This window comes from Kitasatospora sp. NPDC036993 (assembly GCF_055607525.1).
Genome location: NZ_JBVJRP010000001.1, coordinates 227,839 through 322,827, shown reverse-complemented (window position 1 = coordinate 322,827; position 94,989 = coordinate 227,839). Strand labels below are relative to the sequence as shown.

The 94,989-nt window shown below is 72.3% G+C and carries 81 protein-coding genes, 1 tRNA gene and 1 pseudogene (1 of these 83 only partly in view); 46 read left to right on the top strand and 37 right to left on the bottom strand.

Features of this window, described 5'->3' with window-relative positions; genetic code table 11:
• The first annotated feature begins 171 nt into the window (after window positions 1-171).
• From ACZ7C5_RS01465 to ACZ7C5_RS01430, 8 genes are all read left to right on the top strand, one after another.
• On the top strand, window positions 172-315 hold the full coding sequence (locus ACZ7C5_RS01465) for a hypothetical protein (protein ID WP_401081142.1): 144 nt from the start codon (window positions 172-174) through the stop codon (window positions 313-315).
• Window positions 316-349: 34 nt separating this feature from the next.
• Entirely contained in the window at window positions 350-2,263 is a 1,914-nt protein-coding gene (locus tag ACZ7C5_RS01460; RefSeq protein WP_401081139.1) for a phage tail tape measure protein, read from the top strand.
• A 13-nt stretch (window positions 2,264-2,276) separates the two neighbouring features.
• Window positions 2,277-5,015, top strand: a complete 2,739-nt coding sequence (locus ACZ7C5_RS01455) for a hypothetical protein (RefSeq protein ID WP_401081136.1) — start codon at window positions 2,277-2,279, stop codon at window positions 5,013-5,015.
• 4 nt (window positions 5,016-5,019) lie between these two features.
• Complete coding sequence (locus tag ACZ7C5_RS01450; protein ID WP_401081133.1) at window positions 5,020-6,246, top strand: poly-gamma-glutamate hydrolase family protein; 1,227 nt, start codon at window positions 5,020-5,022, stop codon at window positions 6,244-6,246.
• Between the two features lie 11 nt (window positions 6,247-6,257).
• Complete coding sequence (locus ACZ7C5_RS01445; RefSeq protein WP_401081130.1) at window positions 6,258-6,764, top strand: hypothetical protein; 507 nt, start codon at window positions 6,258-6,260, stop codon at window positions 6,762-6,764.
• Window positions 6,765-6,913: 149 nt separating this feature from the next.
• A complete protein-coding gene (locus ACZ7C5_RS01440; RefSeq protein WP_401081127.1) occupies window positions 6,914-8,029 on the top strand; it encodes a peptidoglycan-binding protein in 1,116 nt (371 codons plus the stop codon).
• Between the two features lie 9 nt (window positions 8,030-8,038).
• Window positions 8,039-8,269 carry a hypothetical protein gene (locus ACZ7C5_RS01435; protein WP_401081124.1) on the top strand — a complete coding sequence of 77 codons (231 nt, stop codon included), beginning with the start codon at window positions 8,039-8,041 and terminating at the stop codon, window positions 8,267-8,269.
• Window positions 8,266-8,613, top strand: coding sequence for a hypothetical protein (locus ACZ7C5_RS01430; protein ID WP_401081121.1), 348 nt, complete (start codon window positions 8,266-8,268; stop codon window positions 8,611-8,613). The genes ACZ7C5_RS01435 and ACZ7C5_RS01430 overlap by 4 nt, the downstream gene beginning before the upstream one ends.
• A 54-nt stretch (window positions 8,614-8,667) precedes the next feature.
• Here ACZ7C5_RS01430 and ACZ7C5_RS01425 read toward each other — a convergent pair whose 3' ends face one another.
• Genes ACZ7C5_RS01425 through ACZ7C5_RS01415 form a run of 3 tightly spaced genes read right to left on the bottom strand, consistent with a single transcriptional unit; the run spans window position 8,668 to window position 10,925 of the window.
• Entirely contained in the window at window positions 8,668-9,165 is a 498-nt protein-coding gene (locus ACZ7C5_RS01425) for a hypothetical protein (RefSeq protein ID WP_401081118.1), read from the bottom strand.
• A 58-nt stretch (window positions 9,166-9,223) separates the two neighbouring features.
• The gene (locus tag ACZ7C5_RS01420) at window positions 9,224-9,694 is read right to left on the bottom strand and encodes a hypothetical protein (protein ID WP_401081115.1); all 471 of its coding nucleotides are present in this window, start codon (window positions 9,692-9,694) and stop codon (window positions 9,224-9,226) included.
• A gap of 10 nt (window positions 9,695-9,704) precedes the next feature.
• Window positions 9,705-10,925 carry a helix-turn-helix domain-containing protein gene (locus tag ACZ7C5_RS01415; RefSeq protein ID WP_401081112.1) on the bottom strand — a complete coding sequence of 407 codons (1,221 nt, stop codon included), beginning with the start codon at window positions 10,923-10,925 and terminating at the stop codon, window positions 9,705-9,707.
• A gap of 233 nt (window positions 10,926-11,158) precedes the next feature.
• Here ACZ7C5_RS01415 and ACZ7C5_RS01410 point away from each other — a divergent pair, with 233 nt between their 5' ends.
• The 4 genes from ACZ7C5_RS01410 to ACZ7C5_RS01395 all read left to right on the top strand — a co-directional run bounded on the left by ACZ7C5_RS01410 (window position 11,159) and on the right by ACZ7C5_RS01395 (window position 13,037).
• Window positions 11,159-11,470 carry a hypothetical protein gene (locus ACZ7C5_RS01410; RefSeq protein ID WP_401081109.1) on the top strand — a complete coding sequence of 104 codons (312 nt, stop codon included), beginning with the start codon at window positions 11,159-11,161 and terminating at the stop codon, window positions 11,468-11,470.
• Window positions 11,467-11,943 (top strand): hypothetical protein, encoded by a 477-nt coding sequence (locus ACZ7C5_RS01405; RefSeq protein ID WP_470321673.1) that lies wholly within the window; start codon window positions 11,467-11,469, stop codon window positions 11,941-11,943. Before ACZ7C5_RS01410 ends, ACZ7C5_RS01405 begins: the two co-directional genes overlap by 4 nt.
• Entirely contained in the window at window positions 11,940-12,212 is a 273-nt protein-coding gene (locus ACZ7C5_RS01400; protein ID WP_401081104.1) for a hypothetical protein, read from the top strand. The genes ACZ7C5_RS01405 and ACZ7C5_RS01400 overlap by 4 nt, the downstream gene beginning before the upstream one ends.
• A gap of 558 nt (window positions 12,213-12,770) precedes the next feature.
• Entirely contained in the window at window positions 12,771-13,037 is a 267-nt protein-coding gene (locus ACZ7C5_RS01395) for a hypothetical protein (RefSeq protein WP_401081102.1), read from the top strand.
• Here ACZ7C5_RS01395 and ACZ7C5_RS01390 read toward each other — a convergent pair.
• Complete coding sequence (locus ACZ7C5_RS01390) at window positions 13,021-14,013, bottom strand: hypothetical protein (RefSeq protein ID WP_401081099.1); 993 nt, start codon at window positions 14,011-14,013, stop codon at window positions 13,021-13,023. The two genes, ACZ7C5_RS01395 and ACZ7C5_RS01390, sit on opposite strands and share 17 nt — an antisense overlap.
• A gap of 146 nt (window positions 14,014-14,159) precedes the next feature.
• On the opposite strand from ACZ7C5_RS01390, the gene ACZ7C5_RS01385 reads away from it, so the two are divergent.
• The gene (locus tag ACZ7C5_RS01385) at window positions 14,160-14,378 is read left to right on the top strand and encodes a hypothetical protein (protein WP_401081096.1); all 219 of its coding nucleotides are present in this window, start codon (window positions 14,160-14,162) and stop codon (window positions 14,376-14,378) included.
• A 337-nt stretch (window positions 14,379-14,715) separates the two neighbouring features.
• Here ACZ7C5_RS01385 and ACZ7C5_RS01380 read toward each other — a convergent pair.
• From ACZ7C5_RS01380 to dnaA, 10 genes are all read right to left on the bottom strand, one after another.
• Window positions 14,716-14,789: transfer RNA gene (locus ACZ7C5_RS01380), tRNA-Ile, on the bottom strand.
• Window positions 14,790-14,805: 16 nt separating this feature from the next.
• Window positions 14,806-16,200 carry a class I SAM-dependent methyltransferase gene (locus ACZ7C5_RS01375; protein WP_401081094.1) on the bottom strand — a complete coding sequence of 465 codons (1,395 nt, stop codon included), beginning with the start codon at window positions 16,198-16,200 and terminating at the stop codon, window positions 14,806-14,808.
• Window positions 16,201-16,460: 260 nt separating this feature from the next.
• A complete protein-coding gene (locus ACZ7C5_RS01370; RefSeq protein WP_317620161.1) occupies window positions 16,461-17,222 on the bottom strand; it encodes a DUF3566 domain-containing protein in 762 nt (253 codons plus the stop codon).
• A 151-nt stretch (window positions 17,223-17,373) separates the two neighbouring features.
• On the bottom strand, window positions 17,374-19,911 hold the full coding sequence (gene gyrA / locus ACZ7C5_RS01365) for a DNA gyrase subunit A (protein ID WP_401081371.1): 2,538 nt from the start codon (window positions 19,909-19,911) through the stop codon (window positions 17,374-17,376).
• Window positions 19,912-20,042: 131 nt separating this feature from the next.
• A complete protein-coding gene (gene gyrB, locus ACZ7C5_RS01360) occupies window positions 20,043-22,058 on the bottom strand; it encodes a DNA topoisomerase (ATP-hydrolyzing) subunit B (RefSeq protein WP_188297685.1) in 2,016 nt (671 codons plus the stop codon).
• A 268-nt stretch (window positions 22,059-22,326) separates the two neighbouring features.
• Window positions 22,327-22,866 carry a DciA family protein gene (locus ACZ7C5_RS01355; RefSeq protein WP_049654619.1) on the bottom strand — a complete coding sequence of 180 codons (540 nt, stop codon included), beginning with the start codon at window positions 22,864-22,866 and terminating at the stop codon, window positions 22,327-22,329.
• Between the two features lie 165 nt (window positions 22,867-23,031).
• Window positions 23,032-24,165: a DNA replication/repair protein RecF gene (gene recF / locus ACZ7C5_RS01350; RefSeq protein ID WP_188297686.1), complete on the bottom strand. Its 1,134-nt coding sequence runs from the start codon at window positions 24,163-24,165 to the stop codon at window positions 23,032-23,034.
• 57 nt (window positions 24,166-24,222) lie between these two features.
• Window positions 24,223-25,098: a phosphogluconate dehydrogenase (NAD(+)-dependent, decarboxylating) gene (gnd, locus tag ACZ7C5_RS01345; protein WP_401081087.1), complete on the bottom strand. Its 876-nt coding sequence runs from the start codon at window positions 25,096-25,098 to the stop codon at window positions 24,223-24,225.
• Between the two features lie 252 nt (window positions 25,099-25,350).
• A complete protein-coding gene (gene dnaN / locus ACZ7C5_RS01340; protein WP_470321672.1) occupies window positions 25,351-26,481 on the bottom strand; it encodes a DNA polymerase III subunit beta in 1,131 nt (376 codons plus the stop codon).
• Window positions 26,482-27,412: 931 nt separating this feature from the next.
• Window positions 27,413-29,275, bottom strand: a complete 1,863-nt coding sequence (gene dnaA, locus ACZ7C5_RS01335) for a chromosomal replication initiator protein DnaA (RefSeq protein WP_401081081.1) — start codon at window positions 29,273-29,275, stop codon at window positions 27,413-27,415.
• A gap of 354 nt (window positions 29,276-29,629) precedes the next feature.
• On the opposite strand from dnaA, the gene rpmH reads away from it, so the two are divergent.
• The 9 genes from rpmH (at window position 29,630) to ACZ7C5_RS01290 (ending at window position 36,438) form a co-directional block, all read left to right on the top strand.
• On the top strand, window positions 29,630-29,767 hold the full coding sequence (gene rpmH, locus ACZ7C5_RS01330) for a 50S ribosomal protein L34 (RefSeq protein WP_030305394.1): 138 nt from the start codon (window positions 29,630-29,632) through the stop codon (window positions 29,765-29,767).
• A gap of 18 nt (window positions 29,768-29,785) precedes the next feature.
• Window positions 29,786-30,214, top strand: a complete 429-nt coding sequence (rnpA, locus tag ACZ7C5_RS01325; RefSeq protein ID WP_049655849.1) for a ribonuclease P protein component — start codon at window positions 29,786-29,788, stop codon at window positions 30,212-30,214.
• A complete protein-coding gene (gene yidD / locus ACZ7C5_RS01320) occupies window positions 30,211-30,582 on the top strand; it encodes a membrane protein insertion efficiency factor YidD (RefSeq protein ID WP_223244501.1) in 372 nt (123 codons plus the stop codon). Before rnpA ends, yidD begins: the two co-directional genes overlap by 4 nt.
• Window positions 30,579-31,751 (top strand): membrane protein insertase YidC, encoded by a 1,173-nt coding sequence (gene yidC / locus ACZ7C5_RS01315; RefSeq protein ID WP_401081076.1) that lies wholly within the window; start codon window positions 30,579-30,581, stop codon window positions 31,749-31,751. The genes yidD and yidC overlap by 4 nt, the downstream gene beginning before the upstream one ends.
• An 82-nt stretch (window positions 31,752-31,833) precedes the next feature.
• Window positions 31,834-32,364: a Jag family protein gene (locus tag ACZ7C5_RS01310; RefSeq protein WP_401081073.1), complete on the top strand. Its 531-nt coding sequence runs from the start codon at window positions 31,834-31,836 to the stop codon at window positions 32,362-32,364.
• 159 nt (window positions 32,365-32,523) lie between these two features.
• Window positions 32,524-33,342, top strand: coding sequence for a 16S rRNA (guanine(527)-N(7))-methyltransferase RsmG (gene rsmG / locus ACZ7C5_RS01305; protein ID WP_401081070.1), 819 nt, complete (start codon window positions 32,524-32,526; stop codon window positions 33,340-33,342).
• Between the two features lie 181 nt (window positions 33,343-33,523).
• Complete coding sequence (locus ACZ7C5_RS01300; protein WP_401081063.1) at window positions 33,524-34,597, top strand: ParA family protein; 1,074 nt, start codon at window positions 33,524-33,526, stop codon at window positions 34,595-34,597.
• Window positions 34,594-35,688: a ParB/RepB/Spo0J family partition protein gene (locus ACZ7C5_RS01295; RefSeq protein WP_401081060.1), complete on the top strand. Its 1,095-nt coding sequence runs from the start codon at window positions 34,594-34,596 to the stop codon at window positions 35,686-35,688. The genes ACZ7C5_RS01300 and ACZ7C5_RS01295 overlap by 4 nt, the downstream gene beginning before the upstream one ends.
• Before the next feature lie 132 nt (window positions 35,689-35,820).
• Complete coding sequence (locus ACZ7C5_RS01290; RefSeq protein ID WP_470321671.1) at window positions 35,821-36,438, top strand: GNAT family N-acetyltransferase; 618 nt, start codon at window positions 35,821-35,823, stop codon at window positions 36,436-36,438.
• A 54-nt stretch (window positions 36,439-36,492) separates the two neighbouring features.
• On the opposite strand, the gene trxA is transcribed toward ACZ7C5_RS01290, so the two are convergent.
• From trxA to ACZ7C5_RS01255, 7 genes are all read right to left on the bottom strand, one after another.
• The gene (gene trxA / locus ACZ7C5_RS01285) at window positions 36,493-36,819 is read right to left on the bottom strand and encodes a thioredoxin (RefSeq protein ID WP_188297695.1); all 327 of its coding nucleotides are present in this window, start codon (window positions 36,817-36,819) and stop codon (window positions 36,493-36,495) included.
• A 129-nt stretch (window positions 36,820-36,948) separates the two neighbouring features.
• Window positions 36,949-37,914 carry a thioredoxin-disulfide reductase gene (trxB, locus tag ACZ7C5_RS01280; protein WP_401081053.1) on the bottom strand — a complete coding sequence of 322 codons (966 nt, stop codon included), beginning with the start codon at window positions 37,912-37,914 and terminating at the stop codon, window positions 36,949-36,951.
• Window positions 37,915-38,087: 173 nt separating this feature from the next.
• A complete protein-coding gene (locus tag ACZ7C5_RS01275) occupies window positions 38,088-39,041 on the bottom strand; it encodes a hypothetical protein (RefSeq protein WP_470321670.1) in 954 nt (317 codons plus the stop codon).
• On the bottom strand, window positions 39,038-39,745 hold the full coding sequence (gene sigM / locus ACZ7C5_RS01270; protein WP_401081047.1) for an RNA polymerase sigma factor SigM: 708 nt from the start codon (window positions 39,743-39,745) through the stop codon (window positions 39,038-39,040). The genes ACZ7C5_RS01275 and sigM overlap by 4 nt, the downstream gene beginning before the upstream one ends.
• 46 nt (window positions 39,746-39,791) lie before the next feature.
• Window positions 39,792-41,750, bottom strand: coding sequence for a protein kinase family protein (locus ACZ7C5_RS01265; RefSeq protein ID WP_401081044.1), 1,959 nt, complete (start codon window positions 41,748-41,750; stop codon window positions 39,792-39,794).
• Between the two features lie 299 nt (window positions 41,751-42,049).
• On the bottom strand, window positions 42,050-44,503 hold the full coding sequence (murJ, locus tag ACZ7C5_RS01260) for a murein biosynthesis integral membrane protein MurJ (protein ID WP_401081041.1): 2,454 nt from the start codon (window positions 44,501-44,503) through the stop codon (window positions 42,050-42,052).
• 58 nt (window positions 44,504-44,561) lie between these two features.
• The gene (locus ACZ7C5_RS01255) at window positions 44,562-47,120 is read right to left on the bottom strand and encodes a DUF6049 family protein (protein ID WP_470321669.1); all 2,559 of its coding nucleotides are present in this window, start codon (window positions 47,118-47,120) and stop codon (window positions 44,562-44,564) included.
• 375 nt (window positions 47,121-47,495) lie between these two features.
• On the opposite strand from ACZ7C5_RS01255, the gene ACZ7C5_RS01250 reads away from it, so the two are divergent.
• On the top strand, window positions 47,496-48,920 hold the full coding sequence (locus tag ACZ7C5_RS01250; protein WP_470321873.1) for a CCA tRNA nucleotidyltransferase: 1,425 nt from the start codon (window positions 47,496-47,498) through the stop codon (window positions 48,918-48,920).
• A 90-nt stretch (window positions 48,921-49,010) separates the two neighbouring features.
• Here the strand turns inward: ACZ7C5_RS01250 and ACZ7C5_RS01245 are convergent, their stop codons facing one another.
• The 5 genes from ACZ7C5_RS01245 to ACZ7C5_RS01225 form a co-directional block, all read right to left on the bottom strand.
• A complete protein-coding gene (locus ACZ7C5_RS01245; RefSeq protein ID WP_401081036.1) occupies window positions 49,011-50,051 on the bottom strand; it encodes an LppU/SCO3897 family protein in 1,041 nt (346 codons plus the stop codon).
• Window positions 50,052-50,083: 32 nt separating this feature from the next.
• A complete protein-coding gene (locus ACZ7C5_RS01240) occupies window positions 50,084-50,749 on the bottom strand; it encodes an LppU/SCO3897 family protein (RefSeq protein WP_470321668.1) in 666 nt (221 codons plus the stop codon).
• Between the two features lie 107 nt (window positions 50,750-50,856).
• A complete protein-coding gene (locus ACZ7C5_RS01235; protein ID WP_470321872.1) occupies window positions 50,857-52,116 on the bottom strand; it encodes an MFS transporter in 1,260 nt (419 codons plus the stop codon).
• A 335-nt stretch (window positions 52,117-52,451) separates the two neighbouring features.
• Window positions 52,452-53,534, bottom strand: coding sequence for an inositol-3-phosphate synthase (locus ACZ7C5_RS01230; protein ID WP_401081031.1), 1,083 nt, complete (start codon window positions 53,532-53,534; stop codon window positions 52,452-52,454).
• 126 nt (window positions 53,535-53,660) lie between these two features.
• Window positions 53,661-54,362 carry a PadR family transcriptional regulator gene (locus ACZ7C5_RS01225; RefSeq protein WP_401081028.1) on the bottom strand — a complete coding sequence of 234 codons (702 nt, stop codon included), beginning with the start codon at window positions 54,360-54,362 and terminating at the stop codon, window positions 53,661-53,663.
• A gap of 518 nt (window positions 54,363-54,880) precedes the next feature.
• Between ACZ7C5_RS01225 and ACZ7C5_RS01220 the strand changes: the two genes are divergently transcribed.
• Together ACZ7C5_RS01220 and ACZ7C5_RS01215 are read left to right on the top strand one after the other, a co-directional pair.
• Window positions 54,881-57,379, top strand: a complete 2,499-nt coding sequence (locus ACZ7C5_RS01220) for a transglycosylase domain-containing protein (protein ID WP_470321667.1) — start codon at window positions 54,881-54,883, stop codon at window positions 57,377-57,379.
• Between the two features lie 256 nt (window positions 57,380-57,635).
• Window positions 57,636-59,213: a glycosyltransferase family 87 protein gene (locus ACZ7C5_RS01215; protein ID WP_401081022.1), complete on the top strand. Its 1,578-nt coding sequence runs from the start codon at window positions 57,636-57,638 to the stop codon at window positions 59,211-59,213.
• Between the two features lie 31 nt (window positions 59,214-59,244).
• On the opposite strand, the gene ACZ7C5_RS01210 is transcribed toward ACZ7C5_RS01215, so the two are convergent.
• The 3 genes from ACZ7C5_RS01210 to ACZ7C5_RS01200 form a co-directional block, all read right to left on the bottom strand.
• A complete protein-coding gene (locus ACZ7C5_RS01210) occupies window positions 59,245-60,279 on the bottom strand; it encodes an alanine racemase (protein WP_401081020.1) in 1,035 nt (344 codons plus the stop codon).
• A 13-nt stretch (window positions 60,280-60,292) separates the two neighbouring features.
• Window positions 60,293-61,411 (bottom strand): lipid II:glycine glycyltransferase FemX, encoded by a 1,119-nt coding sequence (locus ACZ7C5_RS01205; protein WP_401081017.1) that lies wholly within the window; start codon window positions 61,409-61,411, stop codon window positions 60,293-60,295.
• Window positions 61,412-61,613: 202 nt separating this feature from the next.
• A complete protein-coding gene (locus ACZ7C5_RS01200) occupies window positions 61,614-61,913 on the bottom strand; it encodes a hypothetical protein (RefSeq protein ID WP_188298655.1) in 300 nt (99 codons plus the stop codon).
• A gap of 323 nt (window positions 61,914-62,236) precedes the next feature.
• Between ACZ7C5_RS01200 and rpsF the strand changes: the two genes are divergently transcribed.
• The 4 genes from rpsF to rplI all read left to right on the top strand — a co-directional run bounded on the left by rpsF (window position 62,237) and on the right by rplI (window position 64,023).
• Window positions 62,237-62,527, top strand: a complete 291-nt coding sequence (gene rpsF / locus ACZ7C5_RS01195) for a 30S ribosomal protein S6 (protein ID WP_188298654.1) — start codon at window positions 62,237-62,239, stop codon at window positions 62,525-62,527.
• Between the two features lie 96 nt (window positions 62,528-62,623).
• Entirely contained in the window at window positions 62,624-63,244 is a 621-nt protein-coding gene (locus ACZ7C5_RS01190) for a single-stranded DNA-binding protein (RefSeq protein ID WP_470321666.1), read from the top strand.
• A 78-nt stretch (window positions 63,245-63,322) separates the two neighbouring features.
• Window positions 63,323-63,559, top strand: a complete 237-nt coding sequence (rpsR, locus tag ACZ7C5_RS01185) for a 30S ribosomal protein S18 (RefSeq protein WP_030059640.1) — start codon at window positions 63,323-63,325, stop codon at window positions 63,557-63,559.
• Window positions 63,560-63,576: 17 nt separating this feature from the next.
• Complete coding sequence (gene rplI, locus ACZ7C5_RS01180) at window positions 63,577-64,023, top strand: 50S ribosomal protein L9 (protein WP_401081009.1); 447 nt, start codon at window positions 63,577-63,579, stop codon at window positions 64,021-64,023.
• A 103-nt stretch (window positions 64,024-64,126) separates the two neighbouring features.
• On the opposite strand, the gene ACZ7C5_RS01175 is transcribed toward rplI, so the two are convergent.
• Window positions 64,127-65,464, bottom strand: a complete 1,338-nt coding sequence (locus ACZ7C5_RS01175) for an MATE family efflux transporter (protein WP_401081006.1) — start codon at window positions 65,462-65,464, stop codon at window positions 64,127-64,129.
• A 579-nt stretch (window positions 65,465-66,043) separates the two neighbouring features.
• Between ACZ7C5_RS01175 and dnaB the strand changes: the two genes are divergently transcribed.
• Window positions 66,044-68,758, top strand: coding sequence for a replicative DNA helicase (gene dnaB, locus ACZ7C5_RS01170; RefSeq protein WP_470321871.1), 2,715 nt, complete (start codon window positions 66,044-66,046; stop codon window positions 68,756-68,758).
• Window positions 68,759-68,790: 32 nt separating this feature from the next.
• On the opposite strand, the gene manA is transcribed toward dnaB, so the two are convergent.
• On the bottom strand, window positions 68,791-69,969 hold the full coding sequence (gene manA, locus ACZ7C5_RS01165; protein WP_401081003.1) for a mannose-6-phosphate isomerase, class I: 1,179 nt from the start codon (window positions 69,967-69,969) through the stop codon (window positions 68,791-68,793).
• Between the two features lie 339 nt (window positions 69,970-70,308).
• Here manA and ACZ7C5_RS01160 point away from each other — a divergent pair, with 339 nt between their 5' ends.
• Entirely contained in the window at window positions 70,309-71,076 is a 768-nt protein-coding gene (locus tag ACZ7C5_RS01160; protein ID WP_470321665.1) for a polyprenol monophosphomannose synthase, read from the top strand.
• 86 nt (window positions 71,077-71,162) lie between these two features.
• Here the strand turns inward: ACZ7C5_RS01160 and ACZ7C5_RS01155 are convergent, their stop codons facing one another.
• Window positions 71,163-71,570 (bottom strand): winged helix-turn-helix transcriptional regulator, encoded by a 408-nt coding sequence (locus tag ACZ7C5_RS01155; RefSeq protein WP_188298648.1) that lies wholly within the window; start codon window positions 71,568-71,570, stop codon window positions 71,163-71,165.
• Between the two features lie 107 nt (window positions 71,571-71,677).
• Between ACZ7C5_RS01155 and ACZ7C5_RS01150 the strand changes: the two genes are divergently transcribed.
• The 10 genes and pseudogenes from ACZ7C5_RS01150 to ACZ7C5_RS01105 all read left to right on the top strand — a co-directional run bounded on the left by ACZ7C5_RS01150 (window position 71,678) and on the right by ACZ7C5_RS01105 (window position 83,316).
• Window positions 71,678-72,313, top strand: a complete 636-nt coding sequence (locus tag ACZ7C5_RS01150) for an FMN-dependent NADH-azoreductase (protein ID WP_470321664.1) — start codon at window positions 71,678-71,680, stop codon at window positions 72,311-72,313.
• Between the two features lie 144 nt (window positions 72,314-72,457).
• Window positions 72,458-73,498, top strand: a complete 1,041-nt coding sequence (locus tag ACZ7C5_RS01145) for an MBL fold metallo-hydrolase (RefSeq protein WP_470321663.1) — start codon at window positions 72,458-72,460, stop codon at window positions 73,496-73,498.
• 16 nt (window positions 73,499-73,514) lie between these two features.
• A pseudogene (locus ACZ7C5_RS01140) lies at window positions 73,515-74,458 on the top strand (NTP transferase domain-containing protein).
• Complete coding sequence (locus tag ACZ7C5_RS01135) at window positions 74,455-75,663, top strand: molybdopterin molybdotransferase MoeA (RefSeq protein ID WP_401080992.1); 1,209 nt, start codon at window positions 74,455-74,457, stop codon at window positions 75,661-75,663. Before ACZ7C5_RS01140 ends, ACZ7C5_RS01135 begins: the two are co-directional and overlap by 4 nt.
• Window positions 75,664-75,763: 100 nt before the next feature.
• Complete coding sequence (locus ACZ7C5_RS01130) at window positions 75,764-76,825, top strand: potassium channel family protein (RefSeq protein WP_401080989.1); 1,062 nt, start codon at window positions 75,764-75,766, stop codon at window positions 76,823-76,825.
• A gap of 41 nt (window positions 76,826-76,866) precedes the next feature.
• Window positions 76,867-77,844, top strand: coding sequence for an NAD(P)H-quinone oxidoreductase (locus ACZ7C5_RS01125; RefSeq protein WP_401080986.1), 978 nt, complete (start codon window positions 76,867-76,869; stop codon window positions 77,842-77,844).
• Window positions 77,845-78,010: 166 nt separating this feature from the next.
• Window positions 78,011-78,778 (top strand): hypothetical protein, encoded by a 768-nt coding sequence (locus ACZ7C5_RS01120; RefSeq protein WP_470321662.1) that lies wholly within the window; start codon window positions 78,011-78,013, stop codon window positions 78,776-78,778.
• Between the two features lie 299 nt (window positions 78,779-79,077).
• A complete protein-coding gene (locus ACZ7C5_RS01115) occupies window positions 79,078-79,692 on the top strand; it encodes a bacterial proteasome activator family protein (RefSeq protein ID WP_401080981.1) in 615 nt (204 codons plus the stop codon).
• A gap of 308 nt (window positions 79,693-80,000) precedes the next feature.
• Entirely contained in the window at window positions 80,001-81,449 is a 1,449-nt protein-coding gene (locus tag ACZ7C5_RS01110) for a protein kinase domain-containing protein (RefSeq protein WP_470321661.1), read from the top strand.
• 112 nt (window positions 81,450-81,561) lie between these two features.
• Window positions 81,562-83,316 (top strand): protein kinase domain-containing protein, encoded by a 1,755-nt coding sequence (locus tag ACZ7C5_RS01105; RefSeq protein ID WP_401080974.1) that lies wholly within the window; start codon window positions 81,562-81,564, stop codon window positions 83,314-83,316.
• A gap of 110 nt (window positions 83,317-83,426) precedes the next feature.
• Here the strand turns inward: ACZ7C5_RS01105 and ACZ7C5_RS01100 are convergent, their stop codons facing one another.
• Both ACZ7C5_RS01100 and ACZ7C5_RS01095 read right to left on the bottom strand, forming a co-directional pair.
• Window positions 83,427-84,527, bottom strand: a complete 1,101-nt coding sequence (locus tag ACZ7C5_RS01100) for a phosphotransferase (RefSeq protein WP_401080971.1) — start codon at window positions 84,525-84,527, stop codon at window positions 83,427-83,429.
• A 65-nt stretch (window positions 84,528-84,592) separates the two neighbouring features.
• A complete protein-coding gene (locus ACZ7C5_RS01095; RefSeq protein WP_401080969.1) occupies window positions 84,593-85,252 on the bottom strand; it encodes a response regulator in 660 nt (219 codons plus the stop codon).
• 426 nt (window positions 85,253-85,678) lie between these two features.
• Between ACZ7C5_RS01095 and pdhA the strand changes: the two genes are divergently transcribed.
• Genes pdhA through ACZ7C5_RS01080 form a run of 3 tightly spaced genes read left to right on the top strand, consistent with a single transcriptional unit; the run spans window position 85,679 to window position 89,253 of the window.
• Entirely contained in the window at window positions 85,679-86,833 is a 1,155-nt protein-coding gene (gene pdhA / locus ACZ7C5_RS01090; protein WP_470321660.1) for a pyruvate dehydrogenase (acetyl-transferring) E1 component subunit alpha, read from the top strand.
• The gene (locus tag ACZ7C5_RS01085; protein ID WP_401080963.1) at window positions 86,833-87,807 is read left to right on the top strand and encodes an alpha-ketoacid dehydrogenase subunit beta; all 975 of its coding nucleotides are present in this window, start codon (window positions 86,833-86,835) and stop codon (window positions 87,805-87,807) included. Before pdhA ends, ACZ7C5_RS01085 begins: the two co-directional genes overlap by 1 nt.
• A gap of 15 nt (window positions 87,808-87,822) precedes the next feature.
• The gene (locus tag ACZ7C5_RS01080) at window positions 87,823-89,253 is read left to right on the top strand and encodes a dihydrolipoamide acetyltransferase family protein (RefSeq protein WP_470321659.1); all 1,431 of its coding nucleotides are present in this window, start codon (window positions 87,823-87,825) and stop codon (window positions 89,251-89,253) included.
• Between the two features lie 86 nt (window positions 89,254-89,339).
• On the opposite strand, the gene ACZ7C5_RS01075 is transcribed toward ACZ7C5_RS01080, so the two are convergent.
• A complete protein-coding gene (locus ACZ7C5_RS01075; protein WP_470321658.1) occupies window positions 89,340-90,326 on the bottom strand; it encodes an LPXTG cell wall anchor domain-containing protein in 987 nt (328 codons plus the stop codon).
• Between the two features lie 454 nt (window positions 90,327-90,780).
• On the opposite strand from ACZ7C5_RS01075, the gene ACZ7C5_RS01070 reads away from it, so the two are divergent.
• Both ACZ7C5_RS01070 and ACZ7C5_RS01065 read left to right on the top strand, forming a co-directional pair.
• A complete protein-coding gene (locus tag ACZ7C5_RS01070; protein WP_401080955.1) occupies window positions 90,781-92,013 on the top strand; it encodes a M64 family metallopeptidase in 1,233 nt (410 codons plus the stop codon).
• A 194-nt stretch (window positions 92,014-92,207) separates the two neighbouring features.
• On the top strand, window positions 92,208-93,470 hold the full coding sequence (locus tag ACZ7C5_RS01065; protein WP_401080952.1) for an MFS transporter: 1,263 nt from the start codon (window positions 92,208-92,210) through the stop codon (window positions 93,468-93,470).
• Between the two features lie 41 nt (window positions 93,471-93,511).
• Here the strand turns inward: ACZ7C5_RS01065 and ACZ7C5_RS01060 are convergent, their stop codons facing one another.
• Together ACZ7C5_RS01060 and ACZ7C5_RS01055 are read right to left on the bottom strand one after the other, a co-directional pair.
• Window positions 93,512-94,363: a BRO-N domain-containing protein gene (locus ACZ7C5_RS01060; protein ID WP_470321657.1), complete on the bottom strand. Its 852-nt coding sequence runs from the start codon at window positions 94,361-94,363 to the stop codon at window positions 93,512-93,514.
• Window positions 94,364-94,536: 173 nt separating this feature from the next.
• Window positions 94,537-94,989: the 3' portion of a maleylpyruvate isomerase family mycothiol-dependent enzyme gene (locus ACZ7C5_RS01055; protein ID WP_470321656.1), read on the bottom strand. Its footprint extends 369 nt past the window's final position; the window shows 453 of its 822 coding nt (coding positions 370-822); its start codon lies off the right edge, out of view — the gene reads right to left on this strand; the stop codon is at window positions 94,537-94,539.

The following is a 94,989-nucleotide window of genomic DNA, read 5'->3' as shown; positions in this document are numbered from 1 at the left end:
CTCCGACACGTCGCTCGTGTTCAACCTGATCGCCAAGGACAAGGCATCGGCCGTCCTGGGCCAGATGAAGGAGAAGCTCGCGACCGCGGCGGCCGTCCTCGCCCAGCTCGACCGGGAGATCGCCGAGGCCTACGAGGAGCCCGAGGGAAAAGTCCTGCCGCCGATCGCCGGATGAGGCGGATCGGCGACGCCGCGCACCTCCTGGGGATCCGCCCGTGGGAGTGGCAGCTGATGACCGTCGAGGACACCGACCGGGTCCACGCCTGGCTGGACTCCTACGAGCAGCAGATCAACGAGGCCCGCGCACAGCGGTAGCCACGCAGCGATGAACACGAGGGGGTGATCCACCTTGGCCTCCGACACGTCGCTCGTGTTCAACCTGATCGCCAAGGACAAGGCATCGGCCGTCCTGGGCCAGATGAAGGAGAAGCTCGCGACCGCGGCGGCCGGGATCTCCGCCGGCGTCGCCGGGGCACTCGGCAAGGGCGTCGTCGACTCCCTCGACATGGGCGCCGCCTCCGACAAACTGGCCGCCCAGCTCGGCGTCGGCGCAGAACGCGCCGCCGAACTCTCGAAGACGTCCGCCGCCGTCTACAAGAAGGCCTGGGGCGAGAGCACCAGCGACGTCAACGACGCGATCAAGGGCGTCACCCAGAACATCGGCGGCGACGCGGCCAGCGCCGGCCTGGAGCGCATCACCACCAAAGCGATGGCGCTGGCCAAAGTCTTCGACGTGGACGTCGCCGGATCCACTGCCGCCGCCGGGCAGTTCATGCGCACCGGCCTCGTCAAGGACGCCGACGAGGCGTTCGACATCATCGTCAAGGCGATGCAGTCCGGGGTCGACAAGAGCGGCGACCTGATCGACACCGTCGGCGAGTACGCCACGCAGTTCCGACAGCTCGGCCTGGACGGAGCAGCCGCGACCGGCCTGCTCGCCCAAGGGCTTCGGGCGGGCGCCCGCGACGCCGACGGCGTGGCCGACGCCCTCAAGGAATTCGTGTTGATCGCCCAGGCCGGCGAGACCAAGACCCTGGACGCATTCAAGAAGATCGGTCTCAACGGAACGGAGATGCAGAGGGTCTTCGTCGAGGGCGGCCCCAAGGCGGCGGCTTCGATCGACCAGGTCTTCGACCGGCTGCGGGCGATGAAGGACCCCGTCGAACGGAACGCGACCGCCGTCGCCCTGTTCGGGACGAAGAGCGAGGACACGCAGAAAGCCCTGATGGCTCTCGATCCGTCCAGTGCGACGGCGGCGCTGGGCGACGTCGCCGGGGCCGCCGACCAGATGGCCCGGACCGTCTCCGACAACCCGGCCGCGGCTCTGGAGCGCTTCAAGCGCGAGACGATGCTCAAACTTGCCGACGTCGGCGGCCAGTTGGTGCAGTTCGGCACGGAGCACGCGTCCTGGGTGCAGCCCCTCGCGATCTCCCTGGGCGTGGTCGCCGGGGCCATCCTGCTCGTCCAGGGCGCCACGATGGTCTGGGCCGCCGCACAGGGCATCTGGACCGGCATCCAGACCGTGGCCACCGCCGCACAGTGGGCCTGGAACGCCGCGCTCGCGGCCAACCCGATCACGCTGGTGATCATTGCCGTCGTGGCCCTGGTCGCCGCCGTCGTCCTGCTCTGGCAGCGCTCCGAGCAGTTCCGCGACATCGTCACCGGCTGCTGGGACGCCGTCTGGGGCAAGATCAGCGGCGTCTGGAACTGGATCGGCAACAACTGGCCCCTGATCCTGGGGATCCTGGTGTCGCCGTTCACCTCGGCGGTGTCCTGGATCGGCCGCCACTGGGACACTCTGCGCGCCGGTGCCAGCTCGGCGTTCGACTTCATCGCCGGCCTTCCGGGCCGCATCGTCTCTGGCTTCTCCAGCCTCGCCGAGACCATCATGAGCCCCTTCCGCAGCGCCTTCAACGCGGTCGCCCGGTTCTGGAACAACACCGTCGGCCGGCTCAGTTTCACCGCACCCGACTGGATCCCGTACTTCGGCGGCAAAGGTTTCTCCATGCCGACGATCCCCATGCTCGCCCAGGGCGGCCACATCACCGGCTCGGGCACCGTCCTCGTCGGCGAGGCCGGACCCGAGCTGCTGTCCCTGCCCGGCGGCGCCACCGTCACCCCGCTCTCCCGCGCCAGCGGCGGGGGAGTCGTCGAGGTTCGCATCATCCTCGACACCGCCGGCGCCGACTCCGACATGCAGCGCCTCATGCGCCGGATCACCCGCGTGGCCGGGCAGGGCAACGTCCAGACCGCTTTCACGTAGAAAGGGGGGCCGCGTGGCCTTCCCGACCACCCCGCTCGCCGTCCGCGTCGAACTCCAACTCGCCGGCGCGTGGAGCGACATCACCCCGGACGTGCGCCTGGGCGAACGCATCCACATCGAACGCGGCCGCCACGACGAAGGCTCCCGCGCGGACCCCGCCACCTGCACCATGACCCTCGACAACAGGGGCGGCCGCTACTCCCCCCGCAACGCCGCGGGGGCCCTGTACGGGCTGATCGGGCGCAACACCCCGATCCGGGTCCGCGTGCCCAGGCTGAGCAGCTACCTCGACGTCCCCGCCGCGGCCGGCGCCCGCGCCACAACCCCCGACGACCCGGCCCTGCGCATCACCGGCGACCTCGACATCCGTGTCGAGCTGGAGCAGCGCACCGTCCTCACGGACGACGCCCACCACCAGATCATCAGCCGCTACCTGACCGCCGGCGACCAGCGATCCTGGGTCCTGTACATCATCAACGGCTACCCGGGCCTGAACTGGAGCCCGGACGGCACCGTGGGCGCCGTCCGGGCCGCGGTCGCCACCGCTCCCGTCCAGCCGACGCCGGACGGCCGCATCGCCGTCCGGGTCACCCTCGATGTCGACGACGGCACGGGCGGCCACACCGCCACGTTCTGGAGCGCCCCCTCTCTGTCCGGCCCGTGGACCCAGCTCGGCGGCCCCGTCACCAACACCGGCACCACCTCCGTCCACCCCGGCACCGCAACCCTCGACATCGGTGACCAGCCCCAGCTCAGCCTCCGCGCCGCGCCGATGCGCGTCCTGCGCGCCGAAATCCGGGGCGGCATCGGCGGGCCGCCGGTCGCGGCGCCCGACTTCACCGTCCAGCCCCCCGGAACCGTCGCGTTCACCGACCCCGCCGGCAGGACCTGGACCACCACTGGCGGCGCCACCATCACCGACCTCACCGACCGGTTCACCGGCGAAGTCTCCTCCTGGACACCGCGACGCGACGTCTCCGGCAAAGACCTCGTCGTCCACCTCCAGGCCGCGGGCCCCGCGCGACGACTCGGCCAGGGAGCGGCGCCGCTCCAGTCCACACTTCGCCGCTCCATCCCCACCGGCCTGCCGCTGGCGTACTGGCCCATGGAGGACGAGCGCGGCGCCACCCAGTCCGCCAGCCCGATCCCCGGCGTCGGACCACTGGACACCACCGGCCTCGACTACGGGGCGAACACCGACCTCACCGGATCGGCGCCCCTGCCCACGGTGCGCGCCGGAGCCCGCCTGCACGGCACCGTCCCGCCGCCGGCCATACCGCCGACCACATGGCGGGTGCACCTCCTCTACCAGCTCGACACCTTCCCCACCACCACGTCACGGCTGCTCGCATGGTCCAGCACCGGCACCGTGCGCACGTGGGTGCTCGACGCCGGCGCGCTCGACGGCACCGTCGTGCACTTCTACGGGCTGGACGCCGACGGCGGCACGGTGTTCGACTCCCTCACCGTGCCCGTGCAGTTCACGGGCCCCGGATGGCACCAGCTGTTCGTGACCGCGTTCCAGACCGGTTCCTCCGTCACCTGGAACCTCGTCTGGTACCCGGTCGGAGGCACCGACTCCACCAGCTCCGGCTCGTACCCCGGCACGCTCGGCACACCGACGCAGATCGACGCCCAGATCGGCGACGCACTGGCCGGCATGTCCCTCGGGCACCTGGCAGTTTTCGACACCACGGCCGACGTCTACAACCACGCGGACAACGGGTACGAGGGCGACCGGCCCAGCCAACGGATCGAGCGGCTGTGCGCTGAGGAGGGCGTGCCGGTGCAGCTCCGGGGCGACATCGACTCCGAAGTCGCCATGGGACCCCAGCGCCCCGGCGCGCTGCTCGCCCTCCTCCAGGAAGCGGCCGACAGCGACGGCGGCGTACTGGCCGAGCGCCTGGACGCGCTCTCACTCTGGTACCGGGCCGGCCACACCGCCTACAACCAGCCGCCGAAGCTCCTCCTGGACTACGCGGGCGGCGACGTCGCACCGCCGCTGGAGCCCGCCGACGACGACCAGGCCGTGCGCAACGACATCACCGTCACCCGCGCCGGCGGGTCCAGCGCACGGGCACTCGACACGACCAGCAGCATGGGCACCCAGCCCCCGCCCGCCGGCGTCGGCCGCTACGACGAGGGCGTCACCCGCTCCCTGTGGCGCGACGCCCAGCTGCCCGACATCGCCGGATGGCTCCTGCACCTCGGCACCTGGGACGGCACGCGGTTCCCCCAGGTCCATCTCGACCTCGCGGCCTCCCCCCGACTGATCCCCGCCGTCCTCGCCCTCGACCTGCGCGACCGGATCGACATCACCGGCATGCCGCCCGAGGACGGCCCCACCACCGTCGCCCTGCTCTTCGAGGGCTACAGCGAGAACATCGGCGTGTACGACTGGGACATCACCGCCAACTGCGCGCCCGCCGGGCCCTGGCAGGTCGCCGTCCTGGCCGACCCCGACCAGGGCCGCGCCGACACCGCTGGCACCCGGCTCGCCGCGGCCGCCACCCCGACCGCGACACTGCTGCTCCTGACCACCACGACGGGCCCGGCCTGGACCACCGACCTCGTCGACCTGCCGCTCGACCTGGCCGTCGCTGGCGAACACGTCCGCGTCCTGGACCTGATCGGCGCCCGCGGCGACCGCTTCGAACGCGCCGTCACCGGCGGCTGGGGCACCGCCACCTCGGGCCAGGCCTGGACCACCACCGGCGGCACCGCCGCCGACTACGCCGTCCAAGGAGGCTGACGACGTGGCCGACACCTACCCGAGCTTCGCCGCGCTGGCGGCCGCCGAGCCCGAAGGGACGGCATGGACCCGTACCGCCGCCGTTCCGGCCGGCGCCCGGTGGGCTGCCATCGCCATCCACGGCGGGTCGATCGAGGGCGGCTCCGGAGAAGTCGCCCGCGCCGTGTCCGCCGGTGGCACGACGATGGCGTACTACGAGTTCGCCGGCATCAAGCCGACCGGGAACAGCACCCTGCACCTCACGAGCACCGTGTTCGACGAGCCGCAGGGCCTGGCCGTCGTCGCCGCTGCCCGCCGCTGCCTGTCCGTTCACGGCTACAGCGGCACCCCGGGCCTGGCCGAGACCGCGATCGGCGGCCTGGACACCGTCCTCGTCGACCGCCTCACCCGCACCCTGGGCGCCGCCGGATTCCGCGTCACCACCGCCCCCTCCGAGATCTCCGGCACCGACCCGGCCAACCTCTGCAACCGCACGAGCACGGCAGCCGGCGTGCAGCTGGAGATGAGCGCAGCCCTCCGGGCGAACTTCTTCCCCGGCGGCGTCAACACCCGGACCGTACGCGACTCCGGGGCGCGCACCGATGCCTTCCGCCGGTACGTCTCCGCGATCCGGGCCGCGCTGCTCGGCCGCGGCCTCGTCTCCATGGGCTCCATCAACGTCTCCCGCTACACCCTGCTGCCCGCCCCGGGCCCGGACGTCGACCTCCGCGCCACCGTCGCCACCGACAAACTCGCCACCGGCGGGCCGCAGTTCGTCGCCCTCACCGCCCGCTACCAGGACGGCAGCAACATGTACCTGGCCCGGCTGGAGTTCGGGACCGCCCAGGAAGTCATCCTGACCCTCCGCAAACGGCTGGCCGGGACGGAGACGCTGCTCCAGCAGTACACCACCACCCTCACCCACGCGCCCGCCCGCCGGTTCGGCCTGCGCCTCCAGGCCGTGGGCAGCACGCTGCGCGCCCGGACCTGGCTCGACGGCACCACGGAACCCTCGGCCTGGCAGGCCGAGGCCACCGACACCTCGCTCACGACCGCCGGACAGATCGGCACCCGCAGCATCCTCTCCACCACGTCCACGACACCGCTGCCCGTCACCGCCGCGTGGGGCGACTTCACCACCCTCGGGCCCGCCCAGACCGCCGTCGTCACCCGCTCCGTCAACGGCGTCATCAAGGCGCTGCCCGCCGGCGCCGACGTCCGGCTCCGGCAACCCGCCGTCACCGCACTCTGAGGAGACCACTCGTGCCCTACCCCCCGTGGGCCGCCGGCCAGCGCATCCTCGGTGCCCAGCTCGCCGCGATCTCACCGCTCGACGTCGCCAAGACCCTGGACACCACCCGGGCCACCAGCACGACCCTGCTGCCCGACCCGCACCTGTCCATCCCGCTCGAAGCCGGCGCCACGTACCTTCTGGACGGCGCGTTGTACTACGCGGGCGAGTACAACCAGGGCGGGCTGAAACTCGACTGGACGACGCCGTCCGGCACGGCGATGCGCTGGTCCCTCGCCGCGCCGGCCACCGGCGGCCAGGCCGCCTACGCCTCCCACAGCTCCATCCCCGGCCAGCCCCTCAGCTGCGGCACCTACGGCGTCGGCGGACCCAACACCCTGACGTCCTGCCAGCTGACCGCGCGCATCGTCACCGTCGCCGCCGGACCGCTCACCCTCCTCTGGGCACAAGCCGCCTCCTACGCCACCCCCACCACGCTCACCGCCCTCTCCTGGCTCCGCCTGCAACGCACCTCCTGAACGGACACAGGCCCCGCACCGCAGGATTTCCCGTCACCGGGCCCGAGCTCCGCCCCCGAGACGGGAAATCCTGCGGTGCGGGGCCTGACCTGACATCGATCCGCCCCGGCGCCATCGGCCCGGGGCTTTCCCATTCCCTGGAGGCACCCATGCAGTTCGTCCCCCGCGCCGACTGGGGCGCGCAACCGTCGAAGTACAAGCTCGTCGCGATCGCGGGCACCGACGGCGTGAAAATCCACTACGAGGGCACCGAAGTCCCGCCCGCGCTCGCGGACGACCACGAGCGGTGCGCACCCCGGATGCGCGCCCTCCAGGCCAGCCACCTGGCCGACACCACCGAGGACTACTCCGACATCGCCTACAACGCCGTCGTCTGCCCACACGGCTTCCTCTACGAGGGCCGTGGCGCGCACCGGCGCACCGGCGCCAACGGCAACCCCATCCTGAACGGCCGCCACTACGCGGTGTGCGCCATGCTCGGCAGCAAGGGACTGACCGAGCCCAGCGCGGCGCAGCTCGGCGGCCTGCGGGACGCGATCGAGTGGCTGCGGGCCGAGGGCGGCGCGGGGGCGGAGATCCTCGGGCATCGGGACGGCTACGCCACATCGTGCCCGGGCGGGCCGCTGTACGCGTGGGTGCGGGCCGGCGCCCCGCGGCCGGACGGCAGCGGCCCGGCGCCGCAGCCCACCCCCGCGCCGACGCCGGCCGAGGACGTCCCGGCCCGCTACCAGGTGGTCGTCGGCGGCCTGGCATACGGGTACGGGGCGGTCGGTGACCAGGTCACCGCGGTCGGCCGGGCGCTGGTCGACCGCGGCTTCGGCGGGCACTACCAGCAGGGTCCCGGTCCGACGTGGACCGACGCCGACACCCTCAACTACGCCGAGTTCCAGCGCAGCCTCGGCTACCAGGGCACCGACGCCGACGGCGTGCCCGGCCCGCACAGCCTGCGGGAGCTGCTCGGCACCCTGCCCGGCGGCCGCGCGGTCTCGCTCGCGCACGTCGTCGCCGCGGCGCGCACCGACCCCGGCGCCGACCAGGGCCACCGCACCTACGGCGACGAGGTCCAGGCCGTCGAGCAGGCGCTGGCGAACGAGGGCCTGCTCGAACGGCAGTGGGTGGACGGCTCGTTCGGCACCCGCACCGTGACCGCGTACGCCGCCTGGCAGCGCCGCTGCGGCTACACCGGAGCCGACGCCGACGGCACCCCCGGCCACACCACCCTCTCCCGCCTCGGCGAGACCCACCACTTCAGCGTCACCGACTAGGAGATCCGCATGACCACGTCCCGCGCGTACTGGCTCGACGTCGCCGAGCGCACCGGCGCCACCGCCGCCGAGGCCGGCCTGGCCTACGCCATCACCGAGGCGAGCAGCCTCTCCGCATGGTGGGTGCCGGTCCTCATACCGCTGCTCGCCGCCGCCAAGAGCGCGGCCGCGCGCTTCGTCGGCCGGAAGGGCTCGGCGAGCCTGCTCCCGGCCGGCGCCGACCCGGCGAGCCGCCCGTGACCGAGACCGGCGTCTCCGCCGTCGACACCGCCGTCCTGTGGTCGGCGGTCGCCGTCGCCCTCGCCGCGGCGGTCGGCCTCGCCTGGCGGGTCCTCCGCAGCGCCGCCCGCTTCGCCGCCCGGGTGGACGAGATCGCCGACGACTGGGCCGGAACGCCCGAACGTCCCGGCGTCCCGGCCCGTCTCGGGGTCATGGCACGCCTCGACCAGTTCGACCACCGCCTCGACGGCATCGACGGCCGCCTCGACACCGTGGAACACGAGTTGCACCCCAACTCGGGGTCCTCGCTGCGCGATGCCGTCGATCGCGTCGACCGCCGTACCGCCCACCTCGACACCACGTAACAGCGCCCCCGCCCCGGCTCCGGCCCGGGCGGGGGCGCCTTCCTGCGTCCCGGCTCAGTACGTCGGGCAGATGTGCTTGCGGACGACCTCAAGGATCCGCTTCGACTTCTCGGGCCCGAAGCCCTCCGGGTGATTCGGCCCCGTGAACCGCTTGCCCGTGAGGTCGATCAGCTTTGCCTGATCGTTGGGCGACTGGGCAACGGACGAGCACTGGTTGCGACCACGGTCCACGGTCCGGTCGATCTTGTTGTTCACGATCTCCGGGTCGATGGCCGTCAACGCCGCGATGTAGGCCGCGACCACCGCGGCGTCCGGGGACGGCGGCGGCCCGGACGGCGTCGCACCTGTGGGTGCAGGCGCTGCCGGTTTCGCGGCGTCAGCCGGCGCCTGGGGCACAGTAGGCGCTGATTCTGCCGGGGTCTGCGGAGCGGCGGCCGCGCTGCTCGGTGCCGCGGCCGCCCCCTTCGAGCTGGTGGTCGAGCTTGAGCAGGCGGCCGAGCCGACAGCGAGCAGCACGGCAACGGCGGCCGCGGCAGTGGTACGGGTGCGCATGGTCCCCCCTGGGACGGGTCTGGTGTGGGGCGACGCTATCGGGCTACTGATCAGTCGGCTACCTAGTCGCACCGTCGGGCCAGACCACCTGGACAGGAACGCCGCAGCGGCGTGCGTAGGCGACGACGTCGGCAGTACCGCCGTACCCGCGGGCGGGGAGCCCGTCCCAGACTGCGACGACGATATCGGCCAGGCCGACCACGATTTCGCTGCCAGCCATGTGCGCGGCGGTGTCCGACGCGAACATTCCGGTGTGGTGAACGTCCGATGCTCGGCTGAGCAGTCGGTCGTAGGTCGGGTGGTGCTCCGATGGCAGGCCGTCTCGGTAAGCCTCGGCTGGGACAACGACCTCCAAGAGACCACCCTGGGCGAGGACCAGGTCCGCGACCCACGAATCGGGCCCATCAGCAAGCATCGAAACGGCAGTGAGGTCGCCCTGGTGGGTGTCCACGACGACGGCTAGGAGCTGGCGGACCCGCCGTTCGACGTCCGCGTTCAGCCCCCTGTGGCCGGTGATCCCGAGCCTCATGCTGCCCCTCCTACAGGTACACGTCATGTAGACGCTCGTCGAACTCCTGCACCACGCGGGGCGGTGCCGTGGTGGTGAGGGTACGCCGCAGTGCTCGGGCTCGCTCCACGATCCGGCCGGACCGATAGGTGATTCCGATGTCCAGGGCTCGGCTGGCGATGGCGAACGCGCCGTCGATGCGACCGGCCGCGAGGTGGCCGGCGGCGAGGTCCATCATGAGTAACGCGCGCCCCTTCGCGTGTCCGGTGGCCAGGGCCTCGGTGCCGACGGACAGCACCCATTCCGGCACACCGAGCCTGGCTCCACAGGCGACCCGCGCCGACTGGACCTTGCGCTCATCGAACGTGAACACCCAAGGCCACGGCGGAGTTTCCTCACCTAGCCGAAGTGTGAGCGCCCGGCTGCGAGTGAGCGCCTGGTCCGTGCGGTCGCGATCCCCGCACGCAGCGTATGCCAGCGCCTCGGTGGCAGCGAGCCACGCGTCGGCGATGGCAGGGGCGTTGATCCCAAGCGCAGCTCGGGCCTTTCGAGTGTGGGTGAGGGCCTGGTTCCCGTTCCCGGTATGCCCCTCGAACTGGGCGAGGCTGCCCAGTTGGTAGGCCAGGAGAAGCCCATCCCGAGCCGTACGTGCGGCCTTGACCGCCTGGCCGTACCACGATCGGGCGGACCCGTGGTCACCCATGTCCCACGCCAACCAGCCCGCGAAAGACGCAGCCTCGGACCCGGTCGCAGCGAGTCGGGCCCGATCGCCACCGGCGGTGCTCAGCTGCTGGATGAGCCGGATGTGCCCACGGACGACGTCGGCGAGGTCGCGGGAGGACGCTGAGCCGTCGAGGCGCCGATACGACGCGGTGCCCAGTCGTAGGGCCGCGGCCTGTCCGGCATCTGGCTGCGCAGAGGGTGCCGCAACGGCTGGGGTCACTGCCGCAGCCGCTGCAACCGCGGCAACCCCGAGGAAGTCGCGTCGCTCCACTGATGCCCCTGCTGGTAGGTCGGCCAGACCGACGAGGCTGGCCGGAATGCCCAGATGGACCGCCACACGTCCGAGGAGGCTCATGTCGTACGTGCCCCCAGGTCCGCGCCGCTCCATCCGGGAGACCGCCGACTGAGAGAGGCCTACGAGGTCGCCAAGCTGAAGTTGCGTCATCTGCTGGGCGAGGCGGCTCAGCTCCACCACCCGGCCAAAGTCCCCTGCCCGTGCGGCCGCTCCAGCCGCGGTACGCCAGTCCATCAGCACTCTCCCCCGATCGGTCGTATCCGTATGCGCCCGACGCATACCTGCATGCAGATGCCGCTTACGGGCCAGACTGTAGCGGCTGGTTGGAAGTTGACTGTCTGTCACGTCAACCGCAGAAATGCAGCCCGGGTAGACCGGGCCCTGGGGCCCTGCGGTGCGACGAACACGGCGCCTCACTCGGAAAGGGGGGCGTCGCTTCCATCGTCTCTCCGAGAGGCTGGACCCTCGTGACCGATCGACAGCTCCGCGCCGGCGCCATCGAGCTGGCCCCGGCCGACCCCGGCGTCGTACACCGACACCACCTCCAAGACGCCGCGTCCGACCGCTCCGACCGCCTGGGCGACAGCGTGCGGGTGGTCGCCCCACGCACCGGCACCCGCCTGACCCCCGCCCAGCGCTCCGGCACCGCCTGCGTCGCATGCGACCGCAGCGGCCAGCTGGCCGCCGCCGGCCACGTCGCGGACGACGGGCTCGTCTACGCCGTGGTCGTCTGCGCGGCGTGCCCCCCGTATGCGGCCAGCCTGGAGGCCCACCGGTGATCACCGAGCCCCTCACGGTGTCGATCGACGGGTACCTCGACCCCGTGACCGCGCCGCCCGAGGCCGCCCTGGAGACGCTGCGGCAGGCGGTGTGCGCGCTGCCGATCAGCGCCTACGAGCGACAGGCGATGCGCAGACTGCTGGACAGCAGCGGCGCCGACCTGGAGTACCGCATGAACGGCGACGAGACCACCGACTGGCCCGTGTCCCTGGACGACGGCACCCTCGCGATCGTGCGCGTCTCGTACGGCGACGGCCTGACGTGTCGACAGCGCGTCGCAGCCCGGTACGAGCCGCGCCGTGTGGAGCGTCCGTCCGGCCGCCCGACGGAGTGGATCGTGTGGGACCTGGGCCTCGACCTCGCGGCCACCGCGTGGCTGGGGTCCGAGCCGGCCGCCCGCGAGTGGATCCGTCGACAGGTGCAGGCTGCCAACTACCAGACCGGTCCGGCGTCCCGGCAGGCCGCCCAGTGACCGGCCTCAGCGACAGCGACCCCGAGTCGCGCCAGCCGGTCGAGGTTTGCGTCGAGGTGATCTCCACAGAGGGCTACGAGCTGGTGTTCGAGGGCCTCCCCTCGGGCGTCTACCCGTTCCTGACAGAGGACATGGTCAACGAGGACGGCGACGAGGCCGTCGCCGACTGCGTGCGCCAGACGCGGCATCTGTCGTCCGACGTTCCACTGGTCCTCATGATCACGGCCGATGGCGAGACTCGCCGGGTCGAACATCCTGGCTCCACGTAGTACCTCTGACTCCCGTCCCAGCCTCAACCGTCCAGGGCAACGGCTGGGACGGGTCACCACCCGGTGTGCACGGTTGGACAGCCCCGTGCACGCCGGGGCGCCCCCGGTCCGCGTGGCGTCCGGCAGGCGCATGGTGACCCCGGTGGGGCCCGGCCACGGCCAGGCCCTGCCGGGCGCCCGGCAGGCCACGCCCACCCCTGCGAGGGCCGCTGACGGAATTCCGCCGCGGGCCCGTCCGAGACGGTCCCCGATCGTGGGCCCGACCACGAGGAGGACGTCGTGACCGACAGGATCCCCCCGCGCGACCAAGGCCGCTGGCACGACCAGCGCGGCCGCGGCTCACGAGGCCCGCGACAGGCACCATGGTGCCCCGTGCTGCGACCGCCTCGGCCGCCGCGCTGGCTGCCGCTGCCGGGCGGCTACTTCCATCCCTGGCAGGACCCCCCACAGTAGACCCCCTGGTCGGCCGTATGGCGGTGCGGCCGACCAGGGTTTATCGAACATACATTCGATAAACTGGACCGCCGCAGCCCGGGGGGACCGAGCTGGGAGCACGCCGTGAGTTACACCCTCACCGCCGAGGGACTGGTCGACCCCTCCACTCACACCACGCTGGCCGCCGCCGTCGTCGCATTGCGTGGCCTGCTCGATGATCTGCCGCTCGACCCGGGCCAGGCCCGGGCCTACGACTTCTTCCTGACCGGCGAGGCCGGCGTCCGCCGCGTCCAGGACTACCTCGACCAGGACGACGGCCGATTCGCGCTGGACGTCCTGGTGTCCGGGCACTCCTACACCGCCGTCATCGCCGTCACTTCGTCAGGTTGACCGGCTCCAGGTAGTGCGACGCGTGTCGGGCCCACCAGTACAAGAGTCCGTGTAGCGACGTCGCCCCAGTCGCGTCCTTCAACGGCTCCAACCGCATGGAGATCCACCGGCGGCTCACGCCGTGGCTCGCGGCGATCGATTCCAGGGTCACATCCTGGGCGAGTTGGGACAGGATGTCGCGCTGCATCGAGGTCACCTCGGGCAGGGGCCGGCCGTCCCAGTCCAGCGCCATGCCCCAGTCCCTCAGCCAGGACAGCCTGATGTGTCGGACGAGTGCCTCGTCCCGGATGAGGAGCGCGCGCTCCGGGTCGGGTGTCGCGATAACGGCGACGCGCTGATCGACGATGACGGTGCGGCCGAATTCGATGTCGCCGCCGAGCGTGCGGACCTGGGCGCCGTAGCCGGTCATAGTCGCGGCCCAGCTGGCGGTCGGCCCGTCGCGCCGGGCTGACGCCTGGTAGATGCTGCGCAACGTCGCGCCGCGTTCGATGACGGCGATGTCGCGCTGGTAACTCATCGCCAGCATGTTCGGCGGTCGGGCGCCGCCAGGCTGGGCGGTGAGTAGCTCTTCCCGGCAGGACTCGATGATCGGCCCAAGGCGTTCCTGCATTTCGACCTTGCTGGCGACGTACTCCAGTGCCCCGTCGTTACCCGGGTTGGCTGCCCGGTAGGCAGTGATCATCGGATCGAACAGTCTCGGCATAGCCGCGGCCTGGGCGAGATGCTGGGTGCCGAGCTGGAGAAAGTGCTGCTGCAACCTCAGGGCGACGTCAGCCGGAGAGAGGGCGACGTAGTGCCCGGGGCGGCCGGCGTCGGGGGAGACGAGCTGGAGGTCGAGCAGCTGGTCCAGCGCCGGAGACGGCCCGGGGGCCGTGGTACGCCCGGCTGCGATGTCCTGGTAGAGCGCTCGCGACTCCCATTCAAGAAGTCCAGCCCCTACGACCTGTCCTAAGGTGTCCAATTCATCCTCTTCCAACTACTTCCACTTTGGGAGTTTCGGCGATCGTAGGTGGAAGTTGCTTGAAGCGGCAACGACGTGGGCGAACACTGGTGCGAGTGGAGTGACGTACTCCACACTCGCTTCCCACGCCATCTCTGCGAGCAGCAGGAGAGGGGACACCCATGCCCGCACGCAGCCGTCTCACCATCCGTATCGGTGCCGCCGCGGCCGCCCTGGCAGCCGGCCTGGTCGTACTGGTCGGCGCCACTTCCGCCTCGACGCCGGCCTCGCCCGCGGCCGACTCCAGCTGGGGTGTCCAGCCGGGTGGACCGACCCCGACGTCGTCGCCGATCCCGACCGTCGCCACGGTCGCTCTGGCCGACGATTCGTCCTGGGGCTGACCTAGCCTCAGAAAATGGCCGGATCTGACCGGCCCTACGAACTGGCCGCCCCCGGATACCTGGAGGGGTGCGAGGGCGGCCACGCGCGGGCCTGAGCTACCTGGAGGGAGCCAGGCCCGGCAGCTGCCCCCCTGCGGCCCTGGAGAGGCCGATGGGGGGCACTCTGTTTCTACCACCGGTGGATGGCCCGTACAGCCCCCCATCCGGCCGGTGAACAGCCCGGACAGTCCGGAGACTCCCGGGTTTCGGCAGAATTTTGGATGAGCGGGGTAGAAACCAGTAGAGCCCTGGTCCCCGATCTCCGGGGACCAGGGCTCTGACCTGGTACTTCTTGCAGTGGGCCTAACAGGACTTGAACCTGTGGCCTCTTCCTTATCAGGGAAGCGCTCTAACCGTCTGAGCTATAGGCCCTTGCCGCACTGAAAGATTAGCGGACCGACGGCCGATCTCCCAAATCCGGGTCGGCCGGGGTGGCGGCGGCACCCCCCGCGACCAGCTGCGGCGCACCGGCGGAGGGGCGCAGCAGCCACTCCTCGCGGGTCGGCGGGAGACCGGCCGCACCCTCCTCGGTGCTGCGGACGGCGAGGACCTGGTTGATCCCGATCCGGTTCTGCTCGAAGGCGAGCGCGGAGGCGGCCATGTAGAGCCGCCAGACCCGGGCCCGGCCGCGGCCGGCCAGCCGGACCGCCTCCGTCCAGTGCGCCTCCAGGTTGGCCACCCACTCGCGCAGGGTCAGCCCGTAGTGCTCGCGCAGCGACTCGACGTCCCGGACCTCGAAGCCGGCCTCCTCCAGCCTGGCGACGGTGGAACCGACGGGGGAGAGTTCGCCGTCCGGGAAGACGTAGCGGTCGATGAAGGGGCTGGGGCGGTGCGGCTCACCGGGGAAGTCGGGGCGGCGGGCGATCTGGTGGTTGAGCAGCCGACCGCCGGGCACCAGCAGCCCGTACAGGCCCTCGGCGTAGACCCGGTACTGCTCCGCGCCGACGTGCTCGGCCATCCCGACGCTGGAGATCGCGTCGAAGGGCCCGTCGGTGATCTCCCGGTAGTCCTGGAGCCTGACCTCCACCCGGTCGGACAGGCCCGCCTCCTCGATCCGGGTGCGGGCCAGCGCGACCTGCTCCGCGGAGATGGAGACGCCGACCGCGGTGACCCCGTAGTGCTTCGCCGCGTGCAGCAGCAGTGAGCCCCAGCCGCAGCCGACGTCCAGCAGTCGTGTCCCCGGCCGCAGGCCGAGCTTGCGGCAGATCAGGTCGAGCTTGGCCTCCTGGGCGGCTTCCAGGCTCTTCGCCTCGGGCGTCCAGTAGGCGCACGAGTAGACCATCGACGGGCCGAGCACGAGGCCGTAGAAGTCGTTCCCGACGTCGTAGTGGTGGCTGATCGCCGCGCGGTCCCGGCTGCGGCTGTGCAGCCGTCCCTCGGCCCTGCGGACCTCCTCGCGGGGCGGTTCGGGTTCGAGGCCGACCGCCCCGGCCCGCAGCACGGCGGCGAGCGCCCGGCGGCCCCTGGCGCCGAGCACGTCGCGCGGCCCGAGGGCCAGGGTGCGGATCTCCGGCAGCTCGGCGAAGCGGGCGACGGCGGAGAGCGTCTCGTACAGGTCGGTGCCCGGGGCCAGTTCCAGGTCCCCCGAGACGTAGGCCCTGGCCAGGCCCAGTTCGTCCGGCTGCCAGATCAGCCGGCGCAGCGCCCTGCGGTTGCGCAGGATCACCGTGGGCCCCCCTGGAGGGCCGGCGACACTGCCGTCCCAGGCCTGGACCCGCAGTGGTACCGGGACCCCCAACAGCCCGTCCAGGGCCTCGACCAGTTGACCTGCGAGCTTCGCCACCGCGCGCCTCCGTCCAGTCGTCCTTCGGAACCTCAGCTGCCCCGGTCGACGGACCGGGGCGGGCCTGCGGCACTCCCAAGGTGCGGGACGGGCGGCACCCAGCTAATCCCACCGCGGCCGCCCGGTTTCCCGGCGGCACGCCGCGGGCGGCCGGCTGTCACCCGAAATGCCGACGGACCCCGCAGGCTGAAACAGCCTGCGGGGTCCGCGCATTCCGCCCGTGGACGGAAAACTGATCCGGGGTCAGGAACCAGCCGGAATCAGTCCTCCTCGGCCAGGGTGAGCTCGACGCCGCCGGTGAAGCCGGCCGCCGCGTTGTAGATGAACGCGGACAGCGTGGACAGCGCGGTCAGCAGGACGACGTCGACCACGGCGATCAGCGTGGTGAAGGTCATCACCTTGCCGAAGCCGACGTAGTCCATCAGGTTGACGCCGCCGCTGCTGTCCGAGCCGGTGACGTCCTTGAGGGTCTTGGTCAGCGAGTCGAAGACGCCGAGCGAGTCCAGCGTCATCCACAGCACGGCCGAGGCCACGATGATGATGATGCCGACGGCCAGCGACAGCAGGAAGCTGACCTTCATCACGGACCACGGGTCGACCTTGGTCACCCGCAGCCGCGCCTTGCGGGTCCTGCCGAGGCCGGAGCCGCCCACCACGGGGGCGGCCGCCGCGGGGGCGCCGGAGGGCCGCCGCGCCGCACCGGCGGCGGGGGTCCCACCGACCGGGGTCCCGCCGGGCGGGGTGTTCCCGGACGTCCGGGTGCCCCTGGGCGGGGTCGGCTGCCCCTTGGCGTACGTGGTCGGCTGCGAGAAGCCGCTGCCCGGGGCCGGACTGTTCGGCGCCGGGGGCGTCTGTCCGCCGTAGGTCGCACCGCTCTGGCCCGCTCCGCCGACCGGTGGCATCAGCGAGGTGGACGCGGCCGAGTGCTCGGTCGGCGGCTGCGGCACACCGTACGAACCCCCGCCCTGCGCGCCCGGACGGCCGCCGGAGGCTCCTCCCGCAGCACCCGTGGCTCCACTCACCTGGTCCTCCCGCACTTCCCAGCAGGACGGTGGTGCCGCCCTGCCTCGTCACTCGTCATCCAGCGCCCGGCGGGATTGCCCGGAACTGGTCGGCGTCCGAAGGCCGCCGCGTCCCTTCTCTGGACGCGACGGCTCCGGCTTGCGGTTCGGTTCAGGCCTCGACGTCCCCGTCGACCACCGTCACCGCGCCCTCGGCCGTCTCGGTGGACTCGGTACCCGCCACCTCGTCCTCCGCCGTCTCCTCGTCCTCGGCCTCCGCGTTGCGGGCCATGCCCACGACCGCGTCGCGCTTTCCGAGGTTGATCAGTTGGACGCCCATGGTGTCACGTCCGGTTTCACGAACCTCGGAAACCCTCGTGCGGATCACCCCACCAGAGAGGGTGATTGCCATGATCTCGTCGGATTCGTCCACCACGAGCGCGCCGACCAGCGAGCCCCGGCCCTCGACGATCTTCGCCGCCTTGGTGCCGTAGCCGCCGCGTCCCTGGACACGGTACTCGTCCACACCGGTGCGCTTGGCGTATCCGCCGTCGGTGGCGGTGAAGACGTAGGTGTCCGGCCGGACGACGTTCATCGAGAGCAGTTCGTCGTCCTCGCGGAAGGCCATGCCCTTGACGCCGGAGGTGGCGCGGCCGGTGGGCCGCAGGGCGTCGTCGGTCGCGGTGAAGCGGATCGACTGGGCCTTCTTGGAGACCAGCAGCAGGTCGTCCTCGGCGGAGACCAGCTCGGCGCCGATCAGCTCGTCGTCCCGGCCCTCCTCGTCCTGCCGCAGGTTGATCGCGATCAGGCCGCCGGAGCGCGGGGAGTCGTAGTCCTTGAGGGCGGACTTCTTCACCAGGCCGGCCCGGGTGGCGAGGACCAGGTACGGCTTGTCCTCGTACGTGCGGACGGCCATCACCTGGGCGATGTGCTCCTCCGGCTGGAAGGCCAGCAGGTTGGCCACGTGCTGGCCGCGGGCGTCGCGCCCGGCGTCCGGCAGCTCGTAGCCCTTGGCCCGGTAGACCCGGCCCTTGTTGGTGAAGAACAGGATCCAGTTGTGCGTCGTCGTCACGAAGAAGTGGTCGACGATGTCGTCCTGCTTCAGCTGGGCGCCGCGCACGCCCTTGCCGCCGCGCTTCTGCGAGCGGTACAGGTCGGAGCGGGTCCGCTTGACGTAGCCGCCACGGGTGATCGTGACGACGATGTCCTCCTCGGCGATGAGGTCCTCGATGGAGAGGTCGCCGTCGGAGGGGATGAGGGTGGAGCGCCGCTCGTCGCCGTACTTCTCGACGATCGCGGTGAGCTCCTCGGAGATGATCTCCCGCTGGCGGGTCGGCGAGGCCAGGATCGCGTTGTACTCGTCGATCTTGCGCTGGAGCTCGTCGTGCTCGTCCATGATCCGCTGGCGCTCCAGGGCGGCCAGGCGGCGCAGCTGCATCTCCAGGATCGCGTTGGCCTGGAGCTCGTCGATGTCGAGCAGGCCCATCAGGCCGGTGCGGGCGGCGTCGGCGCTCGCCGAGGCCCGGATCAGCGCGATGACCTCGTCGATCACGTCCAGCGCCTTGAGCAGCGCGCGCAGGATGTGGGCGCGCTCCTCGGCCTTGCGCAGGCGGAAGGTGGTGCGCCGGACGATGACCTCGACCTGGTGGTTGACCCAGTGCCGGATGAAGGAGTCCAGCGACAGGGTGCGCGGCACGCCGTCGACCAGGGCCAGCATGTTGGCGCCGAAGTTGGTCTGGAGCTCGGTGTGCTTGTACAGGTTGTTCAGCACGACCTTGGCGACCGCGTCGCGCTTGAGCACGACCACCAGGCGGGTGCCGGTGCGGGACGAGGACTCGTCGCGGACGTCGGCGATGCCGGCGATCTTGCCGTCCTTGACCAGGTCGGCGATCTTCAGCGCGAGGTTGTCCGGGTTGACCTGGTACGGCAGCTCGGTGATCACCAGGCACTGGCGGCCCTGGATCTCCTCGACCTCGACCACCGCGCGCATGGTGACCGAGCCGCGGCCGGTGCGGTAGTACTCGTCGATCCCGCGGCGGCCGACGATCAGCGCGCCGGTGGGGAAGTCGGGGCCCTTGATCCGCTCGACCAGGGCCTCCAGCAGCTCCTCGGCGGAGGCCTCGGGGTTCTCCAGGTACCAGAGCGCGCCGGAGGCGACCTCGCGGAGGTTGTGCGGCGGGATGTTGGTGGCCATGCCGACCGCGATGCCGGTGGCACCGTTGACCAGCAGGTTGGGGATGCGCGCCGGCAGGACGGTGGGCTCCTGCGAGCGGCCGTCGTAGTTGGCGGCGAAGTCGACGGTGTCCTCGTCGATGTCGCGCATCATCTCCATGGCCAGCGGCATCAGCTTGCACTCGGTGTAGCGCATGGCCGCGGCCGGGTCGTTGCCCGGGGAGCCGAAGTTGCCGTTGCCGTCCACCAGCGGCATCCGCAGCGACCACGGCTGGGCCAGGCGGACCACGGTGTCGTAGATCGAGGTGTCACCGTGCGGGTGGTAGTTGCCCATGACGTCGCCGACGACGCGGGCGCACTTGTAGTAGCCCTTCTCGGGCCGGTACCCGCCGTCGTACATCGCGTAGAGCACCCGGCGGTGCACCGGCTTGAGGCCGTCGCGGACCTCGGGCAGCGCACGGCTGACGATCACGCTCATCGCGTAGTCGAGGTAGGAGCGCTGCATCTCGGTCTCGAGCTCGACCGGCTCGATCCGCATGGTGATCTGGGTGGTGGCCTCGGCGGCCTCGGGGGTCTCGGGCTGTTCGCCATCGGGACGGTTGTCGTCGACCACTGGTGGTCAGTTTCCTTTCACGCGGACTGGTACGTGCGGGGCCTGCGGTGCAGGCGTCACACGTCCAGGAAGCGGACGTCCTTGGCGTTGCGCTGGATGAAGGAGCGGCGGGCCTCGACGTCCTCGCCCATCAGCACGGAGAACAGCTCGTCGGCGCGGGCGGCGTCCTCCAGGGTGACCTGGAGCAGCAGCCGGTGCTCGGCGTCCATGGTGGTGACCCGGAGCTCCTCGGCGTTCATCTCGCCGAGACCCTTGAAGCGCTGGATCGCGTCGTCCTTGGGCAGCCGGCGCCCGGCCTCCACCCCGGCGGCGATCACGGCGTCGCGCTCGCGGTCGGAGTAGGCGTACTCGAAGTCGTCCTTGCCCCACTTGATCTTGTACAGCGGGGGCATGGCCAGGTAGACGTACCCGGACTCGACCAGCGGCCGCATGAAGCGGAACAGCAGGGTCAGCAGCAGGGTGCGGATGTGCTGTCCGTCGACGTCGGCGTCGGCCATCAGGACGATCTTGTGGTACCGCAGCTTGGACTCGTCGTAGTCCTCCTGGATGCCGCAGCCGAAGGCCGAGATCAGGGCCTGGACCTCGGTGTTCTGGAGGACCTTGTCGATCCTGGCCTTCTCGACGTTCAGGATCTTGCCGCGGATCGGCAGGATGGCCTGGGTGCGCGGGTCGCGGCCCTGCTTGGCCGAGCCGCCGGCGGAGTCACCCTCGACGATGAAGATCTCGCACTCGGAGGGGTCCTTGGACTGGCAGTCGGAGAGCTTGCCCGGCAGCGAGGCGGACTCCAGCAGGCCCTTGCGGCGGGTCAGGTCGCGGGCCTTGCGGGCGGCGACGCGCGCGGTGGCGGCCTGGATGGACTTGCGGATGATGTCCGCGGCCTCGTTGGGGTTGCGGTCCAGCCAGTCGTTGAGCTGCTCGTGGACGACCTTCTGGACGAAGGTCTTGGCCTCGGTGTTGCCGAGCTTGTCCTTGGTCTGGCCCTCGAACTGCGGCTCGCCGAGCTTGACCGAGATGATCGCGGTCAGACCCTCGCGGATGTCCTCGCCGGAGAGGTTGTCGTCCTTCTCGCGGAGCAGCTTCTTGTCCCGCGCGTAGCGGTTGACCAGGCCGGTCAGCGCGGAGCGGAAGCCCTCCTCGTGGGTGCCGCCGCCGTGGGTGTGGATGGTGTTGGCGAAGCTGTAGACCCCCTCGGTGTAGGAGGAGTTCCACTGCATCGCGATCTCCACCGAGATCGCCTTGTCCTTGTCCTCCGCCTCGAAGTCGATCACCGAGGGGTGGATGACCTCGCCCTTGCGGGAGTTCAGGTGGGCGACGAAGTCGGCGATGCCGCCGTCGTACTTGTACGTGACGGAGAGCGGCTTGCCCTCCTCGTCCGCGTGCTCGACGCGCTCGTCGGTCAGCGAGATGGACAGGCCCTTGTTGAGGAAGGCCATCTCCTGGAAGCGCCGGGAGAGCGTCTCGAAGGAGTAGACGGTGGTCTCGAAGATGTCCCCGTCGGCCCAGAAGGTGACCGTGGTGCCGGTCCGGTCGGTCTCGGCACCCTTCACCAGGGGGCCGGTCGGGGCGCCCATCTTGTAGTCCTGGGTCCAGATGTGGCCGTCCTTGTGGATCTCCACGGAGAGCCTGGTGGACAGCGCGTTCACCACGGAGACGCCGACGCCGTGCAGACCGCCGGAGACGGCGTAGCCGCCGCCGCCGAACTTGCCGCCGGCGTGCAGGACGGTGAGCACGACCTCGACGGCCGGCTTGTCCTGGCCCGGGACGATGTCCACCGGGATGCCACGGCCGTTGTCGACGCAGCGGATCGCTCCGTCGGCCATGATCGTGACGTCGATGGTGTCGGCGTACCCGGCCATCGCCTCGTCGACGGAGTTGTCCACGACCTCCTGCACCAGGTGGTGCAGGCCGCGCTCGCCCGTCGAACCGATGTACATGCCGGGGCGCTTGCGGACGGCGTCGAGGCCTTCCAGCACCTGGATGTTGCTACCGGTGTAGGAAGCCTGCTCGGACTGGTCTGGGGTCTGGCTGGGGTTGCCGGAATCGGCCACGAAGCGCCCTCTCTGGCACAGCACGGGCCGCAGGCCCACCCCGTGCGGGTGGGCGTGCGACCACAGCGTTTCGACTCGGTTGCCACTAGCAACAGTGTTTGGCTCTCAGTCTACCGGTACGACTGACAGAGATGGGCGTTTGGCAGCCCTTGAGGGCAGATACGCCGCCCTGAATCCCCTCGGGACATGTCCCGATACTCGCCCGGGGGGCCCAGGGCGCCTGGAAGGGCTGTCAGGGGTTCCGGAAGATCGCCATCCGATCAGCGTCCCCGACGGGCGTCCGACGGCCCGGTCAGCCCCAGGTGTCGCCCGGGCCCTTGCTCCCCGGCGCGCGCAGCCGGCCGTAGCCGCGGGCGGGCGCCGCCGGACCGAGCACCTTGATGGTCCGGACCGTCCCGTGGCCCAGTTCGTGGTTCAGACGGGCAACCAACTGCCGCGCCAGCCAGCGTAGTTGAGTGGCCCAGGCGGTGGAGTCGCACTGCACGGTGAGCACCGCGGCGGCCTCGTCGTAGGAGGAGGGGTGACAGTGTGCGGCGATGTCCGGGCCGACGATCTGCGGCCAGCGGCCCATCACCCCGCCGACCGCGGCCGAGGACTCCCAGCCGCGCTCGGTCAGCAGCCGGTTCAGCGCGGCCCCCAGCGGGACCGGGTCGCGACCGTCCGACCGGGCGCCGCTGCGCAGGCCGTGCCGCTTCGCCTCGCGCTTCTCCCTGACCTGCTCACCGCGCTGGCGGGCCTGGGCCCGGGCCGCCCGCAGCGCGGAGCGGGCGAGGTCGGCACCGGTCGGCGCGGGGGCGCCCGGCTCGGGGGAGTGCTCCGCCGGTTCGCTCACGGCGATCCCCTTTCCCCAGCCTGTGGACAACGGTCGCGGTCGCGCGCCCGCCGAGCCCTCCAGCCTACGGGAGCGGGCCGGACGGGTCGGTCCTGGAGGGGGCGGCGGCGCGCGGAAACGGTCGGGGTGCGGTGACGGCCGCGTGATGACGGTGAAGGACCGCGGTCAGGCGTCGATCCGGCGCACCGCGCCGTCGGCGACCGCGAACCGGGCACCTGCCAGTGCCTTCGGCACGTCCTCGGCGACCGCCGCGGTGACCAGTACCTGCTCGCCGCCGGCCACCAGCTCGGCCAGCCGGTCCCGGCGGGAGGCGTCCAGCTCGGCGAACACGTCGTCCAGGATCAGCACCGGCTCGCCGCCGTCGGCGCGCAGCAGCTCGTACGAGGCCAGCCGCAGCGCCAGCGCGAACGACCAGGACTCGCCGTGGCTCGCGTACCCCTTGGCCGGCAGCGGGCCGAGCTTGAGCACCAGCTCGTCGCGGTGCGGGCCGACCAGGGTGAGCCCGCGCTCGACCTCCTGCTTGCGGAGCGCCTGCAGCGCGTTCAGCAGCTGCTCCTCGGCCTGCTCGCGGCTGGTCGGCAGCTCGCCCTCGAAGGAGCTGCGGTACTCCAGGGCGGTCTCGCCGCCGCCGGGGGCCAGCTGCCCGTACGCGGCCGTCACCAGGGGCTGCAGGGCGGCCACCAGCTGGATCCGGAAGGCCGTCAACTCGGCGCCGGCCCGGGCCAGATGGCCGTCCCAGACCTCCAGGGTGGAGAGGTCGGCGCCCTTGCCGCCACCGGCCCGGCGGGCCATCGCGGCGGTCTTCAGCAGGGCGTTGCGCTGCTTGAGCACCCGCTCGTAGTCCTGCCGCACACCGGCCAGCCTGGGCGCCCGGGCGGTCAGCAGCTCGTCCAGGAAGCGCCGCCGCTCACCCGGGTCGCCCTTGACCAGGCTGAGGTCCTCGGGGGCGAACAGCACGGTGCGCAGCAGGCCCAGCACGTCGCGCGGGCGGACGTTGTCGGAGCGGTTGATCCGGGCCCGGTTGGCCTTGCCCGGGGTGAGCTCCAGCTCGACCAGGGTGGAGCGGCCGCGGTCCACCACCGAGGTGCGGATCACCGCCCGCTCGGCGCCCAGCCGGATCAGCGGCGCGTCGGTGGCCACCCGGTGGCTGCCCAGGGTGGCGACGTAGCCGATCGCCTCGACCAGGTTGGTCTTGCCCTGGCCGTTGGGCCCCACGAAGGCCGTCACGCCCGGGTCGAGGGGAACCTCGGCCCGGGCGTACGACCGGAAGTCGGCGAGCGACAGGTGCGCGACGTGCATGGCTGTGGACTGCGCCCGCCTTCTCCTGGGGGACCTGCTGGGTCGTCTGGACTCGACTTACTTGGACTCGACCGCGTGGCCGCCGAACTGGTTGCGCAGCGCGGCGATCATCTTCATCTGCGGCGAGTCGTCCTGGCGGGACGCGAAGCGGGCGAACAGCGAGGCGGTGATCGCCGGCAGCGGCACGGCGTGGTCGATCGCGGCCTCGACGGTCCAGCGGCCCTCGCCGGAGTCGGCGGCCCAGCCACGCAGCTTGTTGAGGTGCTCGTCCTCGTCCAGGGCGCGGACGGCCAGGTCCAGCAGCCAGGAGCGGATGACGGTGCCCTCCTGCCAGCTGCGGAAGACCTCGCGCACGTCGGTGACCTCGGGGGCCGCCTCCAGCAGCTCCCAGCCCTCGGCGAAGGCCTGCATCATCGCGTACTCGATGCCGTTGTGGACCATCTTGGCGAAGTGGCCGGCGCCGACCGCGCCCGCGTGCACCGAGCCGAAGTCGCCCTCGGGCTTGAGCGCGTCGAAGACCGGCTGGACCTTGGCGACGTGCTCGGCGTCGCCGCCGTACATCAGCGCGTAGCCGTTCTCCAGGCCCCAGACGCCACCGGAGACGCCGCAGTCGACGAAGCCGATGCCCTTGGCGGCCAGCGCCTCGGCGTGCTTGATGTCGTCGGTCCAGCGGGAGTTGCCGCCGTCGACGACGACGTCGCCGGGGGAGAGCAGCTCGGCGAGCTCGTCGACGGTCGCCTGGGTGGCGGCGCCGGCCGGGACCATGACCCAGACCACGCGCGGGCCCTGGAGCTTGGTGACGAGCTCCTGGAGGCTCTCGACGTCGGAGATGTCCGGGTTGCGGTCGTAGCCGATGACGGTGTGGCCGGCGCGGCGGATCCGCTCGCGCATGTTGCCGCCCATCTTGCCGAGACCGATGAGGCCGAGCTCCATGACCAAGTCCTTACCTGTGGTGACGTGCCTGCCGGCGGCGCCGTTGCCGCACTCCCTGAGCCTACGCGCTGGAGCGGTCCGGACCGCCTGCGGTCGGGCCGAGCGGGGGAGACGTCCACAGGCTGTGCACAGCGGATGTGCACAGCCTGTGGACCACAGCGGATGCGGCGGGATCAGCCGGAGAGGCGGACCGGCATTCCGTGTCCTGTGGGGGACGACCCCCACGCCCCCGGGATCATGCCCGCCCGGACATCAGCCGGAGAGGCGGACCGGCATGATCAGGTACTGGTACGCCTTGTCCTCCTCGGCGTCCACCGAGACCTTGCCGCTGAGCAGCGCCGGCTTGGTCGGGGTGGTGAAGCTCAGCTGGGCGAAGGGGGAGTCGATGGCCTTGAGGCCCTCCTCCAGGTAGCCCGGGTTGAAGGCGATCGAGATGGCGTCGCCCTCCAGGGAGGCCTCGATCCGCTCGGTGGCCTGGGCGTCGTCGCCCGAACCGGCCTCCAGCGTCAGCACGCCCTCCTCGAAGTTCAGGCGGACCGGGGTGTTGCGCTCGGCGACCAGCGAGACGCGCTTGAGCGCCTCAAGGAAGGGCTGGGTCTGGATCGCCGCGACCGCGTTGAACTCGGTCGGGAAGAGGCTGCGGAACTTGGGGAACTCGCCCTCCAGCAGCCGGGTGGTGGTCCGGCGGCCGGCGCCCTCGAAACCGATCAGGCCCTCGCCCGCGCCGCCCGAGGAGAGCGCGATGGAGACGGTGTCGCCGCTGCCCAGGGACTTGGCGATGTCCTGGAGGGTCTTGGCCGGGACCAGGGCGACGGCGGAGATGTCCGACTGCTCGGGCTTCCACAGCAGGTCGCGGACGGCGAAGCGGTAGCGGTCGGTGGCGGCCAGGGTGATCCGGTCGCCCTCGATCTCGACCCGGACACCGGTGAGCACCGGGAGGGTGTCGTCCCGGCCGGCGGCGACCGCGGCCTGGCTGACCGCGGAGGCGAAGACGTCGCCGGCGACGGTGCCGGTGGCGGTCGGCATCTGGGGCAGGGCGGGGTACTCGTCCACCGGGAGGGTGGGGAGGGTGAAGCGGGAGCTGCCGCAGACCACGCTGACCCGCTGGCCGTCGGTGGAGATCTCCACAGGCCTGTTGGGAAGGTTGCGGGAGATGTCGTTCAGCAGCCGGCCGGAGACCAGGACGGTGCCGGCCTCCTCGACGTCCGCCTCCAGCTCGACCCGGGCCGAGACCTCGTAGTCGAAGCCGGACAGCGCCAGGCTGCCCTCCTGCGCGGTCAGCAGCAGGCCTGCCAGCACCGGCACCGGAGGCCGTGCCGGGAGGCTGCGGGCAGCCCAGGCCACCGCCTCCGCGAGGACGTCACGCTCCACCCGGAACTTCACCGGTAACCGCCTCCTGGATCGAGCGCTCCCGCTCGCACTCTGGTTCGTCTGATCTTGATCGTCGGTTCGGCTGTCCGCCGAGCGCTGCCGCTCCGCTTCCAGTCGCAAGGACAGTCTGACGTACTCCGCCGACAGACGGGGCAGACGGGCGGAAGCAACCCGAACAGTTGTCGGGGCGCGGTTGTCCACAGATTCGGGGCCCACCCACTTTGAAAGCAAGTCCGGGGTCTAAATGTGTAGTGGTAGTAGTAGGGCCTGTGGAAACCGTGGATAACCCCGTTTCCGCAGGTCAGACCCCAGATTTTGTCCACAGTGGCTGTGGACGGCGGCTGTGGACGGGCAGGCCTCGCTGTGGACAGCCGAGCGTTACCCACAGGCCACGCTGGGTATCCACAGGTTATCCCCAGGGCTGTCCCCAGATCCGGGCCCGGTTATCCACGGGCGCCGGTCAACATTTCGTGACGCCTTTCACACCAGGGTATGAACGCCAGCCCACGGTTGTCGAACTGTGGACGCAGCTGTGGACAACCTGGGGATAACCGGTCCGAGCCTGGGGACAAGCGGTGGACAACCCGGACGGCCCGCTGGCGGCCCCTCGATTGTCCACACCCTGTGGATAACCGTTGTGCACAAGTCCACAGGCACCTGACCTGCGCGGAAGAGCGTAGCGGCGACGGGCCTGTGGACGAATTCTGGATAACGCCGCACTCCCCACCCTGTGGACGGTGGAGAAGGGGCCTGTCCTGTGGACAACGGCCTTGCACGCCCTCGGTTTTCGAATCACCGGTCAGTTGTTCGGCGCGGGCTGCGGACTGGCGGACCGTCCGTCGACGGCATCCCTGCCCAGCCGGCGCGCGATGCACACCTGTGGACGCGCGAAAGGGCGTCAGGATGCGCTCCTGACGCCCTCGGGCCGCTCGCGCGGCGGTGGCTAGCTCTTGATGCGGTTGGTGAGTTCGGTGACCTGGTTGTAGATCGAGCGCCGCTCGGCCATCAGCGAGCGGATCTTCCGGTCGGCGTGCATCACCGTGGTGTGGTCGCGGCCGCCGAACTGCGCGCCGATCTTCGGCAGCGAGAGGTCGGTGAGCTCCCGGCACAGGTACATCGCGATCTGACGGGCCGTCACCAGCACCCGGCTGCGCGAGGATCCGCAGAGGTCGTCCACGCCCAGGCCGAAGTACGCGGCGGTCTGCTGCATGATGACCTGCGCGGTGATCTCCGGGCCCGCGTCCTCGTCCCCGCCCGGGATCAGGTCCTTGAGGACGATCCCGGCCAACTCCAGATCCACCGGGGCCCGGTTGAGGTTGGCGAAGGCGGTGACCCGGATCAGCGCGCCCTCCAACTCCCGGATGTTGCGGGTGATCCGGGACGCGATGAACTCCAACACGTCGGCGGGAGCGTTGAGTTGCTCCTGGATCGCCTTCTTGCGCAGGATCGCGATCCGGGTCTCCAGCTCCGGCGGGGTGACGTCGGTGATCAGACCCCACTCGAAGCGGTTGCGCAGCCGGTCCTCCAGCGTGGTCAGCAGTTTGGGCGGCCGGTCCGAGGAGAGCACGATCTGCTTGTTCGCGTTGTGCAGGGTGTTGAAGGTGTGGAAGAACTCCTCCTGCGTGGACTCCTTGCTCGCGAGGAACTGGATGTCGTCCACGAGCAGGATGTCCATGTCCCGGTAGCGGCGGCGGAAGGTGTCCGCCTTGCCGTCCCGGATCGAGTTGATGAACTCGTTGGTGAACTCCTCCGAGGACACGTAGCGCACCCGGGTGCCCGGGAAGAGGCTGCGCGAGTAGTGCCCGATGGCGTGCAGCAGGTGGGTCTTGCCCAGCCCGGACTCGCCGTAGATGAAGAGCGGGTTGTACGCCTTGGCCGGGGCCTCGGCGACCGCCACCGCCGCCGCGTGCGCGAAGCGGTTGCTGGCGCCGATGACGAAGGTGTCGAAGAGGTACTTGGGGTTCAGCCGGGCGGCCGGCTCGTCCTTGCGGGAGCCGCCGGCCGGGGGAGCGCCGGGCGGCGCGGGCACTCCGGGGACGCCGGGACGCTCGGCGGAGCGGTCGGGGGCGGACTTCTCCGCCGGGCGGCCGCCGGAGGGGCGGGAGCCGCCGGCCCTGCGGCCGGCGCCGGTCCTGGGCTGCTCGTTCGGGCCCGGGCCGTAGGCGCCGCCGAAGAGGTCGCCCTGGGTGGTCGCGGGCGGTCCGGGGACGGGCCGCGGCGCCTGGCGGGCCGCGGGCTCCTCGGACTCGCGGTAGGCGGGCGGCTGCTCCTGGTAGCCCTGCCAGCCGGGGCCGCCGGGGGGGCCGCCGTACGGGGCCTGGCGCTGCTCGTAGCCGCCGGTGTCGTAGCGGGGGCGCTCGTAGTCCTGTGGGTAGGGCTGGTTCTGCTCGTACGGCTGCTCCTGCTCGTACGGCTGGTCCTGTCCGTACCCCTGCTGGTGCTGGTAGCCCTGGCCGCCGTAGCCGGAGGTGTCCTCCTCGGCCGGGCCGGGATAGGGCTCGGCGGGGGCCTGGAGGGCGGACGCGGGGGTGGTCGGCACCGCGTTGGCGTCGACCATCACGGCGATCCGGACCGGGCGGCTGAGCTCACGGCTGAGGGCCTCGGTCAGCTGCGGCAGCAGCCGGCCCTCCAGCACCTGCTTGGCCCGCTCGTTCGGGGTCGCCAGCAGGGCGGTGTCGTGCATCATCCACATCGGCTGGGTGCGCTGCACCCACTGTTTGTCCATCTCCCCGACATCGGGGTCGGCGACCAGCCGCTCGACGACCCTGGCCCAGACCGGGACGAGGTCGCTGTTGACATCAGCCACTGGTGCACGCTTTCCAAGAACAAACCAGACAAGTTCTGCAACGGTAGTCAGCGAACAGGGACGGATCAAGTCGTTGTCCACAGGCTGTGGGTAAGACGGGCGAAGGAAGCCGGTTTGACCCTCGGACCCCGTCCCGCGTACCGTAACCAGGTCGAGTTGTCGATGGCCGCTGCCGCATGTCCGCGGGTCCACCCGCTCCATAAGGCGCGCAGCACGGGCGCCGTGGATTGCCTCCAGACCCCAGCCGAACTGGGGCGATGGGGTCGGATTTCCGAATCAGGGGAGATCACGCGGACGCACGGTGACGGCCAAGCGATTCCCCGTCATCCTACGATTCACCTCAGGAGCCCCCGAGTGAGCAAGCGCACCTTCCAGCCGAACAACCGTCGCCGCGCGAAGACCCACGGCTTCCGGCTGCGTATGCGTACCCGCGCCGGCCGTGCCATCCTGGCCGCCCGCCGTGGCAAGGGCCGCAGCAGCCTGTCCGCCTGATCCGCGCCAGAGTCTGTTGTGCTGCCCTCCGAGAATCGGCTGCGGCGGCGCCAGGACTTCGCGACCGCGGTGAAACGCGGTCGCCGGGCCGGCCGGCCCCTTCTGGTCGTCCATCTCAGCAGAGACGGTGACCCGCAGGGGCAGACCGACCGGACCAGCGACTCCCGCCCGCACGTCGCCGAGGGGACTCCTTCGGCGCGTGCGGGTTTCGTCGTGAGCAAGGCCGTTGGCCCGGCGGTCGTCCGCAACCTGGTCAAGCGCCGGTTGCGTCACCTCGTTCGTGATCGTCTGTCCAGGCTGCCCGCCGGTAGCCTGATAGTGGTGCGTGCGCTGCCCCAAGCCGCGACCGCCTCGTACCAGGACCTCGAACGCGACCTGGACGCGGCACTGAAGCGACTGCTGAGGACGGAGCCCGCCGCCACGGCGCCGACGGGAGCAGGTCGATGAAGTACCTGCTGATGGGTCTGATCAGGGTCTACCAGTGGACGATCAGCCCACTGCTGGGTCCGGTCTGCCGTTACTACCCCTCCTGCTCGCACTACGGCTACGAGGCCGTGAAGGTGCACGGGGCGGTCAAGGGCGGCGGACTGACCGCATGGCGCATCCTGCGCTGCAATCCGTGGACGCCCGGCGGGGTCGATCACGTCCCGCCGCGCAAGCATCCGGTGTGGCACCGGCGGTTGCGGGACTGGCTGAAGAGCCGGTCCGCCACCGAGGAACCGGTGACCGCCACCCCCGCCGGTCCGGACCCCGAGGGCCCGGCGACCATTGGCCCCGAGCGGCCGATCCACCTGTCCAAGGAGCCTGACCGGTGACCTTCTCCTTCCTGAATCCCCTGTACACAGCGGTGTCCTGGATCATCGTCCAGTTCCACTCGCTGTACAGCCACATCTTCGACCCGGACGGTGGCTGGGCCTGGGGCCTCGCCATCGCCTCGATGGTGGTCGTCATCCGGATCTGCCTGATCCCGCTCTTCGTGAAGCAGATCAAGGCGACCCGGGCCATGCAGGCGATCCAGCCGAAGATGAAGGCCATCCAGGAGCGCTACAAGAACGACCGGCAGCGCCAGTCCGAAGAGATGATGAAGCTGTACAAGGAGGCGGGTACCAACCCGTTCTCCAGCTGCCTTCCCATCCTCGTGCAGGCGCCGTTCTTCACCGCCCTCTACGGTGTGCTCGCCAAGGTGGCCAAGAGCGAGCAGATCGGCGTCATCCACGGTGACCTGCTGGTGAGCGCCGGCAAGGCGCACATCTTCGGGGCCCCGCTCTCCGCGACCTTCCTCGGCAGCCCCGAGACCAGCGTCAAGATCGTCACCGCCGTGATGATCATCCTGATGTCGCTGTCGCAGTTCGTCACCCAGCGCCAGCTGATGACCAAGAACGTCGACCTCACGGTGAAGACGCCGTTCATGCAGCAGCAGAAGATGCTGATGTACGTCTTCCCGATCATGTTCGCCGTGATGGGCATCAACTTCCCGGTCGGTGTCCTGGTCTACTGGCTGACCACCAACGTCTGGTCGATGGGCCAGCAGCTGATCGTCATCCACAACAACCCGACTCCGGGCAGCAAGGCCTTCGAGGAGCGCCAGGCCCGCCTGAAGAAGGCCGGCCGGCTGCGTCCGGACGGTACGGAGATCAAGGGCGCGCTCTGGGGCATGCTGCCCCCGTCCAAGGAGGCCGTCAGCGCGGCGGCCAGCGCCGCCGCGGTGGTCGAGGACTCGGTGCAGGCGCGCCGCCAGCAGCCCCGCCGGCAGACCAAGGCGCAGCGCCAGCAGGGTGCCGCCGGGCAGCCCACGGCCGAGCCCGGCGAGGACGTCCCGGTGGAGGAGCCCGTCGACGAGGTCCAGGCCGACGCCGGCGCCAAGCCGGCGGCCGCCAAGCAGAGCACGGTCAAGCCGGGCGCGGCCAAGCCGGCAGGCACCAAGCAGGGCACCAGGCAGCAGCCGAAGCGCGGTGGCGGCCAGCGGCCGAAGAGGAAGTCCTGACCGGCCCCGGGGCCGTCGTGACAGCCGCGAAGAGCTTCGTTCCCGGCCCGCCAGACGGGCCCATCTCCGAAGGAGTCCATCAGTGACTGAAGGCACCACCTCCGCCGTCGAGGCCGAGGCCGCCGCCAGCGCCGACGAGAACCTCGTCTCCCGCCTGGAGCAGGAGGGCGACATCGCGGCGGACTACCTGGAGGGTCTGCTCGACATCGCGGATCTCGACGGTGACATCGACATGGACGTCGAGGGCGACCGTGCCCTGGTCTCCATCGTCAGCGACGGCAACGACCGCGCGATCCAGCGCCTGGTCGGCCAGGACGGCGAGGTGCTGGAGGCCCTCCAGGAGCTGACCCGGTTGGCTGTCCACCGGGAGACCGGCGAGCGCAGCCGCCTCATGCTGGACATTGCCGGCTTCCGGGCCCGCAAGCGCGAGGAGCTGGCGGTGCTCGGTGCCGAGGCCGCCGAGCAGGCCAAGAACTCCGGCGAGCAGGTCAAGCTGCGTCCGATGACGCCGTTCGAGCGCAAGGTCGTCCACGACGCGGTCGCCGCGGCCGGTCTGCGCAGTGAGTCCGAGGGCGAAGAGCCCCAGCGGTTCGTGGTCGTGCTGCCGGTCTGAGACCGGCAGGTCGATGACCGGTCGCCGCGGCGACCGGAAAGCTTCACCGGACGCGACCCCGTCCGCCTCGTGCGGGCGGGGTCGTCGTCCCTCCTGGGATGTTTCACGTGAAACAGTGCGTTGAGCGGGTCGGTGGATCCGGGGATCGGAGAGGTCGAGATGGACACGGAGAACGCGGCTGCCGGCCGGCCGGGGGCGGACGTGGACCCGGCCGCTGAGGAGCGGGCCGCCGAGGTGACCGAGCCGGGCGAGGCTCCGGCCGCCGCCCGGGAGGTCTTCGGGGACCGCTTCGACGCCGCGGTCCGCTACACCGAGCTGCTGGCCACCGCGGGCGTGCAGCGCGGGCTGATCGGGCCCCGCGAGGTGCCCAGGCTCTGGGACCGGCACGTGTTGAACTGCGCGGTGCTGGCCGAGCTGCTGCCGTCCGGGATCACCCTGTGCGACGTCGGCTCCGGTGCCGGTCTGCCCGGCATCCCGGTGGCGCTGGTCCGTCCGGACGTCTCGGTGACGCTGCTGGAGCCGCTGCTGCGCCGGACCACCTTCCTGGAGGAGGTCGTCCGGGAGCTGGGGCTGGACAACGTCACGGTGCTGCGCGGCCGGGCCGAGGAGATGGTCGGCAAGCTCGCGGTGGACGTGGTGACCGCCCGGGCGGTGGCGCCGCTGGAGCGGCTGGCCGGCTGGGGGATGCCGCTGCTGCGCCCGCACGGGCAGATGCTGGCGCTCAAGGGCGACAGCGCGGAGCAGGAACTGGCCGACTCGCGGGCCGGGCTGGCCAAGCTGGGCGCGGTCGAGTGCAACGTCATCGCGGTCGGCGAGGGCACCCTGGAGACCTCGACCCGGGTGGTCCAGGTGAAGGCGGGGGAGAGCCCCGGCGGGGTGAAGGCGGCGACCCGGCGCGCCAAGGCGGCCCGGGCGGGCCGCAACGCGAGCGTCCGCAACGGCGAGCGCGGCCGGGGCGGGCGGCGCCGCACCCGCTGAGCCGGGTGACGCCGGACTGACCGGACACGTACCGCACACGGGCGGACGGGCCTCCTGGAAGGGGGGACCGTCCGCCCGTCGTCGTCCGGGTGACGGGCGGGCCGATCGCCCCGGCCCTCGGCCGGATGGTGCCCCCGGGGACACCGGAGTGTCGCAACGTCAGATTTCCGGCATAGCGGGCATGGTGTTTCACGTGAAACGTCGATCCTTGCTCTCGGGCATCCTCCGCCGGGACCGGGCGGTGACTGTTGCCGCTCCGGTTTCACGTGAAACACTGACTCCCATGCAGGACTCGGAGACCGTCGACCAGATCGATGACACGCCCATCGCGCGGGCTGCCCAGGCTGCGGTTCAGGCGATCGGCCGAGCGGGCGAGGGACTGCCCCGGCCCGCCGCCACCCGGGTGATCGTGGTCGCCAACCAGAAGGGTGGGGTGGGCAAGACCACCACCACCGTGAACATGGCCGCCTCGCTCGCCATGCACGGCCTGCGCGTCCTGGTCGTCGACCTCGACCCGCAGGGCAACGCCTCCACCGCGCTCGGCATCGACCACCACGCGGAGGTGCCGTCCATCTACGACGTCCTGGTGGAGGGCAAGCCGCTGGCCGACGTGGTGCAGCCGGTGTACGACGTCGAGGGGCTGTTCTGCGTCCCGGCCACCATCGACCTGGCCGGCGCCGAGATCGAGCTGGTCTCCCTGGTGGCCAGGGAGAGCCGGCTCCAGCGCGCCATCGCCGCCTACGAGCAGCCGCTGGACTACATCCTGATCGACTGTCCGCCCTCGCTGGGCCTGCTGACGGTCAACGCCCTGGTCGCCGGCCAGGAGGTGATGATCCCGATCCAGTGCGAGTACTACGCGTTGGAGGGCCTCGGCCAGCTGCTGCGCAACGTCGAGCTGGTGCGCGCGCACCTCAACCCCGCACTGCACGTGTCGACCATCCTGCTCACCATGTACGACGCCCGGACCAGGCTGGCCGCCCAGGTCGCCGAGGAGGTCCGGACCCACTTCCAGCGCGAGGTGCTGAGCACGGCGATCCCGCGCTCGGTCCGCATCTCGGAGGCGCCCAGCTACGGGCAGACGGTGCTCACCTACGACCCCGGCTCGACCGGGGCGCTCTCCTATCTGGAGGCCGCCCGCGAGCTCGCGCTGCGTGCGGTGGGACAGGGCGGTTCGACGGTGGGTCAACAGCGGGACGGCCAGCCGGGGCACGGCGCCCCGAGGGCACAGTACGGCACGACGGAGGGTCATCAGTGAGTGGTCGCAGGGGTCTGGGGAAGGGGCTCGGGGCACTGCTCCCGTCGGCTCCGCCGGCGGTCGGCGGGGCGGCGGGACAGCCCGCGACGGCCGCGCCCGTACCCGCCTCGGTGGTGCTGGAACCTTCCGGCGCCGGAACGGTCTCGCCGACCGCGGTGCCGGTGCTGCCGTCCGGCCGGGGGACGGTGGCCGCCCGGGCCGCCGGCGTGAACCGACGGGAGCACGCCCCGTCCGAGCCGGCCGAGGTCGCCGGGGCGCGGTTCGCCGAGCTGCCGCTGGACGCGATCATCGCCAACCCGCGTCAGCCGCGCAAGGTGTTCGACGACGACAAGCTGGCCGAGCTGATCGCCTCCATCAAGGAGGTCGGGCTGCTCCAGCCGATCGTGGTGCGCCAGGCCGGGCCCGAGCGCTACGAGCTGATCATGGGGGAGCGCCGCTGGCGTGCCTCCCGGGAGGCCGGGCTGGAGCGGATTCCGGCGATCGTCCGGTCCACCGAGGACGACAAGCTGCTGCTGGACGCCCTCCTGGAGAACCTGCACCGGGCCGAGCTGAACCCGCTGGAGGAGGCGGCCGCCTACGACCAGCTGCTGCGGGACTTCTCCTGCACCCACGAGGAGCTGGCCGACCGGATCGCCCGCTCGCGGGCGCACGTCTCCAACACGCTGCGGCTGCTGAAGCTCTCGCCGGTGGTCCAGAAGCGGGTCGCCGCCGGGGTGCTGACCGCCGGGCACGCCCGTGCGCTGCTCGGGCTGCCGGACAGCGAGCGGCAGGAGGAGCTGGCCCGGCGGATCACCGCGGAGGGCCTCTCGGTGCGGACCACCGAGGAGATCGTCCGGGTGATGGTCCAGGAGCCGGAGAAGCCCAAGCGCCAGGCGCCGAAGGCGGGCAAGCTGAACTCCCCGGCCTTCAACGACCTGGCGAGCCGGCTGTCCGACCGCTTCGACACCCGGGTCAAGGTCGAGGTGTCGCAGCGTGCCGGCAAGCTGGGCAAGGGCAAGGTGGTGCTGGAGTTCGGCTCGGTGGAGGACCTGAACCGGATCCTGGACAGCATGGCCCCGGGCGAGGACGGTCTGCGGCTGTCGCAGGGCTGAGCCGGACTGGCCGGCCGAGGGCAACGACCCGATGGGTGCGTGTTCCACGTGAGCGCTGTTTCACGTGAAACATGCACCCATCGGCGTTCGTGGGGGAATGCTCGACCGTGAGAGGGAGGAGGAGGTGCGGCCATGGGACGCCGGATCGCTCCGCTGACACTGGACAACCTCGGGGACCTGCCGACCGGCTGCCGCTCCTGCGTCTTCTGGGAGCTGGACCCGGTCAGCGCGAAGGAGGCGGTGGAATCGGGCAAGCCCGAGCTGGAGAAGGAGGGGTGGATCTCCACGGTGCTGCTGGAGTGGGGCTCCTGCGGCCGGATCGTCTACGTGGACGACCAACCCGCCGGTTTCGTGCTGTACGCGCCGCCCGCCTACGTCCCCCGCTCGCAGTCCTTCCCGACCAGCCCGGTCTCGCCGGACGCCGTTCAGCTGATGGTCAGCCGGGTGCTGCCGGGCTACCAGCGCCAGGGGCTCGGCCGGGTGCTGGTGCAGACCGTGGCCAAGGACCTGATCGGCCGCGGGGTGCGGGCGATCGAGGCGTTCGGCTCGGCCGGGCGGACGCCGACCAGCTGTGTGCTGCCGGCCGACCACCTGCTGGCGGTCGGCTTCAAGACCGTCCGTCCCCACAACCGCTACCCCCGGCTGCGGCTGGAGGCGCGCACCACGCTCTCCTGGCGGGGGGACATGGAGGGGGCGCTGGAGCGGCTGCTCGGCGGCGGGCGCAAGGAGCCGGCGCTGCGGCCGTTCTAGCCGGGCCCGTGCCGGCCGTGCCCGTTGCCGCCGTGCGGTCGACGACCGGAAGGCCTAGATGAACTCGGCCAGCTCGCGCAGCAGCGCGGCCTTCGGACGGGCACCGGTGATGGACTTCACCGGCTCGCCGTCCTTGTAGACGATCAGCGTCGGGATCGAGATGACGTTGTACTGGGCGGCGGTCTGCTGGTTGGTGTCCACGTCGAGCTTGGCGATGGTGAGCTTGTCGCCGTGCTCGGCCGCGATGTCCTCCAGGACCGGGGCGACCTGGCGGCACGGGCCGCACCAGGTGGCCCAGAAGTCGACCAGGACGGGCTTGTCGCTCTTCAGGACGTCGTTCTCGAACGTCGCGTCGGTGACTGTGGTGGTGGCGCCGGCCACGGGAACTCCTCGGGATCGGACGGAGGGGGCTGCTGTCGGGAGAACAACGGGTGGGCCCGTTCTGTTTCTGCCCGGCCGGGGCGGGGGTGTTTCACGTGGAACACCCCCGCGGGGTGGAGCGGGAGGAGGTCAGACCGCGACGGCGGCGGCCTTGGCCTCCAGGTCGTCCAGCGAGGCCAGGTAGCGCTCGGCGTCCAGGGCGGAGGAGCAGCCGGTGCCGGCGGCGGTGATGGCCTGGCGGTAGGTGTGGTCCACGACGTCGCCGGCGGCGAACACGCCGGGGATGTTGGTCCGGGTCGAGGGGGCTTCGACCTTCAGGTAGCCCTCGGCGTCGAGGTCCAGCTGGCCCTTGAAGAGCTCGGTGCGCGGGTCGTGGCCGATCGCGATGAACAGACCGGTGACGGCCAGCTCGCGGGTCTCGCCGGTGGTGGTGTCGCGCAGGGTGACGCCGCTCAGCTTCGGGTCGCCGTGGATGGCCTCGACCGCGCTGTCCCACTCGAAGCGGATCTTCTCGTCGGCGAAGGCACGCTCCTGCATCGCCTTGGAGGCGCGCAGGCTGTCCCGGCGGTGGATGATCGTGACGCTCTTGGCGAAGCGGGAGAGGAAGGTCGCCTCCTCCAGGGCGGTGTCGCCGCCGCCGACCACCGCGATGTCCTGGTCGCGGAAGAAGAAGCCGTCGCAGGTGGCGCACCAGGAGACGCCGCGCCCGGAGAGCTTGTCCTCGTTCGGCAGACCGAGCTTGCGGTGCTGGGAACCGGTGGTGACGATCACGGCGCGCGCCCTGTGAACGTTGCCCTCGGAGTCGGTGACGGTCTTGACGTCGCCGGTGAGGTCGACCGCGACGATGTCGTCGGGGATCAGCTCGGCGCCGAAGCGCTCGGCCTGGGCCCGCATGTTGTCCATCAGCTCGGGGCCCATGATGCCGTCCCGGAAGCCCGGGAAGTTCTCGACCTCGGTGGTGTTCATGAGCGCGCCACCGGCGGTGACGGCCCCCTCGAAGACCAGCGGCTTGAGGGAGGCACGGGCCGTGTAGAGCGCGGCCGTGTACCCGGCCGGGCCGGAACCGATGATGATCACGTTACGGACGTCGCTCACTGCTTCTCCTGGTTCGCATCGCGACCCGCGTTTGCTGCGGGGAGGGCGGTCCTGCTCCGCCGCCCGGGACAACGACTGACCAGTCTCTCGCATTCCCAGGCGGATCAGTACCAGGCGCCCGGAGTCCGGAAGCGGCGTGCCGCCGTCGGCGTGGATCGCATGGGAACCGTCGGTCAGTGGCTGGGAACGGCCTGGTGGAGGAGGACCGGGCCGCAGTCGGGGGAGCGCAGGTAGACGTCGACGAAGCCGGGCCGGCCGGGCAGCGGGTAGACCAGGACGTCGACCGGGGCGCCGTGGAAACCGCCCCGGTCGGTGGCCAGCGGGGTGCCGTCGGCGAGCGGCGGGCAGGCCTCCCCCGAGGGGGAGGGGAGGGGGCCGTCGGCGGGCGGGGCGCCCTCGGACCGGGCGGGCCCGGTGGCCCGCAGCCCCGGGGCGGTCTCCGAGCGGGCCAGCAACTGCTGGATCCGGGCGGCGAGTCCGTCCTCGCGGTAGTCGGTGCCGGCGCCCGCCGCGTGCGGGGTCCTGGCGCCGTGGTCGTCGGCGGTGGCGCTCGGGGCGCTCGGGGCGCCCGCGCCGACCGTCACCGCGTCGGACCTGCCGTCGGGGTGCGGTAGCAGTGCCCCGCCGAGGCCGAGGGCGGCCAGGGCGGCGGCCGCGCCGAGCAGCAGGGCGAACCGCCGTCGGCGGGCGCGGCCGGGGCCGGTGGCCGAGCCGGACCGTCCGGCGGGCCGGGACGGAGGGCCGGAGGAGAGGCCGGAGGAGGGCGCGGGGGGCGTCGCGGCGGAGCGTACGGGCCGTGCCGGGGCCTCGGTCCCGCGGACGGCCGCGGGGGCCTCCTGAGGCCGCTCGACGGCCTCCCGGTCCGTTCCGGCGGCGGCCTCGGCCAGCGCCGCGTCCATCCGGGCGGCGACGTCGGCCGGCATCGGTTCGGTCGGGACGTCACCGAGCAGCTCCCGGACCTCGGTGAGCGCGTCGACGGTCTCCCGGCACTCGGCGCAGCCGTCCAGGTGGCGCCGCAGCGCCCCGACGGTGCCGGGGGAGTCGATCAGCCCCTCGGCGAGGTCGGCCAGCTGCTCGACCGGAGGGTGGTCGTCGGCGGGTCCGGGGGAGGAGAGGTGGGCGTTCATCGGGTGCTCGCGTCTCCTTCCAGAATCGTCCGACCGCTGCTCGGGCCCGTCCCTGTGACGGTGGCGGGGCCCTTCGGGTTCCCCGGGGCCTCCCGGCGGGCCGGCGGGGCCGAGCCGGGGGAGGCCGGTGTTCCACGTGAAACATCCCGGTCGCGCAGGTGCCGGACGAGGGGGAGCAGCCGGGCCCGGCCGCGGGCACAGCGGCTCTTCACGGTGCCCACCGGGACGCCCAGCAGCTCGGCGGCCTCGGCGACCGGGTAGCCCTGCATGTCGACCAGGACCAGCGCCGCCCGCTGTTCGGGGGGCAGCTCGGCGAGCGCCGCGGTCAGCTCGCGGTGCAGCTCGGCCCTGACCACCGGGGAGTCGGCCGGTTCGGCGGCGCCGAGCAGGGCGTCCAGCCGCTGCGGGTCCTCGTCGAGCGGGGCGGTGCGGCGGGTGGCCGTGCGCCGGGCGCGGTCCAGGCAGGCGTTGACCACGATCCGGTGCAGCCAGGTGGTGACCGCGGAGCGGCCCTGGAAGCCGGCCGCGGAGCGGAAGGCGGAGACCAGGGCGTCCTGGAGGGCGTCGGCGGCCTCCTCGCGGTCGGCCAGGGTGCGCAGGGCGACCGCCCAGAGCCGGTCGCGGTGGCGGTTCACCAGCAGGCCGAAGGCCTCGGGGTCGCCGGCGACGTGCCGGGCGAGCAGCGCCGCGTCGTCGTCCGCCACCGTCACCCCTTGTCCCCTCGCAGTCGTGCCGGGCCGGCCGGCCCGGTCAGCCGGAGACCTTGACCTCGGCGACCTGGCCGGTGAACCGTCCGCCGCCATCCTTCGGCAGGGCGGTCAGCCAGAGCAAGAGGTAGCGCGTGGTGACCGGCGATTCGAGGGTGTACTCGGCGTTGGGCCCGCTCTTCTTGCCGACGACGGTGAAACCCTCCAGCGATGCCTGCATCGGGTTGGCGGCGGAGGCCGCGGTGGGCACCCGAAGCTCGGCGGTGTGCTCCCCGACGAACTGGACGTTCACCGAGGAGACCGCCTGCGGAGAGCCGAGGTCGATCATCAGGCCGGTGCCCGACTTGAGGGCGGGCGGCTTGGTGCCGAACTGGTCGGCGTACCACTGGGTGGTCCAGACCGTGTTCGGGTCGTTGTCGACCGCCTTCGCGGGGCTGTCCTTCCCCTCGGTCCCGTCGCCCAGCGGGTTGTACGACTGCGCGCCCTTGATGGCGATCGGCCCCGGGTTGTGGGTGCTGGCCTGCGGGCTCGGCGAGGTGCCGCCGGTCGAGGGGGCCGTGGAGGCGGCGGCAGGGCTGTTGTTGTGCAGGTAGCCGACGAACTGCCAGGAGGCGACGCCGATCGCGCCCAGCGCGACCGTCCAGGCGGTGGCCCTGACCACCCGTCGCAGCCGCCGCCGGGTGCGCCGGGAGGAGGTGGGACGGGAGGAGGCCGGCAGCGGGGCGACGGTGTTGTCGGCGACCCGGGTCGGGTTGGGCGCGGTGGGCAGGGCGTGGGTGTTGTGCCGGGGCGGGGCCTGGAAGGCGGGCAGCTCCGGCTCGGGCTGGCGGATCTTGGGCAGCCGCGCGATCGCCCGGACGAGCTCCTCCGGGGTGGTGATCGGCTCGGCGTGGTGCGGCGGGTGGTCGAACAGGGACCGCGCGGCAAGGTCGGACAGCCCCCGGTGGACCCCGGCGCGGACCTGGTCCGGCGCGGCGTTCTGGAGGCCCTTCGGCAGGCCCTGGAGGTCGTAGCGGTCCTCGGGGTACGGCCAGCGGTGGGTCAGCGCGGCGAACAGCAGCGCGCCGATCGCACGGGTGTCGGCCCGCTGGGCGTCCTCGGCCTCCTCCTCGGGCAGCCCGCGCAGGGCGGCGTCCACCGCGATGCCGTTGATCCGGTACTGGCCGCTGTCGGTGCGCAGCACGCAGCGCGGGGTGAGCCGCAGGTGGGCCTGGCCGCGCCGGTGGGCGGCCGCGACGGCGTCGGCGACCTGGCGGACCATCTGGTACGCCTCGTGCGGCTCCATCGGGCCGTTCGCGAGCAGCCTGGCCAGGTCGGAGGAGTGCGGCAGCCACTCTCTTACGACGTAGACCAGTTCGCCCTCGTGCACGGCGTCCAGCACCTGGACGAAGCGCGGGTCGCCGAGCAGGGCGGCGGACTTGGCCGCGGCCAGCACCTTGCGGGCCCGCTGGTGGCCGGAGGCCATCAGGTGGACGCCGACGGCCCGGCGCAGCTTCTCGTCGACGGCGCGCCAGCTGCTGAAGGTCTCGGTCTGGGAGATGCACTCCTCCAGCCGGTACCGGTGGCCGATCATGTCGCCGCTGCGGCGCGCCGGGGCGGGGAGGGTGCGCGGGAGGGTGGCGGTGTCGCGCGGGTCGACCGTGGGCTGCGGGTCGGTGGGGCGGCGAGCCGGGCGGGCCGGCTCGGGAGCGGGCTTCTTCCGGGGCGGGCCGGCGGCCAGTTCGGCGCGGATCTCCTGGACCGAGAGCGGAGCGGTGATCTCCGAGGTCTCCTCGCCGACGGCGGGCTCGGGACCGGTGGCCCGTACGTCGTCGTCGGTCCCGTCAGCGTCGGTGCTCCCGGGGGCGGCGACAGCGGCGGTGCCCTTGCCGGCCTCCGTGGAGGCGCTCTCGCCGGCGTCGTCCGAGCCCGCGAGCTCGTCGATCGCCGCGGCCAGCGCGGCCTCGTCCGCCGCCGCGTCAGCTGCTGACGTGTCGACGACCGCCTTGGTGCCATCAGCCACCGTGGTCCTGCCTCCCCTTGTGTCGCCCCGAGAGAGTCGCTGGAGTGCCGGGGTTGACGGCCCCGTGCTCCAGGACAATTGTGCCCACTCTTCTCCACCTGGTACGACCGCTGAGGGGCCCGCACGGTTGCCCGGGGTGGAGAGATGTGGTGCAGATCCGACACCGGGTCGCCATCCGGCGGTCGGGCGGACCCGAACGAACCGGCGATCCAGCACTCGGCCGGACGAGCGCGGGAGCCCTGCGGGCTCCGGTTGACGCCCGGTCAGGGCGTCCGCTCGTCCGGCCGGTCGTCGGTCGGTCAGCGGCCCAGCCGGCCGCGGACCATGCCCAGCATGGAGTTCAGCTCCTCGATCCGCAGCCGCTTCGCGACGAGCACGAAGACCGCCAGCTGGAGGCCGCCGGCCGCGACCAGGGCCGCCACGCTGCCCGGCCACCCGCCGAGCGCCTGCTGGACGCCCAGGCTGACGCCGAGGCCGACCAGGGCGGCCGGGACGCAGGCGGCGGCCAGCCGGCTGTACGTCCTGCCGACCCGCTTGGTGTCCAGCCCGCCGATCCGCTTCTTCAGCTTCGGCATCGCGACCACCACACCGATGGCGTAGGCCAGGCCGTAGCCGAAGGCGATGCCGATCACCGTCCACTCGGCGGGCAGCACCAGCCAGCACAGCACCGCGAAACCGGCCTGGCAGGCCGCGACCCAGACGGTGTTGGAGAACGGGGTGCGGGTGTCCTCGTAGGCGTAGAAGCCGCGCAGCATCACGTACTGGGCGGAGTACGGGATCAGTCCCAGCGCGAAGGCGGAGAGCATCAGACCGATGTTGGTGGCATCGTCCAGCACGGTGTCGTTGCCGCCGACCGCGTAGATCGCCCGGCCGATCGCCGGGCCGAGCGACAGGAACAGGAAGGCCGCCGGGACGACCGCCACCGCGGTGGTGCGCAGGCCGTAGGAGATGTCGTCTCGCACGGCGCCGGCGTCCTCGTCGGCCGCGGCCCGGGAGAGCCGGGGGAGCACCGCGCTCATGATCGAGACGGTGATCACGGCCTGCGGGAGCTGCCAGATCAGCAGCGCGTTGGAGAACGCGGCCAGGCCGACGCCGCCGTGTCCGGCCGCCGCCGCGGCGGCGCCCGCCTTGGTGGACAGCTGGGTGATCACCAGGTAGCCGGCCTGGTTGGCGAGCACGAAGAAGAACGTCCACTTGGCGAGCCGGGCGGCCTTGCCGAGGCCGTGGCCGCGCCAGTCGAAGCGCGGCCGGTAGCGGAAGTCCGCCCCCCGCAGGTACGGGATCATCGCCAGCGACTGGACGACCAGGCCGACCAGGGTGCCGAGGCCGAGCAGCCGCACGCCCTCGGGGGAGATGGTCTCGGGGGCGACGTGGGTGCCGCCGAACCCGCCGTAGACCCAGATGTAGGCGGAGAAGGTGAAGATCACCACGATGTTGTTCAGGACCGGGGTCCACATCATCGCGCCGAACCGGCCACGGGCGTTGAGGATCTGGCCCATCACCACGTGGATGCCCATGAAGAAGATGGACGGCAGGCAGTACCGGGCCAGCGCCACCGTGGTGTCGGCGCGCTCCGGGTTGGCCATCATCGGCTCGGCGATCAGCCGCACCAGCACCGGTGCCCCGAGCACCGCCAGGAAGACCACGCCGCCGAGCCCGACCATCACCAGGGTGAGCAGCCGGCTGGCGTAGGCGGTGCCGCCGTCGGCGTCGTTCTTCATGCTGCGCACCAGCTGCGGCACGAAGACCGCGTTCAGCGCGCCGCCGCCGATCAGGATGTACAGCAGGGTGGGCAGGGTGTTCGCCGCGTTGTACGAGTCACCCATCACGACGACGCCGATGGCCGCGGTGATCACCATGGTCCGGACGAAGCCGGTGCCGCGGGAGACCAGGGTGCCGGCCGCCATGATCGCGCTGGAGTTCAGCAGGCTGGCGACCTTGCCGCCACCGCCGGGTGCGGCGGCGGGCGCGGGCGCCTGCTGTGCGGCCTGCTCGTCGGCGAGGACGTCCGCCGGAGGCTCGACCGCCGGGGGCACCGCGACGGCGGCCACCTGCATGGTGGCCTCCTCCTCGGAGAGCGGCGGGTCGAACTCGATCGGCGGCACGAAGTGGTGCTGCCCGCCGGGAGCGCCGCCGTACTGCGGCTGTCCCGGGTAGCCGCCCATCGGCGGGTACGGCGCGGGGCCGGCCGCGGGGGCGGGCGGCTGGACCGGCTGCGGGGCGGGCTGCGGGACCGGCGGCTGGGCCGCGGCCTGCGTCGGGTGGCCGCCGAACAGCGCGTCCACCCCGACGTACTCGGTGGTCTCGCTGTCCCAGGCGGAGTGCGCCGGGCCCGGCGCCCACTGCGGCGCGGGCTGCTGGGCGCCGCCCCAGTGGCCGCCGGCGGCCTGGGCCGGCTCCTGCGGCCAGGCGGGCTGGACCGGGGCGTCCCAGCCGGGCTGCACCGGCGGCACCGGGGGCGAGAACTGCTCCGGGGCCTGGTACGGGTTCGCCGGCACCGGCGTCGGGTAGCCGCCGCCCTGCGGCGGCAGCTGCGGCGGCACGTCGTACGCGGCGGCCGGCGGCTGCGGCGCTGCGGGCCGACCGGCCCGCAGACCGTACGGGTCCTGGCCGTCCTGCGGGTTCCCGTAGGCGTCCGCGGCGTACGGATCCTGGGCGTAGGTGTCGGCCACGTACCAGTCGCCGGACGGCGACTCGGCGCCCGGCCGGCTCTCACCGCGGCCCGGCGGCCGCTCCTCGCTGCGCCCGGTCATGTCACCTCTTCGCTGTCGTGGGGGGAGGCCGGCCCGGGGGTGCGGGGGGTCGGCGGTATCAAGGACCAACCTTCTCATCACCGGCGGCCCGATCCCGGCCATCCGGGCTGCTGCCGCGCGGTGTCTGTGCGGGACCGCCACCAGCGGTGTCGTCCGTCCCACCGGTCCCCTCCGGTGCGGGGGGCCCGGCGGGATCCTGCCCGGAATCCCGTTCCGCGCCCTCCGCGGTGTCCGCCGCCGGGCCCGAGGCCGGGCCTGTCGCGTCCGCCGCGGCGCCGCCCGTCGGGCCGCCCGCCGCCGGGCCGTCCCCGACCGGCTGGTCGCCGTCCTCGTGCTGCTGCCCGCCGCGCCGCTTGCGCTGGCGCACGAAGCGCAGCGCGGCCAGCAGCAGCAGGACGCCGGCGCCCGCGAAGACGTACAGCACGCCGTTGGTCACCGAGGTGACGTCCACTCGGAACGGCTGCGGCTCGCCGTACGGCCGGGAGTCGGGGCCGGTGGTCCACAGCTGGGCGATCATCGCGACCTCCCCGTTGCTGTGCGCCTCGGCGTTGAAGCGGATGGTCACGCTCTGCGAGGCCGGGAGGACCAGCTGCTCCTCCCGGCTCACCCGCAGCCTGTTCGGCTGGGCCGAGGTGAGCACCAGCTTCAGGTTGGTGACCGTCTGGGTCAGGTCGTTGCGGACGCTGACCTGGAGCAGACCGGTGTCGCCGGCCAGGGTGACCCTGTTCTTCTTCGGCACCTGGACGGCTTCGGTCAGTTCCTTCAGGTACTTCGTGACGCCGGTGCGGTAGCTGTTCCCGGCCGTCGGCTGCCCGCGCCACTCGGTGGACAGCGAGCGGACCATCGCGGCGCTGAACGGACCGCGCACCCGCTGCGGCAGGGTGAGCACCCGCATCAGGGTGTCCAGGTCGTGCTGGATGTCGTCGGTGCTGCTCAGGTCGGCCGCCGAGAGTTCGGAGGCCCGGGTCTGGGGCGGGTAGTCGGTGGCCGCGGGGACGGCGGTGTTGGCCTTCGGGTCGGCCGCGGACTGGGCGACCGTGTCCAGCTTGACCGAGGAGATCCACTTGCCGTCCGCGGTCTGGAGGGCGTTCGCCAGCGCCTTGGCGTTGGCGGCGCTCAGCTCGCGCGGCGGCATCACCAGCAGCGCGCGCTGGTTCTGCGGCTGCTCGTGGGTGATCGCGAAGGTCTCGGCGAGGAAGCGCTGGGTCGCCTCGGTCTGCGCCTGCGGGCTGCCGAGGTCCTTCTCGAAGAGCGCGGAGACGGTCTCGTCGGCCACCACGGCGGTCTGCCCGTTGCCGATCGGGCGGACCGCGGTCGGGGTGTAGGTGAGCGCGTCGGACTCCGGCATGCTCCCGCCGTTGACCAGCACCAGCCCGCTGCCCGACTGCTGGGCGAGGGCGGCGACCTGCTGGTCGAGGTAGCCCTGGAACGGCCAGGCGACGTCGGAGCGGGTGTCCACGGCGAGCCGGCCCTCGACGGTCAGCCGGCCGGCCGTGGCCGCCTTGCCCAGCGCGACGGTCATCCCGGTCAGGTCGGCGCCGTTGTGCGCGATCGAGGCGAGGTCCGGGTCGGCGTACGGCAGCGAGACCACCTGGTGGCCCTGCCTGGCGACGGCGGCCCGCAGTTTGTCCAGCCAGGCCGCGGCGGCGGCCGAGCCGGTGCCCTGGACGACGTTGTCCTCCTTGGCCGACTTGCCGCTGTCCTCGGTGCCCGGCTTCTGCACCTTGTAGGGCTTGGTCATCGCGAGCGCGGTGTCCAGCAGGTCCGGGTCGATCACCCAGGTCAGGCCGTTCAGCCTGGCGCCGGTGTCGACCAGCTCGTACAGCCGGCCGCCGGGGGCGAACTCGGCGGCCAGGCTGTCGTCACGCAGCACCGGGATGCTCTGGTCGGACTCGGCGAAGGTCTGCGCGGCCATCACCGGCGGGTGCACCAGCGGCCAGAGCGTGGTGACCTTCGTGGGCTGCGCCTCGGCGCCCGCGTTGTACGGCAGGAAGGTCCTGGCGATGCCCAGGGCGCGGTCGCGCGGGTTGTCGGCGGTCCCGCCCCAGGCGTCCACCGCCAGCTCGTACGCGCCGCTCGTGGAGAGCCCGAGGTCGCTCACCGCGACGCTCAGGGTGTACGGCTGGCTCTGCCCCGGGTTCAGCTCCGGCAGGGCGTACTGCGGGCTGTCCAGCTCGACGCCGTCCTTCGAGTCCGGCACCGAGCGGCCGGCCACGTTGGCCAGATCGCTGCGCCGGTCCAGCGGCTTGAGGGAGTACGGCTTGCGGACGGCCGCGTGGGCGCCCTTGACCGCCGTCTTGCCGGCGTTGGTGACGTTTCCGGAGATCGTCACGATGCCGTTCGGGACGGCCACCTGCGGGCTCAGCGCGTCGATGGTCATCACCACCGGGTACTCGGCAGTGACGGAGGAGTCGGAGGCCGGCCTGGCGTTGCCGCCGGCGGGCAGCGCGCCGGCCGGGGAGGCCGTGAAGAGGGTCAGGGCGGCCGCGCAGGCGGCGGCCAGGCGCAGGCCCGCCCGGCGGGCCCGACGGGCCGGATGGCGCCCCTCGGCGGGGCGCTCGGCCCGTCCAGGCTGTCGGTGCGCTCCCAGGCCCGAGTGCCGTGCCGGCTCACTCACTCGCTTCGCCCTCGCCGTTCTCGATCGATTCGCTGCCGATGCCGTCCGGCGCGGTCCGCCCGACGGTCTTCGCTTCACACTTCTGGAACTCTTCTGGAACTCTTCGTCCGACGCCGTCGCCGCCCCGCTGCCGCGGGGATTCCGCGGACGGGGGCAGCACGCGACACCGCATCCCCCGTCCGGTGCCCGAGACTCGTCCACCGGCATGGTAACGATGCGGCCTGGGGTGCAGTGTTGCGGGCTGTGGGGTGAGACGCCCAAAACGCGCGGGCGGTTGACCTGTCGGGGCACGTACCCTTGTGAGCCGTGTCCACTGCCAATGAGCCCACCGCGCGCACCGACCGTTCCAGCACCGCCGTCCAGGCCGTACCAGGCCTGAGCGAGGCCCAGACCCTCGGCCTCCAAGAGCTGCTGCGGGTGTCGCCGGTCGCCGACGAGATCGCCCGCCGGTTCCAGGCGGCCGGTCACCGGCTGGCGCTGGTCGGCGGGTCCGTCCGGGACGCGCTGCTCGGCCGGCTCGGCAACGACCTGGACTTCACCACCGACGCCCGCCCGCAGCAGGTGCTCAAGCTGGTCAAGGGCTGGGCGGACGCGGTCTGGGACGTCGGCATCGCCTTCGGCACCGTCGGCGCCCGCAAGGACACCCCCGAGGGCTCCTTCCTGATCGAGATCACCACCTACCGCTCCGAGGCGTACGACCGCACCTCGCGCAAGCCCGAGGTGACCTACGGCGAGACCATCGAGGAGGACCTGGTCCGCCGGGACTTCACGGTCAACGCGATGGCCGTCGACCTGCCCGGCCGCGGCTTCGTCGACCCGCACCACGGCCTGGACGACCTGGAGGCCCGGGTGCTGCGCACCCCCGCCACCCCCGAGGAGTCCTTCTCCGACGACCCGCTGCGGATGATGCGGGCCGCCCGCTTCGCCGCCCAGCTCGACTTCGACCCGGCGCCCGACGTGGTCGCCGCGATGGCCACGATGGCCGAGCGGATCACCATCGTCTCCGCCGAGCGGGTCCAGGCCGAGCTGAACAAGCTGCTGCTGGCCGAGCACCCGGTCAAGGGCCTGCGGCTGCTGGTCGACACCGGCCTGGCCGGGTACGTGCTGCCCGAGCTGCCCGCGCTGCGGCTGGAGCGGGACGAGCACCACCGGCACAAGGACGTCTACGAGCACTCGCTGACCGTCCTGGAGCAGGCCGTCGCCCTGGAGCAGGACGGTCCCGACCTCATCCTGCGGCTGGCCGCGCTGCTGCACGACATCGGCAAGCCGCGCACCCGCCGCTTCGAGTCGGACGGCCGGGTCTCCTTCCACCACCACGAGGTGGTCGGCGCCAAGATGACCCGCAAGCGGATGCGCGAGCTCAAGTACTCCAAGGAGCTCATCGAGGACGTGTCGCGCCTGGTCGAGCTGCACCTGCGCTTCCACGGCTACGGCGGCGGCGAGTGGACCGACTCCGCGGTGCGCCGCTACGTCACCGACGCCGGTCCGCTGCTGGAGCGCCTGCACAAGCTGACCCGCTCGGACTGCACCACCCGCAACAGGAAGAAGGCCACCGCCCTCTCGCGCACCTACGACGGCCTGGAGACCCGGATCGCTGAGCTGCGGGAGCGGGAGGAGCTGGACGCCGTCCGCCCGGCGCTGGACGGCAACCAGATCATGGAGCTGCTCGGCCTCACGCCGGGCCCGCAGGTCGGCAAGGCGTACAAGCACATGCTCGAACTCCGGCTGGAGCACGGCCCGATGGAGCACGACGAGGCGGTCTCGGCGCTGCGGGACTGGTGGGCGGGGCAGCAGGGCTGAGCCCGGCTCCGGACCTCCGGGGACGGCTGCGGACACGACACGAGGGGTGGCCCCGGCGCTCGGCCGGGGCCACCCCTCGTCCGGTTCCGGCTACTTGACCTGCTTCAGGCAGAGCACGTAGTCGAGGACCGGGAGGTTGGGGTGCTTGCTGGTGTACCAGCTGTCCGACTTCGGCTGCTTCTCGCAGGACTTCTCGTCGGAGGTGGCGAGGTACTTGTAGACGATCTTGTACTGCGCCTTGGCGTCCGTGCAGGGCACCACGGTGATCTTCGGGTGGGTGTCGGTGGTCTCGCTGGTGCCGTTCGCGTTGCGCAGGCAGTCACCGACACCGGCCGAGTCGACCTTGGAGTCCGAGTCGGTCGGGGTGGTGACCGGCGGGAGCGTGAGGGTCGGCGTCGGCACCGTGAAGGTCGGCGAGGGGAAGGCCGGCGGCGGGAGCGTGAGGGTCGGCGTCGGCAGCGGGGTGGGCGAGAACGTCAGCAGGGTGGGGGACGGCGTCGGGTCGGCGACCGGGCCGTCCTTCTTCGGGCCGAGCACCCCGGTGGCGGCCAGCGTCAGGGCGACCGCCAGCGAGACCGGCACCAGCAGCATCGCGATGTGCGGCCGGCTGGTCAGCGGGACGCCCGGGTCCAGCTGCGGGCCGTGGCTGCCGGGGACGGGGTGCGGCAGCCGCTTGAACCTGTTGTGCGGGCCGAGGTTCAGCAGCAGCGTGATCGGGGTCAGCAGCCAGGACACCAGGCTCCACCAGCCCTGGACCAGCGTCCGGGCCGACATGTCGCGCACCGTCGCCGTGCCGCAGGTGCGGCAGAACGGGCCGGTCATCCGCAGCATCCGGAAGGCGATGATCAGGCCCTGGTGGCCGCGGACGGTGGCGTTCACCGCCGGGTAGCCGCCGCAGAACCGGCAGGTGGTGCCGTCCATCGGGGGCGGTGGCGGCGGGTACCCGTAGCCGTAACCGTCCTGCGGCGGGCCGCCGTACGGCGGCCCGGGCGGCGGCGGGGGGCTCGGGTAGCCGTACCCGGGGGGCGGTGGCGGCGGTGGCGGAGCGCCGTAGGAGCCGCCGGAGGCGTACGGGTTGCCGTCGCCCGGTGGCGGGCCGTACGGCATCTGGGGCGGAGGCGGAACGGACAAGGTGGTCCCCCGGGAAGGAGTGGCGGAAGAGGTCAGGACTTCTTCACCGGCGGGACGCCGGTGGTGGCGGGCGTCAGCGAGCCCAGGCAGAGCACGTACCGCTTCTTGTTCCAGCGGCGGCCGCTCTTGCCCGACACCGTGCTCGCGGTCTGCTGCGTCTGCTTGCAGCGGGTCACGTCGGTGGTGCCCTCGAACTTCGCCAGCACGCGGTAATTCGCTTTGGGGTCAGTGCACTTGACGATCTCGACGTCACGGGATCCGCTCGCCTGCACGCAGTCGCCCGGCTTGGCGCTGCTGACGCTCGGCCCGGCGACGAAGTAGCTCACCGCCAGCGCCAGGCAGCCGCCGACCACCCCGAAGATCCGCAGCTTGGAGCGGAGGCCGCGCTTGGCGGGCGGCGCGGGCGGCGCCGCGGGGGCGGACTGCGGGGGGACGTACGGCCCGGGGGGCGGCTGCTGCCCGTACGGTCCGGGGGCCGGCTGCCCGTAGGGGGGATGTCCGTATGGCTGCTGCCCGTACGGCTGTTGTCCGTAGGCCGGTGGCGGCGGCGCCGGCTGCCCGTAGGCCGGCGGCGGCCCGTACGGCGCGGCCGGCGGCGGAACGGGTGCCCCGTACGCCGGTGCGCCGTACGCCGGTGCGCCGGGCGGGCCCGCCGGGGGTGGTGCCGGCTGGGCGTACGGATTCGGCGGTGTGTTCATCAGTTCGTCCCCCGAGACGGAATTCTGTCGTTCCGACAGGTTGAGTACCTTAGCGAGTCGGTCGGACGCCGTCGGCCCGAGCCCCCGAGGGGGCTCAGGAGGCCTGGTCACTGGGGGAGCGGGCTCCGGCGGGCGGCGCCCAGGTAGAGGACCGCCGTCAGGGCGTATACCCCGGCGACCCCGACGACCACCGTGACGGAGCGGCCGGACAGCGGCAGCACCAGCGCGGTGACCAGGGCGGCGGCCACGAAGGCGACGTTGAACAGCACGTCGTAGATGGCGAAGACCCGGCCGCGGAACTCGTCCTCGACCGACTCCTGCACCGCCGTGTCGGCGCAGATCTTGGTGCCCTGGGTGACCACCCCGAGCAGCAGGGCGGCGATCAGGCAGGGCACCAGCGTGAAGCTCAGGCCGAGCGCCGGGACGAAGACCATGGGGGCGACCAGGCAGGCCGTCATCCACCCGGCCAGGCCCAGCCGGCGGGTGCACCAGGGGCTGACCACCGCGGCGACGAAGAACCCGGCGGCGGACAGGCCGACCGCCTGGCCGAGGGTGACCAGCCCGGCCGCGCTGTCGGTCGGGTCGTTGAAGGTGTACCGGGCGAGCATCACCACGACCACGATCAGCACGCCGTAGCAGAACCGGGCCGCGGTGACGGCGGCCAGCGCGTGCACGGCGGGCCGGCAGTCCCGGACCAGGTGGCGCACGGCGGCGCCGAGTTCGACGGCGGCCCGGACCAGCGCCTGGCCGAGCGCGGGGCGGTCCCCGTGCTGATCGGGGCCGAGCAGGTCGCGGTCCATCCGCCGGGCGGCCAGGGCGGCCGCCAGGTAGAGCAGCGCGGCCACCGTGACCAGGGCGGCGTCGGCCTTCGGGCCGGGCGCCATCAGCTGGTGCAGCAGGAAGCCGATGCCCCCGCCCGAGGCGGCGGCGACCGTGCCGAGGGTGGGGGAGAGGGCGTTGGCGGTGACCAGCTGGTCCTGCTCCACGACCCTGGGCAGGGCGGCGGACAGGCCGGCCAGGATGAACCGGTTGAGCGCGGTGACCAGCAGGGCCGAGGCGAAGAACAGCCAGGTCGGCGCCTCCGCCAGCAGCAGCGCACCGGTGCCCAGGCCCAGTCCGAAGCGGGCCAGGTTGCCGAAGTAGAGCACCTGACGGCGGCGCCAGCGGTCGAGCAGCACACCGGCGAACGGGCCGATCACCGAGAACGGCAGCAGCATCACGGCCAGCACCGAGGCGATGTCGGCGGGGGAGGACTGCTTCTCGGGGGAGAAGACCACGTACGCGGCGAGCGAGACCTGGAAGACGCCGTCCGAGAGCTGGGAGAGCACCCGGGCGGTCAGCAGCCGCCGGAAGTCGCGACCCTGCATCAGGCCGAGGAGCGTGGCCCGGTGTGCGGACCGGTGGGTGCTGCCGTTCTCGGTGATCGCCACCCGCCCAGGGTGCCATGGAACCGGTCGCCGTTTCACGTGAAACATTGGCCTCGAAAACGTGAAGAGCCCGCGATCCGGAGACCGCGGGCTCTTCTGCCGGGCTACGAGCGGTCAGCTCGGCGCACCGTGTTCGACAGTCGCGAACTTCGTGAGACTCGGCGCACCGTGTTCGACAGTCGCGAACTTCGTGAGACTCGGCGCACCGTGTTCGACAGTCGCGAACTTCGCGATGCTCAGCGCACCGTGCTCGACAGTCGCGAACTTCGCGATGCTCAGCGCTCGACCTCGCCGCGGATGAACTTCTCGACGTTCTCGCGGGCCTCGTCGTCGAAGTACTGGACCGGCGGGGACTTCATGAAGTACGAGGAGGCCGAGAGGATCGGGCCGCCGATGCCGCGGTCCTTGGCGATCTTCGCGGCACGCAGGGCGTCGATGATGACACCGGCGGAGTTCGGGGAGTCCCAGACCTCCAGCTTGTACTCCAGGTTCAGCGGGACGTCGCCGAAGGCCTTGCCCTCCAGGCGGACGTAGGCCCACTTGCGGTCGTCCAGCCAGGCCACGTAGTCCGAGGGACCGATGTGGACGTTCCTGGCACCCAGCTCGCGGTCGCGGATCTGCGAGGTGACGGCCTGGGTCTTGGAGATCTTCTTGGACTCCAGGCGCTCGCGCTCGAGCATGTTCTTGAAGTCCATGTTGCCGCCGACGTTCAGCTGCATGGTGCGCTCGAGGATGACACCGCGGTCCTCGAACAGCTTGGCCATCACGCGGTGCGTGATGGTCGCGCCGACCTGCGACTTGATGTCGTCACCGACGATCGGCACGCCGGCCTCGGTGAACTTGTCCGCCCACTCCTTGGTGCCCGCGATGAACACCGGCAGGGCGTTCACGAAGCCGACCTTGGCGTCGATGGCGCACTGGGCGTAGAACTTGGCCGCGTCCTCGGAACCGACGGGCAGGTAGCAGACCAGGACGTCGACCTGCTGGTCCTTGAGGACCTGGACGACGTCGACCGGCGCCTCGTCCGACTCCTCGATGGTCTCCAGGTAGTACTTGCCCAGGCCGTCGAGGGTGTGGCCGCGCTGGACGGTCACGCCGGTCGGCGGGACGTCGCAGATCTTGATGGTGTTGTTCTCGCTGTTGCCGATGGCGTCGGCCAGGTCGAAGCCGACCTTCTTGGCGTCGACGTCGAAGGCGGCGACGAACTCCACGTCACGGACGTGGTAGTCACCGAACTGGACGTGCATCAGCCCGGGGACCTTGCCGGCCGGGTCGGCGTCCTTGTAGTACTCGACACCCTGCACCAGCGACGCGGCGCAGTTGCCCACGCCCACGATGGCTACGCGAACCGAACCCATTCCGGTTGCTCCCTGTGATCTCATGAGGACCGCCGGGGTAGGCGGAACTCGTCCTGCTTCTTCGATGACTGCATGTACGGGCGCGAGGCGCCCGATCCTGCCGCGCGGCACAGGGCTGGCGCGGTGTCAGCGCTCCTCGGCGGAGCGCCCCGGGCGGTCGTACGGTGGCCCGGACGGGTCCGTGGACCCGGCTTCCCGGCCACGGCCGTCCGAAGTCTTGTGGGGACCGGCGGCGGGGTCGCCACCGGTGTCGGGACCGGTCCGGCCGGTGCGGTTGGACCGCTCGGTCTCGATCAGCTCGTTGAGCCAGCGGACCTCACGCTCCACCGACTCCAGTCCGTGCCGCTGGAGTTCGACGGTGTAGTCGTCGAACCGCTCACGGGCGCGGGCCAGCGAGTTGCGCATCCGCTCCAGCCGCTCCTCCAGCCGGCTGCGGCGCCCCTCCAGGACGCGCATCCGCACGGCCCGGTCGGTCTGGCCGAAGAACGCGAAGTGCACGCCGAAGTGCTCGTCCTCCCAGGCGTCCGGGCCGGAGTCGGCGAGCAGTTCCTCGAAGCGCTGCTTCCCCTCGGCGGAGAGCCGGTAGACGATCTTGGACCGCTTGCCGTTGAGGGCGGTGGCCGGGACGTACTCGACGTCCGGGTTGTCCTCGACCAGGAAGCCCTGGGCGACCAGGTTCTTCAGGCAGGGGTACAGCGTCCCGTAGGAGAGTGCGCGGAACGTCCCGAGCAGGATGTTGAGGCGCTTGCGCAGCTCGTAGCCGTGCATCGGGGCGTCGTGGAGCAGGCCGAGGACGGCGAACTCCAGCACTCCTGAGCGTCTGCCCACTGCCGTCGTCCTCCTCCCTCTCGGCCTCGGTCCGGCCGCTGCATCCGGCGGTATTCCGCTTCGATGTATCGGCTCGATATATCGAGAACAGTAAACCCGACCCCCGGAACGGGCAAGGGGGGCGCGCGTGAACGTGATCACAAGCCGACGCGCGGACGGCATTGGCAACGGGCGTGTAATGATCTGTTGCCGTTTTGAGGGCATTGGCAACTGATGTCCGATTAGTTGTATATCCGTGCTGCGTACGCTGTCGCGTGTGCACGAGGACCACCTCCGGGATCAGGGCGGTTGGCGGGCATCGGACGTGAACCCTGCCTTCAGGCTGGAAACGCCTGGCGAGGAGTGGCTGGAAGATGAGCGAGCGACGGCGAAGGACGCCCAACCCGGGCGGTGACGGGCAGCAGCCCCCGGGCGGCGGAGGCCGTCAAGGCGGGGGGCCGGGGCCCGACGAGCTGCGCTCGGACGGCGTCGGCCGGGGGCGCCCCCCGGGGGTCAGGGAGACCGCACAGCAGCCCCGGATGACCCGTGCGGAGATGCGCAAGGCCGCCCAGAAGAAGGGCAAGGGCGGTCCCGGGCGCGGTGCCGCCGCGGGCTCCGCCGCCGCGGCCGCCGGCCCCGGCAAGAAGCGGTTCATCGACTACCCGCGGTTCGGCAAGACCGGCGTCCGGCGCTGGCTGCCCTCCTGGCGGCAGTGGCTGAGCGGCGTCCTGCTGGTCTTCGGCTGCTTCGTCGGCCTGGTGTTCTACCTGTACCAGACCACCGATGTCCCGAAGCTGAACGAGCTGGTGAAGGACCAGAACACCATCTACTACTGGGCCGACAACACGGAGATGACCCGCAAGGGCCAGACCAACCGTCAGATCGTCGAGCTCAAGGACATCAGCCCGCACCTCCAGCACGCCGTCATCGCCGCGGAGAACAAGACCTTCGAGACCGACAGCGGCATCGACCCCAAGGGCATGCTCCGCGCCGTCTACAACATGGCGAAGGGCGGTGAGACCCAGGGCGCCTCGACGATCACCCAGCAGTACGTGAAGAACGCCTACCTGAGCCAGGAACAGACCCTCAGCCGCAAGGTGAGGGAGTTCTTCATCACGCTGAAGATCAACCAGGACAAGGAGAAGAGCGAGATCCTCACCGGGTACCTCAACACCAGCTGGTTCGGCCGCGGTGCGAACGGTGCCCAGGCGGCCGCCCAGGCGTACTACGGGGTGGACGCCAAGGACCTGGACATCTGCCAGAGCGCCATGCTGGCCGGGCTGCTCAAGGGTGCGACGTACTACGACCCCACCAACCCGGACAACAAGGAACGGGCCCAGGGCCGGTGGAACTGGATCCTGGATCAGATGGTGGACACCAAGGCCATCACCCCGGAGGAACGGGCCAAGTGCACCACGTTCCCCGCCCCGCTCCCGCAGAAGCCCAGCTCCAACATGAACGGTGAGATCAGCTACCTGGTCGACACCGCCAACAAGTACGTGCTGGCCACCGACAAGACGATCACCCAGCAGATGATCGACCGGGGCGGCCTGAAGATCTACACCACCTTCGAGAAGGACAAGGTCGACGCCCTGAAGAAGGCGGTCGACGACGTCAAGTCGGAGAACCTCGACCCGGCGAAGCGGCCGAACAACGACACCAACATCCAGTTCGGCTCCGCGAGCATCCGTCCCGGAGACGGCGCGATCATCGCCCTCTACGGCGGCGACGGCGTGGAGAACGGCCACTTCGACAACAACGCCGACGCCACCGGCGTCCAGGTCGGCTCGACCTTCAAGCCCTTCGTGCTGGCCACCGCGATGCAGGTCGGCGTGCAGACGGCGAAGGACGACAAGGGCAAGCCGAAGCGGATCAACTCCGACAGCCGCTACCTGGCCGACGACATGTCCGAGATCCGCAAGCCGGACGGCTCGCTGGTGATCGGCGACGACGGCAAGCCGTACCGGCAGAAGAACGAGGACTCGGGCAAGCGCGGCTACGTCTCGCTGCGGCAGGCCATGCAGTACTCGTACAACGTGCCCTTCGTCCAGCTCAACCAGGACGTCGGCGGCCAGAACGTGGCCGACATCGCGGTGCAGATGGGCGTCAAGAAGGACAGCCTCGCCGACCCGAAGACGGCGACCTTCCCGCTCGGCACCTCCACCATCAGCCCGATCCGGATGGCCACCGCCTACGGCACCCTGGCGGCCAGCGGCAAGGAGGCCGAGCCGTACTCGGTCACCAAGGTCGAGGTGAGCGGCGTGGAGCGCCCGGGCTTCGGCAAGAAGGAGCTCAAGGTCGCGCTGGAGCCGGCCGTCGCGGACAACGTCACCGACTCGCTGGTGAACGTGGCGGTGAACGGTACCGGCAAGAAGACGAAGGAGCTGGGCCGCCCGGTGGCCGGGAAGACCGGTACCACCGACCAGAACAAGTCGGCCTGGTGGGTCGGCTACACCCCGCAGCTGGTGACCAGCGTCGCGATGTGGCGCGAGGACCCGAGCAAGCACGAGCGGCAGTCGCTCAACGGCACCGGCGGCAAGGAGTCCATCCACGGTGGTGACATCCCGACCGACGTCTTCACCCGGTACATGAAGGCCGCGCTGGCCAACGAGAAGAAGATGGACTTCCCGACCCCGCAGCCGGTCGGCACCGCGGTGGACTCCTCCGGTGCGCCGTCCACGTTCACCCCGACGACGCCCCCGCCCACGACCGAGGCCCCGTCGGCCCCGCCGCAGCAGACCCAGTCGCAGGCGCCGCAGCCGCCGGTGCAGCCGCAGCAGCCCACCACCCCGACCTGCGTGCCGGGCGTGGACTGCCCCGGCGACCAGCCGGCGCCCCACACGACGAGCAAGGCACCGAACCCGAGCAACACGTGCCTGCCGCCCGTCGGCTGCCCGACGACCCCGACGCCCGGGGACAGCACCCCGCCTGGCGGCGGCAACGGCAGCGGTGGCACCGGCGGCGGCAAGCCGACCGGCGGCGGCAGGCCGACGCCGAGCAGCACCGGCGGCCTTCTGGGCGGAGCGGGCGGGGAGTAGCCGCTGCCCGGCGGAACCCGGAACGGCGGTGGCGGTCCTCCTCGGAGGGCCGCCACCGCCGTTTTCCGTCCGGGCGCCGCCGTGTTCCTTACGGGCGCCGCCGTTCCTCCCGCACGGGCACCACGGCTCCCCGGCAGCGGCGCCGCCACCGTCATGGCCGTTTCGTCACGATTGGCGAACCCGCCCGCCGTCCGGCATGCAGACCGTTGCGGGGTCCTCCTCGTCCCAGCGGGACCGGTGCGGCAGGATGTCCGGCATGACGTCGAGCGATCGTGACGAAACCGCCGGCCCGGTCGGGTCCGGCGCCGCCGCAGGGCCCACCCCGGCAGCCGTCGCCACGGCCGCGCCGTCGGCCGACACCGTGGTCGTCCCGGCCGACGAGGATCCGGTGGCGGCGGCGGGCAGCGAGCTGTTCGGCGGGCCCCCCGGGCGCCGGGCCCTGCTCGGCGTCTCCTGGTGGATCCCGGCGCGCTTCCTGGCACTCGCGGTGATCGTGGTCTCGGTGCTCGGCATGGTGCAGAAGCTGCCCTGCTACGAGCAGGCCTGGTTCCAGCCGGGCTCGCCGCAGTACGTGCACGCCTGCTACAGCGACATCCCGCACCTGTTCTCCGGACGCGGCTTCGCGGCCGGGCTGCACCCGTACGTGGACCGCATCCCGGGCTCCTCGGGGGACCTCCAGTACCTCGAGTACCCGGTGCTGACCGGCCTGTTCATGCAGGTCGCGGCCTGGCTGACGCCCGGCGGCGGGGACCAGCAGAGCCAGGAGCAGTGGTTCTGGGCGATCAACGCCGGGATGCTGATGGCCTGCGCGGTGGTCGCCGCGGTGGCGCTCTCGCGTACCCACCGGCGCCGTCCGTGGGACGCGCTGCTGTTCGCGCTCGCCCCCGTCCTGCTGCTCAACGGCACCGTCAACTGGGACCTGCTCGCGGTCGCCCTGGCCGCCGTCGCGATGGCCTGGTGGTCCGGCGCCCGGCCGGGCTGGGCCGGCGTCTTCATCGGTCTGGCCACCGCCGCCAAGCTCTATCCGCTGCTGCTGCTCGGCCCGCTGCTGGTGCTCTGCTGGCGGTCCGGCAGGTGGCGCGAGTTCCGGCTGGCGCTGGGCGGGGCGGTCGGCTCCTGGCTGCTGGTCAACCTGCCGATCATGATGGCCAACTGGCAGGGCTGGTCGACCTTCTACGTGTTCAGCAAGCACCGCGGCGAGGACTACGGCTCGTTCTGGCTGATCCTGATGCAGAGCCGCGGCGCCGGGCTGGCCGACCTCGACCTCTACATCGGCGTGCTGATGGTGCTGGGCTGCCTGGCCATAGCGTGGCTCGGCCTCTCGGCCCCGCGCCGGCCGCGCTTCGCGCAGCTGGCCTTCCTGGTCGTCGCGCTGTTCGTGCTGGCCAACAAGGTGTACTCGCCGCAGTACGCGCTCTGGCTGCTGCCGCTCGCGGTGCTGGCCCGGCCGCGCTGGCGGGACTTCCTGATCTGGCAGGCCTGCGAGGTGCTCTACACCCTGGGCATCTGGTCCCACCTGGGCTTCGTCACCGGCTCCAAGCAGCACGGGCTCGGCGAGGGCTGGTACCACTTCGCGGTCGCGCTGCACCTGCTCGGCACGCTCTACCTGGTCGTCATGGTGGTCCGCGACGCCCTCGACCCGGACCACGACCCGGTCCGCTGGGACGGCAGCGACGACCCCTCGGGCGGGGTGCTGGACCACGCCCCGGACGTGTTCGTGCTGGGCACCGCCCGCCGGCTGCGCGAGGAGGAGAGCTACGCCGGGTACGCGCCGGCCGGCCCCGAGCAGTGGCTGAACGAGCCCGAACTGCCGGAGCCGGCCGAGAAGCCGTAGCGGCGCCTCAGCGGCTCAGGGGATCAGCGGCTCAGCGGTCCACCACGCGGTCGAAGTGCGTGGTGGTGTGCCGGACCTGGAGACCGAGCTCCTCGCCGATCGCCGGCGGGGCGGTCTCCGCGTCCAGGAACAGCAGCGAGACCTGCATGTGCGGCGGCTCGGCGAACCACAGCTGCTTGCCGGCCCAGTGGAACGGCGACCTGGTCTTGTTGACGGTCGCCAGACCGGCCCGGGCGATGCCCTTGGCCCGCGCCCCCATGCTCTGCACGTACTTGGGCGCCTCCAGGCCGATGCCGTGCGCGGTGCCGCCGGCGACCACCAGGATGTGGCCGTCGGAGGGCGCCGGGTGCTGGCGGTAGCCGTAGCGGTCGCCCTTCTTCAGCGGGGTGACGTCCAGGACGGTGGCCCTGACCTCCAGCGCGGCGTGGTCGCCCAGCCAGAGCCTGGTGCCGATCCGGGCCCGGAAGACCGTCCGCGGGTAGCGCTGGGCCAGCTGCTCCATGCCGGCCGCGCCGAGGTGGCTGACGAACACGGTGTGCACCGGGATGCCGGCCGCCACGGCGGTGTCCACCCAGTGGGCGACCTCCTCGACCGGGCTGGAGCCGTCCGGCCGGTCCATCGGCAGGTGCAGCGCCAGCCCCTCGAAGCTGACGCCGTCCAGCTCGGCGGCGGCGGTGCGCAGGTCGTCCGCGCTCACGCCGTGCCGGCGCATGGTGGTCATGCACTCCAGCACCACCCGGGCGCCGTGCAGCGACCGCAGCGCCGCCACGCTCGCGACCGTCCGGATCACCCGGGCGTGCGGCAGTGGCAGTATCTCCTCGCCGACCCGGTAGGGGGTGAGCACCAGCAGCTCACCGCCGTACCACTCGGCGACGTCGGCCGCCTCGTACGCGGTACCGACGGCGAGCACCCCGGTGCCCAGCAGCGTCGCCTCCTCGGCCAGCCGGTGGTTGCCCAGGCCGTAGCCGTTCCCCTTGGCGACCGGGACCAGCCCGGGGAACTCGGCGAGGACGGAGCGCTGGTGGTCGCGCCAGCGTTCGGTCTCGAGGTAGAGCGACAGCGTCATCGGGTCAGTCTCCTCAGCGGCGGGACATGTAGAGGTCGAGGGCCTTGTGCAGCAGCTTGTTGAGCGGGAAGTCCCACTCGCCGAGGTACTCGGCCGCCTGGCCGCCGGTGCCGACCTTGAACTGGATCAGGCCGAACAGGTGGTCGTTCTCGTCCAGGGTGTCACTGATGCCGCGCAGGTCGTACACCCCGCCGCCGAGGGCGTAGGAGTCGCGCATCATCCGCCACTGGATGGCGTTGGACGGCTTGACCTCGCGCTTGTGGTTGGCCGAGGCGCCGTAGGAGTACCAGACGTGCTCGCCGACCACCAGCATCGTGGTCGCGGCCAGCGGCTCGCCCTCGTGGTAGGCGATGTAGAGCCGCATCCGGTTCGGGTCCTCGGCGGTGAGGGCGTTCCACATCCGCTGGAAGTAGGCCAGCGGGCGCGGGGTGAACTTGTCGCGCTCGGCGGTGACCAGGTAGAGCTGGTGGAAGACCGGCAGCTCGTCGTAGCCGCCCTGGACGACCTCGACGCCGCTCTTCTCGGCCTTCTTGATGTTGCGGCGCCAGAGCTGGTTGAAGCCCTTCTGGATGTCGTCCAGCGAGCGGTTGGCCAGCGGCACCTGGAAGACGTAGCGGGGCTGGACGTCGCCGAAGCCGGCGCCGCCCTCCTCGCCCTGGAGCCAGCCGGCCTTGCGCAGCCGGTCGGCCACCTCGAAGGCGCGGGCCTCGTACCAGTCGGCCTCGACGTCGCGCAGGCGCTTGGCCTGCTTGGCGGCGATGGCCTCCTTGATGGTGGGGGCGTCCCAGCGGCGGATGACCACCGGCGGGCCCATCTTCACCGAGAACGCGCCCTGGGACTTCAGGTGCGCCAGCATCGGGGAGAGCCAGCGGTCGAGGTCGCGGTCGAACCAGTCGATGACCGGGCCCTCGGGCAGGTAGGCGAGGTAGCGCTTGAGCTTCGGCAGCTGGCGGTAGAGCACCAGGCCGGCGCCGACGAGCTGGTTGGCCTCGTCGAACCAGCCGATCGACTCGGAACGCCACTCGGCCTTCACGTCACCCCACGACGGCACCTGCATGTGGCTGGCCGAGGCGCGGCTCCTGATGAAGGCGAGGTGCTCCTCGCGGGTGATCGTCCTCAGGCGCAGGCTCATTGCTCGGTGCTCCTCGTCGGTCGGGCTGCGGTGGCCCAGGTTCTCGGGCTGACCTTATCGTCCGGGGCCCGGGCACCCGTTCCGGCGGGCACGGCGGCGCCCCCGTCGGGTACCTGTCTCCTCTGCAGATACGCGACGGGGGCGGCGAGGGTTCCGGACGGGCCCTGTGGGCTCGGTCCCAGCGGGCGGGCGCGGGGGCGGTTCAGCCCCAGAGACCGCCCCGGGCGATGCCGAGGTAGAAGCCGAGGGCGGCGGCGCCCAGCGAGACCATCAGGACGAAGCGCTCGGCGGTGGTGACCGAGACGAACATGCCCCACAGGCCGGCGACGATCCCGAACAGGCCGGTCCACGAGGTCAGCAGGTGCAGGTTGTGGAAGAACGAGGTGGTGAAGGCGATCACGCCCAGCAGGGCGGTGACGCCCACCAGGGTGTTCTCGCGGGGGTGCGGGTGGCCGTCGGTGTTCAGCGTGAGCGCGGGCATGCGGTGGACGGACTGGGCCATGGGTCCCACCTCCTGGCGTGGAGACGAACGGGCAGGAATCCCGTTCCGTCCAGATTGCGGCGGTTGGGTCACTCCCACAACCCCTATGCGTTTTGTTCGGCCGTCCGGGTGCAGGTAGGCTGTGCCGTCTGCACTGGTGTAGTTGTGCCCCCTTTGCGCCCTCTTCCGGGCGACGCCCGCTGTCGGGTGGAGCGGGGCCGACTGTCCGACCCGGCCGCTACGGTGGGCCGGAGTCGTCGTCACCGCACCGGTGCCGACGCTACGCACAACCCTCCTGCCACGGAGAGACCGTGGCCGCTGAGTCCAAAGGAGGTGGGTTACTCATGCGTCACTACGAGCTGATGGTCATCCTCGACCCCTCGGTCGAGGAGCGCGCTGTCTCCCCCCTGATCGAGAGCTTCCTCGCCGTCGTCCGCAACGCGGGTGGCAAGGTGGAGAAGGTCGACACCTGGGGTCGCCGCCGTCTGGCTTACGAGATCAACAAGCAGTCCGAGGGCATCTACTCGGTCATCGACCTCAAGGCCACGCCTGAGGTCGTCAAGGAGCTCGACCGCCAGCTGGGCCTGAGCGAGTCGGTTCTGCGGACCAAGGTCCTGCGCCCGGACACCCACTGAGCCACCTCTGAGGCCTTCGGGTCTCGGGTAGCTCGCGTCCGCTGTTTCACGTGAAACAGCGGTGAACGGACATCTTCCCGAGAGGTCATCACCACCATGGCAGGCGAGACCGTCATCACCCTCGTCGGCAATCTCGTCGACGACCCCGAGCTGCGCTTCACCCCGTCGGGTGCGGCGGTCGCGAAGTTCCGCATCGCGTCCACCCCCCGCACCTTCGACCGTCAGACGAACGAGTGGAAGGACGGCGAGAGCCTCTTCCTCACGTGCAACGTCTGGCGGCAGCCGGCGGAGAACGTGGCCGAGTCGCTGCAACGCGGCATGCGCGTCATCGTGCAGGGCCGACTGCGCCAGCGGTCTTACGAGACCAAGGAAGGCGAGAAGCGGACGGTCTTCGAGGTCGAGGTCGACGAGGTCGGCCCGAGCCTGCGCTCGGCGACCGCCAAGGTCACCCGGGCCAACCGGTCCGGCGGCCCCGGTGGCGGCTTCGGCGGCCAGCAGGGCGGCGGCCAGGGCGGCGGCGGCAACTGGGGTGGAAACTCCGGTGGCGGTGGCGGCCAGCAGGGCGGCGGCAGCTGGGGTGGGAACTCCGGCGGCGGCCAGTCCGGCCCCTCCGACGACCCGTGGGCGTCCAGCGCCCCGTCCGGTGGAAACCAGGGCGGCAGCTGGGGTGCCCCGGCCGGCGGTGGCGGCGGCTACTCGGAAGAGCCCCCGTTCTAAGAGCTGACAGATTTCGTGCGGCTCGGCCGCGGCGTCCCCGGACGCCTGCCGGGCCGTGAACCCCAAATGGAGCACACAATGGCGAAGCCGCCTGCTCGCAAGCCGAAGAAGAAGGTTTGCGTCTTCTGCAAGGACAAGGTCAACTACGTTGACTACAAGGACACGAACCTGCTGCGGAAGTACATCTCCGACCGCGGAAAGATCCGTGCCCGCCGGGTGACCGGCAACTGCACCCAGCACCAGCGTGACGTCGCCACGGCCGTGAAGAACAGCCGTGAGATGGCGCTGCTGCCCTACACCAGCACCGCGCGCTAAGAGAGGGTGACCAAGTAATGAAGATCATCCTCACTCACGAGGTGCCGGGTCTCGGCTCCGCCGGCGAGGTCGTCGAGGTCAAGGACGGCTACGCCCGCAACTACCTGGTCCCGCGTGGCTACGCCATCCGCTGGACCAAGGGTGGTCAGAAGGACGTCGACGCCATCCGTCGCGCCCGCAAGATCCACGCCATCCAGACCCTCGAGGCCGCCGCCGAGGTCAAGGGCAAGCTCGAGGGCGTCCAGGTCAAGCTGGCCGTCCGCTCGGGCGACGCCGGCCGTCTGTTCGGTTCGGTGACCCAGGCCGACGTCGTCGAGGCCATCAAGGCCGCCGGCGGCCCGGCGGTGGACAAGCGCGCCGTCGCGATCACCTCGCCGATCAAGACCGTGGGCACCCACAAGGTCTCGGTCAAGCTGCACTCGGACGTCGTGGCCAACCTCGACGTCGCCGTCGTGGCTGCCTGAGCTCCGTAGCACCAGGCCCGAGGGCCGGACTCCTTCGGGAGTCCGGCCCTCGGTCTTTTCCCAGGGGCCGAGAACCCGGCCCTCGGGCCCGCGAGGGCCCGCTTCAGCCGCGCACCGCTCCGGTGACCAGCCACTTGCCGCCGCGGGCGCGCCAGGCCAGGAAACCGGCCCGCAGCAGCATGAACAGGTTCATCGCCCACCAGAGCCCGGCCAGTCCGGCGCCGGTGGCCGGCACCGCGAGGGCCACCGGGACGAACACCACCAGGGTCGCGAGTCCGGCCCAGGCCAGGTAGGGGCCGTCCCCGGCCCCCATCAGCACCCCGTCCAGGACGAAGACCAGTCCGGCCACCGGCTGGGTGAGCGCCAGCAGCAGCAGGGCGGTGCCCAGCTGGGCCCGGACGGCCGGATCGGGCGTGAACAGCGGGACGTACAGCGGGCGGGCGAGCACCACCAGCAGGCCGAGGACCAGCCCGGAGACGATGCCCCACTCGACCATCCGGCGGGTGGCGGCCCTGGCGCCCGGGACGTCCGAGGCGCCCAGGAAGCGGCCGATGACGGCCTGGCCCGCGATCGCGATGGCGTCCAGCGCGAAGGCCAGGAAGTTGAACAGCGTCATGGTGATCTGGTGGGCGGCCACCTGGTCGTCGCCGAGCCGGGCGGCCACCGCGGTGGCGGTCATCAGCACCGCGCGCAGGCTGATCGTCCGGACCAGCAGCGGGCCGCCGGCCCTGGCCCCGGCCCGGATGCCCGCCGCGTCCGGTCGCAGCGAGGCCCCCTCCCGGCGGGCGCCGCGGACCACCACGACCAGGTAGGCGGCGGCCATCCCGGTCTGCGCCAGCACGGTGCCCCAGGCCGAGCCGGCCACCCCGAGCCCGGCGCCGTACACCAGGCCGGCGTTCAGGCCGATGTTGGCCGCGAAGCCGCCGACGGCCACCACCAGCGGCGTGCGGGTGTCCTGGAGGCCGCGCAGCACCCCGGTGGCGGCCAGCACCATGAGCATCGCCGGGATGCCCAGGGAGCTGATCCGCAGGTACGTCACGGCGTGCGGCGCGGCGGTCGCCGAGGCGCCCAGCACGTCGGCCGCCCAGGGGGCCAGCAGCAGGGTGAGCAGGACGACGGGGACGGACAGGCCCAGGGCGAGCCAGATGCCGTCGATGCCCTGCTGCACGGCGCCCCTGCGGTCCCCGGCGCCGATCCGGCGGGCGACCGCCGAGGTGGTGGCGTAGGCGAGGAAGACGAACACGCCGGTCGCGGTGGAGAGCGCGGCGGCGGCGATGCCCACCCCGGCCAGCTGGGGGGTGCCGAGGTGGCCGACGATCGCCGAGTCGGCCATCAGGAAGAGCGGTTCGGCGACCAGGGCGCCGAAGGCCGGCACGGCCAGGGCGAGGATCTCCCGGTCGTGCCGGCGTCGTGAGGGGGCCGGGGTCGGCGAGGCGGTCATGGGCTCCAGGCTACTCATCCACAGGTAATGGATGTAAGTGGCAGGTGACCATTACTCGCAATCTTGAGCGACGAGGTTCGTCCGCTCCGTGCCGACAGCCGTTCGGAGGTGTGTGAAGAATTTCTCATGCACAGGCCCGGGAAGAGGTAATCCCAGGTCAACAGGTTGACGGTGGATCGATCGTCCGGTTATCCACAGGGACGTCCACAGGGGTGTCCACAGCTTTGCGGCAGTTCTCCACAGGACGGGGCCGTTCATCCACACCCCCTGTGGATAACCGCCTTGGCGCAACGGCGTCCGGCGCCTTAGCGTGGGCCCTCCGCCCGACACTCCCACCGCCCCGGCGTCCGATTTGTCTGAGCCGTGGCGTACAAAGAGGAGCGGATCCGCTCCACCCAGCCACCGGCACGGCCGGCTCCAGACTTCGCACCACTCGCTGATCGGGGAACACGCGTGACCGGCCCCCAGTACGACGACCACGACGCCCCGCCGCCGGAGGAGGACTGGCAGAACGCCGAGGATCCCTTCCCCGCCGGCGCCTTCGACGACGGGCCCTTCCCGGACGGCCCCGGTGACCGGCTGCCGGTCTCGCGCGGCCGCGGCGAGGGGCGTCAGGGCGGTGGCCGCGACGGCTCCCAGAAGGGCGGCTTCCAGAAGGACGGCAAGGGCGGCCGGTCGGAGGGCGGCAAGGACGGCAAGGGCGGCTGGCAGCGCCGGGACGAGGGCGATGGCGGGGGCGGGGGCGGGATGGACGGCTTCGAGCGCGTCCCCCCGCAGGACCTGGACGCCGAGAAGTCCGTCCTCGGCGGCATGCTGCTCTCCAAGGACGCCATCGCCGACGTGGTCGAGGTGCTCAAGCCGGCCGACTACTACCGGCCCGCGCACGAGATGGTGCACGGCGCGATCCTCGACCTCTACGCCCGTGGCGAGCCGGCCGACCCGATCACCGTGGCCGGCGAGCTGACCAAGCGCGGCGAGCTCCAGCGGGTCGGCGGCGCCTCCTACCTGCACACCCTGGTCAACTCCGTCCCGACCGCGGCCAACGCCGAGTACTACGCCCAGATCGTGCACGAGCGCGCGGTGCTGCGCCGGCTGGTCGAGGCGGGCACCCGGATCGCCGGCATGGGCTACGCGGCCGAGGGCGACGTGGACGAGATCGTCAACGCCGCCCAGGCGGAGATCTACGCCGTCACCGAGCAGCGCACCAACGAGGACTACGCGCCGCTCGCCGACATCATGGAGGGCGCCCTCGACGAGATCGAGGCGATCGGCTCCCGGCAGGGCCAGATGTCCGGCGTGCCGACCGGCTTCGCCGACTTCGACGCGCTCACCAACGGTCTGCACCCCGGTCAGATGATCGTCATCGCGGCCCGCCCCGCGATGGGCAAGGCCCTGGCCCTCGACACCCCGCTGCCGACGCCGGGCGGGTGGACGACCATGGGCGAGGTCCGGGAGGGCGACCACCTCCTCGACGCCGACGGCAGGCCGACGCGCGTGGTGGCTGCCACCGAGGTCATGACCGGGCGGCCGTGCTTCGAGCTCCTGTTCGACGACGGAACCGCCCTGATCGCCGATGCGGATCACCAGTGGCTGACCGAGACCCGGGCGTCGCGCAGGGCGGGCCGCCCCGGAGAGGTCAGGACGACCAAGGAGATCGCCGCGACCCTGCACTGCGACACGGCTGACCGGCGCACCAACCACTCGGTGCGGAACACGGCGCCGCTCGACCTTCCGCACCGGGACCTGCCCGTCGCGCCGTACACCCTCGGAGCCTGGCTGGGCGACGGTCACCGCGAGGCCGCGAGGATCACCTCGGCGGACCCGGAGGTCGTCCGGCGGATCGCGGAGGACGGCTTCGAGCTGGTCCCGGTCGGGACCTCGCTGACGTACGCGGTCGGGTTCGCCGTCGAGGAGCCCAAGCGCTTCGAGCGGGCCTGTGCCGTCTGCGGCAAGGTCTTCGTGCCCAAGCTCGCCCACGTCCGGACCTGTGGGAGGTCCTGTGGCGGCAAGGCCCGGTCCGTCTCGGCACCCGTGCCGCCCGCCGCCTGCGTGGACTGCGGCAGCGAGTGCTCCTCCCCGTTCTCCGAGCCGCGCTGCCACGCGTGCACCAGGAGGCACGGAAGCCTGCTGGTGGTTCTGCGCGACCTCGGCGTCCTCGGGAACAAGCACATCCCCGACACGTATCTGCGCGGGTCCGTCGGTCAGCGCCGGGCGCTCCTGGCGGGGCTGCTCGACACCGACGGCACCGTCACGAACACCGGGTCGGTGCAGTTCGCGGTCACCAGCCGGGCTCTGGCCGAGGGCTTCCGCGAGCTCGTCGTCGGCCTCGGCTACCGCTGCGGCATGACCACGAAGCGGGTCGAGGGGCGCTCGGAGGAGTCCTCGACCCTGTTCGTCATCACGTTCACGCCGACGGACGAGGTGTTCGGGCTGGAACGGAAGCGGACGGTGCACGCGGCCCGCAGGCGTCCGGCCACCCCCAAGCTCGGACAGCGGTACATCGTCGCCGCCCGTGAGATCGACAGCGTCCCGGTCCGGTGCGTCCAGGTCGACAACCCGGACCACCTGTACCTGGCCACCCGCTCGATGGTGCCCACGCACAACTCCACCCTCGCGCTGGACTTCGCGCGGGCCTGCTCGATCCAGAACAAGCTGCCGAGCGTGATCTTCTCGCTCGAAATGGGGCGCAACGAGATCGCGATGCGCCTGCTCTCCGCCGAGGCCAGGGTGGCGCTGCACCACATGCGCTCCGGGAACATGACGGACGACGACTGGACCAGGGTCGCCCGCCGGATGCCCGACGTCAGCGAGGCGCCGCTGTTCATCGACGACTCGCCGAACCTGTCGATGATGGAGATCCGGGCCAAGTGCCGCCGGCTGAAGCAGCGCAACGACATCAAGCTGGTCGTCATCGACTACCTCCAGCTGATGCAGTCCGGCGGCTCCCGCCGGGCCGAGAACCGCCAGCAGGAGGTCTCGGACATGTCCCGTAACCTCAAGCTGCTGGCCAAGGAGCTGGAAGTGCCGGTCATCGCGCTCTCCCAGCTGAACCGTGGCCCCGAGCAGCGCACCGACAAGCGGCCGATGGTCTCCGACCTGCGTGAGTCCGGCTCGATCGAGCAGGACGCCGACATGGTCATCCTGCTGCACCGCGAGGACGCCTACGAGAAGGAGTCCCCCCGCGCGGGCGAGGCCGACCTGATCGTCGCCAAGCACCGTAACGGTCCGACCGCGACCATCACGGTGGCCTTCCAGGGCCACTACTCGCGCTTCGTCGACATGACCAGGGACTGAGCCCCGGCGTTCCCGCCGGGGCGGGGCAGCGGTCAGACGGTGACGGTGGCGCGGAACAGCGTGCTGCCGGTGCCGGACAGCCGGGTCGGGGTGCCGGTGGCGGGGAGGAAGGCGGACCGGCCGCGGGCCAGGTCCAGCACGGTGCCGTCGGCGGCGGTCAGCCGGACCGCGCCCTCGGTGCAGAGCAGGATCTGCGGGGTGCGGCCGTCGATCTCGCGCTCGGTGCCGTCCAGGACGAAGCGGGAGAGCCGGAACTCGTCGATCGGGACGGGGTAGAGCTCCTCGCCCGGGGTGGCCCCGGCCGGCACCGGCTCCAGCGCCTCGGGGGCGCCGGGCTCGAAGACCACGACCTTGAGCAGCTCGGGCACGTCGATGTGCTTCGGGGTGAGGCCGGCCCGCAGCACGTTGTCGGAGTTGGCCTGGAGTTCGACGCAGACGCCGGAGAGGTAGGCGTGCGGCACCCCGGCGCCCAGGTAGAGCGCCTGGCCGGCCCGCAGCCGGAAGTGGTTGAGCAGCATGCCGGCGACCACGCCGCGGTCGTCCGGGAAGTCCGCGGCGATCCGGGCGTACGGGGCGTACTCGCCGTCGGGGTCGGTCAGGGCCAGCACCTCGACGGTCCGCCGGACGGTCTCCCCGTCCAGGGCGAGGGCGGCGGTCAGCGCGCCGCGCAGCGCCTCGGACCTGTCCTCGGCCGCCAGCCGGTCGATCACCGGGGCGAGCCCGGGCACCGCGAGCCCGGACAGCAGGCGGGCCGCCGCCGCGGGCCGGCGGAAGCCGCACAGGCCCTCGAACTCGCCCAGCGCGCAGACCATTTCGGGCTTGTGGTTGGTGTCCCGGTAGCTGCGCTCGGGAGCGTCCAGCGGGATGCCGAGGGCTTCCTCGGCGGCGAAGCCGGCCCGGGCCTGGTCGAGCGTCGGGTGGGCCTGGATGGACAGCGGGATGCCCGCGGCCAGGATCTTGAAGAGGAACGGCAGCGCCGGGCCGAACCTGGCCACGCTCGCGGCGCCCAGCTCGCCCTCGGGGTCGGCCGCGATCAGCTCGTCCAGCCGGCGCGGGCCCTCGCCGCGGTCGGCGCGGGACGGCGCACCGGGGTGGGCGCCCATCCACAGCTCGGCCTGCGGTTCACCGGTCGGCCGCTGCCCGAGCAACTCGGGCAGGGCGGTGAGCGACCCCCAGGCGTACGGGCGGACGGTGTTGACGAGCCTGTCCATGCGCGCGGTCCTACTCCTTCGCAGTCTGGGCGGCCCCGGATGTCCCGAGTCCGGATCGCCGGGACGGGACCGGCGGTGCGGGCGGGCCGGGCACGGGCAAGGGAAACGACCCTAGCCGACCGGTGTCACCCACGGGGAAACGGTGGGCATCCGGTGGAAGTGCCACGGTCGGACCAGCGGCTCCCGGGCGCGGTAGTAGGATGCCAGGACGCAGTAGCCTCCGCCCTGCGCGCAGTTCACCACCGGGGTCCTCCTCGATGGAGCTGCCGGTGGAGCCGCGTTCCAGAGTGCGGGCGCCGGTGTTCCGAGACCCCCCGTCATCGGCCGAGAGGTTTGTACGTGACCGTGAACCAGCAGAGTTTTGCTGATCTCGGCAAGGTCCTGGTGATCATCCCGACCTACAACGAGGCCGAGAACGTCGAGCGGATCGTCGGCCGGGTCCGCGCCGCCGTGCCCGAGGTCCACGTCCTGGTGGCCGACGACAACAGCCCCGACGGCACCGGCGAGCTGGCCGACAAGCTGGCCGTCGAGGATCCGAACGTCCAGGTCCTGCACCGCAAGGGCAAGGAGGGCCTGGGCGCCGCCTACCTCGCGGGCTTCCGCTGGGGCATCGACAACGGCTACGACGTCCTGGTCGAGATGGACGCGGACGGCTCGCACCAGCCCGAGGAGCTGGACCGGCTGCTGGGCGCGCTGCGCGGCGCCGACCTGGTGCTGGGCTCGCGCTGGGTGCCGGGCGGCCGGGTGGTGAACTGGCCGAAGTCGCGGCTGCTGCTCTCCCGCGGCGGCTCGACCTACTCGCGGCTGATGCTGGGCGTCCCGATCAGGGACGTCACCGGCGGCTACCGGGCGTTCCGCAAGGAGACCCTGCTGGGCCTGGGCATGGACGAGGTCGCCTCGGCCGGGTACTGCTTCCAGGTCGACCTGGCCTGGCGCACGGTGAAGGCCGGGTTCAAGGTCGCCGAGGTGCCGATCACCTTCGTCGAGCGCGAGCTGGGGGCGTCCAAGATGAGCCGCAACATCGTGGTCGAGGCGCTGTGGCGGGTGACCACCTGGGGTGTCACCGACCGGGTGGCCCGACTGCGCCGGGGCGCCACCAAGCGCTGACCGACCGCACCGCCCATGGCCGAAGGGCCCGTCCGCCGGAACCGGTGGACGGGCCCTTCGGCATGTCCGGGGGCGGCCGGGCGGGCTCAGCAGCCGCCCTTGAGTACGCCCTCCGGCAGGTGGCGGTCGGCCCAGACGGCCAGTTCGGTGAGCGCCGGCTTCAGCGCGATGCCGGCTTCGGTGAGCCGGTAGCTGACCCGCAGCGGCGGGCCCGCGTCGACCTCCCGGACGACCAGGCCGGCCTCGGCCAGCTCGGTCAGCCGGTCGGAGAGCATCCGCTCGCTGATGCCGGGGACGGCGCGGCGCAGCTCGGAGAAGTACGCGGGGCCGCCGTTGGTGAGCACGCCCAGCAGCATGCCGGTCCAGCGCTTGCCGAGCAGGGTGAACACCCGGTTGAGGGCCAGGTCCACGGTGCGGCAGGGGCCGGGGCCGGCGGCGCCGCAGGCGTCGGTGGCGGTGGGGACTCCGTCGGTCACTGCCTCGTGCTCGGCCATGGTCCCAGCCTACTCGACCGTTCACTAGTGACTGTAGAAAAGTAAGCTGCTACCGTACTTTCAGTTGCAGCGAAAACGGCAGCTACTAATTCTCTGGAGGCACTGCCATGCCCACGCTCCTGCACCTCGACTCCTCCGCGGTCGCCGACGGCTCCGTCTCCCACGAGGTCACCGCCGCCTTCCGGGCCGCCTGGCAGGCCCGGCACCCCGAGGGCACGGTGATCCACCGGGACCTCGCCGCCGACCCGCTCCCGCACCTGGACGTGCACGGCATCAGCGCCGGATTCGTCCCCGCCGAGGCCCGCAGCGCCGAGCAGACCGCCGCCTTCGCGCTGCGCGACGAGCTGATGGCCGAGCTGGAGCGGGCCGACGCGGTGCTGATCGGCAGCCCGATGTACAACTTCACGATCCCGTCGACCCTCAAGGCCTGGCTGGACCACGTGATCCTGGTCGGCCGCACCGCCGGCGAGGCGCCCTCCGCCAAGGGCACCCCGGTCACCGTGATCGCCCCCCGCGGCGGCTCGTACGCGCCCGGCGCCCCGCGCGAGCCGTACGAGTTCGTCACCACCTACCTGGAGAAGGTGCTGACCGGCATGCTCGGGCTGGAGGTCGACTTCATCGTCCCGGAGTTCACCCTGGCCGCAGCCGTCCCGGCGATGGCCGACTTCGTCCCGAAGGCCGTCGAGTCCAAGGCGCAGGCGCTGGAGCAGGCCGCCCGCCTGGCCAAGGAACCGGTCGCCTGAGGCAGGGTGCGGCGCGGACCGGAAGGCCGGTGTGACGTGGATCGGAGGCGCGCCCCGCCGGGCGCGCCTTCCGCGCAATCGGCCGCCGGTACTCCCATGCTGTAGGGCGCAGGACATCCGACCGCCGACCAGAGGGAGCAGCCCGTGACGTCGTCCCCGCCCGAGGAGAGCCCCGGCGCGGAGCGTGCCCGGGCCCAGCAGGCCGGGTCCGGCGGGCCCGTCGGGACAGCCGGTGCCGTGCCCGCCGCCGTGCCGCCGGAGCCGGGGCAGCCGGCCAGGCCGCTGGAGGTCGCCGTCTTCACCGGCCCCGAGTCGGCCTTCTTCGCCACCTCCGCACTGATCCTCGGCGAGCGGACCGCGATCCTGGTCGACGCCCAGCTGACCCGCAGCGCCGGGCGCGAGCTGGCCGAGTGGGTCGCGGGCAAGGGCAGACGCCTGCTCGCCGTCGTGGTCACCCACCAGCACCCGGACCACTACTTCGGCGCCGAGGAGGTGCTGCGGCTCTTCCCGGACGCGCAGCTGCTGGCCGCCCCGGCCGTGGTCGAGGGCATCCGCCGCACCGTCGCCGCCAAGGTCGCGCAGTGGAAGCCGGTGTACGGCGACGACATCCCGGACCACCCGCTGATCCCCGCCCCGCTGCTGCCGCAGCCGCTGATGCTGGACCGCCAGGTGATCCCGGTCCTGCTGCTCGGCCAGGCCGACTGCGGGGACTCCACGGTCGTCCACGTGCCGAGCGTCCGCACCGTGATCGCCGGGGACTTCGTCCACAACGGCACCCACGTCTGGACCGCCGACACCACCCCGGCCCAGCGCACCACCTGGGGGCACAACCTCGGCCGGATCGCCGACCTCGGCGTGGACCGGGTGATCGCCGGCCACCGGGCGCCGGACCAGGGCGACGACGCCGCCAGGGTGCTGGCCTTCACCGGTGAGTACCTCCAGGACTTCGACCGGCTGCTGGCCGAGCACCCGGACGACCCGGAGGCACTGGTCACGGCGATGAGCGAGCGGTACGGGGAGCTGACCCTGCCGTCCTTCCTGGAGCTGGGCGCGGCGGCCAACACCGCCCGCGCGGCCGCGGCCGCCGTCGAGGCCGAGGCCGTCGCCGGGCCCGAGGACCGGGAGGCTGTGGAGGCCCCGGAGGCCCCGGAGGCCCCGGAGGCCCCGGAGCCCGCGGAGGAGTAGGGCGGATACTGGCCGCATGACGCCGTACGACGCGATCGTCCCGGCGGGCGGGGCCGCCCGGCGCCTCGGCGGCGCCGACAAACCCGGCCTGACGGTGGGCGAGACCACCCTGCTCGACCGGGTGCTCGCCGCCTGCGCGGGCGCCCGCACCGCCGTCGTGGTCGGCCCGGCCCGCCCGACGGCGCGCGGCGGCGTCCACTGGACCAGGGAGCGGCCGCCCGGCGGCGGGCCGGTCGCCGCCGTCGCCGCCGGGCTCGGCCTGGTCACCGCCGACACCGTGCTGCTGCTCGCCGCCGACCTGCCCTTCCTGGACCGGCGGACGGTGGAACGGCTGGTCACCGCCCTCGACGCGGCCGGGCCGGCCGTGGACGCCGCGGTGCTGGTCGACGCGGGCGGACGCGACCAGCCGCTCACCGCCGCCTACCGCACCGCCCCGCTGCGCGCCGCACTGGCCGCCCTCGGCGACCCGGCCGGCCGGCCGCTGCGCCGGCTCGTCGGCGGACTGACCAGGCTGCGGGTGGCCGACACCGGCAACGTCGCCTACGACTGCGACACCTGGGAGGACCTGGAGCAGGCCCGCGAGCGCGACCGGCAGTGACCCCTCACCGACACCGTCACCCCGGTGTGAGCGAAACGACGCGCCCCGCACACGGGGCGAACACCTCGGGGAAACCACCGATCGGGCAGCATGGGCGCATGGAGCGCACGCTGGATGACTGGATCGCCGAGGTCAAGGCCGACCTGGGCATCGACCTGGACGTGGACGTCCGTGGTCTGCTCGACGTGGCCCGGGTGGTCGCGCACGGAGTGGCCAGGCCGGCCGCGCCGCTGACCGCCTTCCTGATCGGCTACGCGGCCGCCCAGCAGGGCGGCGGCGCGCGGGCCGTCGCCGAGGCGGCCCGACGGACCGAGGCCCTCGCCGAGGGGTGGAGCCCCGCGGCCCGGCCGGACGAGTCGTGAGCGCGGCCGGACGGACCACCGTGGCCGCGCCGCCCACCCGACCCGGAACACTGAGCTGGCCCCGCGCCCGCGAGACCGCGCGCCGGGCCGGACTGCGCCCGCTGCCCGGGGTCGGCGTCCCGCTGGCCGAGGCGCTCGGCCGCACCCTCGCCGAGCCGCTCGGCGCGCTGACCGACCTGCCCGCCTTCGACACCTCCGCGATGGACGGCTGGGCGGTCGCCGGTCCGGGACCGTGGCGGGTCGCCGGCCGGGTCCTGGCCGGCCTGGCCGAGCCGGCGCCGCTGGCCGACGGCACCGCCGTGGAGATCGCCACCGGCGCCCAACTGCCGCCCGGTGCCACCGCCGTACTGCGGCGGGAGCACGGGCGGACGGACGGCGCGCTGCTGCACGACCGGGGCCCGCAGCCGCTGACCACGGGACAGGACGTCCGCCCGCGCGGCCAGGAGTGCCGCCGGGGCGAGGAGTTGCTGCCCTCCGGTACCAGGGTCGGTCCTGCCGTGCTCGGCCTGGCCGCCGCCTGCGGCCACGACCGGCTTTCGGTCCACCGCCGTCCCGAGGTCCAGCTGCTCGTCCTGGGCGACGAGTTGCTCACCTGCGGGGTGCCCGGCCCCGGCCTGGTCCGGGACGCGCTGGGGCCGCTGCTGCCGCCCTGGCTGCGGGCCGCCGGCGCCGAGCCCGCCGAGGTCCGGTACGTCCGGGACGACTTCGGGCTGCTCGGGGACGCGCTGCGGCACCGCACCGCCGATCTGGTGGTCACCACCGGCGGGACGGCCGCCGGGCCGGTCGACTTCCTGCACCGGGCCCTCGGCGAGGCCGGCGGCCGGCTGCTGGTGGACGGCGTCGCCGTCCGGCCGGGGCACCCCATGGTGCTGGCCGAACTCCCCGGCGGCCGCCATCTGGTGGGCCTGCCGGGCAACCCGCTGGCCGCCGTCGCCGCAATGGTCACCCTCGCCCTGCCGCTGCTGCACGCCCGCGGCGGGCGGACCGTCGGCGCCCCCGCCCTCGCGACCGCCGCGGCCGCGCTGCCGGGGCACCGGACGGACACCCGGCTCCAGCCGGTCCGGCGGACCGCGGGCGGAGTCCTGCCGCTGGCCTTCGACGGGCCCGCGATGCTGCGCGGGCTCGCCAGGGCCGAGGCGCTGGCCGTGGTGCCGCCCGGCGGGGCGGCGGCGGGCGAGACGGTCGAACTGCTGGAGGTGCCGTGAGCGGGCGAAGCACGGGGATGCCCCCGGCCGGAGGCCGTGGGAGAACCGTCAAGAGGAGCGCGTCCGGCGAAGCCGCCGCCCGGCGGAGCGAGGCGGTCGCATGAGCCGCCTGCGACGCAACCTGGCCCCGGGGACGGAGCCCTGGGCCGACGCCGGGATCGTGCTGCCCGCCCGGCGGGCCGACCCCGCCGTCCGGCAGGTCGGCTCCCGACTGCTGCTGGCGCTCGGCGTCCTGGTCGCCACGACGTTCATCGTCTACTTCGACCGGGCCGGCTACAACGACAACGCCGGCGGCGGGCTCAGCTTCCTGGACGCGGCGTACTACGCCACCGTGACGCTCTCCACCACCGGGTACGGCGACATCACCCCGTTCAGCGACAGCGCCCGGATCACCAACATCTTCGTGATCACCCCGCTGCGCGTGGTGTTCCTGATCATCCTGGTCGGTACCACCCTGGAGGTGCTCACCGAACGGACCCGCCTGCAATGGCGGTTGAACCGCTGGAGGTCCACCGTGCGCGAGCACACCGTCGTCATCGGCTACGGGACGAAGGGCCGCAGCGCCGTCGACACCCTGCTCGGGCAGGGGGTGAAGAAGGAGGAGATCGTCGTCGTCGACCCGCAGCGCAAGGTGATTGACCAGGCGGCCCAGCACGGCCTGGTCGGCGTGGTCGGCGACGCCACCCGCACCGACACCCTGATGCGCGCCGCGCTGCCCAACGCCGCGCGGGTGGTGGTCGCGCCGGAGCGGGACGACACCGCGGTGCTGATCACGCTGACGGCGCGCCAGCTGAACAAGGCCGCCACCGTGGTCGCCGCCGTCCGGGAGGACGAGAACGCGCCGCTGCTGCGGCAGAGCGGTGCCGACGTCGTGGTCACCAGCTCCAGTTCGGCCGGGCGGCTGCTCGGGCTGTCGATGCTCAGCCCGCACGCCGGGGCGGTGATGGAGGACCTGCTGACGTACGGCAACGGGCTGGACGTGGTGGAGCGGCCGGTCACCAGGGCCGAAGCCGGGAACAGCCCGCGCGCGTGCGCGGACCTGGTGGTCGCGGTGGTCCGGGGCCGACGGGTGCTCAACTACACCGAGCCGGAGGCCGCGGTGCTCCAGCTCACCGACCGGGTGATCGTCATCAAGTCCAGCGCGGTCACGCCGACCGGCTGAGCCGCGCCGTGGAACGGCCGGGGCCGCAGTAGGTTCGGGGCATGCATGCGATGACGATTCCCGTACCCGGCGGTCCCGAGGCACTGGTCTGGGCCGAGGTGCCCGAGCCGGTGCCCGGCGAGGGCGAGGTCCTGGTCGAGGTGGCGGCCACCGCCGTCAACCGCGCCGACCTGCTCCAGCGGCAGGGCTCCTACAACCCGCCGCCCGGCGCCTCGCCCTACCCGGGGCTGGAGTGCGCCGGGCGGATCGTCGCACTCGGGCCCGGGGTGGCCGGCTGGGCGGTCGGCGACGAGGTGTGCGCGCTGCTGGCCGGCGGCGGCTACGCCGAGCTGGTCGCGGTGCCGACCGGACAGCTGCTGCCGCTGCCGGCCGGGCTCTCCGCCGAGCAGGCCGCGGCACTGCCCGAGGTGGCCTGCACGGTGTGGTCCAACGTCTTCCTCACCGCGCACCTGCGGCCCGGCGAGACGGTGCTGCTGCACGGCGGCGCGAGCGGGATCGGGACGATGGCGATCCAGCTGGCCAAGGCGGTCGGCGCACGGGTCGCGGTCACCGCCGGCAGCCGCGAGAAGCTGGCGCGCTGCGCCGAGCTGGGCGCCGACATCCTGATCGACTACCGGGAGCAGGACTTCGTCGAGGCGCTCCGGGAGGCCACCGGCGGGGCCGGGGCGGACGTGGTCCTGGACATCATGGGCGCCAAGTACCTCCAGCGGAACGTGGACGCGCTGGCGGTCAACGGGCGGCTGGTGATCATCGGGCTCCAGGGCGGGGTGAAGGGCGAACTCGACCTCGGCGCGCTGCTGCGCAAGCGCGCCGCGGTGATCGCCACCAACCTGCGCGGGCGGCCGCTGGCCGAGAAGGCGGCGATCGTGGCGGCGGTGCGGGAGCACGTGTGGCCGCTGGTCGAGTCCGGCGTGGTGAAGCCGGTGGTGGACCGGGTGCTGCCGCTGGCCGAGGTGGCCGAGGCGCACCGGGTGCTGGAGCGCGGCGAGCAGGTCGGGAAGGTCGTGCTGCGGGCCTGAGGCCGGGGGATCCGGCGGCGGGCGGCGGGTGGCGGCGCCGGAGGGATGCGGAGGGGCGCGGACCGGCCGAAGTGCCGCGGCGGTCGGGGCGTGCGAGTCTGGTCCGGAGCAGTCCCGCCGCCGACCCCGCCGCCGAGCGCCGTCGGCCGTCGGAAGGACTCCGACCGTGGCCGCATCACCGCACGCACCCCTCGGGCCGCTGCCCGTGGCGCCGCACCACCGTCGTACCCCTCGTCGCTCGTTCCCCAGCCGTGGCCGGCGGCTGTTCGCGGCGGCCGCGCTGGGGCTCGCGCTCCCGCTGGCCGCCTCGGCGGCGGTGGCGATGCCCTCGCCGTCGGCGTCGTTCCCGGTGCCGTTCCCGCCGGCGGGGGCGAGTGCGGGACCGGTGGCCGAGGCCGGCCCCGCCCTGGCGTCGGCCGCCCCGAGGCCCGCGCCGCCACGGCGGCCGGCGCCGCATCCGCACCCGGACGAGGACTTCCCGAGGGCCCACCGGCACCATCCGGCCTCGCTGCCCGAACAGTCCGACGCCGCCGTGGAACAGGCTCCGGACCAGACCGCGGACCAGGTCGTGGACCAGGCCGCGGACCAGGTTCCGGAGCAGGCCTTCGACCAGGCCCCCGAGCAGGCCGTGGAGCAGGCCCCCGACCGGGCGTCGGAGCAGGCCAGGGAACAGGGCGTCGAGGCCGAACAGCGGGAGCCCGACGGGGACACCGCGGACGCCGGGGCCCCCGGCGACGCCGCCGCACCGGACCGGGCCGCACCGGACACCGCCGCCGCGGTCGTCGGACAGCCCGTCGCGGCCGCCGCCGCGGTGCCCGCGATCTTCCCCGCCCGCTGGCGGGACGCCTCCACCACCCAGCTCCCGCTGGGCGCCGGCCTGGGCCTGATCGGCTGCGGCCTGGGGCTGGTCGGTCTGCGGCTGCGCAAGGGCTGAGGCACCGGAGCGGCCGCCCCGGCGGGGCTCCGGCCCGGTGCGGAGAGATCGGTGCGGAGAGATAGGTGCGGAGATCCGGTGCCGGTCCCGGGCAGGTTCCGGGTACGGCACGCCCGGGCCGGGGCCGGGCGGCCGGGTGCCTGGCGGGCGGCATCCGGCGGTCGGCGGGGTGCGGGAACTGAGTATCCGTACGGATACCCGTGCGGCGTCAGGGGGCGTACCTTCGTCACGGGTGTCGCAGGCGGCGGGACGACCGGGGGTTTCCGCCCGACCAACCCCAGTGAGAGAGAATGTTGTTCATGACGAATCCGATGAACGAGCGCCCGTCGCAGGAGCCCTTCCGGGCCGCCGGCGGGCAGTCGCACGACGGCCAGAAGGTGCTGATCGTCGGACCGGACGGGCTGCCCGTGGGCCAGGGGTTCGCCGGCGCGGCGGGAGGCGGGGACGACGAGGGCGACGTGCCGCGTGAGCTCCCGGTGACCGAGATGGTCGAGCAGCCCGCCAAGGTCATGCGCATCGGCAGCATGATCAAGCAGCTGCTGGAGGAGGTCAGGGCGGCGCCTCTCGACGAGGCGAGCCGGGCCCGGCTGAAGGACATCCACGCGAGCTCCATCAAGGAGCTCGAACTGGGGCTGGCACCGGAGCTGGTCGCCGAGCTGGAGCGGCTGTCGCTGCCCTTCACCAACGACACCATCCCGACCGAGGCCGAGCTCCGGATCGCCCAGGCCCAGCTGGTCGGCTGGCTGGAGGGCCTGTTCCACGGCATCCAGACCGCCCTGTTCGCGCAGCAGATGGCGGCGCGGGCCCAGCTTGAGCAGATGCGTCGGGCCCTGCCGCCCGGGCTGCACGGCGGCGAGCCGGACGAGGACGAGCCCGGCCAGGGCCGCGGCATCCGCTCCGGTCCCTACCTGTAGGCCGGTGACCGCCACCGCCGGTACCCGCCGGTAGGTGCGTCCGGTCCGGCCGGCCCACGGCCGGACCGGACGCACCACGACGATCCGCCCCGGAACGCGGCGCGGGCGGCGGGGGCCGTCGGTCCAGGACCGGCGGCGGCCCTGAACCGCTCGCCGTCGGCGCGAGCCGATACCCTGACCCCTGTCGCAGGCCGGTGGAACGCCGCGGCAGGGGTCCGCCAGGCCAGCGGGCCGGGCCCACCACGCACGGACGAGACCGAACGTCAGGTTGCGGCAAGCACGGCCGCGCCGAGGGGGAGCAGAGGACCATGAGCGAGCACGGCAACGCGGCGGTCGAAGGCTTCTCCCTGGGCAACGGCCGCTATGTGCTGCAGCGGCTGCTGGGCGAGGGCGGCATGGCCTCCGTGCACCTCGCCCACGACCGCGTGCTGGACCGGCAGGTCGCGCTGAAGAGCATGCACAGCGAGCTGGGCCGGGACGACTCGTTCAAGGAGCGGTTCCGCCGCGAGGCCCAGGCCGTGGCCCGGCTGGAACACCCCAACATCGTCACGGTGTACGACAGCGGCGAGGACGTCGCCCCGGACGGCTCCAGCACCCCGTACATCGTCATGCAGCTGATCGACGGCAAGGGCCTGCGCGAGGTGATCAACGAGGCGATCGGCCAGTACGGCGCGATGCCCGCCGAGGAGGCCCTGCGGGTCATCGTCGGCGTGCTGAACGCGCTGGAGGCCTCGCACGACATGGGCCTGGTGCACCGCGACATCAAGCCCGGCAACGTCATGTTCGACCGCAAGGGCAACGTCAAGGTCATGGACTTCGGCATCGCCCGGGCGCTGGAGTCCGGCGTCACGTCGATGACCCAGACCGGCATGGTGGTCGGCACCCCGCAGTACCTCTCGCCCGAGCAGGCGCTCGGCAAGCCGGTGGACGCCCGCTCCGACCTGTACTCGGTCGGCGTGATGCTCTTCGAGATGGTCACCGGGCAACTGGTCTTCGACGGCGACTCGGCGTTCTCGATCGCCTACAAGCACGTCCAGGAGGAGCCGCCGGCCCCGTCCGGCCTCAACCGCTCGATCACCCCCGCGGTGGACGCCTTCGTCGCCCAGGCGCTGCGCAAGGACCCGGCGCACCGGTTCCAGAGCGCGGCGGCGATGCGCGACGAGGCGGAGCGGCTGATCGCGGCCGCCAAGGGCGGCGCCGGCGGGCACAAGCTGGAGGCCAGCACCCCGCTGGTGATCAACGAGGGCCCGCGCTCGGTGCACGCCGCTCCGCAGGCCCCGCAGACGCCGCACCCGCAGTTCCTCCAGCAAGGGGGGCAGCCGCAGTACCAGACGCCGCCGCCCGCCTACCAGACGCCGCGGCCGCAGGCCCCGCAGACGCCGCACCCGCAGTTCCTCCAGCAGGGAGGGCAGCCGCAGTACCAGACGCCGCCGCCCGCCTACCAGACGCCGCGGCCGCAGGCCCCGCAGACGCCGCACCCGCAGTTCCTCCAGCAGGGAGGGCAGCCGCAGGCGCACACCCCGCCCCCGCAGCCGATGCCGCCGTACCAGCAGCCGAAGGCGCCCAGCGGCGGCGGCTGCTCGACGGCCGTGGTCGTGATCGGGATCATCGTCGGCGTGCTGGTGCTCGCGGGCATCATCATCGCGATCGTGGTCAACAAGGCGACCGAGAAGAACGGCGGCAAGGTCGGGCACGCGGAGCGTCCCGCCGCCGTGCTGGTCGCCGACGTCCCGGCCGACCGGTATGGCCTGCTCTGACGGTTTCCGACCGGTTCGGGGGTACCACGTCCGTCCGCCGGAAGCGGTAGCGTTCGGGGACACGTAAGCGACAGGGCACCGCGATCCGAGCGAACGCCCGGGGCGAGGAGCGATGGCACAGACGCATCAGCCGGACGACGACGCGGGTGCCCGAGCGGCCGGCAGGACCGGCGGGATCCCGAGGATTCCCGAGCCCGGCAGCGAGCCCGCGACCTCGCTGCTGCCGCCGGTCGCGGGCGGCCCGGCGACCCCGGGCCGCGGCACGGCCGTGCCGCTGAGCACCGTCGGCGACGGCCGCTACCGGCTGACCCACCGGCTCGGGCGCGGCGGCATGGCCGAGGTGTTCGCCGCCGAGGACGTGCGGCTCGGCCGCACCGTCGCGGTCAAGCTGCTGCGCGGCGAACTGGCCCAGGACGACGTCGCCCGGCTGCGCTTCACCCGCGAGGCACACGCCGTCGCGGCGCTCAACCACCACTCGATCGTCTCGGTCTACGACACCGGCGAGGAGTACGCCGGGGACGAGTCCACGCCGTACATCGTGATGGAGCTGGTCGACGGCCGGACCGTCCGCGAGCTGCTGGCCGACGAGGAGGCGCCGCCGGTCGACCAGGCGCTGATCATCATCGCCGGGGTGCTGGAGGCGCTCGCCTACAGCCACCGCAGCGGCATCGTCCACCGCGACATCAAGCCCGCCAACGTGAGCATCACCAACGCCGGCGCGGTCAAGGTGATGGACTTCGGCATCGCCCGGGCGCTGACCGGCGGGGCCACCACGATGACCCAGACCGGCATGGTCATGGGCACCCCGCAGTACCTCTCGCCCGAGCAGGCGCTCGGCAAGCCGGTCGACCACCGCTCCGACCTGTACGCGGCCGGCTGCATGCTCTACGAGCTGCTCACGCTGCGTCCGCCGTTCACCGGCGACACCCCGCTCTCGGTGGTCTACCAGCACGTCCAGGACCCGCCGATGCCGCCCTCGCAGGCCAACGGCCGGGTCCCGGCCGGGCTCGACCCGCTGGTGCTGCGCTCGCTCGCCAAGAACCCGGACGACCGCTTCCAGGACGCCGACGAGTTCCGAGCCCACCTCCAGCACGCGCTGCGCGAGATGCACGGCGCGGCCGGGACCGGCTGGGTCGGCGCGACCGCCGGCGACACCGGCGCGACCCAGGTGCTCCGGCCGGACCAGACCGCGGCCACCGCGGCCTTCGGCGCGGTGCGCCCGGGCGACCAGACCTCCGTGCTGCCGTACCCGACGGGCGGCCCGCACACCCCCTCCTCGCCCTACCCGGCGGCCGGCGGCCCGTACGGCGGTGGCGGCGCGGGCGAGGACGGCGAAGGACCCGGCAAGCGGCGCGGGCCGTGGGCCTGGGTGGCCGGCGCGGTCGCCGTGCTGGTCGCGGCGGGTGCGGGCATCGCGTTCGCGCTCGGCGGTGGCGGTGACGGCGTCAGGAACGACCCCACGGTGCCCCCGCCGCAGCCCCCGGCGGCCACCAGTGTGGAGCCGACCACGCCGACCCAGAGCGGCCAGCCGACGTCGTCGGCCCCGACCTCCAGCAGCAAGAAGCCGCAGCAGCCGGTCGAGCCGGGCAACAACACCGGCAACAACAGCGGGAACACCAACACCGGCAACAGCGGCAACAACATGTCGCCGTCGCCGAGTTCGAGCAAGCACACGCCGACCCCGACGCCGACCCCGACGCCCACCCACTCGGCGACGGGGACCGCGTCGGCGCCCTCGACCGGCGGGGCGACGACGCCGCCCGCGTCCGGCGGCGGTGGCAACAGCACGACGCCGCCCGCGTCCGGCGGCGGTGGCGGCAACAACACGCCGCCGCCCAAGACGAACCCGTCGGCCCCGACCGACTGACCGGTGCGCCCCGTCCGGACCCTGTCGGCCGGTGGGAATCGCCGGCCGGCAGGACCACGGGCCGGACGGGCCGGCGGGGCCGAGCGGCTTCGGCCGGTCGGCCGGCGCGGTCAGTTGGCGAAGGCGTCCAGGACCTGCTCGTACTCCTGGCACCACCACGCCAGCTGGCCCGCGGAGGCGGAGTAGAGCGGGTCGGCCCGGTGGTCGGCCCGCTGGTAGCGCCACTGAAGCATCCAGAAGTCGTTCAGCCGCTCCCACCAGACCCGGTGGACGGCGGCGGCCAGGTGCTCGGCGGTGGCGACGCCGGAGGCCCGGTAGGCCTGTGAGTAGCGGCGGACCCTGACCAGGTCGAGGACGCCGGACGACCGGTCGTTGAAGAGCAGCGTGGCGGCCCTGACCGCCTCCTCGGCGCGGGGCTGCCGGCCGAGCTTGTCCCAGTCCAGGACGGCCGTCACCGGGCCGCCCCGCGGGCCGCCGCCGTACAGCAGGTTGAGGCCGTGGAAGTCGCCGTGGGTCCAGCCGGTGGGCGGTGCGGCCTCCGGGACGGGGCGGCGGTGGGCGTACTCGGCGAGCAGTTCCAGCCGTTCCGTGAGCCGTTGCACCACCAGCGTGTCCAACTCCCCGGAGGGGTGGTGCTCCTGGGCGCGGCGCCGCAGGTCGCGGGCGATTCCGGCGCTGTCGACGGGGTCCGCGCTCTGGTATCCGGAGGGTTGCTCGAAGGGGGCGCAGACGTCGTCAAGTGCGCCGTGCAGCAGGCCGAGCAGCGCGCCGAGCGCGTCGCACTCCGACGGATCGAGCTCGCCGCCGTGCCGGTGCCTGCCGTCGACCCAGGGGAACAGGGCGAACAGCCGGCCGTCCAGGGCGGCCACCGTGGCGGACCGTCCGGCGCAGGCCAGCGGGGGTGCGACGGGCAGTCCGAGGGTGTCCAGCGCGGCCATCGCGCGGTGGTGGGCGACGATCTTCGGACGGCTGGCGGTGGCGGAGTCGACGTAGCACTTCAGGAAGTACGGACCGGCCTCGGTGGTGACCAGGTAGCCCCGGTTCAGCAGGCCCTCGGAGACCGGTTCCGCGGTCAGCAGCCGGCCTACCCGGTAGCGGGCCAGTACCTCGGCGAGCGCGGTGTGCGGGACGGGCGGACTGAGGGTCCCCATCGGCGGTGCGGAGAGGTCGGGGCGGGCCGGGGCGCAGGCGAGGGTCTGGCTGAAAGTCACAGCCAGAGGGTAGGGCCCCCTGACGGGGGCCCTTGACAAGCCGTCAGTTCTGTGCCGTTGTCGGATCAGTACTGGTGGTCGGCCTGGTGCCGTGCCACGAAGGCGGCCGCCTGGGTGCGCCGCTCCATGCCCATCTTGGCGAGCAGACTGGAGACGTAGTTCTTCACCGTCTTCTCGGCCAGGTGCAACTCGTTGCCGATCTGACGATTTGTCATACCTTCGCCGATCAGATCGAGGATCCGCCGCTCCTGCTTGGTGAGTTGGGCGAGCCGCTCGTCCTCCTTCTCGCCGCCGTCGCGCAGCCGGGCGAGCACCCGGCTGGTGGCGACGGGGTCGAGCAGTGAGCGGCCGGCCGCGACGTCCCGGACGGCGGTGATCAGGTCGGTGCCGCGGATCGCCTTCAGCACGTAGCCGGAGGCACCGGCCATGATCGAGTCGAACAGCGCCTCGTCGTCCGAGAACGAGGTCAGCATCAGGCACTTGAGCTCCGGCAGCCTGGAGCGGATCTCGCGGCAGACCTCGACCCCGTTGCCGTCCGGCAGCCGGACGTCGAGCACCGCGACGTCCGGGTGGACCGCCGGGATCCGGGTGAGCGCCTCGGCGGCCGTTCCGGCCTCGCCGACCACCTCGATGTCGTCCTCGACCGAGAGCAGATCGTGCACGCCCCGCCGGACGACCTCGTGGTCATCGAGCAGGAACACCCTGATATGTCCGTTTTCAGTCACGCTCAAAGCCTCCCATATCACCGTACGAAAGACCTATCGCCCGGACCTCCCCTAAGACGCGATCCGGCCAGAGCTGTCCGAAACAGATACCCGGAACCCCCTTACGTACGGGCGTCTGCCCGGATAACGTGCGCTGGTGTCCTGAAGGCGCTCGAATTGAGAGCTGCGTCACGCCGGCCGTCACCCCCACCCTTCCGACGGCGAGCCGAACGCGGCACCCTCGGGGTTGTAGACCCTGAACAAGTAGGACGTCCTAGCGCAAGCGCGTCGAGGGCGGACGCTGGGTAACGTTCTCGTGAGGGACGCCGTCGGAACAGGATCACCACCCGCCCCGTAGTGGGTGCGCACACCCACGCGCGCCCCGCGAGGCGGTGACCGGACCGGTCACCGGCGACCCCGGGCGGCCGGACAGACCGAGGAGTGAACGTGACCGTCAAAAGCACGGCGAGGGCTCGCAAGAAGGCGGCCCCCGGCGTCCCTGACACCCTCCGTGCCAAGGGCAAGGAAGCCCAGCCGGAGCTCGTCCAGTTGCTCACGCCGGAAGGCGAGCGGGTCGAGCACCCGGACTACCCTCTCACCACCACTCCCGAGGAGCTGCGCGCGCTCTACCGCGACCTGGTGCTGGTGCGCCGGTTCGACGGTGAGGCCACCGCGCTCCAGCGCCAGGGCGAGCTGGGCCTGTGGGCCTCGCTGCTCGGCCAGGAGGCCGCCCAGGTCGGCTCCGGCCGCGCCATGCGCCCCGGCGACTACGCGTTCCCCACGTACCGCGAGCACGGCGTCGCCTGGTGCCGCGACGTCGACCCGCTGAACCTGCTCGGCATGTTCCGCGGCGTGAACCACGGCGGCTGGGACCCGAACGAGAAGAACTTCCACCTGTACACCATCGTGATCGGCTCGCAGGCGCTGCACGCCACCGGTTACGCGATGGGCATCACCAAGGACGGCGCCGACGACGCGGTGATCGCGTACTTCGGCGACGGCGCCTCCAGCCAGGGCGACGTCAACGAGGCCTTCACCTTCGCCTCGGTCTACAACTCGCCGGTGGTGTTCTTCTGCCAGAACAACCAGTGGGCGATCTCCGAGCCCACCACCACCCAGACCAAGATCCCGCTGTACCGCCGCGCCTCCGGCTTCGGCTTCCCGGGCGTCCGGGTCGACGGCAACGACGTGCTGGCCTGCCTGGCGGTCACCCGCTGGGCGCTCGACCACGCCCGCAGCGGCAACGGCCCGGTGCTGATCGAGGCGTTCACCTACCGGATGGGCGCCCACACCACCTCCGACGACCCCACCCGCTACCGGCACGCCGAGGAGACCGAGGCCTGGAAGGCCAAGGACCCGATCACCCGGCTCCGGGTCCACCTGGAGAAGGAGGGCCTGGCCGACGAGGAGTTCTTCGCCGCCGTCGACGCCGAGAGCGAGCAGCTGGGGCTGCGGGTGCGCGAGGGCGTGCGCGGCATGCCGGATCCGGACCCGACCCTGATCTTCGACCACGTGTACAGCGAGCCGCACACGCTGGTCGATGAGGAACGGGCCGAGTACGTCGAGTACGCGGCCTCCTTCGAGGCGGGGGAGAACCACTGATGGCCGGTCAGCTGAGCATCGCCAAGGCGCTGAACGGAGCGCTGCGCAAGTCGCTGGAGAACGACCCGAAGACCCTCCTGATGGGAGAGGACATCGGCAAGCTCGGTGGCGTCTTCCGGATCACCGACGGCCTCCAGAAGGACTTCGGCGAGGACCGGGTGATCGACACCCCGCTCGCCGAGTCCGGCATCGTGGGCACCGCGATCGGCCTGGCGCTGCGCGGCTACCGCCCCGTCGTGGAGATCCAGTTCGACGGCTTCGTCTACCCGGCCTTCGACCAGATCGTCTCCCAGCTGGCCAAGATGCACGCCCGCGCGCTGGGCCACGTCAAGCTGCCGGTCACCGTGCGCATCCCCTACGCGGGTGGCATCGGCGCGGTCGAGCACCACAGCGAGTCGCACGAGGCGTACTTCGCGCACACCGCCGGTCTGCGCGTGGTCAGCCCGGCCAGCGCGCACGACGCGCACTGGATGCTGCGGCAGTCGATCGAGTCCGACGACCCGGTCATCTTCCTGGAGCCCAAGCGCCGTTACTGGGACAAGGGCGAGGTCGGCGACGCCGCCGACCTGGGCCTGCACGACGCCCGGATCGTCCGGCCGGGCACCGACGCGACGCTGCTCGCGTACGGTCCGATGGTCAAGGTCTGCCTGGAGGCCGCCGCGGCCGCCGCGGAGGACGGCCGCCGGCTGGAGGTGATCGACCTGCGCTCGCTCTCCCCGGTGGACTTCGCCACCCTGGAGGATTCGGTCAGGCGCACCGGCCGGGCGATCGTGGTGCACGAGGCACCGGTCTTCCTGGGCATGGGCGCCGAACTGGCCGCCCGGCTCACCGAGAAGTGCTTCTACCACCTGGAAGCACCGGTCCTGCGGGTCGGCGGCTACTTCGCGCCGTACCCGCCGTCCCGGGTCGAGGAGGCGTTCCTGCCCGACCTGGACCGCGTGCTCGACGCCGTCGACCGCGCGTTCGCGTACTGATCCGGGGGAGCGAAGATGACCACCGAAGTTCGCTCGCTCCGCGAGTTCAAGATGCCCGATGTGGGCGAGGGCCTCACCGAGGCCGAGATCCTCAGCTGGTTCGTCAAGCCCGGTGACACCGTCACCGACGGGCAGGTCGTCTGCGAGGTGGAGACCGCCAAGGCGGCGGTGGAGCTGCCCATCCCGTTCAACGGGGTGGTCGAGAAGCTGCACTTCCCCGAGGGTGTGACGGTCGACGTCGGCACCGTGATCATCTCCGTCGCGGTCGCCGGGGAGGCGGGGGCCGCGGCTCCGGCCGCTCCCGTGGCGGCTCCGGCGCCGGAGGCCCCGGCCGAGTCGGCCGAGCCCGAGCCCGAGCGGCGCGAGGTGCTGGTCGGGTACGGCCCGCGCACCGGCACCGCCCAGCGCCGGGCACGGCGGACCACCACCACCAAGGTCACCGCGACCAAGCAGGCTCCGGCCGCGCCCGCTCCGGTCGCCCCGGTGGCTCCGGCCGCCCCGGCGCCGGTGGCGGAAGTGCCCGGCGGGGAGCGCCCGTTGGCCAAGCCCCCGGTGCGCAAGCTGGCCAAGGACCTCGGCGTCGACCTGCGCGCGGTCACCCCGACCGGCCGGGACGGCGTGATCACCCGCGAGGACGTGCACGCCCACGCCGCCGCCCTGGCGGCTCCGGCCGCCCCGGTGGCCGAGGCCGCCGTGGCCCCCGTGGCCGAGCCGGTCCTGGCGCCGCCGGGGGTGTCCGCCGCGGGCGACGTCCGGGTGCCGATCAAGGGCGTCCGCAAGGCGACGGCGCAGGCGATGGTGGCCTCGGCCTTCACCGCCCCGCACGTCACCGAGTTCGTGCAGGTCGACGTGACCCGCACGATGAAGTTCGTCCGCCGGCTCAAGGAGAGCGGCGAGCTGGGCCGGGACGTCCGGGTCAGCCCGCTGCTGATCGTCGCCAAGGCGCTGCTCACCGCGATCAAGCGGCACCCCGGGATCAACGCGCAGTGGGACGAGGCGGCCCAGGAGATCGTCCTCAAGGGCCAGGTGAACCTCGGCATCGCCGCGGCCACCCCGCGCGGCCTGATCGTCCCGAACATCAAGGACGCCGGGTCCAAGACCCTCGCGGGGCTCGCCACTTCGCTCGGCGAGCTGGTCGAGACCGCCCGCCAGGGCAAGACCTCGCCGGCCGACATGCAGGGCGGGACGGTCACCATCACCAACGTCGGCGTCTTCGGCGTCGACACCGGCACCCCGATCCTCAACCCGGGCGAGGCCGCCATCCTGGCCTTCGGCGCGGTCAGGGAACTGCCGTGGGTGCACAAGGGCAAGGTGGTCCCGCGTCAGGTGACCACCCTCGCGCTCTCCTTCGACCACCGCCTGGTGGACGGGGAGCTGGGCTCCAAGGTGCTGGCCGACGTGGCTGCCCTGCTGGAGCGCCCGAAGCGCCTGATCACCTGGGGCTGACGGCCGTAGCGCCGGAAACCCGAGAAGGGGCCCTCCTCCGCACCGCCGTGCGGAGGAGGGCCCCTTCGGTGTGACCGCCCGTTCGACTAACGCTGGGGACGCAGTCGACGGACGGCGATCAGGACGCCGGCGCCGAGGGCGAGGAACGCGGCGGAGGTGAGGGCGAGGAAGGTGTTGGTGGACGAGGAACCGGTCTGGGCCAGCTCGGGGGTGCCGGCGGGCGCCGTGGTGGCGGGAGCGGCGGTCGGGGTGGCGGCGGGCGCCTTGGGGGCGGCCGGCGCGGCGGTCGGAGCGGCGGTCGGGGCGGCCGTCGTGGTCCGGTCGGCGGCCGGCTTGGTGTCCTTGGCGCCGGTGGTGCCGGTGGTGCCCTTCGCGTCCTTGGCGTCCTTGGTGGGCGTCGGCTTGGGCTTGGCCAGGGTGGTCGGCGTCGCAGCGGCCTTCGGGTGCACCACCTTGACCTCGGTGATCGCGCCCCGGCCGCTGCTCGGCGAGGCGATGACCTGGAGCCCGTCGACGTCCTTGGCCACGTCGGAGGAGAGTCCGACCCGGAAGCGGTAGCGGACGGCGTGGCCGTCGGCGAGCGGCCCGCCCGCGGACGGGACGCTGCCGCTGATCGCCGGGTCGCAGCCCGGCCGCAGCGGCACGCGCTGCCACGCGCCGTGCGCCATGACCTCGGCGGTGACCTGCGAGGCCTTCGGGGTGGGCCCGTGCGGGTTGAAGAACGCGATGCCAGGGACGACCCGGTGGTAGTCGGCACCGGTCCCGTTGAAGATCTGGACCTCGAACTCCACCTTGGGGCCGCCGACGCCGATCGTGGCCGGGGTCTTGAGGAACGTGGTGCTGGCGCCCTGGCCGTGCAGCTCGACGGACCTGTCCTGCTGGTCCGGGGCGGACGGCTTCGCGGGGGCGGTGACCGGAGCGTCGTCCGGGGCTCCGCAGGCCCAGGCGGTGTCGGTGGCGAGGAGCTGGACGCCGCCGGCGAGGACGACGGTGGCGGCGAGGGCGGCAAGGCGGCGGCGGCCGGAGAACGGGCGGTCGTTCCTCGCAAAACGGGTGATAACGGGCATGCGCATGACGTGACTCCCCAGGGTCATGGTCTGACGGTGTGTGGGTGAAGACGACCGGCCCCGCTCTTCCCGAGCGGAAGCGCCCCCCGGCTCCGCCGGTCTCGCTCTCCGTGCCTTCATCCGTATAGACGCGTATCCCCGCAGGGGGTTGCAGACGGGTTTCGGATTTTTTCCCGCGACTTTCCGACGGGCCTCCGGCGGGTTTCCGGCGGGCCTCCGGCGGGTTTCCGGCGGGCCCGCGGCGGGCTTTCCACGGGCTGTCGACGGGGCGATCGGAGGCCTCGGGGGAGGGCGTCCGGGGGAGTAGTTGGTATGACTCGCATGATCGGGAGGGTTCTGATCGTTCGGCCAGGTCGGTGACTTTTTCGCGGCCGGATAGGGGAGCCACCCGCGCCCGGGTACGTCTCCGCTCCACCACCCGGGCGACGCCGGGTGACCGGAGCCCCGAGGACGCACCCGCATGGCGCCTGGCAACCCTGGCCGTCTCGTCCGGAGTCTGGCCGCACTCGTGCTGGTGTCGGCCGCCGCCCTCCCGGCCGCCCTGGAACTGGCCGGCCCGTCGCCGTTCGGCGTGATCGGGCCGGGAGCCCCGGCCGACCGGGCGGTGCCACCGCACACGGCCCTCCACGCCGACCAGCGGATACCCGCGACCGCCCCGACCGTCGACATACGCCGCACCGGGGACCCGGCCAACCGGATCACCCTGGTGCTGCTCGGCGACGGCTACACGGCCGGCGAGCAGGACCTGTTCCGGCAGCAGGCCGACCGGGCCTGGCACGCGCTGATGGACATCGAGCCCTTCCGCACCTACCAGGGCTTCTTCAACATCAGGCGGGTCGAGGTGGCCTCCCCGGTCTCCGGGATCGCCGAGTCCGAGAGCCACGGCCGCAGGACCGCCACCCCGCTCGGCATGCACTTCTGGTGCGAGGGCACCGCCCGGCTGCTCTGCGCCGACGAGGCCGCCACCGCCCGGTACGCGGGGGACGGCGCCGGTCCGCAGTACCTGATCGCGCTGGCCAACTCCACCGAGTACGGCGGCGCCGGCGGCACCGGGGTGACCACCCTGTCGGGCGGCAGCCCGGACGCCGGGCGGATCATCCAGCACGAGATCGGGCACACCCTGGGGGACCTCGGCGACGAGTACGACAGCGCCCCCGAGGACGCCGACTACCCGAACCTCGCCACCCTCAACGCCGACGACATGCGCAGGAAGCAGACCAAGTGGTGGCGCTGGCTGGGCGTCGAGTCCCCGGACGGGGCCGGCGTGGTCGGGGCGTACCGCGGCGCCAACGGCCTCTACCGGCCCACCCCGGACTCGGTGATGCGCACCCTGGGCAGCACGTACAACCTCCCGTCGCGCGAGGCGCTCGTCGAGGAGCTGTACCGCAAGGTCCGGCCGACCGACGCCCCGGTGCCGGCCCCGGGCGAGGTGGCGGGGCGGCCGCGGCTGGACGTCAGGCCGCTGCCGCTGACCGGCCAGCGGCAGCTCAGGGTGGAGTGGAAGGTGGACGGCGTCCCGGTGACGCCGCAGTCCTCCGACGGCTCCTGGCTGGACACCGCGGGGCTGGAGCTCGCCCCCGGCCGGACGGCCACCGTGACCGCGACCGTCCGGGACACCACCGACTGGGTGCGGGACGAGGTGTTCAGGGAGCGCTACATGACCCGCTCGGTGTCCTGGACGCTGACCGGCTGAGGGGCCGGCCGGCCGGGGGCCGGATTCCACCCCCGGAGCCGGGCGTCCAATCATGGGATGACTAATCTGGTCGGACTATGACCGTGGAGCCCACTCGTTCAGCCCCGTCCCCGTCCGTCCCCGCTCCCCGATCCACCGTCGGACCTCCGGCGGCTGCCCCGACGGTCTCCCCGGCGGTCTCCGCGCCGGCGCCCGTGCCCGGGCCGCCCGGTGGTCGCGCGGCCTGGCTGGCCTGGTCCGTCGGCGTCAGCGTCTACATCCTGGCCGTCATCCACCGCACCAGCCTCGGCGTGGCGGGACTGGACGCCGCCGACCGCTTCGGCATCGGCGCCTCGGCGCTCTCCACCTTCTCGATCCTCCAGGTGCTGGTCTACGCGGCCATGCAGATCCCGGTCGGCCTGCTGGTCGACCGGTTCGGGCCGCGCCGGGTGCTGCTGCTCGGCGTCCTGCTGCTGAGCGCCGGCCAGCTGGCCTTCGCGTTCAGCTCCTCGTTCGGCCCGGCGCTGGCCTCCCGCGCGGTGCTCGGCTGCGGCGACGCGATGACCTTCATCAGCGTGCTGCGGATCGCCGCCCGCTGGTTCCCGGCGGCCAGGAACCCGTTCGTGGCCCAGCTGACCGGCCTGGCCGGGATGGGCGGCAACCTGGTCACCACCGTGGTGCTCGCCAGGGCGCTGCACAGCGAGGGCTGGACGGCGACGTTCACCGCGATCGCGCTGCTGGGCGCGGTGGTGTTCGCACCGGTCGCGCTCCTCCTCAGGGACGCGCCCCCGCAGGAGGCCCCGGCGCGGCCGGAGGCGGCCCGGCAGCGGCCGAAGGTCGGCCGCCAGGTCCTCGACTGCTGGCGGGAGCCGGGCACCAGGCTCGGGCTCTGGATCCACTTCACCACCCAGTTCCCCGGCAACGCCTTCGGCCTGCTCTGGGGCCTGCCCTACCTGGTGGAGGCACAGGGCATGTCCAGGGCCGGGGCCGGCGGGCTGCTGACCGTCCTGGTGCTCAGCACCATGACCTTCGGCTTCGTCTTCGGCCGGCTGCTCTCCGCCACGGCGCGGGCCCGGATGCCGATCGTGCTGACCGTCATCGCGGCCACCGCGCTCGGCTGGGCACTGGTGCTGGCCTGGCCCGGCGGCCACCCGCCGGCCTGGCTGCTGGTCGGGATCATCGTGGTGATGGGCAGCAACGGCCCGGCCTCGCTGGTCGGCCTGGACTACGCGCGCTCCCGGAACCCCGTGGAGCGGCTCGGCACCGCCTCCGGGATCGTCAACATGGGCGGCTTCATCGGCACGATGATCACCCTGTTCGGCATCGGCGTCCTGCTGGACGCGCTCTCCCCGGACGGCGCCGGGTCGTACTCCGCCGACGCCTTCCGCTGGGCGTTCTGCTGGCAGTACGTCCCGCTGGCGGTGGGGACGCTGATGATCCTGCGGCTGCGGCGGAAGCTCGTGGCGACGGGGTCGTAGCCTCCGGCCGGCGGAATCCCCGGGCCCCGCCGAGCGGGACGTCAGCAGCGGTACGCCCGCATGAACGCGGCCATCTGCACCGGTGTCCCGAAGAGCCGGGCACCGTGCAGCTCCGCGTGCATCGGCCCGTGGTCGGGCGCGGGCCCGGTGCCGGGGGCAGTGGCAGTGGCGGGGGCGGGCCGGGCCTCGCGCCGCAGGCGGATCAGGTCCACCAGCCTCAGCTTCGGGCAGCCCGGGACGATCCGGCTGCCCCTGATGCCGACCCGCTCCCCGCCCGGGCAGGCGAAGTACGCGCCGAACGGCGGTCCGCTGTCCTCCTCCCGGCCCGGCAGGTGGAGGACCATCTCGCCGTGCCGGCAGTGCACCGTCCCGTCCGAGCGGACGGTCAGGCCGGGCCAGTCCTCGTGGTCGATCTCCGCGACGATCCGCACCTGCCGGCCGATCGCCTCGGACAGGGTCTCGGCCATCCGCCGCTGCTGGACCGGGACATCGGTGTCCCCGCGGCGGACGGAGGGCAGGAGGTCGCGGGTGCCCCACTCCTGGAAGGGCCGGGCACCGGGCTTCCTCGACCGCATGATCATCATGTAGAGCCCGGCTTCGCTGACCACGCCCAGATGTGGGTTACCGCGCTCGTACGGTTTCTGACCTGCGGAATCGTCATTACCCTTCCTTGAAGGAAGGGTAATGAGGCGCGAGTTGACGACCCGGGTCTGGCTCTCGCCGACCACCTGGCGGATTCGGCTCGGGTTGATCCGGCCGAGCACCGCGCACACGTCCGCCGTGACGAACCACGGCTCCCCGTCGATCGTCACCACGCGGATCGGCTGCCCCGTGACCGGGAAGCTCGACCGCACCAGCACCATCTGTTCCCGCTGCTCCCGCTCGTCGTCCATCGGGACCGCCTCTCCTTCTTCCGGGTGATGACTGGACTGCCCGGAACAACGAGGCCGAACGGGTGAGGTGACTGGTGTCGGATTGACGTACGGATGCGCAGGTGGAACCACCCGGCGCGCACCGGTGCGGGTGCGCCGGGTGGTGCGCGCCGGTCGGCTCGGAGAGCGTCGGATCAGATGGTGACCGAGAAGTTGGCCAGCACCCGCTCGGCCAGTTCCCGGTCGCCCTCGACGGACACCGGGCCCGGGCGGCCGCGGCCGCAGGCGAGCCGCAGGTACGTCTCCCAGCCCATGGTGAGCTGGACGTCGGGAGCCAGGCTGATCGACTCGTCCACGGTGCAGTGGCCGGCGGCGTCCACCCGGGTGGTGCGCAGGAACTCCACCGGGCCGGTGACGTCCAGCACCAGGGACGTCCCGGCCGGGACTCCGGCCTTGTTGGCGACGGCCTTGGGCAGCAGCTCCAGCAGCACGTCCCGGGTGATCAGGGCGGCCGGGGCGTCCAGGTTGCCGGGGGCGTCCAGGGCCCGGCGCAGGTCCTGCTCGTGCACCCAGACGTCGAAGGCCCGCATCCGCAGCAGCTCGTGGTACGGGACGTCCCTGGCCAGCGGCCCGGCCGGCCAGCGCAC

Coding starts and splice junctions, on each gene's coding strand:
- ACZ7C5_RS01385 (WP_401081096.1), top strand. CDS start 14,160: ATGCCCGCACGCAGCCGTCTCACCATCCGTATCGGTGCCGCCGCGGCC.
- ACZ7C5_RS01130 (WP_401080989.1), top strand. CDS start 75,764: ATGAGCCGCCTGCGACGCAACCTGGCCCCGGGGACGGAGCCCTGGGCC.
- ACZ7C5_RS01075 (WP_470321658.1), bottom strand. CDS start 90,326: ATGCGCATGCCCGTTATCACCCGTTTTGCGAGGAACGACCGCCCGTTC.
- ACZ7C5_RS01175 (WP_401081006.1), bottom strand. CDS start 65,464: ATGACCGCCTCGCCGACCCCGGCCCCCTCACGACGCCGGCACGACCGG.
- ACZ7C5_RS01420 (WP_401081115.1), bottom strand. CDS start 9,694: ATGAGGCTCGGGATCACCGGCCACAGGGGGCTGAACGCGGACGTCGAA.
- rpsF (WP_188298654.1), top strand. CDS start 62,237: ATGCGTCACTACGAGCTGATGGTCATCCTCGACCCCTCGGTCGAGGAG.
- ACZ7C5_RS01105 (WP_401080974.1), top strand. CDS start 81,562: ATGGCACAGACGCATCAGCCGGACGACGACGCGGGTGCCCGAGCGGCC.
- ACZ7C5_RS01275 (WP_470321670.1), bottom strand. CDS start 39,041: ATGAACGCCCACCTCTCCTCCCCCGGACCCGCCGACGACCACCCTCCG.
- ACZ7C5_RS01085 (WP_401080963.1), top strand. CDS start 86,833: ATGGCCGGTCAGCTGAGCATCGCCAAGGCGCTGAACGGAGCGCTGCGC.
- manA (WP_401081003.1), bottom strand. CDS start 69,969: ATGGACAGGCTCGTCAACACCGTCCGCCCGTACGCCTGGGGGTCGCTC.
- ACZ7C5_RS01425 (WP_401081118.1), bottom strand. CDS start 9,165: ATGCGCACCCGTACCACTGCCGCGGCCGCCGTTGCCGTGCTGCTCGCT.
- ACZ7C5_RS01440 (WP_401081127.1), top strand. CDS start 6,914: ATGCAGTTCGTCCCCCGCGCCGACTGGGGCGCGCAACCGTCGAAGTAC.
- ACZ7C5_RS01215 (WP_401081022.1), top strand. CDS start 57,636: ATGACGTCGAGCGATCGTGACGAAACCGCCGGCCCGGTCGGGTCCGGC.
- ACZ7C5_RS01435 (WP_401081124.1), top strand. CDS start 8,039: ATGACCACGTCCCGCGCGTACTGGCTCGACGTCGCCGAGCGCACCGGC.
- ACZ7C5_RS01240 (WP_470321668.1), bottom strand. CDS start 50,749: ATGAACACACCGCCGAATCCGTACGCCCAGCCGGCACCACCCCCGGCG.
- ACZ7C5_RS01230 (WP_401081031.1), bottom strand. CDS start 53,534: ATGGGTTCGGTTCGCGTAGCCATCGTGGGCGTGGGCAACTGCGCCGCG.
- ACZ7C5_RS01465 (WP_401081142.1), top strand. CDS start 172: ATGAGGCGGATCGGCGACGCCGCGCACCTCCTGGGGATCCGCCCGTGG.
- murJ (WP_401081041.1), bottom strand. CDS start 44,503: ATGACCGGGCGCAGCGAGGAGCGGCCGCCGGGCCGCGGTGAGAGCCGG.
- ACZ7C5_RS01125 (WP_401080986.1), top strand. CDS start 76,867: ATGCATGCGATGACGATTCCCGTACCCGGCGGTCCCGAGGCACTGGTC.
- gnd (WP_401081087.1), bottom strand. CDS start 25,098: ATGGAGCTCGGCCTCATCGGTCTCGGCAAGATGGGCGGCAACATGCGC.
- ACZ7C5_RS01415 (WP_401081112.1), bottom strand. CDS start 10,925: ATGGACTGGCGTACCGCGGCTGGAGCGGCCGCACGGGCAGGGGACTTT.
- ACZ7C5_RS01110 (WP_470321661.1), top strand. CDS start 80,001: ATGAGCGAGCACGGCAACGCGGCGGTCGAAGGCTTCTCCCTGGGCAAC.
- ACZ7C5_RS01115 (WP_401080981.1), top strand. CDS start 79,078: ATGACGAATCCGATGAACGAGCGCCCGTCGCAGGAGCCCTTCCGGGCC.
- ACZ7C5_RS01205 (WP_401081017.1), bottom strand. CDS start 61,411: ATGAGCCTGCGCCTGAGGACGATCACCCGCGAGGAGCACCTCGCCTTC.
- ACZ7C5_RS01155 (WP_188298648.1), bottom strand. CDS start 71,570: ATGGCCGAGCACGAGGCAGTGACCGACGGAGTCCCCACCGCCACCGAC.
- ACZ7C5_RS01070 (WP_401080955.1), top strand. CDS start 90,781: ATGGCGCCTGGCAACCCTGGCCGTCTCGTCCGGAGTCTGGCCGCACTC.
- rsmG (WP_401081070.1), top strand. CDS start 32,524: ATGGACACGGAGAACGCGGCTGCCGGCCGGCCGGGGGCGGACGTGGAC.
- ACZ7C5_RS01080 (WP_470321659.1), top strand. CDS start 87,823: ATGACCACCGAAGTTCGCTCGCTCCGCGAGTTCAAGATGCCCGATGTG.
- ACZ7C5_RS01210 (WP_401081020.1), bottom strand. CDS start 60,279: ATGACGCTGTCGCTCTACCTCGAGACCGAACGCTGGCGCGACCACCAG.
- ACZ7C5_RS01220 (WP_470321667.1), top strand. CDS start 54,881: ATGACCCGTGCGGAGATGCGCAAGGCCGCCCAGAAGAAGGGCAAGGGC.
- ACZ7C5_RS01235 (WP_470321872.1), bottom strand. CDS start 52,116: ATGCAGGGTCGCGACTTCCGGCGGCTGCTGACCGCCCGGGTGCTCTCC.
- ACZ7C5_RS01200 (WP_188298655.1), bottom strand. CDS start 61,913: ATGGCCCAGTCCGTCCACCGCATGCCCGCGCTCACGCTGAACACCGAC.
- ACZ7C5_RS01290 (WP_470321671.1), top strand. CDS start 35,821: ATGGGACGCCGGATCGCTCCGCTGACACTGGACAACCTCGGGGACCTG.
- ACZ7C5_RS01190 (WP_470321666.1), top strand. CDS start 62,624: ATGGCAGGCGAGACCGTCATCACCCTCGTCGGCAATCTCGTCGACGAC.
- ACZ7C5_RS01300 (WP_401081063.1), top strand. CDS start 33,524: ATGGTGTTTCACGTGAAACGTCGATCCTTGCTCTCGGGCATCCTCCGC.
- rpsR (WP_030059640.1), top strand. CDS start 63,323: ATGGCGAAGCCGCCTGCTCGCAAGCCGAAGAAGAAGGTTTGCGTCTTC.
- rplI (WP_401081009.1), top strand. CDS start 63,577: ATGAAGATCATCCTCACTCACGAGGTGCCGGGTCTCGGCTCCGCCGGC.
- yidD (WP_223244501.1), top strand. CDS start 30,211: ATGAAGTACCTGCTGATGGGTCTGATCAGGGTCTACCAGTGGACGATC.
- recF (WP_188297686.1), bottom strand. CDS start 24,165: ATGCACGTCGCGCACCTGTCGCTCGCCGACTTCCGGTCGTACGCCCGG.
- gyrA (WP_401081371.1), bottom strand. CDS start 19,911: ATGCGGATCGAGCCGGTCGAGCTCGAGACCGAGATGCAGCGCTCCTAC.
- ACZ7C5_RS01060 (WP_470321657.1), bottom strand. CDS start 94,363: ATGGACGACGAGCGGGAGCAGCGGGAACAGATGGTGCTGGTGCGGTCG.
- ACZ7C5_RS01150 (WP_470321664.1), top strand. CDS start 71,678: ATGCCCACGCTCCTGCACCTCGACTCCTCCGCGGTCGCCGACGGCTCC.